General features: G+C 67.5%; 104 protein-coding genes, 2 tRNA genes and 2 pseudogenes (1 of these 108 running past the window's edge). 53 read left to right on the top strand and 55 right to left on the bottom strand.

Annotated elements, in window-relative coordinates; all coding sequences use genetic code 11:
* From ASD78_RS19215 to ASD78_RS19205, 3 genes are all read left to right on the top strand, one after another.
* Positions 1 to 2,666: the 3' portion of an autotransporter outer membrane beta-barrel domain-containing protein gene (locus ASD78_RS19215; RefSeq protein WP_056104481.1), read on the top strand. Its footprint begins 523 nt before the window's first position; 2,666 of the gene's 3,189 nt are visible here — the last part of the coding sequence; its start codon lies off the left edge, out of view; it ends in the stop codon at positions 2,664 to 2,666.
* Between the two features lie 125 nt (positions 2,667 to 2,791).
* Positions 2,792 to 4,951, top strand: a complete 2,160-nt coding sequence (locus ASD78_RS19210) for a glycoside hydrolase family 9 protein (RefSeq protein WP_200944279.1) — start codon at positions 2,792 to 2,794, stop codon at positions 4,949 to 4,951.
* A gap of 146 nt (positions 4,952 to 5,097) precedes the next feature.
* Positions 5,098 to 5,451, top strand: coding sequence for a DUF6713 family protein (locus ASD78_RS19205; protein WP_056104476.1), 354 nt, complete (start codon positions 5,098 to 5,100; stop codon positions 5,449 to 5,451).
* Positions 5,452 to 5,560: 109 nt separating this feature from the next.
* Here ASD78_RS19205 and ASD78_RS19200 read toward each other — a convergent pair whose 3' ends face one another.
* Positions 5,561 to 6,451 carry a LysR family transcriptional regulator gene (locus ASD78_RS19200; RefSeq protein ID WP_056104474.1) on the bottom strand — a complete coding sequence of 297 codons (891 nt, stop codon included), beginning with the start codon at positions 6,449 to 6,451 and terminating at the stop codon, positions 5,561 to 5,563.
* Positions 6,452 to 6,611: 160 nt separating this feature from the next.
* Here ASD78_RS19200 and ASD78_RS19195 point away from each other — a divergent pair, with 160 nt between their 5' ends.
* Positions 6,612 to 7,373, top strand: coding sequence for a nuclear transport factor 2 family protein (locus ASD78_RS19195; protein ID WP_056104472.1), 762 nt, complete (start codon positions 6,612 to 6,614; stop codon positions 7,371 to 7,373).
* A gap of 151 nt (positions 7,374 to 7,524) precedes the next feature.
* On the opposite strand, the gene ASD78_RS19190 is transcribed toward ASD78_RS19195, so the two are convergent.
* Entirely contained in the window at positions 7,525 to 8,178 is a 654-nt protein-coding gene (locus ASD78_RS19190) for a glutathione S-transferase family protein (protein WP_056104470.1), read from the bottom strand.
* 467 nt (positions 8,179 to 8,645) lie between these two features.
* Between ASD78_RS19190 and ASD78_RS20995 the strand changes: the two genes are divergently transcribed.
* Both ASD78_RS20995 and ASD78_RS20990 read left to right on the top strand, forming a co-directional pair.
* A complete protein-coding gene (locus ASD78_RS20995; protein WP_156087894.1) occupies positions 8,646 to 8,924 on the top strand; it encodes a hypothetical protein in 279 nt (92 codons plus the stop codon).
* Positions 8,925 to 9,296: 372 nt separating this feature from the next.
* Positions 9,297 to 9,536: a hypothetical protein gene (locus ASD78_RS20990; RefSeq protein WP_156087893.1), complete on the top strand. Its 240-nt coding sequence runs from the start codon at positions 9,297 to 9,299 to the stop codon at positions 9,534 to 9,536.
* Positions 9,537 to 10,015: 479 nt separating this feature from the next.
* Here ASD78_RS20990 and ASD78_RS20985 read toward each other — a convergent pair whose 3' ends face one another.
* The gene (locus ASD78_RS20985; protein ID WP_156087892.1) at positions 10,016 to 10,432 is read right to left on the bottom strand and encodes a hypothetical protein; all 417 of its coding nucleotides are present in this window, start codon (positions 10,430 to 10,432) and stop codon (positions 10,016 to 10,018) included.
* Between the two features lie 213 nt (positions 10,433 to 10,645).
* On the bottom strand, positions 10,646 to 11,983 hold the full coding sequence (locus ASD78_RS19185; protein WP_056104468.1) for a phosphoribosyltransferase family protein: 1,338 nt from the start codon (positions 11,981 to 11,983) through the stop codon (positions 10,646 to 10,648).
* 133 nt (positions 11,984 to 12,116) lie between these two features.
* Here ASD78_RS19185 and ASD78_RS19180 point away from each other — a divergent pair, with 133 nt between their 5' ends.
* Genes ASD78_RS19180 through ASD78_RS19170 form a run of 3 tightly spaced genes read left to right on the top strand, consistent with a single transcriptional unit; the run spans position 12,117 to position 15,181 of the window.
* Positions 12,117 to 13,448: an erythromycin esterase family protein gene (locus ASD78_RS19180; RefSeq protein ID WP_056104465.1), complete on the top strand. Its 1,332-nt coding sequence runs from the start codon at positions 12,117 to 12,119 to the stop codon at positions 13,446 to 13,448.
* Position 13,449: 1 nt separating this feature from the next.
* The gene (locus ASD78_RS19175; protein ID WP_056104462.1) at positions 13,450 to 14,151 is read left to right on the top strand and encodes a DUF2238 domain-containing protein; all 702 of its coding nucleotides are present in this window, start codon (positions 13,450 to 13,452) and stop codon (positions 14,149 to 14,151) included.
* 19 nt (positions 14,152 to 14,170) lie between these two features.
* Positions 14,171 to 15,181 carry a zinc-dependent alcohol dehydrogenase family protein gene (locus tag ASD78_RS19170; protein ID WP_235565927.1) on the top strand — a complete coding sequence of 337 codons (1,011 nt, stop codon included), beginning with the start codon at positions 14,171 to 14,173 and terminating at the stop codon, positions 15,179 to 15,181.
* A gap of 525 nt (positions 15,182 to 15,706) precedes the next feature.
* Here ASD78_RS19170 and ASD78_RS19165 read toward each other — a convergent pair.
* From ASD78_RS19165 to ASD78_RS19145, 5 genes are all read right to left on the bottom strand, one after another.
* Complete coding sequence (locus ASD78_RS19165) at positions 15,707 to 16,195, bottom strand: hypothetical protein (protein WP_156087891.1); 489 nt, start codon at positions 16,193 to 16,195, stop codon at positions 15,707 to 15,709.
* A 174-nt stretch (positions 16,196 to 16,369) separates the two neighbouring features.
* Complete coding sequence (locus ASD78_RS19160) at positions 16,370 to 16,942, bottom strand: hypothetical protein (protein ID WP_156087890.1); 573 nt, start codon at positions 16,940 to 16,942, stop codon at positions 16,370 to 16,372.
* Between the two features lie 996 nt (positions 16,943 to 17,938).
* The gene (locus tag ASD78_RS19155) at positions 17,939 to 18,553 is read right to left on the bottom strand and encodes a pyridoxamine 5'-phosphate oxidase family protein (RefSeq protein WP_056104453.1); all 615 of its coding nucleotides are present in this window, start codon (positions 18,551 to 18,553) and stop codon (positions 17,939 to 17,941) included.
* A 4-nt stretch (positions 18,554 to 18,557) separates the two neighbouring features.
* A complete protein-coding gene (locus ASD78_RS19150) occupies positions 18,558 to 19,022 on the bottom strand; it encodes a nuclear transport factor 2 family protein (RefSeq protein ID WP_056104450.1) in 465 nt (154 codons plus the stop codon).
* Positions 19,023 to 19,090: 68 nt separating this feature from the next.
* Entirely contained in the window at positions 19,091 to 19,642 is a 552-nt protein-coding gene (locus ASD78_RS19145; RefSeq protein ID WP_055910438.1) for a peroxidase-related enzyme, read from the bottom strand.
* A gap of 117 nt (positions 19,643 to 19,759) precedes the next feature.
* Here ASD78_RS19145 and ASD78_RS19140 point away from each other — a divergent pair, with 117 nt between their 5' ends.
* Positions 19,760 to 20,674: a LysR family transcriptional regulator gene (locus ASD78_RS19140; RefSeq protein WP_055910440.1), complete on the top strand. Its 915-nt coding sequence runs from the start codon at positions 19,760 to 19,762 to the stop codon at positions 20,672 to 20,674.
* A 144-nt stretch (positions 20,675 to 20,818) separates the two neighbouring features.
* On the top strand, positions 20,819 to 21,301 hold the full coding sequence (locus ASD78_RS20980) for a hypothetical protein (protein ID WP_056104448.1): 483 nt from the start codon (positions 20,819 to 20,821) through the stop codon (positions 21,299 to 21,301).
* 943 nt (positions 21,302 to 22,244) lie between these two features.
* On the opposite strand, the gene ASD78_RS19130 is transcribed toward ASD78_RS20980, so the two are convergent.
* The 17 genes from ASD78_RS19130 to murJ all read right to left on the bottom strand — a co-directional run bounded on the left by ASD78_RS19130 (position 22,245) and on the right by murJ (position 36,873).
* Positions 22,245 to 22,529 (bottom strand): hypothetical protein, encoded by a 285-nt coding sequence (locus tag ASD78_RS19130; RefSeq protein WP_156087889.1) that lies wholly within the window; start codon positions 22,527 to 22,529, stop codon positions 22,245 to 22,247.
* A 480-nt stretch (positions 22,530 to 23,009) separates the two neighbouring features.
* Positions 23,010 to 23,342: a hypothetical protein gene (locus tag ASD78_RS19125; protein WP_056104443.1), complete on the bottom strand. Its 333-nt coding sequence runs from the start codon at positions 23,340 to 23,342 to the stop codon at positions 23,010 to 23,012.
* Positions 23,343 to 23,411: 69 nt separating this feature from the next.
* On the bottom strand, positions 23,412 to 23,903 hold the full coding sequence (locus ASD78_RS19120) for a hypothetical protein (protein ID WP_056104440.1): 492 nt from the start codon (positions 23,901 to 23,903) through the stop codon (positions 23,412 to 23,414).
* 406 nt (positions 23,904 to 24,309) lie between these two features.
* Positions 24,310 to 24,720, bottom strand: a complete 411-nt coding sequence (locus ASD78_RS20975; protein WP_156087888.1) for a hypothetical protein — start codon at positions 24,718 to 24,720, stop codon at positions 24,310 to 24,312.
* Positions 24,721 to 24,742: 22 nt separating this feature from the next.
* Complete coding sequence (locus ASD78_RS19115; RefSeq protein ID WP_082575731.1) at positions 24,743 to 25,186, bottom strand: Imm50 family immunity protein; 444 nt, start codon at positions 25,184 to 25,186, stop codon at positions 24,743 to 24,745.
* A 420-nt stretch (positions 25,187 to 25,606) separates the two neighbouring features.
* Positions 25,607 to 26,053, bottom strand: coding sequence for a hypothetical protein (locus tag ASD78_RS19105; protein ID WP_156087887.1), 447 nt, complete (start codon positions 26,051 to 26,053; stop codon positions 25,607 to 25,609).
* A gap of 297 nt (positions 26,054 to 26,350) precedes the next feature.
* Complete coding sequence (locus tag ASD78_RS21275; protein ID WP_200944278.1) at positions 26,351 to 26,815, bottom strand: hypothetical protein; 465 nt, start codon at positions 26,813 to 26,815, stop codon at positions 26,351 to 26,353.
* 9 nt (positions 26,816 to 26,824) lie between these two features.
* On the bottom strand, positions 26,825 to 27,349 hold the full coding sequence (locus ASD78_RS19095; protein WP_056104429.1) for a hypothetical protein: 525 nt from the start codon (positions 27,347 to 27,349) through the stop codon (positions 26,825 to 26,827).
* A gap of 216 nt (positions 27,350 to 27,565) precedes the next feature.
* Positions 27,566 to 27,916 (bottom strand): hypothetical protein, encoded by a 351-nt coding sequence (locus ASD78_RS19090; protein ID WP_056104426.1) that lies wholly within the window; start codon positions 27,914 to 27,916, stop codon positions 27,566 to 27,568.
* Between the two features lie 49 nt (positions 27,917 to 27,965).
* Positions 27,966 to 28,250 carry a hypothetical protein gene (locus ASD78_RS19085; RefSeq protein ID WP_056104423.1) on the bottom strand — a complete coding sequence of 95 codons (285 nt, stop codon included), beginning with the start codon at positions 28,248 to 28,250 and terminating at the stop codon, positions 27,966 to 27,968.
* A gap of 18 nt (positions 28,251 to 28,268) precedes the next feature.
* The gene (locus tag ASD78_RS19080; protein ID WP_056104418.1) at positions 28,269 to 28,547 is read right to left on the bottom strand and encodes a hypothetical protein; all 279 of its coding nucleotides are present in this window, start codon (positions 28,545 to 28,547) and stop codon (positions 28,269 to 28,271) included.
* Positions 28,548 to 29,350: 803 nt separating this feature from the next.
* A tRNA-Thr gene (locus ASD78_RS19075) sits at positions 29,351 to 29,426 on the bottom strand.
* Positions 29,427 to 29,557: 131 nt separating this feature from the next.
* A complete protein-coding gene (gene ispH / locus ASD78_RS19070; RefSeq protein ID WP_055910463.1) occupies positions 29,558 to 30,508 on the bottom strand; it encodes a 4-hydroxy-3-methylbut-2-enyl diphosphate reductase in 951 nt (316 codons plus the stop codon).
* Positions 30,509 to 30,529: 21 nt separating this feature from the next.
* Positions 30,530 to 31,042: a signal peptidase II gene (lspA, locus tag ASD78_RS19065; RefSeq protein WP_056104694.1), complete on the bottom strand. Its 513-nt coding sequence runs from the start codon at positions 31,040 to 31,042 to the stop codon at positions 30,530 to 30,532.
* Positions 31,043 to 31,166: 124 nt separating this feature from the next.
* On the bottom strand, positions 31,167 to 34,022 hold the full coding sequence (gene ileS, locus ASD78_RS19060) for an isoleucine--tRNA ligase (protein WP_056104691.1): 2,856 nt from the start codon (positions 34,020 to 34,022) through the stop codon (positions 31,167 to 31,169).
* 86 nt (positions 34,023 to 34,108) lie between these two features.
* Positions 34,109 to 35,140 carry a bifunctional riboflavin kinase/FAD synthetase gene (locus tag ASD78_RS19055; RefSeq protein ID WP_056104416.1) on the bottom strand — a complete coding sequence of 344 codons (1,032 nt, stop codon included), beginning with the start codon at positions 35,138 to 35,140 and terminating at the stop codon, positions 34,109 to 34,111.
* A gap of 101 nt (positions 35,141 to 35,241) precedes the next feature.
* Positions 35,242 to 36,873 (bottom strand): murein biosynthesis integral membrane protein MurJ, encoded by a 1,632-nt coding sequence (murJ, locus tag ASD78_RS19050; protein WP_056104413.1) that lies wholly within the window; start codon positions 36,871 to 36,873, stop codon positions 35,242 to 35,244.
* A gap of 148 nt (positions 36,874 to 37,021) precedes the next feature.
* Here murJ and rpsT point away from each other — a divergent pair, with 148 nt between their 5' ends.
* Positions 37,022 to 37,291: a 30S ribosomal protein S20 gene (gene rpsT, locus ASD78_RS19045; protein ID WP_055910472.1), complete on the top strand. Its 270-nt coding sequence runs from the start codon at positions 37,022 to 37,024 to the stop codon at positions 37,289 to 37,291.
* A 265-nt stretch (positions 37,292 to 37,556) separates the two neighbouring features.
* On the opposite strand, the gene cgtA is transcribed toward rpsT, so the two are convergent.
* The 3 genes from cgtA to rplU form a co-directional block, all read right to left on the bottom strand.
* A complete protein-coding gene (gene cgtA, locus ASD78_RS19040) occupies positions 37,557 to 38,624 on the bottom strand; it encodes an Obg family GTPase CgtA (protein WP_055910475.1) in 1,068 nt (355 codons plus the stop codon).
* A 185-nt stretch (positions 38,625 to 38,809) separates the two neighbouring features.
* Entirely contained in the window at positions 38,810 to 39,064 is a 255-nt protein-coding gene (gene rpmA / locus ASD78_RS19035) for a 50S ribosomal protein L27 (protein WP_055910477.1), read from the bottom strand.
* A 12-nt stretch (positions 39,065 to 39,076) separates the two neighbouring features.
* Positions 39,077 to 39,397 (bottom strand): 50S ribosomal protein L21, encoded by a 321-nt coding sequence (rplU, locus tag ASD78_RS19030; protein ID WP_036113830.1) that lies wholly within the window; start codon positions 39,395 to 39,397, stop codon positions 39,077 to 39,079.
* Positions 39,398 to 39,611: 214 nt separating this feature from the next.
* Between rplU and ASD78_RS19025 the strand changes: the two genes are divergently transcribed.
* The 6 genes from ASD78_RS19025 (at position 39,612) to ASD78_RS19005 (ending at position 47,924) form a co-directional block, all read left to right on the top strand.
* Positions 39,612 to 40,307, top strand: coding sequence for a YidB family protein (locus ASD78_RS19025; RefSeq protein WP_056104410.1), 696 nt, complete (start codon positions 39,612 to 39,614; stop codon positions 40,305 to 40,307).
* Between the two features lie 417 nt (positions 40,308 to 40,724).
* Positions 40,725 to 41,069, top strand: a complete 345-nt coding sequence (locus ASD78_RS20970) for a hypothetical protein (RefSeq protein WP_156087886.1) — start codon at positions 40,725 to 40,727, stop codon at positions 41,067 to 41,069.
* Between the two features lie 72 nt (positions 41,070 to 41,141).
* Complete coding sequence (locus tag ASD78_RS19020; RefSeq protein ID WP_162250189.1) at positions 41,142 to 43,229, top strand: S8 family peptidase; 2,088 nt, start codon at positions 41,142 to 41,144, stop codon at positions 43,227 to 43,229.
* A gap of 118 nt (positions 43,230 to 43,347) precedes the next feature.
* On the top strand, positions 43,348 to 44,217 hold the full coding sequence (locus ASD78_RS19015; protein WP_156087885.1) for an OmpA family protein: 870 nt from the start codon (positions 43,348 to 43,350) through the stop codon (positions 44,215 to 44,217).
* 375 nt (positions 44,218 to 44,592) lie between these two features.
* Positions 44,593 to 47,508 (top strand): excinuclease ABC subunit UvrA, encoded by a 2,916-nt coding sequence (gene uvrA, locus ASD78_RS19010; protein WP_056104401.1) that lies wholly within the window; start codon positions 44,593 to 44,595, stop codon positions 47,506 to 47,508.
* A complete protein-coding gene (locus ASD78_RS19005; RefSeq protein ID WP_056104398.1) occupies positions 47,505 to 47,924 on the top strand; it encodes a thioesterase family protein in 420 nt (139 codons plus the stop codon). Before uvrA ends, ASD78_RS19005 begins: the two co-directional genes overlap by 4 nt.
* Here ASD78_RS19005 and ASD78_RS21735 read toward each other — a convergent pair.
* From ASD78_RS21735 to ASD78_RS18995, 3 genes are all read right to left on the bottom strand, one after another.
* Entirely contained in the window at positions 47,914 to 48,048 is a 135-nt protein-coding gene (locus tag ASD78_RS21735) for a hypothetical protein (RefSeq protein WP_255355411.1), read from the bottom strand. The genes ASD78_RS19005 and ASD78_RS21735 overlap by 11 nt on opposite strands.
* Positions 48,049 to 48,064: 16 nt before the next feature.
* Complete coding sequence (locus ASD78_RS19000; RefSeq protein ID WP_082575728.1) at positions 48,065 to 49,108, bottom strand: alpha/beta hydrolase; 1,044 nt, start codon at positions 49,106 to 49,108, stop codon at positions 48,065 to 48,067.
* A gap of 480 nt (positions 49,109 to 49,588) precedes the next feature.
* On the bottom strand, positions 49,589 to 50,050 hold the full coding sequence (locus tag ASD78_RS18995) for a copper chaperone PCu(A)C (protein ID WP_082575727.1): 462 nt from the start codon (positions 50,048 to 50,050) through the stop codon (positions 49,589 to 49,591).
* 57 nt (positions 50,051 to 50,107) lie between these two features.
* Between ASD78_RS18995 and ASD78_RS18990 the strand changes: the two genes are divergently transcribed.
* Positions 50,108 to 50,866, top strand: a complete 759-nt coding sequence (locus tag ASD78_RS18990) for an enoyl-CoA hydratase/isomerase family protein (protein ID WP_055910488.1) — start codon at positions 50,108 to 50,110, stop codon at positions 50,864 to 50,866.
* A gap of 236 nt (positions 50,867 to 51,102) precedes the next feature.
* Here ASD78_RS18990 and ASD78_RS18985 read toward each other — a convergent pair whose 3' ends face one another.
* From ASD78_RS18985 to ASD78_RS18970, 3 genes and pseudogenes are all read right to left on the bottom strand, one after another.
* On the bottom strand, positions 51,103 to 51,954 hold the full coding sequence (locus ASD78_RS18985; RefSeq protein WP_056104395.1) for a sulfurtransferase: 852 nt from the start codon (positions 51,952 to 51,954) through the stop codon (positions 51,103 to 51,105).
* Positions 51,951 to 52,765: pseudogene (locus ASD78_RS18980) on the bottom strand (DUF1289 domain-containing protein). The gene ASD78_RS18985 and the pseudogene ASD78_RS18980 overlap by 4 nt, the downstream one beginning before the upstream one ends.
* 200 nt (positions 52,766 to 52,965) lie before the next feature.
* The gene (locus tag ASD78_RS18970; RefSeq protein ID WP_055910501.1) at positions 52,966 to 53,652 is read right to left on the bottom strand and encodes an FKBP-type peptidyl-prolyl cis-trans isomerase N-terminal domain-containing protein; all 687 of its coding nucleotides are present in this window, start codon (positions 53,650 to 53,652) and stop codon (positions 52,966 to 52,968) included.
* Between the two features lie 214 nt (positions 53,653 to 53,866).
* Here ASD78_RS18970 and ASD78_RS18965 point away from each other — a divergent pair, with 214 nt between their 5' ends.
* The 16 genes from ASD78_RS18965 to ASD78_RS18890 all read left to right on the top strand — a co-directional run bounded on the left by ASD78_RS18965 (position 53,867) and on the right by ASD78_RS18890 (position 68,115).
* Entirely contained in the window at positions 53,867 to 54,649 is a 783-nt protein-coding gene (locus ASD78_RS18965) for an enoyl-CoA hydratase-related protein (RefSeq protein ID WP_055910503.1), read from the top strand.
* Between the two features lie 59 nt (positions 54,650 to 54,708).
* Positions 54,709 to 55,062 carry a hypothetical protein gene (locus tag ASD78_RS18960; protein ID WP_056104686.1) on the top strand — a complete coding sequence of 118 codons (354 nt, stop codon included), beginning with the start codon at positions 54,709 to 54,711 and terminating at the stop codon, positions 55,060 to 55,062.
* A gap of 137 nt (positions 55,063 to 55,199) precedes the next feature.
* A complete protein-coding gene (gene nth / locus ASD78_RS18955; RefSeq protein WP_055910509.1) occupies positions 55,200 to 55,856 on the top strand; it encodes an endonuclease III in 657 nt (218 codons plus the stop codon).
* Positions 55,857 to 55,991: 135 nt separating this feature from the next.
* Positions 55,992 to 57,209, top strand: coding sequence for an OprO/OprP family phosphate-selective porin (locus tag ASD78_RS18950; RefSeq protein ID WP_056104387.1), 1,218 nt, complete (start codon positions 55,992 to 55,994; stop codon positions 57,207 to 57,209).
* A gap of 232 nt (positions 57,210 to 57,441) precedes the next feature.
* The gene (gene pstS, locus ASD78_RS18945) at positions 57,442 to 58,467 is read left to right on the top strand and encodes a phosphate ABC transporter substrate-binding protein PstS (protein ID WP_056104384.1); all 1,026 of its coding nucleotides are present in this window, start codon (positions 57,442 to 57,444) and stop codon (positions 58,465 to 58,467) included.
* 464 nt (positions 58,468 to 58,931) lie between these two features.
* On the top strand, positions 58,932 to 60,026 hold the full coding sequence (pstS, locus tag ASD78_RS18940) for a phosphate ABC transporter substrate-binding protein PstS (protein WP_055910692.1): 1,095 nt from the start codon (positions 58,932 to 58,934) through the stop codon (positions 60,024 to 60,026).
* A gap of 201 nt (positions 60,027 to 60,227) precedes the next feature.
* Positions 60,228 to 61,196, top strand: a complete 969-nt coding sequence (gene pstC / locus ASD78_RS18935; protein ID WP_055910516.1) for a phosphate ABC transporter permease subunit PstC — start codon at positions 60,228 to 60,230, stop codon at positions 61,194 to 61,196.
* On the top strand, positions 61,196 to 62,080 hold the full coding sequence (gene pstA / locus ASD78_RS18930) for a phosphate ABC transporter permease PstA (RefSeq protein WP_055910518.1): 885 nt from the start codon (positions 61,196 to 61,198) through the stop codon (positions 62,078 to 62,080). Before pstC ends, pstA begins: the two co-directional genes overlap by 1 nt.
* Positions 62,081 to 62,114: 34 nt before the next feature.
* The gene (pstB, locus tag ASD78_RS18925; RefSeq protein WP_055910522.1) at positions 62,115 to 62,930 is read left to right on the top strand and encodes a phosphate ABC transporter ATP-binding protein PstB; all 816 of its coding nucleotides are present in this window, start codon (positions 62,115 to 62,117) and stop codon (positions 62,928 to 62,930) included.
* Positions 62,931 to 63,081: 151 nt separating this feature from the next.
* On the top strand, positions 63,082 to 63,792 hold the full coding sequence (gene phoU / locus ASD78_RS18920; protein WP_056104382.1) for a phosphate signaling complex protein PhoU: 711 nt from the start codon (positions 63,082 to 63,084) through the stop codon (positions 63,790 to 63,792).
* 247 nt (positions 63,793 to 64,039) lie between these two features.
* On the top strand, positions 64,040 to 64,555 hold the full coding sequence (locus ASD78_RS18915; protein ID WP_055910528.1) for an RNA polymerase sigma factor: 516 nt from the start codon (positions 64,040 to 64,042) through the stop codon (positions 64,553 to 64,555).
* A gap of 106 nt (positions 64,556 to 64,661) precedes the next feature.
* A complete protein-coding gene (locus ASD78_RS18910; protein WP_082575748.1) occupies positions 64,662 to 65,066 on the top strand; it encodes a hypothetical protein in 405 nt (134 codons plus the stop codon).
* 7 nt (positions 65,067 to 65,073) lie between these two features.
* On the top strand, positions 65,074 to 65,931 hold the full coding sequence (locus ASD78_RS18905; protein ID WP_055910534.1) for a DUF692 domain-containing protein: 858 nt from the start codon (positions 65,074 to 65,076) through the stop codon (positions 65,929 to 65,931).
* Positions 65,924 to 66,706, top strand: a complete 783-nt coding sequence (locus ASD78_RS18900) for a putative DNA-binding domain-containing protein (RefSeq protein ID WP_055910535.1) — start codon at positions 65,924 to 65,926, stop codon at positions 66,704 to 66,706. The genes ASD78_RS18905 and ASD78_RS18900 overlap by 8 nt, the downstream gene beginning before the upstream one ends.
* 177 nt (positions 66,707 to 66,883) lie before the next feature.
* Positions 66,884 to 67,531 (top strand): ribonuclease T, encoded by a 648-nt coding sequence (gene rnt / locus ASD78_RS18895; protein WP_056104377.1) that lies wholly within the window; start codon positions 66,884 to 66,886, stop codon positions 67,529 to 67,531.
* 41 nt (positions 67,532 to 67,572) lie between these two features.
* Positions 67,573 to 68,115 (top strand): hypothetical protein, encoded by a 543-nt coding sequence (locus ASD78_RS18890; protein WP_056104374.1) that lies wholly within the window; start codon positions 67,573 to 67,575, stop codon positions 68,113 to 68,115.
* 63 nt (positions 68,116 to 68,178) lie between these two features.
* Here the strand turns inward: ASD78_RS18890 and ASD78_RS18885 are convergent, their stop codons facing one another.
* Complete coding sequence (locus tag ASD78_RS18885; RefSeq protein WP_200944276.1) at positions 68,179 to 68,640, bottom strand: carboxymuconolactone decarboxylase family protein; 462 nt, start codon at positions 68,638 to 68,640, stop codon at positions 68,179 to 68,181.
* Between the two features lie 75 nt (positions 68,641 to 68,715).
* Between ASD78_RS18885 and ASD78_RS18880 the strand changes: the two genes are divergently transcribed.
* Positions 68,716 to 69,615, top strand: coding sequence for a sigma-70 family RNA polymerase sigma factor (locus tag ASD78_RS18880; RefSeq protein WP_056104371.1), 900 nt, complete (start codon positions 68,716 to 68,718; stop codon positions 69,613 to 69,615).
* A 62-nt stretch (positions 69,616 to 69,677) separates the two neighbouring features.
* Here the strand turns inward: ASD78_RS18880 and sugE are convergent, their stop codons facing one another.
* The 8 genes from sugE to ASD78_RS18840 form a co-directional block, all read right to left on the bottom strand.
* The gene (gene sugE, locus ASD78_RS18875) at positions 69,678 to 69,995 is read right to left on the bottom strand and encodes a quaternary ammonium compound efflux SMR transporter SugE (protein WP_055910547.1); all 318 of its coding nucleotides are present in this window, start codon (positions 69,993 to 69,995) and stop codon (positions 69,678 to 69,680) included.
* 79 nt (positions 69,996 to 70,074) lie between these two features.
* Entirely contained in the window at positions 70,075 to 70,842 is a 768-nt protein-coding gene (gene rlmB / locus ASD78_RS18870; protein WP_056104366.1) for a 23S rRNA (guanosine(2251)-2'-O)-methyltransferase RlmB, read from the bottom strand.
* A 340-nt stretch (positions 70,843 to 71,182) separates the two neighbouring features.
* Positions 71,183 to 73,669, bottom strand: coding sequence for a ribonuclease R (gene rnr / locus ASD78_RS18865; RefSeq protein ID WP_056104680.1), 2,487 nt, complete (start codon positions 73,667 to 73,669; stop codon positions 71,183 to 71,185).
* A 109-nt stretch (positions 73,670 to 73,778) separates the two neighbouring features.
* On the bottom strand, positions 73,779 to 75,575 hold the full coding sequence (locus ASD78_RS18860; protein WP_156087883.1) for an XVIPCD domain-containing protein: 1,797 nt from the start codon (positions 75,573 to 75,575) through the stop codon (positions 73,779 to 73,781).
* A gap of 18 nt (positions 75,576 to 75,593) precedes the next feature.
* Positions 75,594 to 76,106, bottom strand: coding sequence for a hypothetical protein (locus ASD78_RS20960; protein ID WP_156087882.1), 513 nt, complete (start codon positions 76,104 to 76,106; stop codon positions 75,594 to 75,596).
* 181 nt (positions 76,107 to 76,287) lie between these two features.
* Complete coding sequence (locus tag ASD78_RS18850; protein ID WP_056104359.1) at positions 76,288 to 76,800, bottom strand: hypothetical protein; 513 nt, start codon at positions 76,798 to 76,800, stop codon at positions 76,288 to 76,290.
* Positions 76,801 to 76,947: 147 nt separating this feature from the next.
* Positions 76,948 to 77,352, bottom strand: a complete 405-nt coding sequence (locus tag ASD78_RS21645; RefSeq protein WP_255355412.1) for an SRPBCC family protein — start codon at positions 77,350 to 77,352, stop codon at positions 76,948 to 76,950.
* Between the two features lie 499 nt (positions 77,353 to 77,851).
* A tRNA-Leu gene (locus tag ASD78_RS18840) sits at positions 77,852 to 77,936 on the bottom strand.
* A 289-nt stretch (positions 77,937 to 78,225) separates the two neighbouring features.
* On the opposite strand from ASD78_RS18840, the gene parC reads away from it, so the two are divergent.
* From parC to ASD78_RS18825, 3 genes are all read left to right on the top strand, one after another.
* A complete protein-coding gene (gene parC / locus ASD78_RS18835) occupies positions 78,226 to 80,469 on the top strand; it encodes a DNA topoisomerase IV subunit A (RefSeq protein WP_056104352.1) in 2,244 nt (747 codons plus the stop codon).
* 10 nt (positions 80,470 to 80,479) lie between these two features.
* Entirely contained in the window at positions 80,480 to 81,136 is a 657-nt protein-coding gene (locus tag ASD78_RS18830; RefSeq protein ID WP_056104351.1) for a thiopurine S-methyltransferase, read from the top strand.
* Positions 81,137 to 81,361: 225 nt separating this feature from the next.
* A complete protein-coding gene (locus ASD78_RS18825) occupies positions 81,362 to 81,829 on the top strand; it encodes a hypothetical protein (protein ID WP_056104347.1) in 468 nt (155 codons plus the stop codon).
* Positions 81,830 to 81,907: 78 nt separating this feature from the next.
* Here the strand turns inward: ASD78_RS18825 and asnB are convergent, their stop codons facing one another.
* The gene (gene asnB / locus ASD78_RS18820; RefSeq protein ID WP_055910577.1) at positions 81,908 to 83,587 is read right to left on the bottom strand and encodes an asparagine synthase B; all 1,680 of its coding nucleotides are present in this window, start codon (positions 83,585 to 83,587) and stop codon (positions 81,908 to 81,910) included.
* A 391-nt stretch (positions 83,588 to 83,978) separates the two neighbouring features.
* On the opposite strand from asnB, the gene ASD78_RS18815 reads away from it, so the two are divergent.
* Complete coding sequence (locus ASD78_RS18815; protein ID WP_056104346.1) at positions 83,979 to 86,342, top strand: penicillin acylase family protein; 2,364 nt, start codon at positions 83,979 to 83,981, stop codon at positions 86,340 to 86,342.
* 171 nt (positions 86,343 to 86,513) lie between these two features.
* Here ASD78_RS18815 and dapE read toward each other — a convergent pair whose 3' ends face one another.
* The 5 genes from dapE to map are packed head-to-tail and all read right to left on the bottom strand — an operon-like array spanning position 86,514 to position 92,387.
* Positions 86,514 to 87,668: a succinyl-diaminopimelate desuccinylase gene (gene dapE / locus ASD78_RS18810; protein WP_056104343.1), complete on the bottom strand. Its 1,155-nt coding sequence runs from the start codon at positions 87,666 to 87,668 to the stop codon at positions 86,514 to 86,516.
* Complete coding sequence (locus ASD78_RS18805) at positions 87,665 to 88,024, bottom strand: Spx/MgsR family RNA polymerase-binding regulatory protein (RefSeq protein WP_055910588.1); 360 nt, start codon at positions 88,022 to 88,024, stop codon at positions 87,665 to 87,667. The genes dapE and ASD78_RS18805 overlap by 4 nt, the downstream gene beginning before the upstream one ends.
* A gap of 12 nt (positions 88,025 to 88,036) precedes the next feature.
* A complete protein-coding gene (gene dapD, locus ASD78_RS18800; RefSeq protein ID WP_056104340.1) occupies positions 88,037 to 88,930 on the bottom strand; it encodes a 2,3,4,5-tetrahydropyridine-2,6-dicarboxylate N-succinyltransferase in 894 nt (297 codons plus the stop codon).
* Entirely contained in the window at positions 88,927 to 91,614 is a 2,688-nt protein-coding gene (gene glnD / locus ASD78_RS18795; protein WP_056104337.1) for a [protein-PII] uridylyltransferase, read from the bottom strand. The genes dapD and glnD overlap by 4 nt, the downstream gene beginning before the upstream one ends.
* On the bottom strand, positions 91,611 to 92,387 hold the full coding sequence (map, locus tag ASD78_RS18790) for a type I methionyl aminopeptidase (protein ID WP_055910595.1): 777 nt from the start codon (positions 92,385 to 92,387) through the stop codon (positions 91,611 to 91,613). The genes glnD and map overlap by 4 nt, the downstream gene beginning before the upstream one ends.
* Before the next feature lie 96 nt (positions 92,388 to 92,483).
* On the opposite strand from map, the gene ASD78_RS18785 reads away from it, so the two are divergent.
* The 4 genes from ASD78_RS18785 to ASD78_RS18770 all read left to right on the top strand — a co-directional run bounded on the left by ASD78_RS18785 (position 92,484) and on the right by ASD78_RS18770 (position 96,404).
* On the top strand, positions 92,484 to 93,365 hold the full coding sequence (locus ASD78_RS18785; RefSeq protein WP_056104335.1) for an MBL fold metallo-hydrolase: 882 nt from the start codon (positions 92,484 to 92,486) through the stop codon (positions 93,363 to 93,365).
* Positions 93,366 to 93,691: 326 nt separating this feature from the next.
* Positions 93,692 to 94,534: a 30S ribosomal protein S2 gene (gene rpsB / locus ASD78_RS18780; RefSeq protein ID WP_055910601.1), complete on the top strand. Its 843-nt coding sequence runs from the start codon at positions 93,692 to 93,694 to the stop codon at positions 94,532 to 94,534.
* Positions 94,535 to 94,689: 155 nt separating this feature from the next.
* Entirely contained in the window at positions 94,690 to 95,571 is an 882-nt protein-coding gene (tsf, locus tag ASD78_RS18775; RefSeq protein ID WP_055910604.1) for a translation elongation factor Ts, read from the top strand.
* 89 nt (positions 95,572 to 95,660) lie between these two features.
* Positions 95,661 to 96,404: a class I SAM-dependent methyltransferase gene (locus ASD78_RS18770; RefSeq protein ID WP_056104331.1), complete on the top strand. Its 744-nt coding sequence runs from the start codon at positions 95,661 to 95,663 to the stop codon at positions 96,402 to 96,404.
* Between the two features lie 152 nt (positions 96,405 to 96,556).
* Here the strand turns inward: ASD78_RS18770 and ASD78_RS18765 are convergent, their stop codons facing one another.
* From ASD78_RS18765 to ASD78_RS18745, 5 genes are all read right to left on the bottom strand, one after another.
* A complete protein-coding gene (locus tag ASD78_RS18765; RefSeq protein ID WP_055910607.1) occupies positions 96,557 to 97,249 on the bottom strand; it encodes an AIM24 family protein in 693 nt (230 codons plus the stop codon).
* 184 nt (positions 97,250 to 97,433) lie between these two features.
* Positions 97,434 to 100,730: an autotransporter serine protease gene (locus ASD78_RS18760; RefSeq protein ID WP_056104329.1), complete on the bottom strand. Its 3,297-nt coding sequence runs from the start codon at positions 100,728 to 100,730 to the stop codon at positions 97,434 to 97,436.
* A 260-nt stretch (positions 100,731 to 100,990) separates the two neighbouring features.
* Complete coding sequence (locus tag ASD78_RS21730; RefSeq protein WP_162250188.1) at positions 100,991 to 103,798, bottom strand: TonB-dependent receptor; 2,808 nt, start codon at positions 103,796 to 103,798, stop codon at positions 100,991 to 100,993.
* A gap of 142 nt (positions 103,799 to 103,940) precedes the next feature.
* Positions 103,941 to 104,960 carry a FecR domain-containing protein gene (locus ASD78_RS18750; protein ID WP_056104324.1) on the bottom strand — a complete coding sequence of 340 codons (1,020 nt, stop codon included), beginning with the start codon at positions 104,958 to 104,960 and terminating at the stop codon, positions 103,941 to 103,943.
* On the bottom strand, positions 104,957 to 105,547 hold the full coding sequence (locus tag ASD78_RS18745; protein WP_082575722.1) for an RNA polymerase sigma factor: 591 nt from the start codon (positions 105,545 to 105,547) through the stop codon (positions 104,957 to 104,959). Before ASD78_RS18745 ends, ASD78_RS18750 begins: the two co-directional genes overlap by 4 nt.
* A gap of 342 nt (positions 105,548 to 105,889) precedes the next feature.
* Between ASD78_RS18745 and pyrH the strand changes: the two genes are divergently transcribed.
* The 9 genes and pseudogenes from pyrH to ASD78_RS18700 form a co-directional block, all read left to right on the top strand.
* Entirely contained in the window at positions 105,890 to 106,612 is a 723-nt protein-coding gene (pyrH, locus tag ASD78_RS18740; protein ID WP_055910619.1) for a UMP kinase, read from the top strand.
* A 37-nt stretch (positions 106,613 to 106,649) separates the two neighbouring features.
* A complete protein-coding gene (locus tag ASD78_RS18735) occupies positions 106,650 to 106,991 on the top strand; it encodes a hypothetical protein (protein ID WP_056104321.1) in 342 nt (113 codons plus the stop codon).
* A gap of 45 nt (positions 106,992 to 107,036) precedes the next feature.
* Positions 107,037 to 107,957 (top strand): cation diffusion facilitator family transporter, encoded by a 921-nt coding sequence (locus ASD78_RS18730; RefSeq protein WP_056104318.1) that lies wholly within the window; start codon positions 107,037 to 107,039, stop codon positions 107,955 to 107,957.
* Between the two features lie 115 nt (positions 107,958 to 108,072).
* A complete protein-coding gene (gene frr, locus ASD78_RS18725; RefSeq protein ID WP_055910628.1) occupies positions 108,073 to 108,630 on the top strand; it encodes a ribosome recycling factor in 558 nt (185 codons plus the stop codon).
* A 191-nt stretch (positions 108,631 to 108,821) separates the two neighbouring features.
* Positions 108,822 to 109,595: a polyprenyl diphosphate synthase gene (uppS, locus tag ASD78_RS18720; RefSeq protein WP_056104314.1), complete on the top strand. Its 774-nt coding sequence runs from the start codon at positions 108,822 to 108,824 to the stop codon at positions 109,593 to 109,595.
* Positions 109,592 to 110,443 carry a phosphatidate cytidylyltransferase gene (locus ASD78_RS18715; RefSeq protein ID WP_055910634.1) on the top strand — a complete coding sequence of 284 codons (852 nt, stop codon included), beginning with the start codon at positions 109,592 to 109,594 and terminating at the stop codon, positions 110,441 to 110,443. The genes uppS and ASD78_RS18715 overlap by 4 nt, the downstream gene beginning before the upstream one ends.
* A 2-nt stretch (positions 110,444 to 110,445) precedes the next feature.
* Positions 110,446 to 111,612: a 1-deoxy-D-xylulose-5-phosphate reductoisomerase gene (locus ASD78_RS18710; protein WP_056104312.1), complete on the top strand. Its 1,167-nt coding sequence runs from the start codon at positions 110,446 to 110,448 to the stop codon at positions 111,610 to 111,612.
* 32 nt (positions 111,613 to 111,644) lie between these two features.
* Positions 111,645 to 113,006 (top strand): RIP metalloprotease RseP, encoded by a 1,362-nt coding sequence (gene rseP, locus ASD78_RS18705; RefSeq protein WP_056104309.1) that lies wholly within the window; start codon positions 111,645 to 111,647, stop codon positions 113,004 to 113,006.
* A gap of 95 nt (positions 113,007 to 113,101) precedes the next feature.
* Positions 113,102 to 113,393 (top strand): annotated as a pseudogene (locus ASD78_RS18700) (outer membrane protein assembly factor BamA); the annotation flags it as partial.

The following is a 113,393-nucleotide window of genomic DNA, read 5'->3' as shown; positions in this document are numbered from 1 at the left end:
TCTCCACCAACGCCGACGACGCGGATTTCGGCCTCGGCATCGGCAACGGTGCGCACGCGGTGATCGGCCGCGGCGGCAGCACCACGGTGTTCAACGGAGCCACCGACTTCCACGCCCGTACGCAGGGCTTCGCGCGGGCGGTCTGGGCCTCGGGGCGCAGCAACATCGTCTTCAACGGCCCGACCACGATCCTCGCCGAAAGCCGCGGCACGCTCGACGCGGTCTACAACTCCGAAGGCAGCAGCATCACCTTCAACGGCGACACCAGCATCACCGCCCGCGGCATCTGGCCCAGCGACAACTCCCATGCGATCTACAACGATAACGTCGGCAGCCGCCTGACGGTGAACGGCAAGCTGTCGCTGACCACGGTCTCGGAGGGCTCGACCGCCTTCGGCGTGCGCAACCAAGGGATCATGGAAGTCAACGGCGACGCCACCATCAACGTGGAGGGCCCGCGCTCCACGCACGGCATCGCCAACACCCATCGCTCGGCGCGGATGACCTGGCATGGCGACGTCGACGTGCGCGTACGCAACAGCGGCGGCTACGTGCCGTTCGGCAATCCCTCCGGCCTCAGCAACGACCGCTCGCCCGGTGCGGTGATGACGTTCGGCGGCGCGGTGAACGTCGACATCGCCTCGGCGGCGGAAACCTATGGTCTGGTCAACAGCGGAACGATCGCCTTCACCTCGCCCACCGCGCCGGTGTCGTTCACCGTCGTCTCCACCTGCGACGTGTGCGCGGTCTACGGCATCCGCAACTTCGGCACCGTCGACGTCGCCGGCGGGCTGACGGTGTCCACGACCGCGGTCGGCGGCAACGCCGCGTATTCGATCTGGAGCGTGCCGATCGACAGCCAGGACGCCAGCGTCGCCGTCAACCAGGCCGGCGGCCGCACCGTGCGGCTCGACGGCAACATCGCCACCGCGACCGACAGCGTCAACGGCCATATCGGCTCGGTCGATCTCAATTTCGATACCTCCGACTCCTGGCTGCGCGGGCTGGTCAACGGCCGGCAGACCGACGCCGGCTTCACGGTGGGCAAGGCCGATCTGGCGTTCGCCAACGGCGCGACGTGGATTCCGGAGGGTACCGGTACGCTGGCCAACGATTTCGGCACCGGATCGCTGGCCATCGGCAACGACGGCGCGATCGACATGGCCGGAGCCTGGGGCCGTTTCGTACCCGGCACGGTGCCGGCGCATACCTATCGCCGGCTGCTCGTCGACAGCAGCAGCACCGGCACCGGCGCCAGCGTCGCGCTGGCCGACGGCGCCAGGTTCATGCTGCTCAGCGACATCACCGGCAAGGCCGGCGCCGTCAGCGCCGATCAGATCGTGTTCGGCAGCGGCATCAAGAGCTTCTCCGCCCGCGGCACGCAGGGCGTGGGCATCGTCTACGACCCGGTGCTGGACGACACCTCCTGGGTCAACGCCGCGAGCATTCGCGCCGGCCGGTCGATCCCCGCGGCTACGCCGATCGTCATCGTCGACGCCAGCGCCGCCGCGGGCGGCAGCGCCGCGTTCTCGGCAGTGGCCGGCCGGAACGGCCAATGGAGCGGGACCTACGAAAACGATCTGGTGCAGTTCACCTACACGCCGCAGGTGGCATTGACCGATGGCGGAAAGAAGGTCGTGCTGACCGGCATCAACATCGTCGGAGCGGGCGGCGGTACCGACGTCGATACCGGGGGCAATCCGGGGGGCAATCCGGGAGGCAACAGCGGAATCCTGCCATCGCAGACCGTGCTGTCGGCGGCCGATGCCGCAGACAGCCTCGTCAATCTGTGGATGGCCGACGCGCAAGACTCGCCGCAGCACCTGCGCAATCGACTGCGCGACAGCGATGCGGATCATGGCCAAATCTGGGCCAAGGCCGATGCCGGCGAAATCACGACGGAGACCGCGCATTCGCGTCGTTATCGCCAGGACTACCGCGGCATGACCATCGGCGCGGATCGCGGTTTCGCGCTGGGTACCGGCGCCGGCACCGTCGGGTTCAGCGCGGGACAGCTCCGCTCGACCGCCGACTACGCGCAAGGCAGGGGCGATCTGACCGGAACCACGCTGGGCGCCTATGGCCATTGGAATGCCGAAAATGGCGCCTATCTGCTGCTCGGTGCGAGCGCATCGTCGCTGGAGAACCGGTACGCCGCACGCGATTCCGAAGGCCGCGATATCGTCGGTAAATACCGGACGAAAGCAGGCCAGCTGTATGCCGAAGGCGGCCGCAGCTTCAAGCTTGCCCAGTCCTACTACGTCGAACCCCAACTCGGTCTGTCGCTGAGCGCCATCCGCGGCAGCGACTACACCACCCGCAATGGCGTGCGGATCGGCCAGGACGAGCTCGACACCTCATACGCGCGCGCCGGCGTCGCCTTCGGCAGGACGCTGCAGGGCGCGCGCTTGGCGGGCAATGTGTACGTCCGCGCATCGGCCTTGCATTACCTCGGCGACAACCTCGACATCGCCGCGTCCAAGGACGGCGGCAGCATCGTCCCCGATACGTCCGACCGGAAAGGTACGAGCGGCGAGTTCATGCTGGGCGGCGACGTCGACTTCGGCAACGAGCGCACGTCCCTGTTCCTGGAGGCATCCGGCGCCACGGGTGCTGAAACGGAGCGTCGTTGGGCCATCCAGGCAGGGTTGCGGCACAGCTGGTGATCCCTGTCGACATTTCCGCGACGATGCTATGCGTCCGCTTTGGGGAAGCCGTCGTCGATCGATGGCCGCTATCGAGCCGACACGTAGCCGACGCCGCCAATCCAGCCGTACCCGTAGAAGCCGCCGTGACTTACGGCAAGTGGAGTAAAGCAATGACACGACGATATCTGCGGGGCACGGTGGTCCTGTCCGTTCTGCTGGGCATGGTGACCGGCCTGTCGGCCTGCGGAGATGGCGGCGAAACGTCGTCGCCGGCCGCGCACGCATCCGAAGCCAGAGCTGGAGCCGTAGCCGCAACTGGGGCTGCGACCGCTGTCGCAACTGGAGTAGAAGCCGGGGCTGAAGGTGAAACCGGAGCTGGAGTCGGAATCGAAGCCGCCGCGGTATCCGCTACCACACCGATCCGGATGACGGGAGGGCCGCTCCCACCGACCCTGATCGACCTCGTGGGCAACGGCCCGTTCATCGTCGTCGATCAGTTCGGCTATCTGCCCAGCCTGAAGAAGGTGGCCGTGCTGCGCGATCCAGCAATCGGCTTCGACAGCGCGGACCAGTACGTGCCGGGTCCGACGCTGCAGGTGGTCGATGTAGCGACGAACACCGTGGTGTTCAGCGGCTCGCCCACGCCCTGGAAGAACGGCGACATCGACGCCTCGTCCGGCGATCGCGCCTGGCAATTCGACTTCAGCGCGGTCACCGCAGCCGGCACCTACGAGGTCGTGGACGCGGCGCTCAACGTCCGTTCGGCCCGGTTCGAGATCGGCGCCAACGTTTACCGGCCCGTGCTGGTGCAGGCGGTGCGCGCCTTCTTTTACCAACGCGCCGGCCACGCCAAGCTGGCGCAGTACGCGGGCACCAGGTGGGCCGACAGCGCGAGCCACATGGGTCCGCTGCAGGATACGCAGGCCCGCCGCTACAACGCCGCCGGCGACGCATCGACACAGCGCGACCTGCATGGCGGCTGGTACGACGCCGGCGACTTCAACAAGTACACCAGCTGGGGCGCCGCTTACGTCGTCGATCTGCTGCATGCCTACACCGAGAACAAATCGGTGTGGACCGACGACTTCAATCTCCCCGAATCCGGCAACGGCGTGCCCGATATCCTGGACGAGGTAAAGTGGGGCCTGGATTGGCAGGTGCGGATGCAGAACGCCGATGGTTCGGTGCTGTCCATCGTCGGGCTCGCCTCGGCCGGTGGCGGCGGTCGGCCTTCCGCCGCCACCGGGCAGAGCCTGTACGGCGATGCCAGCACCTCGGCGACGCTGGCATCCGCGGCAGCCTACGCCTATGGCGCCAAGGTCTACGCCTCGTTGAACAAGCCGGCCTACGACGCCTACGCCGCCGATCTCGGCCAGCGCGCAAAGCGAGCCTGGGACTGGGCCATGGCCAATCCCAACGTGCTCTTCTACAACAACGATGCTTCCCGCGGCACCCAGGGCCTGGGCGCCGGCCAGCAGGAGACCGACGACAAGGGCCGTGCCCAGTTGCGCCTGGTGGCGGCGATCTATCTGTACGCATTGACCGGCGACACGGCGTACCGCAGTTACGTCGAGAGCCACTACACCGAAGAGCAGATGTTCTCGTCCTGGTGGTTATCGCCCTACGGCGCCGGCGTGAACCGTCCGCTGCTTTACTACGCATCGCTGCCGGGCGCGACCGCCAGCGTGGCGCAGAACATCCGCACTCGCTATACCGAGCTTTGGGAACGCCCCGACTATGCCGGCTGGGGCGCCATCGCGGCGCAGCGCGATCCCTACCGCGCCTATCTCGATGGCTACGTATGGGGCAGCAACGGGATAAAGGCGCTCGCGGGCGGCATGTTCGCCGACCAAGGGCTGTACGGCCTGAGCCAGCACAGCTCCGCGGAGATCGCAGACGCAGGCGCGGCGTACCTGCACTACCTGCATGGCGTCAACCCGCTGGGCAAGACCTACCTGTCGAACATGGGCGCCTACGGCGCGGAAAACTCGGTGGATCAATTCTTCCACTCGTGGTTCGCCGACGGCAGCCCGTGGGACAGCGTGCGGGACTCGCAGTACGGCCCCGCGCCCGGCTTCCTGGTGGGTGGCGCCAACAACACGCAGTACGACTGGGACGAACGCTGTCCCGGCATATCGACGAGATGCGGCTCGGCCCGCCCCTCGCCGCCGTACGGCCAACCCGGGCAGAAGGCGTACAAGGATTTCAACGACAGTTGGCCGCTGAATTCGTGGCCGATCACTGAGAACTCCAACGGCTACCAGGCCGCCTACATCCGGCTGCTGGCGCGATACGTGAAGTAAGGCGCCGCGGTCTTCCTTGAGCCTGCGCGTTGATCGGGCTTGGCTGCTTGGGTGCTCCCAAATGCCACTCGTCGAACCGGCCAAGACTCCAGGCCGGTCATCCCTGACGCTTGGTAGAATGGCCGGCTGAAAGAGTGGAGTGCGGCATGGAGCGATGGTATCCGGCAACGCTGCTGGCTTTGATCCTGCATCAAATCGACGCAGCGTTCTGGGAGGAGTGGAAGATGTTCCACGCGCCCGGCGGGATCCAAGGCTTCCTGCTGTTCAATCTGCTCGCCGTCGGCGTGGTGCTGCATGGCTACCAACAGGTGCTGTTAGGGCGCCCCTCGGCGCGCCGCTACGCTGTGCTCTGCGGCGCGCTTGGTGTCGGCACCGCCGCAATCCATTTGGGGTTCGCCGTTGCCGGCAGCAATGAGTTCCATCTGCCGCTGTCGATCGCAGCCCTTCTGGCCTGTCTCGTGGCGGGTGGCGGCCTGCTGCTGAGCAGTCGCCCGCGGTGAGAAAGTCCGCTCATTGATATGGGAAGAAGAGACTCGAACTGGCGATGTATCGCCGTCGTTATGAGGTCGGGCCTGGCATAACGGGGCCGCTTTCGATCCAAAGCGGACGTCAGGCCCTGGATAGAAACGCCAGCAGTTGGCGGACGCGGGCCGGCACGTGCCGGCTTGAGGGATACACCGCATAAACGCCCCCACGAGGGAGCGACCAGCCTGGGAGTAGGCGGACGAGGTCGCCGCGTTCGATGGCATCGACGACCATGAAATCGGCCAGGACGGTCGCACCCGCGCCGGCCCGTGCCAGTGCGCGGGACGCCGCCGTCGAGTTGGTTCGCAGCTGGCTGGTCACACGTACCGATACTTCGTCGCGCTCGTTCGTGAACGACCACGTCAGGGCCGAGCGCAGCCGCGACAGAGCGATCCAAGGCCAAGCCGCCAAGTCGGCAGGCGACGCGCACCCGGGCTGGCGGGATACCAGTTCGGGAGCCGCCACCACGTACTGCTCCAGCTCACGCAGGCGAACGGCGTGGAGCGACGAGTCGCGCAGCCAGCCGGTGCGAACCGCGACGTCGAAGCCCTCGCCGACGAGATCGATCACCTCATCGCTCGTCACCAAGTCGATGCTCAGGCGCGGATGCAGACGGGCGAAGGCAGCGAGTTGCCGCCCAAGCTCGGCCTCCACGTAGTCGTCGGAGCTTGTAATCCGCAGGGTGCCGGTCAGCGCCTTGTCCGAGCCTCCGACCTCATCCAGCACCGTACCGAGGTCCCGCAATAGAGGCGCCGCCCGTTCGAACAACTGCTGACCGGCCTCGGTCAGGGTGACGCGACGCGTGGTCCGGGTGAACAGGCTCGTGCCGACTTCGGCTTCGAGGCGAGCGATCTGCTGGCTGACCATCGCCTTGGTCGTGCCCAGCCGCTCCGCGGCAGCCGTGAAGCCCCGTACTTCCGCGACGGCGAGGAAAACATCGAGACGGCTGAGATCGACCGGTGCCCGCATCTGCATTGTTCACGTTTTGCGAACTGTAAATCATCGGTTAGGCGGTTTTTCGAATCAATAGTCCCCGGCAATCTGCTCCGGCCAAGAGCAATGACCCTCGATGCGCCGCGCTTTGGCCTCAAGCCTGACCCGTTGCGCTCCCCTCTCCTTCCCGGAAATCCAAACCATGACTATCCAGAAGCAGCAAGCCGTCGATCTCTTGAAGGCGATCGAAACCGGCGCTGCCGCGCCAATAGCCGTCATCAACCCCGACCAGTACATCCAGCACAATCTGGGCGCTGCCGACGGCCTCGCCGGCTTCGGTGCGCTGCTGGCCCAACTTCCTGCCGGCTCCGCGCGGGTCAATACGGTCCGCGTGTTCCAGGATGGCGAGTTTGTTTTCACCCACACGGATTACGACTTTTTCGGCCCGAAAGTGGGCTTCGACATCTTCCGGTTCGAGGACGGCCTGATCGTGGAGCACTGGGACAATTTGCAGACCACGGCGGGGCCGAACCCGAGCGGGCACAACATGCTCGACGGGGCCACCGAAATTGTCGATGTCGAGCTGACCACGCAGAACAAGTCGCTCGTTCGCGACTTCGTCGAGGACATCCTCGTCAACGGCCGCATGGACAAGCTGTCCGGCTATTTCGACGGCGACCGCTACATTCAGCACAACCCGCAGATCGCCGACGGCTTGAGCGGCCTGGGTGCGGCTCTGAAGGCGATGGCCGAGGCCGGCATCACGATGGAATACGAGCGCATCCATCGGGTGCTGGGCGAAGGCGACTTCGTGCTCGTGGTCAGCGAAGGCAAGTTCGCCGGCAAGCCCACCGCCTTCTACGACCTCTTCCGAGTCGAGGGCGGCAAGATCGCCGAGCACTGGGACACCATCGAAGCGATCCCGCCACGCGCGGACTGGAAGAACGAGAACGGCAAGTTCTAGCCCGCTGCAGCTGCCATCGACGACCGCTAGTGCGCTAGCGGTCATTGCTTTAATTATGTCCTCGCGACAGAGGAAGTCGATCGGCGCGTCCGCTTGGGATCGAACGCGGATCGTCGCCTCGGATAGCGGCTCCCATCCCGAAACGAAACCATCAGCCGGCTTGTGGCTTGGCGGCGTTGACCGCCCATTGGGCGGCGAACGCGCGCTGGTAGGCGGGCCGCGCTTCGCCGCGGGCGACATAGGCGGCCAAGCTCGGGAATTCATCGAGGATGCCCGACGGCCTCAGCCTGAGCAGCACCGACACCATCATCAGATCGCCCGCGCTGAACGCACTGTCCAGCCATTCGGCGTCGCCCAGGCGGGCCGACAGCTGGACCAGCCGATCGCGAATGCGTTCCGCTACCAGGGGCAGGCGCTCCTTGGCCCAGGGCTTGTCGCCTTCCTGGAACCTGACGATGACCAGGTCGAGGATCGGCGGTTCCACCGTGTTGAGCGCGGCGAACATCCAGGTGATCGCACGCGCCCGCGCGTTGGCATCGTCCGGCAACAGGCCCGCGCGGGTTTGGGCGAGATGAAGGACGATAGCGCCCGTTTCGAACAGGACCAGATCGCCTTCCTCGTAGGTGGGAATCTGGCCGAAGGGATGCAGGCGCAGGTGCGCGGGTTCCTTCATCGCGCGGAACGAAACCAGGCGGACCTCGTAGGCCTGGCCTACTTCTTCCAGCGCCCAGCGCACGCGCGTATCGCGCGCCAGCCCCTTGCCGCCGTCGGGCGATCGTTCAAAGGCGGTAATGGTGATGGTCATCGTGACGTGCTCCTGGTGAAAACCGGTTGGGGGTAGCCCTTTCAACATTACGACGAGCGGCCGGACCCGAATTCGACATAGGTCGGTGTGAAGCGTGCCGACCGCAGCCTGCGTCGGGCCTCCCGCCCCCCGCCTTTGCCGGAGATCTCGGGGAATTCCGGCGCATGGGACGTCAGGCGCAGCCCCGCACCCTCTCGGGGTCTCCATAAACCCTGTCCTGTCGCATCTTTGCCGATAGCTGAGTCGATCGCACGATGTAGTAGGCCCGCAGCACCGGAACCCCCAGGCGTGCCCGCTCCCGGCCGGCAGCGGCCAGGGCTGCCGCCGTGTCTCGCCCTCTCCCGAATACGACCATCCCGACGCCCCCTTCCCGACGCCTTCTTCAGCGACCGAACGGCACCTGCTTTTCCTTGTGAAAGTGGCGTGAGGGGCGTAATTTTCAGTTGCAGCTGTCCGGAGGCCCTGACATGAACTACACGGTGTACAGGGGAGCTACGGGAATCTATTTGCTGGTACCGGACTGCATGAAAGCCTCACGCGAAGCCGAACGCCTGCATGGGCCGCTGGTGCATTGCGGTGCCGTCGAATCAGAAGGGCATCCGCTGCCGCATTTATGGGAGGCAGTGCTGACCGAAGTCGACGAACGGCTCTACGCGGTACTCAGCGAGCACGTCGCGCACAGCTTTCTGGGCATCGAATGCGGGAACGCGGCAGTCAGGGCTACACGGGATGATTCGCACCCTTAGATCCGACCGAACGCTACGGTGAACAGGTGACAGCTGCGACATAAGAGAGCCCCGCCAATAGCGGGGCTTTTCGGTGGCGACCAGTCCCTCAGTTCAACTTTGGCTCCGGCGGCGCCGGAGTCCAGGCTGTGCAGCGTTGAACTACGCCGGCAGCCTCTGCCGCAGTGCATCCAGCCGCATGACCTTGCTAAGCGTCTGGCTTATCACGCTCATGGAAAAGGCCGGCGAACTACCGGCTCTCTTCTCGTCAGTCTGCTGAAGTCGCTCGGTCGACGCACTCCGCGATCCGCTTTGCGCCGCAACCGAATGTCCGCTTTGGGTCGATAGCCGCCATTTGCAAACCATCGCAGAACTGATCATGCCGCCGGCGGCATGATCGCTATTGATCGCTTCGGTGATGCATTTGCTCAAGCGCGGGCACTCGTCCTTGATCTGCCTGCTCCGACATTGCGCCCTCTTGATTCAGTCTTCGTCTTTCGAATTGGAAAATCTATAGTCGATCTTAACGTCCCCATCGACCAGCTTGAACTGGCGCAGCTTTGGCGTATTCGAGGAACCCGGCGCGTTGCCCAACAACCTGTTGGACAAACCTCGGCCGGGGCGATTGGCTAGGCTTAGCTGAAGCCAAGGAGTTCTACAGGGGCCCGACCAACACCGGTTCGCTTTGCCTCTTCCCCGGAAACTCAACATACCAGTGCCTTGGCGTTGGAACCTGCTTAGTCGTTGCTTCTATAGGGACCACGATCTTGTTCTCGCAGTCTTCTATCACTAACACTCCAACCGAAAGAGTGGGCACTCCCAGGTCGCGCTTAAAGTAGTCCAGCGCAACCCTCTCGAAGGCCTCGGATCGATCAGAGGAAAGGGGGGAGCAACCCGCTGGCATTCCAAGAACGAACTCGTCGGAGTCAGCCTTTCCGCATCCGCCGATACAAGCAAGAACAAGCATAGCGACTACCACCCGAATGCTTTGCATCTGTATCTCTCCATCTCGTTATTCGCGCGTCGCTCAAAATCGTGAAGAGCCCAGCGACATTCAGGACCAATGCAAGGGATGTCTCTCTTCTGCTTTCGAGCGCATTCGGCACCAACCCTCAGAGCACGACACTCCAACTAGCGCCGATGAAGCGACGTACTTGCTCGCCACGACCGTTGTAGCCGTAGTTCATCACCGTCACGCCATTGATTTGGGTCTGAACTAAGCGATTGCTGTCGTCGTAGCTCAGCGCCAACCCGGTGCCGCCCACCGACGCGGTGTTGCCGTTGGTGCTGTAAGTCCGCGCTACCCCACCTACAGACGACAGACGATGGCTGGTTGTGGGGTAGGCATACGTTGCGGTGCCGGCCGACGTAGTTTTACCGGTACGATTGCCTGTAGCGTCATAGGTGTAGGTTTCCAGCGGTGTACCGTTGGGACCATCCTGCAGTTGGTCCAGGCGGCTCATCGCGTCGTAGCGGTAGCGCGCGTCCAATGTATTGGATCGGTTACGCAACTCGCTGATGCGGCCCAAGGCATCCTGGGTAAGGTCTAGATATAGGCCAGTGCCGGAGGTAGTTCGCTGCCAGCCTCGGGCTGGGTGGCGGCCAACGCATCGAGCAAGGAAGACGGCAGCATGCCGCCGGATCGGTTCAGCGCCTCGGAAATCAGATCATCGCCAAAGACCTATCGCCCCGGATCGGCAGTCGGCACGGTCCTGTCGCCCGGAAGCGGCGGCTTGCCGTCCTCATCCGGGCGCTGATCCTGTGGCTGCAGCCGCATGTCCGCCACCGTGGGGAAGCATCCGTGCCAGCCAATCGCCCGCGATGGTCGCAACCCGCTCCAGTGCGCCCGGCTCCTCGAACAGATGCGTGGCGCCCGGGACGACTATGAGTTCCGCGCGGCCGCCCATCGCCGCGTAGGCCAGACGGTTGAGGTCCAACACCTGCAGGTCGGCACCGCCCACGATCAGCAACGTGTCCGCACGCACTTGCGACAGCGCCTGCCTTCCGGCCAGGTCGGGCCGCCCCCCGCGCGAGACCACCGCGGCGACGTCATCCGGCCGGGCGGCGGCCGCCACGAGCGCCGCTGCAGCCCCGGTGCTAGCGCCGAAGAGCCCGAGCGGAAGATATTTGCAGGACGGTTCGTGCCGGGTCCACGCGAGCGCCGCTTCCAGACGTTGTGCAAGCAACGGTATGTCGAAGCGCGCTGCCGGGTTGCGGTCTTCCTCCGGCGTCAGCAGGTCGAACAGCAATGTCGCCAGCCCGCGCCGGTTCATCGCGGTCGCCACGAAACGGTTGCGTGGACTGTGCCGGCTGCTGCCGCTTCCGTGGACGAAGACCACGAGGCCGCGCGGCGACGGCGGCACGATCAAGTCACCTTCGAGGACGATGTTCCCTGCCGGGATGCGCACCGACTGATTCGAGATCGTTGGAGATGCCGTTCCAGCGACCGGGGCGGCGAGCAGACCGATCACGTCCTCATCGGTGACTCCGGCGAAATCCAGGTAGTACAGACCGACTGCGTTGAACGGCGATGGCGTAGCCAGGCAGACCACGTCATCGGCGAACCGGGAAACCCGCGCCAGGCTGTCGCGCGCGGCCACGGGTACTGCGCAAACCAGGCGTGCGGGCTCTTGTGCGCGTGCCGCTTTCAATGCCGCGGTCATCGTCGACCCGGTGGCGAGGCCATCATCGATCACGATCACCGTGCGTCCGGCGAGTGCGATCCCGCGCTGACCGGGACGGTAGCGCGCCCGGCGCTCTCGGATCAGCGCAAGCTGGCGCTGAGCTTCGCGTTCGATGTAGGCATCGTCGGCTCCTGCCCAGTAAGCGTGCTCGGAGAGCATCACCCTGCCCCGCTCGTCCACCGCGCCAATTGCGAACTCGGAATTGCCCGGCGCGCCCAGCTTGCGCACCAGCACCACATCGAGTTCGCCCTCCAGCGCATCGGCGATGATCCGCCCCATTGGCACCGCGCCGCGCGGGATGGCCAGCACCACGGGGTGGCTACCGCGGTACTGTTGAAGCACGACCGCCAGTTGCCTGGCAGCATCATCACGGTCGTGGAAAGGCAGTGAAACCATGAGATTAACTCCAGCAGCCCCTGAACTATGTCGTGCCAGGAGCCACCGGTATTGACCTGCATCAAGATGCCGTGGGAATCGCGAGCCATGCTCGATTGAAGCCGCATACCGCGGCCCTGAGATCGAGGCCCGCATGACCGTCCGCCACCCGACTATCCTGGGTGCCATCCGCAACAGCGCCAACGTACTTGGCGGCAGTTCCCACGATCACGACCCGCTGCTGGGCATGGTCGGTGATCGCGCGTTCGTCCTGCTAGGCGAGGCGACGCACGGCACGCACGAGTTCTACGCGATGCGCGCGGAGATCACCCGTCGGCTGATCGAGGAACATGGTTTCGACGCCGTGGCCGCGGAAGCCGACTGGCCGGACGCCTACCGACTCAACCGTTACGTGCACGGCGCCGGTGACGCATCGCTCGACGAGGCCTTCGGCGATTTCCAGCGGTTCCCGACCTGGATGTGGCGCAACCAGGCCGTGCGATCGTTCATCCAGTGGCTGCATGCGCACAATGCACAGACGCCTGCCGCGTCTCGCGTCGGGTTCTATGGCCTGGACCTGTACAGCCTCTACCGTTCGGCCGATGCGGTGACCGCCTACCTGGAAGGCGTCGATCCCGAACAGGCCGCGGCCGCCCGGCGGCTCTACGCCGGCCTGGACCACGTGCGCGATCCGCAGGACTACGGCTACGAAGCTGCCTTCGGCCTGCGACCACCCTGCCGCGATGCGGCGGCGGCCATGCTCATCGACCTGGTGCGCATGGCGCCCAGCTATCTGGCCGAAGATGGCGCGGAGGCGCAGGACGAGCAGTTCTTCGCCGAGCGCAATGCCTACGTCGTGCTCAACGCCGAGCATTACTACCGGGCGATGTTCGGCGGACGCACGAACACCTGGAACCTGCGCGACGCGCACATGGTGAATACGCTGTTCGCGCTGCGACGACACCTGCGCGAAGGCGGGCGACCGGGCCGGATCGTGGTGTGGGCGCACAACTCCCATCTGGGCGATGCGCGAGCCACGCAGATGGGCGAACGCGGCGAGTGGAACGTCGGGCAGCTTCTGCGTGAACAGGCGGGCGCTGCGCAGACGTTGCTGGTCGGATTCACCACCTACACCGGGCATGTCACCGCCGCGCGCGACTGGGACGCACCGGCAGAGCGACGCTGGGTGCGTCCCGCGCACAAGGACAGTTGCGAGCACCTGTTCTACACCACCCATCTGGATCGCTTCTTCCTGCCGCTGCGTGCGGGCGTCGCCGAAGCTCTGGCCCCTCCCCTGCTCGAGCGCGCGATCGGCGTCGTGTACCGTCCTGAGACCGAAATGGCGAGCCATTACTTCAACGCTTCGCTGAGCGCCCAGTTCGATGCCGTGTTCCATCTCGACGAGACGACAGCGGTCGAGCCGTTCGACATCAACGAGCGCTGGACCCGGCACGAACCGCCGGACACCTATCCGTTCGGCCTCTGACATGGACCTTCCGGCGTCGAATGCAGGTCCGGCCCCGCGTCATGGCGACCGCGCGCCGCGGGCCCTGTTCCTGGTGTTCGCGGGCATATGGGTCGCGCTGGCAATCGCGCCGCGATACCGCCAGGACTGGCTGCTTGAAAACGTGGCGGTTCTGCTGGCCGTGCCGATGCTGGTCTGGTCCTTCCGCCGGGTGCGGCTATCCAATGCCAGCTACGCGGCCATCTTCGTATTCCTGGTCCTGCACGAGATCGGTGCGCACTACACCTATTCGGAAGTGCCTTATGACCGCTGGATCAGGTCGTTGTCCGGATTCTCGCCCGACCAGATGCTTGGCTTGACGCGCAACCATTACGACCGTGCGATGCATTTCCTGTATGGCCTGCTGATCACGCCCGCGGTGGTGGAGTTGCTCGCGGCGCGGGCACCGCCGCAGGGCGTGTGGCGGTGGATCCTGCCGGTGTCGTTCGTGATGTCGAATTCGGTCGTGTACGAACTGGCCGAATGGGCCGCCGCACTGGTGTTCGGCGGCGATCTTGGCGTCGCCTACCTTGGCACCCAGGGCGATCCGTGGGATGCGCAGCACGACATGGCACTTGCGACATTGGGCAGCGTGGTGGCGATGGCCTGGATCGGTGTTCGATCTCGGCGACACCCGCATGCCTCGGCACTTCCCGTTCCGGGCTCCGCCCGGCGCGGGCACTGAAGTTCCTAGAGCGATCGCGATGCCTGTCGAAGCTCATGTGATGTTGCTGGAGCATCCGCACTCGGCACTGATCGACACGCCGCTTCCGGTGCCCGTGCCGCAAGCTGGCGAGATCCGGATCCTCATTGAGGCCTGCGGGGTTTGTCGTACCGATCTGCACGTCGCCGACGGTGAACTGCCGCAAGCCACATACCCGATCGTGCCCGGGCACGAAATCGTGGGCATCGTCGATGCGCTCGGGGTCGGGGTGACCGCGTTCGAGCCTGGCGAGCGCGTCGGCGTGCCATGGCTGGCCCGGACCTGCGGTCGTTGCGGGTACTGCGAGCGAGGCCTCGAGAACCTGTGCGATTTCGCCGAGTTCACCGGGTGCACCCGCGATGGCGGATACGCCACCCACGTACTGGCGGACGCTGCGTTCTGCATACGCCTCGGTGCGCCATGGACGGATCCCGTCGCAACCGCGCCGCTGCTGTGCGCGGGCCTGATCGGCTGGCGCGCCTTGAGCGCCGCCGGTCCGGCAGAACGGTTGGGCATTTTCGGGTTCGGAGCTGCAGCGCACATCGTGACCCAGCTGGCGCGTTGGCGCGGGACGCGTGTATTCGCATTCACCCGGCCCGACGACCGGTCCACGCAAGCATTCGCCAAGTCGCTGGGCGCGTCCTGGGCCGGCGGCTCCGACGAGCCGGCGCCGGAACCCCTGGATGCCGCCATCATCTTCGCACCGGTCGGCGGCCTGGTCCCCGCTGCGCTGCGGTCGGTGCGCAAGGCCGGGCGCGTGGTTTGCGCGGGCATCCACATGAGCGACATCCCCCGCTTCCCGTATCGGCTGCTTTGGGAGGAGCGCCAGTTGGTGTCGGTTGCAAACCTGACGCGCCAGGACGCCGTCGCCTTCTTCGACGTCGCAGCACGCGCAGGGGTACGAACGCATGTGCAGCGCTATGCGCTTGACGATGCCAATCGGGCGCTGGCCGACCTCCGGGCGGGCCGCGTCGAAGGCGCCGCGGTCCTGGTGCCGGGGGATGGCAGATGACCGTCGCATCCATTTCCCGTCGCCTGCCTGGCGCCTGGAGAGTGCATCCGGCCGGATGGATGCGAACCGTGCTTGTCCTGTTGGCGTGTCTCTGGTTGCTGCCACTTTGCGCCCAGGAAATGCCGACCTCGCCCCGCACGCGCACCGTCGACCTGCCTCCCGGCGAATACCTGTGGAAGCCCCTGGCCCCCAATGAACGCGGCCCGCCGCGGCAGCGATCAGTACGATCCGTTCGCCGGCTTGCAACAGTCGGGCTAGGATCGGCCATAGCAGTTGCAGTTCGACTGGGAAATGGCATTAAGGCCCATTCATAAAATACAGGATTGGCGCAAAGCACCAATCGATTGCGTGACTGGGCTGGGCATGAACTGCGTGCGTTCCTGCTTTCCGCGAACTCTCATTGCATCGGGATGAAAATTCATCAATAAACAGATTGCCGGCGTAGATGGCCATCGTCAGAGGGCGGACGGCAGCCGGCTATCGGTCACTCAAATGTCCGCTTCCGGCCATAAGCGGACATTACAGCTAGGGCGACAGGCGAACCGGCCGCCCCGATACCTTCCCGTGTTTCTCGCTGCCGTGCATATGGGTGAAGTTGTGAGTGCCGGCGAATCCATTGTCGGACAGCTCGCCTTCGTACATCGGGTAGGCATCACACAATGCCGTCGATAGAAGAACATGGAGATTGCGTCCGTCGATCACGTAAGCCGGGGCGCGGAGCTTGCCTGTGTTCCCGCTGACGATCTCCAGCTTCCTCCAGTCGCCCGCCAAGCAAGCGTCCTGGGGCGCATCAGTGACGCGTACGACGAACGATTCCGCGATTGCGCCGTCCTTGCCGGTGGTCACGAACTCCCATTCCGCTCCCGCGCGCCAAGCGTCCGGCGTCGGCTCTGACGCCAGCTTCTGATAGTGCGCACGCCTGGCTTCAAGGGTCTCGCGCTCGCGTTCCGATGACAGCCCTCCATGAATGAAGCAACCGGACAACCCGAAGACGCCTACGAGCAACAGGGACAAGATCATCCGCATTGAAGAGCTCACATTGAGGGGCAGCTAGATGATGGTCGCCGCGGGTGAATGACCGCTTTGGGTCGGAAGCTGCCCTCTCCTACCCCGATAACCCTCCCTAATCCCGGTCCACGTCGGCTTCCGGCCAGAAGCGGGCCGAGCAGCTGAATGCGGCCTACGAGTTCATGGGCGCAGCGGATCGAAGCTGAGCCCGAGCCGGCTTCTCCAGTCGATCCGGCTTAGTTGGAACCAGGAGATTGCGTAAGCTAGCGCGATGCCGACACTGACTGCTCCCATGCGGTTGCTCGGGCATATGTGCCACGCCGCCAGCACGAGTACGATCCGCATGCCAAGGTGCACGAGCCCGAGCGGATGGCCGATGGTCCAGGAGAAGACGACCCAGTGCAGTGCGAATCCGATCCCGACGCTAATCGGGAATAAGGCTGGAGCGTAGATCCAGATGGGTATATGTATCGCCCAGGTCGCTAATGCCATAATCCGCGCCATCGCCGATAATCGCAGAAGAGGGTTTTCGCGCGGCGCGCTCATGTCCTCTCCCCGCGCCCTACCAATTACGACCGCCACCGGCATGATTGACCAGAAGCACAAGGTCAGTACTAGGTTGTGAAATCGAGAATCGACGAGGACGCTGAGCAGCGCGGCGGCCGAGTACACGATCATGCCCGTCATCGGCAGGGCTAACGATCCCTTGCGACGGATAATGAAGTCTGCCCGCATTTCGTCGAATGTCATCATGGCATCGGGTCGCTGCTTTGGGGCCAGAGCGGACGTTAGCACCCCTGGCCGCCCCATCCAATCCAGTGACCGCTATCGAAGGCGGATTCAATTGATCGATGCAGTCCACGCCCCCAACGGCTTGCAGTAAAGCGCCAGCGTTGACCCAGGTGCATACGAACGAATGCATGTCTCGATTAGGTTCGTAGAGCGCGTCGGAAGATAATCGCTTGAGTCGCAGTGGCCATGCGCCATAGAGACTTAGTCTGGAATGCTTGCGCCAATAGTCCGCTTCGACAAGATTGATAAGGGCATGGCGGGGCCTTGTTTCTCGGCGCTTGCTGGGATTTCCATCTGTCCGAATGTCACCCGTTTGGCAATTCGGTAAAGCGCTTACGCAGTCGCCAAGCCGCGGCGGCTACCATTAGATTGAGCGCGGCCATGCTGAGCCGGATTGTCAGCTGATGGGCGCGCCGGTCTTGGGCCGACGGCAGCTCATGGGTAGTCTCATTGGAGAGCCCCTTCATTCGGCGAAGCAATCGTAGATCCTATCCGAGCGAGCTTCTGCTTCGGGTCGGAAGCGGACACCAATCCCCCTATCCCACAAACAAACAGCCCCGCCTAGGCGGGGCTGTTCTCGTTCACGGCCGTCTTGCTGGGGCTGCGGTTGAACCGCGCCGACAGCATCTGGCGCAGCGCGTCGAGGCCCGCGCCTTTACCGGCGATCTTCAGGAAGGCGTAGCCCCCAGCGCGTTGGTCATCAGGTCGCTGCCCAGGGCCATTTCTGAGTCCTGCGCGCGCTCGTTCAGTCGCATCAGGCGTTGGGCGCGCCGGCACAGTGTGGCCAATGCGGTCAAGTCGCGGTGCAGGCTGGCCAGGTCGACGTTGCGCGCGACGATGTTTAAAGAAGTGGGTGTCCCAGTCTTCTCCCCCCCTAATCCCGGTCCACATCGGCTTCCGGCCAGAAGCGGACATTCCATCCTGGTGACGCGCCGCCAACGACCCACGTTCGAACGCCTATCCGGCTGCCGCCCGGAACCTCGCCAGCTCCGCCTCCAGTTCGGCGATACGTGCGTCTTTGTCCTGCAACGCCGCCAGCACGTCCTCGGCTTCGAAGCGTGGCGGGATGTGCTGGGGGCAATTGGCATCCCAAGCGTTGACGGTGAACCGTAGCACCTGTTCGGGACGCGCCTGGTAGCCCGGCGGCATCAGCTGCGCCAGCAAATCATCGGTGGCTGCAACCATGTGTGCCTCACCCCATACCTTTACCCGCTTGCGTTGGCGGTAGTCGATCAGGAACAGATGCGCTTTCGGGTTTTCCTGCAGGTTCCCGGTGCTGATGAATTGTCGGTTGCCGGAAAAATCGACGAAGGCGAGCGTGTGCTCGTCGAGCACGCGCAGGAAGCCGGGTGGCCCGCCCCGGTGCTGAATATAGGGCTGACCATCGCCGTTGACCGTAGCCAGGAAAACGCTGCGTTGTACCTCGACGAAGGCCTTCAGCTCGGCAGTGATGGTTGTTTCCCACGAGCCGGCCTGTTCCATGTGGGCGTAGGCGCGGCGCGATCCTTTGCTCGCCTGGATGGCTTTCACCGCCGGAGTAAAGGCGATGTCACTGGCGTAGCGCATGGTCATGGCCTCATAGCCCGAGTGTGCTCAGGGACGGATGGTCGTCGGGACGGCGGCCTTGCGGCCAGTGGAAGAGTCGTTCGTCCTCGCCAATCGCGAGGTCATTGATGCTGGCCAACCGGACTTGCATCAGACCGTCACCATCGAACTCCCAATTCTCGTTGCCGTAGCTGCGCCACGATTGCCCGGCGTCGTCTCGCCATTCGTAGGCGAAGCGCACGCCAATGCGATTGTCGCGAAACGCCCATAACTCCTTGATGAGCCGGTAGTCGCGTTCGCGTTGCCACTTGCGGGTCAGGAACGCCTCGATTGCCGCTCGGCCCTGGAGGAATTCCGAGCGATTGCGCCAACGGCTATCGGGGGTATAGGCGAGCGCCACACGTGCAGGATCGCGCGAGTTCCAGGCGTCTTCGGCAAGGCGGACTTTCTGCGTTGCCGATTCGAGCGTGAATGGAGGCAGCGGTGGGCGGCTCATGATCGTTGTCGTCTCCCTGGAGGGCGAATCACCGACGGCGCGACGGGCGCCGTCGGTGCGGTTGAGGCTCAAGCCGCCTGGCGCGCGCCGATCACCGGAAAATCGATTTCGGTTTGCGCGACTTCATTGATGTAGTTGGTCCAAGTGTTCAACGCGACATGCTGGACGATCTCGACAACTTGCGCATCGCTGTAGCCGGCGGCCTTGACTGCGGCCACATCCTCGCCGCTGACGTGACCGCGCCGTTCGGCAACCCGGGCGGCGAAGCGCACGGCCGCGTCGGCGAACGGATCGTTGGACGCGCCGTTGCGGTTGGCGGTCATCTCGGCGTCGTCGAGCTTGGCCACGTGCTTGCCGAGGTAGGTGTGCGCCGACAGGCAATAGCTGCAGCCGTTGATTTCGGCAATGGCCAGGGCGATGCGCTCGCGGGTGGCGGCGGGCAGCGTGCCTTTGGCCAGTGCCGAGTTCATGCCGAGGTAGCCCTCGAGTGCGGCCGGGCTGTTGGACACCAGGCGAAACAAGTTCGGTACCGAGCCGAGCTGCTGCTTCACCGCCTGCAGCAACGGCTGGGCGGCGGCAGGGGCGGACTCGATCGTGGCGGGGGTCGGAAGGCGGGACATCAGGATTCTCCTCGGGTCTGGCCGGGCGGGTTTGGCCGGTGGAGAAAGCGTAGATACTTCCGATTGACGCAACTAGACGGTAAATTCGAGAAGTATCCTTCTGAAATTTGGAAGTAAATGGATCGCATCGAAGCGATGATGGTGTTCCGGGCGGTGGTCGACGCCGGCAGTCTCTCGGCGGCGAGTCGGCAACTGCACATGCCACTGGCCACCGTGAGCCGCAAGCTGTCCGACCTGGAGGCGCACCTGAAGGCGCGGTTGCTGCAGCGCTCAACGCGCCAGCTCGTGCTCACCGATGCCGGCGCGGCCTACCTCATCGCCTGTCGGCGCATCCTTGACGATGTCGAGGAAGCCGAACGCAGTGCCGCCGGCGAATTCAGCGCGCCCAAGGGCGAGTTGGTGATCACCGCACCGATCGCGTTCGGCCGATTGCACGTCGTGCCGATCACCGCCGAGTTCCTCAGGGCCTATCCGGACGTGGACGTTCGGCTGGTGCTGGGCGACCGCATGTTCAATCTGCTGGACGAGCATGTGGATCTAGCAGTCCGCATCGGCGAACTCCCCGACAGCACGCTGGTGGCCTCGCGCGTGGGCGCGACCCGCCACGTGGTGAGCGGCAGCCCGGCCTATCTGGACCGGCATGGCCGCCCGCAGCAGCTGACCGACTTGTCCGGCCACGACATCATCACTTTCGACCATCTGACGGGGCCGGGGGCGTGGAAATTCCGCATGGGTTCGTCCGAAGCCTCGGTTCCCGTGCGCGCGCGGATGACCGTCAATACCGCAGACGCGGCGGTCGCGGCGGCCATCGCCGGCGCCGGCCTGACGCGGACCCTGTGCTATCAACTCGCCGAGCATGTGCGGCGCAAAACGCTGGAGCTCGTCCTCCCGGAATTCGAGCCGGTGCCGTGGCCGATCAATCTCGTCTACCTGCAGCAAGGTCGGCTGCCGCTGAAGGTGCGCGCATTCCTGGACTTCGTGACGCCGCGCTTGCGGGCGCGTCTGGCCGACACGGCGCCCCTGGGAAAATAAGATGCTTTCCGGACGCCACGGTACTGCGGGCATGAACCCGGTCCGGAGCATCCCAGTACAGCGGCCTTCGCGCGGAGCCAATGGCGGCCACCGGCAAATCGCCTGCATCTTGTTGTCAATTTCCACAGCCCCTGACGGGCTGTCATGCCCGAACAGTGTCCGCTTCGGGTCGGAAGCAGACACCAATCCCCCTATCCCACAAACAAACAGCCCCGCCAAGGCGGGGCTGCTCTCGTCCACGGTGGGCGCCGTCTTGCTGGGGCTGCGGTTGAACCGCGCCGACAGCATCTGGCGCAGCGCGTCGAGGCCCGCGCCTTTACCGGCGATCTTCAGGAAGGCGTAGCCCTCCAGCGCGTTGGTCATCAGGTCGCTGCCCAGGGCCATCTCGGAATCCTGCACGCGTTCGCTCAGGCGCATCAGGCGCTGCGCTCGCGGGCGCAGGGCGTCCAGCGCGGCCAGGTCCCGGTGCAGGCTGGCGATCTCGAAGTTGCGCGGCACGATGCCTGGGTTCTCGCTCAGCACGTGCACCGCCTGGCGACAGAACGCTTCGGACTTGTCGCCCATCTTGGTGAGCTGGCGGCGCTGGTCCGGCGTCAGTGCGATCAGCGCCGTCAGATGACTCTCTAAAACGTTCAAGGCGTCGTCGATGGCGGCGAGCGACTCGGCCGACAATTGCAGATCGATCAGGTTCTGACTCATGTCCCGTCCTTAGCTGTCTGTGGAATCACGCCGGCTCAACGACCGGCCAGCGCAGATTAGGACGGCGCTCGCGTGCCTTGTGGTGCGGATCGCGAAGCGTTTTGGCGCACGCGCGAAAGTTTGTGCCTTACGCGTGACTCGCCGAAACCCAAGCGCCGCCCGCTTAGTCCCAACCACGGCACATCGCGCTCGGCCGCAAAGCGCAGTGCTTTGCACTCGCAAGCCACGAAGAACGGCGCGCCGCCCTTGTTGCATCAAGCGCAATGCGTTTTGCCCGGCGCGAGCGTGCGCAGGCCCGGACGCCGGGGTGGGAGCGTTGCAAATTTGAGGTTCGAAGTGCGGCCATCGAAAGTTGGCGCTGCGCGCGCGAAAGAACCTGCTCGACGGCTGGGATGCGCAAAGCAGCGGGCCGGGCTCAGAGAGCCGCGGGTGAGACACCACGGGCGGAGGGCCGAGCGGCGAGGCTCCATGCCCCGAGCGTTTTGCTCCACGCGCGGGGCATTTCGCTTTGCGGTTGGCTCTGTTCGAGCCGGCCATGACTCCCGCCCGGCGACCGCCCGAGCCGGAGCTTTCGCAGGTGACTCGCCGCTAGACGGTCACCGGGGTCGCGGCGTCGATGACGCCTTCCAACTCCTCGGCGAGGCGTGCGAAGCAGTCGTCCAGCGCTTCGCGCGGACAGGACGATGCGATGGTCTGTGCCCTCGCCCAGCGGCACGGCCAGATCGCCGAGCAGGCGCAGCTGATCGCGGGCCTGACCGAGGCTGACGTAGTCCTGCTCAGAGAGACGAAACCCGTGGATTGGACTGACGCCGGACCACCGCCGGCCACCCTCGCCCGGGCCCGCCTTGCGGCCGGCCCGGGCACTCCGGGCTTAGTGCACCCGCCGCGCCACCGGCAGCCCGTCCGGGCCGTCCCCGTTGGGGACCCACACGCAGGCGGCCATCACCGGTTCTAACCGTTCGGCTAGGCCCTCGAACACCACCCGCCACAACTGCTGGTCCGGGCTGTTTTCGTAGCCGATTTCCAGCAGCACCTGCGGCTGCATGGTGCGCACGATGCCGTGCAGCTGCTGGTGGAAGGCATACAACTCTTTGAACGCATCGACGGTCATCACCACCGCGGCTTGCGGGGCGGCGGGCTGGGGTTTACGGGGCATACGCGGCACTCCTGTCCATGAGCGGAAAGCCCGCGCGGCGCAGGACGCGACCGGCGGGGTGTCGGGAGGTTCGAAACCGCAAACAGACGGCGGGCGTATTCCCCTTGCGGGTGTTGTATTAGCCGCCCTCCCGACGCAGAGCTACAGCGCCGGAATGCCTAAACGTCAGGCATTAAAAACCCACCAATTGACGGAGGTGGGTACCGCTGTTTGAGGAGTTTCGACGCTCCGTAGGTACGACTTTGCAGAAGCCGTTGCCGGCTGTCAATCAGAAAAATCCTACACACGCGCTATTCTCGCGCGGATAGAGGGAGTTGTTCAGACCTTGCCTAAGCCGCAGTGGCAGCAGCGACGGTGGATGATCTTCCTGGTTCGCCTGGGTGTGCAGCCGGTTGTTGTGCCGCCTAACGCCTGAGTTAAGCCGAGCCGCGAAGCGGCTTCGGCTTGAATGAATTGTTAGGCCGCAGCTGATGCATCTGGCTACCGCCCCTTACGCACGAGAGTGCCACTCAAACACTCGTCCTCATCCTCGATGCACAAGTAATTGGTGGTCAAGGTGCGCCCGTTATACGTGAAGGACCGCGAAGCGATGAACACGGCGCCATAGTGATAAACATACTCATAGCCGTCACAGATAAAGATGAACTCGTCAGAGAGGACGACGCCAGTGCTTGGGGTGCACTCCTCAACATCCTCATAACTAGACTCCCAAGTGATGCTGTAGCCATCACGCCACAACTCGCCGGGAGTCTCGGCGAGCGCCTGGAATGAGGCAGCGATCATGATGAGGGCTGCGATTGTGACGAGCTTCATGATGTCTCCCCTGCGGCCTAACGCCTGAACTAAGCCGACACGCGAAGCATGTTCGGCTTGAATGAATTGTTAGGCCCCGCCGAGCAACTTGGCCGCAAGAAGCTGCCGCTCGATCTCTAGCCAGGCCTCTTTGTTGTAGATGGGTGAAGCAGTCGCTCCGGACCAAAGGCGGTGGAAGTCATCAAAGTTGCGCTCCTTGTCAGGGGCACTCGGCGCTGCGACTCCGTCAGGACTTTCCTGGCCGCTCCCCTTGTGGCGCGCCTGGAACGCAGTCTCTGCCTCGGGCTTGAGTGGGAGATCCATGCGGGTATAAGCGAGGTACACCATTACGTCAGACTGATGCTCGGAGAATTCGCTCTTAAGAATCTCCATGACCTTCTTGTGTCCCTCTTGGCCATTCTCTCGTTGCGCCAAGTCATCTAGGACAAGGCATATGGCCAGATACTCGGCATCTTTGCGAGTCCGGCCCTCAGAGCGCTCAATGACATCAGCGTTGTGCATTATGAGGTCAAGGAGCGTGGCGCGGCCCTTGTCCTGGAATAGCGAGTCAATCAATCCCATGGAACCCTCCTTGGGGCTTAATGCCTGAACTAAGCCGAGCCGCGAAGCGGCTTCGGCTTGAATGAATTGTTAGGCCTCAGTTGCATCAGACGAATATGAAATAGACAAGGGATGCGGCCGCGCCAATGAGCGTTCCTGTGAATAACGTTGACCAAGCGAGCGTCAACGCAGTGCCAGGGGCTAGGCGACGCCGAAGCTGATCTATCTCAGCCTCTCCAATTCCACTGGCTCGCAGTTGATCAACTGCAGCGCTCAGCTTTCTGGACATGCGAAGAAACCAGAACACGAAAGCCGCAGCATAAGCTCCAAGAACGATCCACACGTAAGGTATATCTGCCTCCTGAGGCCTAACGCCTGAATTAAGCCGAGCCGTGAAGCGGCTTCGGCTTGAATGAATTGTTAGGCCCTAGTCTGCCAGCAGGACGTCGCAAGGGACACCGCCATTGAAGATGACGTTGATCACCGCATCCGGCCAGTTGGACAACGCCAGCTCCACGCTGAAAGAACCGGGGGTGTCAGTGAATGAGAAGCCATCTAGAGCTAGCTCTCCATGACCCTCAATGAACTCACGAGCGGAAGCGCTAGCATGTACGTAGGATATTGCAGAGACGACTAATGGGTTGGGCTGCAAGAGCGCTTGCTTGGCAATAGCCAACGCGGCCGCACTTGGGGTGTGTGAGTCTCCGGGGAGATCAATGAGCACGTCACCCGCAGATGTGGCTATAGATTGAGATAGCCAATAGTCGCGGGGCTTGTGGTGATGCGTGAGTAGACCAAGGTCAGGGTCTTGGAAGGTTTTTGGTTTGCGCCAGAACATGGTCTAGGGCCTAACGCCTGAATTAAGCCGAGCCGCGAAGCGGCTTCGGCTTGAATGAATTGTTAGGCGCGAGTGCCACGCCCTTGGAGTCGCAAGGAATTATGCTGGCAATCTCCACCTTGTTGCATAGGACAGTGCCGTCCTGGTCCATGTGCGACTCAAAGTCCACCTGCAAAAGATCGCCAACGCGGCTAAACGAGAGGCTTGCGAGGCAGTCATCCGAGTAGCCGGGTGGAAGAGAGCTACTTTGCACATCGTGCATCACGATCGTGACGCGGTGGTGCTTTTCCAAAGCGTAGTAGCCAGCCGAATCAACCTGATCGGTCATGGCGAATAGATGGACGGTCACCGTGAAGGTGCCGGCATCGCTATGGGTTGCCAGAACGTTGGCATCGTGAAATGACGGCCAGTAACCCATGGCCTCAACGAGTGTTTTTCCATTTTCAACCAACTGTGATGTTTCCATCGCGCCTAACGCCTGAATTAAGCCGAGCCGCGAAGCGGCTTCGGCTTGAATGAATTGTTAGGCCTCATCGTCGTCCCCCTCGTTGTCCGGGTAGAAGACGTGACCGTCGTTTTTGAAGAATATGTTCCGGAACCAAGGGGATTGCCAGACTTCTTCAATGTGGATGGTCGGTGCCGCGCCTTGATTCCACGCGGAATACCGACCGGTGGTCCAAGCCGCGCCAATCATGGACAGTACCTTCTCCACTGCTTCGGCCTCGGACCGCGCACGAACTGCTCGGGTTGTGAAGAACCCGACCGCAGTTGAGTCTCCCATAGGGACCGAAATCCCTGTGCCTTCAACACGTACACGAAAGTAAGGCATGAGGCCTAACGCCTGAGTTAAGCCGCGCCGCGAAGCGGCGTCGGCTTGGACGAATTGTTAGGTGCCGCGTCGCGACACCCGCTTGCTCGGTTGAACTGTTACGACGGCAGTGCCGGACAAGAACCGCTTGCCATCTTCTGAAACCTGCGGGCCGACAAGCTCGACCTTCACTGTGAGCGAGCGGCCGCACACCGATATGAGGCGCGGCTCTTCATAGTAGTGCTCGGTGACGTGCCAAGCCATAATCTCGCTCGGATCTGGTCCATGCGGCCAGCGGTGAGCCAAGTTCTCAAAGCAGCCCGCAACAGGCTTGTTGGAGAGCACCTCGATGCCTACGGACTCGCCGTAGTTCTGCACATGTAGCCGCAGCGAACTGCTAATGCGTTGTTCGGCAACGGCCTCTATGGCTAACGGCACTTCGACCCTCGCGAGCATCCGATTGGCGGCAGACGCTGATCCTGCGAGCAGCGCTAGAAGTGATCCCGCAAACCAAGTGAACTTCATCGCGGCACCTAACTACGATTAGACCTCAAAACGAGGTGTAACACAGATTGTGGACATGGCACCTGCGGCCGGTCAATCAGACTTTTCGCAAGCCACTCAAAGAGTTATAGCGACACCTCGATTCGGTTGGGCACGAAACATTGGGTGTTTAACTGCATGGAAACCGTCTAGCGCCCGGCACCGATTCCTTGCGGTCATAAGCAGTTCAAGACAGGGACACCCACTGCCCAACCCGATTCCGTCTACTTTCCAAGGTAAGCGCATAACAAGGATCAGAGTATTAATAAGGACCGGCCATCACACCGTTACAAACCCCTGATCCCAATGGTCCATATCCACGGTGTAAGGGCAGATGTGAAACCCCTGCTGATCCTCGTCCTCCGGTTCGCGCAACTCCGACAGATCGCAGAACCCGGGCTGCTGCCTTAATCGTTCAATCGCCAACAGCGCATTCGCTTCCGAGCGGTACACGCCGATGACCTTGATGTCTTCGAATTCGCCGGGCAGTACGTGAAGGTGCAGGACAAGATAGACCTGCTGCTCGCCTGTCATCGATTCGGCGGCCATCAGGAAATCTTGGGCCGCCGCCGGATCGGTGGTCTGCCCATCCCCTACCTCGCCGGCATAGGCGTGCAGGAAGTCCGAAACGGCTGTGTCACCGCGGGCCAGATACGCGGACGCGAAGCGCTCCATGATGCGATAGGCGTCGCGCAGAGATACGACTCGGTCGAAGGCGGGGTCTGTCAGTGCGGTAGGAGGCATGAGATGAGCCTACGAAGCTTCTGAAGGCGACGGCTTCTTAGGCGCATCACTCACACCCGACGAAGCCGGCTCGCAAATATGTTTCGCCGCATCGCCCAACGCGTTCATGGCGTACTGCATCGCGGCGGCGGCCTGATCTTCCGGCTTGGGCCTGACAAAGGAGAGGCGGACTTTGACTATCCGGCTTGGGGACTCGCCTATCCACAGGACGGAGCCGGTGTCTTGGCCGTCCTTCGTCCACAGGTATAGCCCCAACTGCCCAGGGGCGGGCTGACCCGCCAGGACGATCTGCGCAACGTTGCGCATGGCGACTTTCGCGCCGGGATGCGCGGCCATGATTCCGGATTCGGCGCCCTTGAATTCCTCTTCCACGCTGGCGGACCGCGACTTATCCATGAGGTACACCGTCAGCGCGGTCCGGTAGGGGCGCGCGTTGTAGCCAAAGATTTTCCCCAGGCGATCTCGGCGCAGCGCGTCATGGTCCTCTTGCGAGAAGCTGAAGGCCTCCAGGTCGCCGATGCGCGCGGGAAACACGCGCTAGAAGCGGACTGTGGAGCGGTTTCGCCCGCCTGCGCGAAACCGGCAAGGACCCAGACCGCCATCGCTAACCACTGTTTCATCGCTGCTCCTAGGTGTTGTCGAGCGAATCTGCTGAAGAGCAAGGTAGTTCCACTTGCTTCGACTTGATAGGCGTAAAAAACATTCCCCGCAGCGCTCGCAAGGCGAAGACTCGCGACTCCCAATGCCTCCTCACCCCTCAATGCGATACGAATAAAACCCTGACCCAATCGGCGTGTAGGCCGGGTCCGAACCCGGCGGCGGCACCTGCATATTGCGCGGCACGAAGATGCCCTGCTCCGTTACGAAGAACGACGAGGTAACGATGTACAGCCCATCGGCGGTGTTGTAGACGCGCTTGGGCGCCAGCCGCTTGAGGGCGTCCGGCCATTGCGCGGCGGGGATGTCCTGGTTCAGCGGGGCCGCGCGTCGCAGGGCGGGAACTTCGATGACCAAGCCCTCCAGTTCCGCCGAGGTGGGCGTGCGTTGGCAGGCCGTCAAGGCGGCGGTCAGCAGTAGGGCGAAGGCGAGTCGTTTGGTCATGGAAGTTCGTTACCGGCGGTGGCCCCGGCTAGCGAGCGGGCTTGCATGCCTACCACCACTTGGCGATGCCGACGAACAGGTCGCTCAGCCATCCGAACACGGTGGGGGCGAGTCGCGGGAAGGCGAAGGACAGCACGGCGAAGGCGGCCACCGCTGCGCCGAAGTGGGCGATGGGGATGGGGTTGTCTGCGAGGACGACGATCTGGCTGTTGAGCACGAACCAGCACAGGCCCGCCAGCGGCACCGAGAAAAACAGCGAGCCGAAGGCAGCGGCCAGGCGCCCGCCCAGGGTGAGGTCGGGGTCGGCTGGCTGGCGCGTGCGTTTGTGCCTCATGGGTGGCGGCAGCGGGGATCAGGCGGCGTTGTCGCGGTCGTGGCGGTACTGATCGCTGATGCGGGGGCCGGCCAAGGCTTGGGCGCGCCGTTTCTTTTCGCGGGACACGCTGAAGACGGTGCCGGCGATGGCGACGACGAGCACGGTGGGCCAGATGAAGGCGCCCAGCATGCGGCCGGCTTGGCGGGACGAGTCGACGTCCGTCCCCATCATGCCGCCGAGGATGCCGCCTGCGACCACGCCCACGATGGCCGCGGCGAAGAACCATTTTACGAACGCGAGTAGTGCGTGCCCCATTGGTGCCCCCTGTCGGCGTGGAATGCGGGTTGGAGTCTGGGCTGGGGGGCGGATATGCGTCAATGCGATGGGTGGGGGCGCGCGGTGTGGGGGTGAGCATGCGGTAGGGCGTGTCACGGGAAGCGGTGATGCGCGGGAGGGTGTGGTCCATCGCGGCTTACGCCGCTCCCACAGGAGGCAGGCGGGTTACGGAACTGGCGCAGCGGGCGGGAGGCGTGGTCGCGGCTTACGCCGCTCCTACAGGAGGCAGGCGGGTTACGGAACTGGCGCGGCGGGCGGGAGGCGTGGTCGCGGCTTACGCCGGTCCTACAGGAGGCAGGCGGGTTACGGAACTGGCGTAGCGGGCGGGAGGCGTGGTCGCGGCTTACGCCGCTCCTACAGGAGGCAGGCGGGTTACGAAACTGGCGCAGCGGGCGGGAGGCGGGGTCGCGGCTTACGCCGCTCCTACAGGAGGCAGGACGGTTGCGGAACTGGCGCGGCGGGCGGGAGGCGGGGTCGCGGCTTACGCCGCTCCTACAGGAGGCAGGCCGGTTGCGGAACTGGCGCGGCGGGCGGGAGGCGTGGTCGCGGCTTACGCCGCTCCTACAGGAGGCAGGCGGGTTACGGAACTGGCGCAGCGGGCGGGAGGCGTGGTCGCGGCTTACGCCGGTCCTACAGGAGGCAGGCGGGTTGCGGAACTGGCGCGGTGGGTGGGAGGCGGGGTCGCGGCTTACGCCGCTCCTACCCCAAAGCCGGGAGCGTTCGTTGGCGCTTGGGGGACGCCAGAAACGACGAAGCCCCGCATTGCGGGGCTTCGAGGTGTTTGGTGCCGGAAATAGGAATCGAACCTACGACCTCATCATTACGAATGACGCGCTCTACCAACTGAGCTATTCCGGCGGTGTTGCGTGGCCCGGCCTTGCGGCGTGGGCCTCCGCGGACGGGCCGCGGGGGTGTGGATTGTAGGGTTAGGCAGCAGGGCGGGTCAATTCAGACGGGGCGTTCGAGCGCCCTGCCCGGCCGCGGGCCGCTCAGCTGACCAGCCGCAGGCGCAGTTCCTTGGGCAGGGCGAAGACCATGTCCTCGGGCTCGCCGTCGAGCTCGTTCACGCGCTCGGCGCCGAGTTCGCGCAGGCGTTCGATCACGCCGCGCACCAGCACTTCCGGGGCGGAGGCGCCGGCGGTGATGCCGATGCGCTTGCGGCCCTGCACCCATTCGGGGTCGATCTCGACGGCGCCGTCGATCAGGTAGGCCTCCACGCCTTCGCGCTCGGACAGTTCGCGCAGGCGGTTGGAGTTGGAGCTGTTGGGCGAGCCGACCACCAGCACCAGGTCGCAGTGGGCGGCCAGTTCGCGCACGGCGTCCTGGCGGTTCTGGGTGGCGTAGCAGATGTCGTCGTGGCGCGGGCCCTGGATGGCGGGGAATTTGCTGCGCAGGGCCTCGATCACGCTGCGGGTGTCGTCCACCGACAGCGTGGTCTGGGTGGTGTAGGCGAGGTTTTCGGGCTGGTCGACCACGAGCGCGGCGACGTCGTCGGTGTCTTCGACCAGATAGATCCGGCCGGAACCGTCTTCGCGCCGCCACTGGCCCATGGTGCCTTCGACTTCGGGGTGGCCTTCGTGGCCGATCAGGACCACGTCGCGGCCGGCGCGGCAATGCCGCGAGACTTCCAGATGGACCTTGGTCACCAGCGGGCAGGTCGCGTCGAAGATCTTGAGCGCGCGCCGTTCGGCTTCCTCGCGCACGGCCTTGGACACGCCGTGGGCGCTGAAGATCACGGTGGCGCCGTCGGGCACTTCGTCGAGTTCTTCGACGAAGATCGCGCCGCGGTGCTTGAGGTCGTCGACCACGAAGCGGTTGTGCACGACTTCGTGGCGCACGTAAATGGGCGCGCCGAGGGTCTCGATGGCGCGCTTGACGATCTCGATGGCGCGGTCGACGCCGGCGCAGAAGCCGCGGGGGTTAGCGAGCAGGACGTCCATGGGTCCGATTGTACTCCTGGCCTAGGCGGCGGGCTTGGAGGTGGGCTTGGCCGGCGCCGCGAACAGGCCGACCAGGGCGATGCCCACGGCGCCGGCGACGATCGCCGAATCGGCCAGGTTGAACGCGGGCCAGTAGTGGTCGCCCCAATGCCACTGGATGAAGTCGACCACGTGGCCGTGCATCAGCCGGTCCAGCACGTTGCCCAGGGCACCGCCGATCACCAACGCGTACGGCAGCGCGGTTTTCCAGTCGGTGCGTTCGGTGCGGCGCAGCCAGCTGGCCAGCAGGGCGCTGATCGCCACGGCCAGGACCACGAAGAAATACTTCTGCCAGCCGCCGGCATCGCTGAGGAAGCTGAAGGCGGCGCCGGTGTTGTAGGTGCGGTACCAGTTCCAGACCCCTTCGATCACCGGGATCGCGGTGTATTCGGGCAGCGACGACAGCACCCACCACTTGCTGAGCTGGTCGAGCACGATCACCACGACCGAGACGATCAGCCAGGGCAGCGCGTTCTTGCTGGGGAGTTGCGGCATCGTGTTGCGCTCCTGGTTGCGGTCGCGACCGGTCACCGGATGGAGGGATCCGCGCGCGGCGGATCCGGGAAGGTTGGGCTGCCGGCCCGCGTGGTTCAAACGCGGACCGGCGGTGGACGGCGGCTCAGAACCAGCGACGGTCCTCGCCGGCGCCGGCGACGTTGCTCACGCAGCGGCCGCACAGGTCCGGATGCGCGGCGTCGACGCCGACATCGGCACGGTAATGCCAGCAGCGCACGCACTTGGTCTTGGTCGTCGGCGCGGCGAGCACGGCGATGTCCTTGACCGCGTCGTCGGCGACGATCTCGACGTCGCCGCTGATGAACAGGAAACGCAGTTCGTCGGCGAACGGCGCCAGCCAGTTCTGGTCGGCGACGCCGCAGCGCAGCGCGATCTCGGCTTCGAGCGCGGCGCCGATCTTGCCTTCGGCGCGCATCGGTTCCAGGGTCTTGCTGACGTCGTCGCGCAGCGCGAGCAGGCGGGCGAAGTCTTCGGCCGACAGCGCCGCGTCGTCCGACAGCAGGGCCAGGCCGTCGTACCAGGTGGTGAACAGCACGTTGCCTTCGCGCGCGCCGTGCTCGGTGTTGGCCGGCAGGTGGCGCCACATTTCGTCGGCGGTGAAGGCCAGGATCGGCGCGATCCAGCGCACGAAGGCCTCGGCGATGCGGTACATCGCGCTCTGCGCCGAGCGGCGGCCGCGCGAATCCTCCTGCATGGTGTACAGGCGGTCCTTGGTCACGTCCAGGTACAGCGAGCCCAGGTCGACGCTGCAGAAGTTCGACAGCGCCTGCACGATCTCGGCGAAGTCGTAGCGCTCGTAGGCGGCGGCGATGCGGTCCTGCAGTTCGGCGGCGCGGTGCACGATCCAGCGGTCCAGCGCGACCATGTCGTCGATCGCGACCAGGTGCTTCGCCGGGTCGAAGCCGCTGAGGTTGCCGAGCAGGAAGCGCGCGGTGTTGCGGATGCGGCGGTAGACGTCGGCGTTCTGCTTGAGGATCTTGTCGGAGACCGTCATCTCGTTGCGGAATTCGGTCGAGGCCACCCACAGGCGCAGCACGTCCGCGCCCAGGGTGTCGGTGACCTTCTCCGGCGCGAGCGCGTTGAACATCGACTTCGACATCTTCTTGCCGTGTTCGTCGACGGTGAAGCCGTGGGTCAGCACCTGCCGGTACGGGGCGACGCCGTCCATGGCCACGCCGCTGAGCAGCGCGCTGTGGAACCAGCCGCGGTGCTGGTCGGAGCCTTCCAGGTAGAGGTCGGCCGGCTTGCGCAGGCCGTCCTGCGGGCGCTGGGCGAGCACGCATTCGTGGCTGGTGCCGGAGTCGAACCAGACGTCGAGGATGTCGTTGACCTTCTCGTAGTCGCCGGCCTCGTCGCCGAGCAGTTGTTCGGCGGTCATCGCGTACCAGGCGTCGGCGCCCTGCCCTTCGACTGCGTCGGCGACCTGGCGCATGATCTGTCCGGTGCGCGGATGCGGCAGCCCGGTTTCGCGGTGGAAGAACAGCGCGATCGGGACGCCCCAGTAACGCTGGCGCGAGATCGTCCAGTCCGGACGGCCTTCGATCATGTTGTAGATGCGCGCCTCGCCCCAGCCCGGCACCCAGGACACGCCCGGGATCGCGGCCAGCGCGTCGCGGCGCAGGCCGGCCTGCTCCATCGAGATGAACCACTGCGGCGTGGCGCGGAACACCACCGGCGTCTTGTGGCGCCAGCAATGCGGGTAGCTGTGCTTGATGCGGCCCATCGCCAGCAGCGCGCCGCGCTCGCGCAGCACCTCGACGATCAGCGGATCGATCTTGAAGATGTGCTGGCCGGCGAGGTCGCGGCCGGCGGCCGGCGGCGTCGACGGCAGGTACAGGCCGCGCGCGTCGACCGGGTTGATCTGGGCGGCGGTGTAGCGCTCGACCAGGCCGTACTTCAGGCCGACCGCGTAGTCCTCCTGGCCGTGGCCGGGCGCGGTGTGGACGGCGCCGGTACCGGCGTCGATGGTGACGTGGTCGCCCAGCAGTACCGGGATCTCGCGCTCGTAGAACGGATGCTGCAGGCGCACGCCTTCGAACTCGGCGCCCTTGACGATCGGCGAGTCGTTGGCCTTGACGCTGTCGCCGTGCTTCAGCGCTTCGCGCTTGGCCAGATGGCCGAGGAAGTTCGCGGTCAGGTCGAACGCGACCAGCAGGTATTCCGGCCGCTGGCCGTCTTCCTTGAACAGGTCTTCGGCGCCCGGCTGCACCTGCACCAGCACGTAGTCGACCTCCGGCCCCAGCGTCACCGCCAGGCTGGCCGGCAGGGTCCACGGCGTGGTGGTCCAGATCGGCACCGACAGCGGTGCGCCGTCGTCTTCGAGCCCGAACGCGTCGAACACGCGCTTGCGGTCGAGCACCGGATAGCGCACGTAGATCTCGGTGGATTCCTTGTCCTGGTATTCGATCTCGGCTTCGGCCAGGGCCGAGCCGCAATCGAAGCACCAATGCACCGGTTTGGAGCCGCGCACCAGGTGGCCGCGATCGACGATCTTGGCCAGCGAACGCATGATGTCCGCCTCGTAGCGGAAATCCATGGTCCGGTAGGGGTTATCCCAATCGCCGGTCACGCCCAGGCGCTTGAAGCCGCGGCGCTGGATGTCGATCTGGGTGGTCGCGTATTCGCGGCACTTGGCGCGGAATTCGGCGGCATCGAGTTTTTCGCCGACCTTGCCGAATTCCTTCTCGACCTTGTGCTCGATCGGCAGGCCGTGGCAGTCCCAGCCCGGCACGTAGGGCGCGTCGAAGCCGGCCAACAGCTTGGACTTGATCACGATGTCCTTGAGCACCTTGTTGACCGCGTGGCCGACGTGGATCTCGCCGTTCGCGTACGGCGGGCCGTCGTGCAGCACGAAGCTGCGCTCGCGGCCGCCGGTCTTCTCGCGAATGCGCTGGTACAGACCCTCGCTCTCCCAGCGCGCCAGGGTTTCCGGCTCGCGCTTGGGTAGGTCGCCACGCATCGGGAAATCGGTCGCCGGCAGCAGCAAGCTGGCCTTGTAGGCGTTGCCGGGGGCGGATTGGCTCGGGTCGTTGGTCACAGCGGGTCTCAGGCAGTTTTCTCGGCCGCGCTCGCGGCCTGGGCCGGCGACGCGGACGCACGTCGAAGGTCGGGGGACGAATGCGGTGCGGGGAACGGGCGGCGTTGCGCATCGAGCAGCAGCGACTCGCGCGCCTGGGCGGCGTCGCGGTGCATCTGCTGGGTCAGCGACGCCAGATCGGGGAACTTGAGCTCGGCGCGCAGGTGCGCGACGAACTCGACTTCGATCCTGCGACCGTACAGGTCGCCGTCGAAGTCGAACAGATGCGCTTCGAGCAAGGGCTCGACGCCGTCGACCGTGGGCCGCGTGCCCAGGCTGGACACCGAAGCCCAGGGGCGATCGCCGACGCCGTGCACCCAGGTCGCATAGATGCCCGACAGCGCCGGGGTCTTGCCGCCGAAGCGCAGGTTGGCGGTCGGGAAACCCAGGGTGCGGCCGAGCTGCCGGCCGCGCACCACCCGCCCGCCGATCGCGTACGGCCGACCGAGCAGCGGTGCGGCGGCGGCGAAATCGCCGGCCAGCAGCGCGGCGCGGATGCGGGTGCTGGAGACGCGTTCGCCGTCGTGATGGACCGGATCGATCTCGTGGGCGCCGAAGCCGCAGCTTTCGCCGAGGCGGCGCAGCAGGTCGATGTCGCCGCCGCGGGCTTTGCCGAACCGGAATTCCGGACCGACCCAGACCTCGCGCGCGCCCAGCCGCTCGACCAGGACCTTGCGCACGAAATCCTCGCCGCTCAGGCCGCTGAGGCGGGTGTTGAAGCGCAGCAGGCCGACCTGGTCGGCGTCCAGCGCCAACAGGCCCTCGGCCTTGGCGCGCGGCAGCAGCAGGCGCGGCGGCGGCGCGGACGGGGCGAAGAATTCGCGCGGCAGCGGCTCGAAGCTCAGCGCCACCGCCTGCACGCCCAAGGCGCGCGCACGCGCGACCGTGTGGCGCACCAGCGCGCGATGCCCGAGGTGCAGGCCATCGAAGGCGCCGATGCAGACCACACTGCCGTGCGGGCAACGGAGCCCGCCCTCGACGTCACGAAACAGCCTGCTCATTGAATTTGGCGTGGGGGACCGGCTCGAAACAGCCAGTTAGAAGGATGAATGAGGAAGTATAGCCGCCGCGGGCGGCTCTCAAGCCGCCCGCCGCCACTCGTTCAATGTCCGCGCAGGTGGTGCGGGCGGATGCCCTGCAGCCACAGCGCCGCGCCGTAGACCGCACCGCCGGCGCCCACCACCACCGCCAGTTTCCAGCCGCGCTCCCACCACGGCCAGCCGGTCCAGCCCTGCCACAGCCACAGCAGGGCCAGCACCACCGCGCTCATCGCCAGCGCCGCGATCCCGATCTGACGCAGGAAACGGCCCCAGCCGGGCTGGCGCGCATAGACCCTGGCGCGGCGCAGGTACCAGGCCAGTTGCAGCGCGTTGGTCCAGCCCGCGATCGCGATCGCCAGCGCCAGGCAGGCGTGCGCGCCCGGGACTTCGCCCAGGGCCTCGCGCAGATGGCCGCCGCTGCGCGCGAGCGCGGCCTGGCCGACGTCGGTGAAGTACAGCGCGCTCAGCAGCAGCGCCACGGTCGCGGTCAGGTTCACGATCACCGACACCACCGCCGATTTCACCGGGGTCTTGGTGTCCTGGCGCGCGTAGAACGCCGGCGCCAGCACCTTGACCAGCAGGAAGGCCGGCACCGCGGTCGATTGCGCCATCAGGCTCAGGCGGATCATCGCGGTGTCGCCGGGGCTGAGGCGGCCGTACTGGAACAGGGTCGCGATCAGCGCCTCGGCGCACAGCACCAGGCCCAGGCAGGCCGGTACGCCGATCAGCAGGCACAGCCGGAAGCCCCAATCCAGGCCCTTGGAGAAGCCCTGCGGGTCGGTCGCGGCATGGCGCTTGGACAGGTGCGGCAGGATCACCGTGCCGATCGCGACGCCGAACATGCCCAGCGGGAATTCCAGCAAGCGGTCGGTGAGATACAGCCAGGTCACGCTGCCGGCGATCAGGAACGAGGCCAGCGCGGTGTTCAGCAGCAGGTTGAGCTGCGCCACCGAGGAGCCGAACAGGGTCGGCACCATCAGCCGCATGATCTTGCGCACGCCGGCATGCGCGGCGCCCCAGCGCGGCCGCGGCAGCAGGCCCAGCTTGGCCAGCGCCGGCAATTGGAACGCCAGCTGCAGGACGCCGGCGACGAACACGCCCCAGGCCAGCGCCAGCACCGGATTCAACCCCCATGGCTTCATCAGCGGCACCGCGCTGACCGCCGCGGCGATCATCGACAAGTTCAGCAGCACCGGCGACAGGGCCGGGATCGCGAAGCGCTCGTAGCTGTTGAGGATGCCGCCGGCCAGCGAGGCCAGCGAGATGAACAAGGCGTAGGGGAAGGTGATCTGCAGCATCTGGGTGGCGAGCCGGTACTGCTCGCTGCCCGGCTCGAAGCCCGGCGCGAACAGCTGCATCACCCAGGGCGCGGCCAGCACCACCACCGCGGTCAGCACCAGCAGCGCGGCCGCCAGGGTGCCGGCGACGCGGTCGACCAGGTCCTTGACCGCGGCGTGGTCCTGGTTTTCCTTGTACTCGGCCAGGACCGGCACGAAGGCCATCGAGAACGAGCCCTCGGCCGACAGCCGGCGCAGGAAATTCGGGATGCGGAACGCGATGAAGAACGCGTCCATGGCCGGGCTGGCGCCGAACTGCCAAGCGTAGACCTGGTCGCGGACCAGGCCGGAGACCCGCGAAATCAGGGTCATGGCGCTGAAAATGGCCGAAGACCGCAGCAGACCGCCCTTGCTCATCGGGCGCCCCCGGCCGTTTCCGGCAGGGCGGCGGTGCAGTTGACGCAAGTCACTGAATCGGCCATACTTTTGGGTCTGATTTTCCGCAATTGCATTTTTGCACCCAGTTCCATCACAGCTTTCAACCAAATTTTCCAGGAAACCACCCGTGGCAAACATCAAGTCCGCCAAGAAGCGCGCCAAGCAGACGGTCGTCCGCAATGCCCGTAACGCCAGCCAGCGTTCGATGCTGCGTACCGCCGTGAAGAAGGTGCTGAAGGCCCTCGGCGAGAACGACGCCGCCGGTGCCAAGTCCGCGTTCGACGTCGCTCAGCCGATCCTCGACCGTTTCAGCTCCCGTGGTCTGATCCACAAGAACAAGGCCGCGCGCCACAAGAGCCGCCTGACGGCTCGCATCAAGGCGCTGTCCGCGGCCTGATGCAGCGCTCGCGACTACGGTCGCGACGGTCCGCGAAAACCCGGCTTCGGCCGGGTTTTTGTTTTTCCGGGTCGGGTGGGCCGCGGCACTCGCCGCTGCGGATGCGGACATGCGGCCGATCATCGGCCGCATCGGTGAAGCGATCGAGAAGTCGCGCACGCGCGGTCGTGCGCCCTCGCCCGTTGCGCCCGTAGCGGCGCGCGCGAATACGCATGGCGCGCGCTGCGCGCCGGATCGGATCGGATCGGAAAGTCGAGCCCGCGGCTCAGGGCGCATGGTCGCCGGCGGCGTTCGCGGCTTCCAGGGCTTCCTCGCGCTGACGGTCGAAGAACGCCATCACGTCCAGCATGATCGGCCAGGTGCCTTCGCGGCCGATCGCCGACACCAGGAACCAGCGGTCCTTCCAGCCCAGTTCGTCGATGACGGCCTGGGCCGCGGCCTGCTGCTCTTCTTCCAGCAGCAGGTCGGCCTTGTTGAGCACCAGCCAGCGCGGCTTGGCCAACAGTTCGGGATCGTGCTTGGCCAGCTCGCGCTCGATCGCGCGCACCTGCTCGGCCGGGCTCACGCCCTCGACCCCGCCTTCCATCGGCGCGATGTCGACCAGGTGCAGCAGCAAACGCGTGCGCTGCAGATGGCGCAGGAACTGCGCGCCCAGGCCGGCGCCGTCGGCCGCGCCTTCGATCAGGCCCGGAATGTCGGCGATGACGAAGCTGCGGTGCGCTTCGACGCTGACCACGCCCAGGTTCGGATACAGGGTGGTGAACGGATAGTCGGCGACCTTCGGCGTCGCCGCCGAGACCGCGCGGATCAGGGTGCTCTTGCCGGCGTTGGGAAAGCCCAGCAGGCCGACGTCGGCGAGCAGCTTGAGTTCGAGCTTGAGCTCGCGCTCTTCGCCCGGCAGGCCCGGCAGCGCCTTGCGCGGCGAGCGGTTGACCGAGCTCTTGAAATGCATGTTGCCCAGGCCGCCCTTGCCGCCGCGCGCGACCAGCAGGCGGTCGCCGCTCGCGGTCAGGTCGCCGATCACTTCGTCGGTTTCGACATTGGTGACCACGGTGCCGACCGGCACCACGATAACCAGATCGTCGCCGCCCTTGCCGTAGGCCTGGCGGCCCATGCCGTTCTCGCCGCGTTGGGCGCGGAACTGCTTCTGGTGGCGGAAATCGACCAGGGTGTTGACGTTCTCGTCGGCGACCAGCCAGACGCTGCCGCCGGCACCGCCGTCGCCGCCGTCCGGCCCGCCCAGCGGGATGAACTTCTCGCGACGGAAACCGACGCAGCCGTTACCGCCCTTACCGGCGATGACCTGGATTTCTGCTTCGTCGACGAGTTTCATAGGAGCCGGGATTCGTGATTCGGGATTGGGGATTCGTAAAGCAAAAACACGTAGACCAAGGATTGTAGCGGGAGCGGGAAACTGGGTTTTCGCCGTTGCGAATCCCTAATCCCCCATCCCGAATCCCGGCCTTGAAACAAAAAGCCCCGCCGAAGCGGGGCCCTTCGCGAACCAGCGCTTCGGGATTAGCCGACGACGCTGACGGTGCGGCGCTTCTTCAGGCCCTTGACCGAGAACTCGACCTTGCCGTCGACCAGCGCGAACAAGGTGTGGTCGCGGCCGAGGCCGACGCCGGCGCCCGGGTGGAACTGGGTGCCGCGCTGGCGCACGATGATGTTGCCGGCCTCGATGGCCTGGCCGCCGTAGATCTTCACGCCCAGGTACTTCGGGTTGGAGTCGCGGCCGTTGCGGGTAGAACCTACGCCCTTTTTATGTGCCATGGCTGCTGCTCCTTACTTGTTGTCACCACCGGCGATGCCGGTGATTTCGATTTCGGTGTAGTGCTGACGGTGGCCCATCTGCTTGCGATGGTGCTTACGACGGCGGAACTTGACGATGCGCACCTTGTCGGCGCGGCCGTGGCCGACGACCTTGGCGGTGACGCTGGCGCCCTTGAGCGCGTCGCCGAGTTTCACGCCTTCGCCATCGCCCAGCATCAGGACGGTGTCAAACTTGATCTCGCTGCCGGCTTCGACATCGAGCAGCTCGACGCGGAGCGTCTCGCCTTGCATCACGCGGTATTGCTTACCGCCGGTGACCAGTACTGCGTACATGACCGGTATTCCTCTGTAGTTATTTTGGTCGCTGCCGCACCCAAACGCGGGCGGACAGAAGCGGAATTGTAGGCGCTTCAGCTAGTTGGAGCAACTACCCCCCTGCCCCGGAACCCGGGCCTGGCCGCCTGCCGCGGCCTTAACGCGTCTCATGTTGTATTGAAGACGCTGCGAAGGACCCCGTGGCAGGCCTATCCGCGCGGGGGACCGATTCATGTTCGAACATCTGCTGGACCAGGTCGCGAGCCGTCACGGCCTCAACCCGGACCAGGCCCAGCGCCTGCTGGCGGCCTGGAAGGACCGAATCTTCGACCCCGCGCGCGGCGGCCCGTCGGGCTTCGTGCAGGCCTTCCGGGCCCAGGGCCTGGAGGACCTGGCGGCGTCCTGGATCGCCCCCGGCCCCAACCGCCCCTTGACCGCGGACCAGCTGGAGCGGGTGTTCGGCGAGTCGGAGATCGCCGCCCTGGCCCGGATCCTGGACCTGCCGGCCGCAGCCGTGGCCAGCGCCTCGGCCGCGATCCTGCCCGAAGCGGTCGACAGCCTGGGCGAGGACGACCGCTGGCACGGCGGCCATGACCTGGGCCGCGAAGGCGAGTGGCCGGACCCGCAGGAGCCGGGATCCGGTTTCGAATCGTCGTGGCCGGGAGCTTTCGCAGCGGGATCGCCCGTAACAGGGTCGGCGGCGACCAGCTCCGACGAGCCGGTCGAACCCGCGCCCATCGGCCTGCATCCGGTACGCGACACCGGCCCCAGTCCGTTCGCGGCCAGCGACGCCCCGCTCTACCGCGCCGAAGACGATCCGCTGCCGCGACCGCGGCATCGGCATCGGCATTCGTACTGGCGCCGCCTGTGGCCGTGGCTGTTGTTGTTCGCGCTGCTGGCGGCAATCGCGTTGCTGCTGCGCGGTTGAATGGGGCGATCGAACACCGCGATCGCGCCGGCTGACGATGCGCATCGCGACAGCCAGCGCGACGCAGTTCACACAATCGACATCGCATACGCATGCGCAGACGAGTGCACACAAAGTGTGCCTAACGCCTATTCGCGTTTGTGAACACGCCGGTTTTCGCCGGGAATTCGGCCTTGCGCGCGAACGCCACTTCAAGGTGCCAATACGTTACATGGCGCGTTACATATCGATGTATAGACCATGCCTGCTTTAGTCGTAGTGCGTGCCACTTGCGCACGTCGCCAGTGTTGAATTAGCTTGCCAACTGGCGCGCCGCAGGGGGTCGCGCCAGACGGAACACAGCAAGGATGCTGAGTCGCGACGCATTGCGCGCGAACACGGCAGGCCATGCCGGTTCCACCTACAGGGGCCCTCTGCATGCGACTGGAATCCTCCAGCCTTCCCGCGTTTCGCAGCGACATCGCGACTATCGCGCTCGCATTTTTCATTGACCGGCACGTCGCCGACCGACGCCTTGCCGGCCGGCACCTCAGCGATTTGCACGTCACCGACTTGCACGCCACCTGCTTGCACGCCACCGATCGGCACGCACACTCGCTGCGCGCAACAGATTTTCCAGGCGTCGCAGTCACCGAGACAGTGCCGCGCGATCCTGCTTTCCACAGGTTCCACCACCCCATTACCGCGATTGCGCGCCGCCCCGGACGGGCGTCCGCGCGCAGCTCGCGCACCGAAGTCCCGCGGCGAGGAAAGATGCCATAGCCGCGGACCAGCGCCCGACGCCATCAGGGGATGCGTCGGGGATCATGAGCTACGAAATCAAGGATGTTTGTCATGACTCGCAAAGTACGTTCGATGAAATGGACCGCACTGGCCATCGCCACCGCGATCGTGGTCGCACCGGCGGCCTATTCCGGCGGCAAGTTGCCGACGGCCAACAAGACCAAGGTCTCGACCTTGTCCCCGCAGGCGGCGCAGTCGGCTAAGGAGCAGCCGGCCCAACACGACCGCTTCATCATCACTTTCAAGAGCTCGGCCAACGCCAAGAGCCTGGCCGCCACCCAGGTCGGCACGCAGCTGGCCAGCGCATCCAAGGCGCTGGGCCTGGGCATCGCGCCGATGCGCACGCTCGCCACCGGCAGCGCGCTGATCCGCACCGATCGCAAGCTCGACAGCGCCGCCAGCAAGGAGCTGATGATCGAGCTGATGAAGGATCCCAACGTGCTGGCGGTCGAACCCGACCGTCTGCGCCAGAAGCTGCTGGTCCCGAACGATCCGGGCTATGCCCAGCAGTGGCATTACAAGAACGGCCCCGGCGGCATCAACGCCGAACCGGCCTGGGACCTGAGCACGGGCAGCGGCGTGGTGGTCGCGGTGCTCGACACCGGCATCACCCCGCACGCCGATCTGGTCGGCAACCTGGTGGCCGGCTACGACTTCATCATCGATCCGGACGTCAGCGTCGACGGCGACGGCCGCGATGCCGATCCGAACGATCCGGGCGACTGGCACGACGGCGAATGCAACATCTTCGGCATCCCCGAGGACAGCAGCTGGCACGGCACCCACACCGCCGGCACTGTCGCCGCCTCGACCAACAACGGCGTAGGCGTGGCCGGCGTCGCGTTCGGCGCCAAGGTCCAGCCGGTGCGCGTGCTCGGCAAGTGCGGCGGTTACGAGTCCGACATCATCGACGCGGTGACCTGGGCCTCCGGCGGCACCGTCGCCGGCGTGCCGGCCAACGCCACCCCGGCCGAGGTCATCAACCTCAGCCTCGGCGGCAGCGGCGCGTGCTCGGTGGCCGAACAGGCCGCGTACACCGCGGCGGCCGCGCGCGGCACCACGGTCGTGGTCGCCGCGGGCAACTCCTCGGCCGATGCGGCCGGCTACTCGCCGGCGAGCTGCAACGACGTGATCACCGTGTCCGCGGTCGGACCGACCGGCGCGCTGGCGGGTTACTCGAACTTCGGTGCCGTGGTCGACGTGGCCGCGCCCGGCGGTTCGGGCGTCACCCCGGCGGCCGACAACATCCTGTCGACCCTCAACCTGGGCCTGCAGGGCCAGGAAGGCGACGGCTACGCCTGGATGGCGGGCACCTCGATGGCGGCCCCGCACGTCGCCGGCGTGGTCGCGCTGATGCAGGCCGCCGCGGCCACGCCGAAGACCCCGGCGCAGATCAAGAAGATCCTCGAGAACACCGCCTACGCGTCCGGCGGCTTCGCGGGCGGCTGCAACTACGACAAGCCCTGCGGCGCCGGCATCATCGATGCCCGTTACGCGGTGGCCGTGGCCTCCGGCGCCGAACCGCTGCCGGCCGATCCGCCGCCGCCGCCGGCCCCGCCGCCGGCGATCGAGCTGTCCAACGGCGTCACCGTCACCGGCATCGAAGTGCTGGCCGGCGGCAACGTCCGTTACCAGTTGCTGGTGCCCAACGGCGCGTCCAACCTGCTGTTCGCCATGTACGGCGGCACCGGCGACGCGGACATCTACGTCAAGCGCGGCACCCCGCCGACCAACACCTCCTACGACTGCCGTCCGTTCAGTTCCGGCAACAACGAGAACTGCTTCTTCCCGGCACCGCAGGGCGGCATCTGGTACGTGACGATCAAGGGCTTCAGCAACTCGGCCGGCGTGTCCTTGTACCCGAGCTTCACCGACGCCAACTGGCCGCGCGCGGTCGAGGCCGAGGCGACCCCGCTCACCAACCACCGCACCCGCGTCGATCTGACCTGGCTCAAGGGCAAGCGCAACATCGACGTCTACCGTAACGGCGCGATCCTCAAGACCGTGCGCAACAACGGCGCCACCACCGATACCTTCCGGATCATCGGTACCGGCACCATGAGCTACAAGCTGTGCAACAACGGTACGCAGGAATGCGCCGACCCGGTGGAGATCGAGTACGCCTCCTCCAAGCGCTGATCGCAGCGTGCAACACGGAGGGCCCGGTACGCCGGGCCCTCCGCTACCGGAGCGGAGCGACCGCTTTCGCGGCTACGCCTGCCGTCCGTCGTTTTCTACGTAACGCCCTGGAGCCTGCATGCATCCACGCCCCATTCTTCCGCGCCGGCATCGCACCGGCGCCTTGCTGCTGACCCTGGCCTGCGTCGCCGGCCTGGCCGGCTGCAACCGCGGCCCCGCCGGCGCCGATGCCGAGGCGGCCAAGACCGCCGCGGCCGCACCGGTGCCGCGCTACGAGGCCAAGCTCAGCTTGGTCAACAACAACGGCAGCCTGCGCTACGACGGCAACGTCGACAGCGAGGCCACCAAGCAGGCGGTGATCGCCGCGCTTGCCCATGCCTACGGCGCCGAGAAAGTGTCCGGCGACCTCGCCGTCGATCGCTACGCGCGTCCGGCCGCCTGGGCCGCCAACCTGCCCAAGTTCGTCGCCGGCTTCACCCAGCCCGGCGCCGCGGTCAGTTTCGAAGGCCAGCGCATCCAGCTGTCCGGCCAGGTCGCCGAGGCCGACCGCGCCGCGCTGCTGGAACAGGCGCGCACGCTCTATTCCGGCTACGCCTACACCGGCCTGTTCGAAGGCGTGGGCGCGGCGCCGGCCAATGCCGCCTTGGCCTCGCTCGGGGACCAGGCCAGCGCCGCCGAGGTGGTCAAGGCGCTGAACCAGACCCCGATCGCGTTCGAAGGCGACAGCGCGCGCATCGCCGCGGGCAGCCTGGACGCGCTCAGCGACGCGGCCAAGGCGATCCAGTCCGCGCCGGCGCAGACCCGGGTCGAGATCTACGGCCCGGCCGGCGGCAGCGGCGTGGCCGAGGACGACCTGGCCCTGTCCAAGCAGCGCGCCGAGGCGGTCAAGGTGCTGCTGATCGTGAACGGCGTCAGTCCGGGCGCGATCGAAACCAAGCCCTCCGGGCCCGACGGCGGCCGCGGCATCAGTTTCAAGCTCGTCAAATGACCCGGCGGCCGGCTGCGCAGCGGCCGCCGCCGATTACGTAACCGGCCTCTCTCCAGGCCCTCGCCGGCGATCGGTTTGCGCCGGCGTTTTTTTGGCGGTGGGAATACCCGATTCGCGCAGAAGCCAATCCTCTGCCCTCGTTTCAAAGGGAGGGAACCGCAGAGCCGTGGCGGCCCCTGCCGCCTCCGTTTGGCTTCCCCGCTGAGGGGCCAACCCGCTTATCCGCAACGAAACCCACCGTCGCGATCGGGCCTGCGACGACGCCCCGCACGGCCCTTCCGTTCCGGGGATTTGCCCCCATGTTCCCCACTCGCTACGCTCTTCTGTTCGCCGTCGCCTCGCGCGCCGGCCGCCCTCCCCCATTGCAGGCAAACGATGGCGCTGGATTTCATCCGCATCCGCGGCGCGCGGACGCACAACCTCAAGAACATCGACCTCGATCTTCCGCGCGACAAGCTGATCGTGATCACCGGCTTGTCCGGCTCCGGCAAGTCGTCGCTGGCGTTCGACACCATCTACGCCGAAGGTCAGCGTCGTTACGTCGAGTCGCTGTCGGCCTATGCCCGGCAGTTCCTCAGCGTGATGGAAAAGCCCGACGTCGACCACATCGAAGGCCTGTCGCCGGCGATCTCGATCGAGCAGAAGTCGACCTCGCACAACCCGCGTTCGACCGTCGGCACGATCACCGAGATCTACGACTACCTGCGCCTGCTGTACGCGCGCGTCGGCTCGCCGCGTTGCCCGGACCATCACTACCCGTTGGAAGCGCAGACGGTCAGCCAGATGGTCGACCAGGTCATCGCCCTGGACCCGGAGCAGCGCTACATGCTGCTGGCGCCGGTGGTGCGCGAGCGCAAGGGCGAGCACGCGCAGATCTTCGAGCAGCTGCGCGCGCAGGGTTACGTGCGCGTGCGCGTGGACGGCGCGCTGTACGAGATCGACGCGGTGCCGCCGCTGGCGCTGCGGGTCAAGCACACCATCGAAGCGGTGATCGACCGCTTCAAGCCGCGCGAGGACATCAAGCAGCGCCTGGCCGAATCGTTCGAAACCGCGCTCAAGCTCGGCGACGGCATGGCCCAGGTGATGTCGCTGGACAACGCCGACGCCGCGCCGCTGCTGTTCTCGTCCAAGTACAGCTGCCCGGTCTGCGACTACTCGCTGCCCGAGCTGGAACCGCGCCTGTTCTCGTTCAACTCGCCGGTCGGCGCCTGCCCGACCTGCGACGGCCTGGGCGTGGCCCAGTTCTTCGACCCCTCGCGCGTGGTCGTGCATCCGGAGCTGTCGCTGTCGGCCGGCGCGGTGCGCGGCTGGGACCGCCGCAACGCCTACTACTTCCAGCTGATCCAGTCGCTGGCCAAGCACTACAAGTTCGACGTCGACGCGCCGTGGCAGTCGCTGGCGGAGAAGGCGCGCAACGCCGTGCTGTACGGCAGCGGCGACGAGCAGATCAACTTCAGCTACATCACCGAGAACGGCGGCCGCAGCCAGCGCAAGCACCGCTTCGAGGGCATCGTGCCCAACCTGGAGCGCCGCTACCGCGAGACCGAATCGGCCGCGGTGCGCGAAGAGCTGGCCAAGTACATCAGCGAACGCGCCTGCACCGAATGCGGCGGCGCGCGCCTGAACCGCGCCGCGCGCAACGTGTTCGTGGCCGAACGGCCGCTGCCTGAGCTGGTGGTGCTGCCGGTCGACGAGGCCCTGAACTTCTTCAAGTCGCTCAACCTGCCCGGCTGGCGCGGCGAGATCGCGGTCAAGATCGTCAAGGAGATCGCCGACCGCCTGCGCTTCCTGGTCGACGTCGGCCTGGATTACCTGACCCTGGAACGCAAGGCCGACTCGCTGTCCGGCGGCGAAGCCCAGCGCATCCGCCTGGCCAGCCAGATCGGCGCCGGCCTGGTCGGCGTGATGTACGTGCTCGACGAGCCCTCGATCGGCCTGCACCAGCGCGACAACGAGCGCCTGCTCGGCACCCTGACCCGCCTGCGCGATCTGGGCAACACCGTGATCGTGGTCGAACACGACGAGGACGCGATCCGCCTGGCCGACTACATCGTCGACATCGGACCCGGTGCCGGCGTGCACGGCGGCGAGATCGTCGCCCAGGGCCTGTTCCCCGACATCCTCAAGGCGCCGCGTTCGCTGACCGGCCAGTACCTCAGCGGCAAGCGCCGGATCGAGATCCCCAAGAACCGCCACAAGCCCAACCCCAAGACCAGCCTGCATCTGCGCGGCGCCACCGGCAACAACCTCAAGGACGTCGACCTGACGATCCCGTCGGGGCTGTTCACCTGCGTCACCGGCGTGTCCGGCTCGGGCAAGTCGACCCTGATCAACGACACGCTGTTCGCGATCGCGGCCAACGAGCTCAACGGCGCCTCGCACACGCCGGCGCCGTACAAGGCGGTCGAGAACATGGAGCTGTTCGACAAGGTGGTCGACATCGATCAGTCGCCGATCGGACGCACGCCGCGTTCCAATCCGGCCACCTATACCGGCCTGTTCACGCCGCTGCGCGAACTGTTCGCGCAGGTGCCCGAAGCGCGTTCGCGCGGCTATTCGCCGGGCCGCTTCAGCTTCAACGTGCGCGGCGGACGCTGCGAGGCCTGCCAGGGCGACGGCCTGATCAAGGTCGAGATGCACTTCCTGCCGGACGTGTACGTGCCTTGCGACGTCTGCGGCGGCAAGCGCTACAACCGCGAAACCCTGGAGATCCTCTACAAGGGCTACAACATCAACGACGTGCTGGAAATGACGGTCGAGGATGCGCTGGGTCTGTTCGAGGCGATCCCGGCGATCTCGCGCAAGCTGGAAACGCTGATGGACGTCGGCCTGAGCTACATCAAGCTCGGCCAGAGCGCGACTACCCTGTCGGGCGGCGAGGCCCAGCGCGTCAAGCTGTCGAAGGAACTCTCGCGCCGCGACACCGGGCGTACGCTGTACATCCTGGACGAGCCGACCACCGGCCTGCACTTCCACGACATCGAGCACCTGCTGGCGGTGCTGCACCGCCTGCGCGACGACGGCAACACCGTGGTCGTGATCGAGCACAATCTGGATGTGATCAAGACCGCCGACTGGGTCATCGACCTGGGCCCGGAAGGCGGCCACCGCGGCGGCAGCATCCTCGCCACCGGCACGCCGGAGCAGATCGCCGCGCTGCCGCATTCGCACACCGGCCACTTCCTGGCGCCGCTGCTGGGCATGGGCCCGGCCGCGCGCGAGCCGAAACCGGCGCGCAAACCGCCTGTCGCCAAAGCTCCGGCCAAGGCCAAGAAGAAGTCCGCCGCATGACCGAAGCCACCGATACCGTAGCCGAGGTGCTGTTCCGCATGCCGATCGCGCTGCGCTGGCGCGACCTGGATGCGTTCAACCACGTCAACAATTCCAACTTCCTGACCTACCTCGAGGAAAGCCGCATCCGCTGGTTCGCGAGCTGGGGCGGCGAGTGGGTCAACGACGAGATCGCGCCGCTGCTGGCGGCGGTGCAGCTCAACTACCGGCTGCCGATCCCGTACCCGTCCGAGGTCGTGGTGGAACTGTTCGCGCAGCGCGTGGGCAGCACCAGCATGACCATCGGTCACCGCATCGTGTCCGAGGACGGCAGCGCGCTGTACTGCGACGGCCACGTGGTCGTGGTCTGGATCGACCGCGCCAGCGGCCGTCCGGTGCCGCTGCCGGCGGCGGTGCTGGAAGCGATCAAACGCTGAGCAGGTGCGGTGCGGCGATGTGGTCGCCGCACCCATCCATCGCGACGCCGTAGGGTGCGGTGACAACCGCACCGATCGGAATCGAGAAGCCCGCGCCCCCAAGATCGGCGTGCAGGGCGGACACGTAGCGCGATAAGGATTCACAGACGAGTGGCGTCGATCACGGCCTGCACGAATTCGCCGGGCGCTTCCTGCGGCGGGTTGTGGCCGACGCCTCCGCCGAAGGTGCGGTGCTCGTACTTGCCGATGAACTTGCCGGCATAGGCCTCGGGCTTCGGGTGCGGCGCACCGTTGGCGTCGCCTTCGATGGTGATCGTCGGCACGGCGATCGCCGGGGCCTCCGCCAGGCGTTGTTCCAGCGCGGCATACTTCGGCTCGCCTTCGGCCAGGCCCAGGCGCCAGCGGTAGTTGTGCACGACGACGGCGACGTGGTCCGGGTTGTCGAGCGCGACGGCGCTGCGCTCGAACGTGGCGTCGTCGAACTTCCACTGCGGCGACGCCAGCCGCCAGATCTGCTTGGCGAAGTCGTGCGTGTACTGCGCATAGCCCGCCTGGCCGCGCTCGGTGGCGAAGTAGTACTGGTACCACCACTGCAACTCCGCCTGCGGCGGCAGCGGCTTGCGGCCCGCCTCCTGGCTGCTGATCAGGTAGCCGCTGACCGAGACCAGCGCCTTGACGCGCTCCGGCCACACCGCCGCGACGATGTCGGCCGTGCGCGCGCCCCAGTCGTAGCCGGCCAGCGTCGCGCGGCGGATCTTCAGCGCGTCCATCAAGGCCACGACATCGGAGGCCAGCGCGGCAGGTTCGCCGTTGCGCGGCGTATCGGGCGAAAGGAAACGCGTGCTCCCGTAGCCGCGCAGGTGCGGCACGATCACGCGATAGCCCCGCGCGGCCAATCGCGGCGCGACCTCGGCGTAGCTATCGATGCCGTACGGCCAGCCGTGCAGCAGGATCACCACTTCGCCGCGCGACGGCCCCAGTTCGGCATAGCCGATGCGCAGGTCGCCGGCATCGACGTGTTTGTCGGCCACCAAGGCCGCGGGCAAGGCCGCGCCGGCGGGCGCGGGTTCCGGCGTAGCGGCGACGGCGGCGCCGGCCAACAGCAGTTGCGTGGCGAACAGCCATGGGGCGAGGCGCGGTCTGCGGCGCGCAGCGGAAAGGAATGAAGCGAGAGCGGTAAACATGGGTGGGTCCTCCAACGCGTTGGAAATCGGGAAGCGGAACGAAGCGTGCGTGCTAGATCAGATAGCCGCCGTCGAAGGTCAGGCTGGTCGGCGATGGGGCCATTGCGCGCCTGAGGCGTATCGCCCATGTGTTTGGCCAACCGCGGATTCGTCAGCCAATGACGCCAATCCGCCACCGGACACATTCGGATACAAAGCGGGCAGGCAGCACCTGCTCGCAGTCCATGAGGTCCGCGAGATTCACTTGCACATCAGAAATGGGCTCTGCCAGGGGGAACGACGCCCTGGGAGCTATCTCTAGACATCTGGGTCGACCGCGTCGGCGGCCGTCCGGCGGCGGTGTCGGCAGCGATCAAGCGCTGAACATGCGCGGAGCGGTGGTCACCGCACCCTAAGCTTCGCGACACCGTAAGCCGCGGTGGCAACCGCAGAAATCGGGACCGGGCCGGCGGCTCCCGGATCGAAACGCGCGCCGCGCCCTCAGGGCTTGCGCGCTTCCAGCTCGCCGCGCAGCACGCCGCCGTCCTTGAGCGCGAACTCGACCACGACCTTGCTGCCCGGCTTCAGCGGCGCATGCGGCTGCATCAGCATCAGATGCATGCCACCGGGCTTGAGGGTGGCCGCGGCGTCGGGCGCGATGCGCAGTTCCGGCAGCGCGCGCATGCGGCTGACGCCGTCGACGATGCGGGTCTCGTGCAGAGAGCTGTCGCCGAAGGCCGGGCTGCTGACGCCGACGATGACGATCGGCTGCGGGCAGCGGTTCTCGATCCGGCCGAAGCCGGCCATCATCGGCATCTGCGCCGGCGGCAGCCGGACCCAGCCGTCGACGAGGCGCGCGGCGCAACCGCGGGCCTGCGCCGGCGGGGCGGCGCACAAAGCGGGAACCAGGGCCAGCAGCAGGGCCGGAACGAGGACGGCGGTGCGGTAGCGGAGCGGCTTCATCGGCCTATGATAGCGCTTGAAGTTTCCGTCCCGAACCGCCGCGCAAGGAGCCTCCCCATGAGCCTAGTCACCGCCACTCCCCACGGCGAGATCGTCGAACTGCAGCTGACCCGCGCGCCGGTCAATGCGCTCAACCCGGCCTTGTGCCAGGAGCTGCGCGGCGCGCTCGCCGATGCGATCGGCAACGGCGCCCAGGGCATCGTCCTGGCGGGCGGGCCGAAAGTGTTCTCGGCCGGCCTCGACGTGCCGCACCTGCTGTCGCTGGGCGAAGACCGGCATGCGCTGATGGCGGCCTGGCAGGCCTTCTTCGACACCGCGCTGGCGCTGGCCGCCAGCCCGGTGCCGGTAGTGGCCGCGATGGCCGGGCACGCCCCTGCCGGCGGCTGCGTGCTGGCGCTGTGTTGCGACTACCGGATCATGGCCTCCGGCCCGTTCCGGATCGGCCTCAACGAAACCCAGGTCGGCCTGGTCGCGCCGGAAGGCATCCAGCGCCTGATGCGGCGCGTGGTCGGCACCTACCGTGCCGAGCGCCTGCTGGTCGCGGGCGAAATGCTGGAGGCCGAGCAGGCGCTGCAGGCGGGTCTGGTCGACGAGCTGACCGACATCGACGATGTCGCCACGCGTGCCCGGGTCTGGCTGGAACAGCTGTTGGCGTTGCCGCGCCACGCCATGCTGCAGACGCGCTCGATCGCGCGCGCCGACCTGATCGAGGCGCTGCAACCGGAGTACATCCACCTGCAGCGCTTCATCGAAGCCTGGTATCAGCCTTCGACGCAGGCGGCGTTGCAGGCATTGGTCGCGCGTCTGGGCAAGTAAGACGCTCCTGCCCGTTCGCGACGCATCCCTTGGAGGCGTCGCCCGCGCCCTGTGGGAGCGGCGTGAGCCGCGATCCGGCAACGACGCAGCATCGTCCGCGAAACGCGGCACGTATGCGTTGGTCGGTTGCGGCGCTACGACGCGGATGCGAAGCGATCGGCTGCCGTGCGATCGCGGCTCACCCCGCTCCCACAACGGTTTGCAGCGCGCGCTTGGACGCGCTCAGCCGTATGACCTCAAGCCTCGCCCGTCGCCACCGGGCGCGAGGGATCGTCGACCCAACCGCTCCACGAGCCGGTGAACAAGCCCGCGCCGCGCAGGCCCGCGTGCTCCATGGCCAGCAGGTGATGGCAGGCGGTGACGCCGGAGCCGCACATCATCACGGTCTGCTGCGGCAGGTAGTCGCCCATCACCGCGGCGAAACCTTCCGCCAGTTCGGCGGCCGGCTTGAAGCGGCCTTGCTGCAGGTTCTGCGCATAGGGGCGGTTGCGAGCGCCCGGCACGTGGCCCGCGACGCGATCCAGGGGCTCGACTTCGCCGCGGAAGCGCTCGGCCGCGCGCGCGTCGATCAACAGCCCGCCCGCGTCGAGATGCGCGCGCACCGCGTCGGCGTCGAGCAAGCGGTTCTGATCGAAACTGCCGGGATAACGCGTCGGCTGCGGTGTCGGCAGCGCGTCGTCGGTCGGCAGACCGAGCTCGCTCCAGCGTTGCCAGCCACCGTCGAGCACGGCCACGCGCCGGTGGCCGAGCAGACGCAGCAGCGCCCACAGCCGCGCCGCGGCCAGCGCGCCGTCGCCGTGGTCGTAGGCCACGACCTGGTCCTCCGGCGACACGCCCCAGCGTTCCAGCGCGGCGGTGAAATCCGCGGCCTCGGGCCAGGGATGGCGGCCGGCATTGCGCTTGCGGTGATCGGACAGGTCGTGATCCAGGTGCGCGTAGCGCGCGCCCGGGATATGCGACTGCGCGTAGGCCGCCGCGCCCGCGTCGGGATCGGCGAGGCCGGCGCGCGCGTCGATCACGACCAGGCCGTCGCGGCCGAGTTGCGCGGCCAAGTCTTCGGCCGACACCAAGGTGGTCCAGTCCATCATGCGATCGCCTCCAGTCGTTGCCGCAGGTTCAACAGCATGGACGCGGTCGCGCCCCAGATGCGCTGGTCCGGATAACGGAACTCCAGCACCTGGCGCGCGCTGCCGCGGTAGTCGAGCGTGTGCGCGTCCAGGTTGGACGGGTCCATCAGATAGGCCAGCGACACTTCGAATACGTCGGCGACTTCGTTCGGGTCCGGCCGCGCCACGTAGTCGCGGTCGACAATCGCCACCACCGGCAGCACGCGGTAGCCGGTGATGGTCGCGAGCGGATCCAGATAGCCCAGCGGCGCGATCTGCGCCGGCATCAGGCCGATCTCCTCGCCGGTTTCGCGGATCGCCGCGGCGACCGCATCGGCGTCGTCGGACTCGATGCGGCCGCCCGGGAAGCTCACCTGGCCGCCATGTTGGCGCAGCGCGTCGGTGCGGCGCGTGAGCAGCACGCGGGTGCCGTCCTCGCGCGGCACCAGGCCGACCAGGACCGCGGCGCGCGCGGGCTCGGCGGCCTCGGGCAGCAGGCCGTGCAGTTCGTCCAGGTTCCAGGCGGCGCCGGCGGGCTCGATCGCGAGCGGATACAAGGCATCGCGCAGCCGCGGATAGTCGGGCGGATAAAGGGGCGGCAGCGCGTTCACCGGCTGCGCGACACGCGTTCGGGCAGCACGTGTTCCATCAGCCGCAGGCGCTCGTCGTCGTTCATCTGCGACCAGCGCGCGATCTCGGCGCTGGTGCGGTGACAGCCCTCGCACAGGCCCTGCTCATCCAGCGAGCAAACGCCGATGCAGGGACTGAGGACCGCCCGGAATTGGAAATTCATTTCGCCACACCACCAAGCCGCGCAGCCTCGCGCGGCCGTCAGGGCGGCCCGCAGGCCGCATCGCACCGGCCGGGGCCGGGTTCAACGCCTCGCCGGCGACGCCGGCGGGTGAGTCCCAAAACTACGCCGGCCAAGCCGGTGGACTGCTCAAAAAAGTTGCGCCGGCAGAGCCGGCGCAACCTGACGACTCACTGATCGGCTTACTTGGTGCTGATCAGCTTGATTTCGAACTGCACCGCCACGTTCGGCGGGAACGGCGTGCGCGGATCGGCGCCGTAGGCGGCGGCCGGCGGCAGGGTCACTTCCCACTTCGAGCCGGTCGGCATCTGCAGCAGCACTTCGCGCATCGCCTGCATTTCGATCTCGCTGACCTTGATGGCCGGGATCGCCTGCGGCGGACGCGCCGTGGCCGGACGCTCGCCCCAGGCGTAGGGGCCTGCGACTTCCAGCTGCACGGTGTTGGTCTGGGTCGGCTTGGCGCCGGTGCCGGCTTCGATCACGCGGTACTGCACGCCGCTGGGCAAGGTCTTCACGCCGGCCTTGGCCTTGTTCTGGGCCAGGTAGGTGTCGCTCTTGGTCTTGTTCTCGGCGGCGGCCTTTTCCCACTCGGCCTTGGCCTTGGCCTGCTGGCGCTGCTGCATGTTCTGCACGGCGGTGCGCAACTGGTCGACCGCGACGGCCGGCTGCTTCTTGCCGTAGCCGTCCTGCAGACCCTTGATGATGGTGTTCACATCGACCTGCTCGCCGCTTTCGATGGCGTTACGGCCCAGGTCGTAGCCCAGCGCGTAGCTCAGCTTGCCTTTCTCGGACGAAGTGTCCTGCGCGACGGCGTTGCCGGCGGTCAGAGCCAGGGCCGCGACAGCGGCAGCAATCAAACGCAACTTCATTCGTTGGAATCTCCGGTAATGACACGGGGCGGTTTGGACCGCCCCGACGATAAGGCCCAGTGGGTCGAATACGCCCAGATGGACGGGGTAGGATAGCGGCCGCAGAGCTTAACCGCCACTGACATCCAGGGCTCAGACCCCGCGCAAGCGCCGGAGTTCCGTCGCCGCAACCGGTTCAGGCCCCTCCCCCGCACCTATTCATACGACCCCACCCATGTCCTCATCGCCCCTGCTGACCACCGATCGCGGCGCCGTGCGTGTGATCGCCGTCAACCGCCCCGACAAGCTGAACGCGCTGAACGCGCAGACCCTGGACGCGCTGTACCAGGCCTTCGAGGCCGCGGCCGCCGACCCGGCGGTGCGCTGCGTGGTCCTGACCGGCTCCGGCCCCAAGGCCTTCGTGGCCGGCGCCGACATCTCGGAAATGAACGGCCTGACCCCGGTCCAGGGCCGCGATTTCTCGTTGCGCGGGCAGAAGCTGATGCGCCGGATCGAGAAAATGCCCAAGCCGGTGATCGCGATGGTCAACGGCTTCGCCCTGGGCGGCGGCCTGGAACTGGCGATGGGCTGCCACCTGCGCATCGCCGCCGACACCGCCAAGGTCGGCCAGCCCGAGATCAACCTCGGCCTGATCCCCGGCTTCGGCGGCACCCAGCGCCTGCTGCGCCTGGCCGGGCGCGCCGCGACCCTGGAACTGTGCCTGGTCGGCACGCCGATCGACGCCGAACGCGCGCGCCAGCTCGGCATCGTCAACCGCGTGGTCGCGGCGGCCGAACTGGAAGCCGAAACCTTCAAGCTCGCCGAGCAGCTGGCCGCGGCCGCGCCGCTGGCGCTGCGCGGCGTGCTCGACTGCGTCGCGGTCGGCGGCGAATGCGGGATCGAGGAAGGCCTGGAATACGAGACCGCGCAGTTCGGGCTGATGTTCGCGACCGACGACATGCGCGAAGGCACCGGCGCGTTCCTGGAACGCCGCAAGCCGGTGTTCTCCGGCACGTGAGCGCGGCAGCGCCCTGCCGCTGCGGCTGCACGCGCGCCGGCGGTGCCGCGGCGCACGCGATCGTGGCCGCGCTGGCCGCGGACGATCTCGATCGCGCGCTGGCGCTGGGTTTGCTCGACGCCGCGGCCTGCAACGCATGCACGCCGGATTGCACGGCGATGCTGATCGACGCACGCGTGGCGCGCAGCAAGGCGCTGGCCGCGCGCGCGCGCTATCGCGCCCGCAACGCGCGCCTGGCGCAGCGCGCGCAGGAGCGCGCGGCGCAACGCGCGGGCGCTCGCGCGCCTGAGGCCGTGACGCGCGACGGCGCCATGACCCCGGCCGCCGCGCCGTCACGCCCGACGCTGCCGTCCGCGGCCGCGGCCGCGCTGGCGCGCGCCAAGGCCAAAGCCGCGGAGCGCAACCAGTCGTGAGTCGAGTCGGCAAGAACGCTACGGCCGTCGCGAAACGTCGCCCGGGCCCGAAGACAACCGCGGCCGGCGAAAAACCGGCGACTGCCAAGCCCAAGGCCGCGAAGGGCGCCGCCGCCAAACCCAGGCGCGCGGTCCGAATGACCCCGGCCGAAGCCGAGGAGATGTTCGCCCGGCTCAAGGCGCTGAACCCCAAGCCGGCCACCGAGCTCGAATACAGCTCGCCGTACGAACTGCTGGTCGCGGTCGCCCTGTCCGCGCAGGCCACCGACGTTGGCGTCAACAAGGCCACCCGCAAGTTGTTCCCTGTCGCCAACACGCCGCAGGCGATCGCCGCGCTCGGGGTCGAGGGGCTCAAGCCCTATATCGCCACGATCGGGCTGTACAACACCAAGGCCGCCAATGTGGTCGCGCTATCGCAGCAGCTGATCGATCTGCACGGCGGCCAGGTCCCGCGCGAGCGCGCCGCGCTCGAGGCCCTGCCCGGGGTCGGCCGCAAGACCGCCAACGTGGTCCTCAACACCGCCTTCGGCGAACCGACCATGGCGGTCGACACCCACATCTTCCGGGTCGCCAACCGCACCGGCCTGGCGCCCGGCAAGAACGTGCGCGCGGTCGAAGACGGCCTGCTCAAGCGCGTACCGCCGGCCTACCTGCACGACGCGCACCACTGGCTGATCCTGCACGGACGTTACGTTTGCAAGGCACGAAAGCCGGACTGCCCGCACTGCGCGATCCGCGATCTTTGCCACTACCCGGACAAGACCCCAGGCCAGCCGGAGCCCGTCGCCGCTTGATTTGCGGCTATCGGCGGGCGCTTGGCGGGACCGTCATGGATCGGTCATGCCGGCGAAATAAGTCAGTCCTGTCATATTTACGCAACTTTCACACCCTAGCCTGCGCGGCATCCAACCACGCCCTAGGGCCACGCCATGAAACTCTCCCGCAGCACCCTGTCCGTCGCGCTGCTCGCCGCGCTCGTCGCTCCGGCCGCCCACGCCGAAGTCGCGCTCGACGTGATCGGCGACTCCGAAGTCAGCTTCGAAGGTCTGCTCCAGGCCGACTACTACAGCTACGGCAACGACCTCAAGAACCTCAACGTCGACGCCCCGGACGGCAGCGATTCGGACAACGAACTGCGTCGCGCCGAGCTGGTGCTGAAGGGCAAGGGTCCGGGCAACTTCGAGTGGGTGCTGGGTTACGACGCCAAGGACGACAAGTTCCTCGACGCCAACGTCAAGTACAAGTTCGGCAACAACGCCAACCACTTCATCCAGGTCGGCCAGTTCAAGCAGCCCAACAGCCTGGAAGAGCTGTCCTCGACGAAGAACAACGACTTCGTCGCCAAGGCTTCGATCACCAACACCTTCGGCATCGCCCGTCGCGTCGGCGTCGGCTACTACTACGGCGACGTCAACTGGGGCGTCAACGCCACCTACTTCAGCCGCGAGCTGACCCGTAACCGCAAGCACGGCAACGGCTTCGGCCTGCGCGGCACCTGGGCTCCGATCCTGGAGACCGGCAATGTCCTGCACTTCGGCCTGTCGCATGTCGATTACGACGCCGACCTGGGCGGCACCGCGGGCACCGGCGACACGGTTTCGTTCAGCGCCCGTCCGCTGGCCGACATCTCGCAGACCCTGGTCAGCACCGGCTCGATCACCCGCTCCGACCGCGTCGCCACCACCGGCGTCGAAGGCCTGTGGGTGCACGGCCCGTTCAAGCTGCAGGGCGAGTACATGAAGACCAGCGTCAAGCGCTACGGCGTGGCGCCGGACGTGGACTTCGACGGCGGCTACATCAGCGGCCTGTGGAACATCACCGGCGAGACCTGGGGCTACAAGGCCGGCACCCCGACCACCCCGCTGCCCGACGCGCCCGAGAAGGGCCTGTGGCAGCTCGGCCTGCGTTACGACACCGTCGATCTGAACGACGGCAGCGGCAACGTCACCACCGGCGCCACCACCGGCGTGCTCGGCGGCGAGCAGGATGCCTGGACCCTGGGCGTCAACTGGTACTGGCGCTCGAACTTCAAGTTCATGCTGAACTACGTCAAGGTCGACAGCAGCAAGTGGGTCGGCGGCACCACCCGTCGCTACGTCGACGACAACCCGAACATCACCGAAGTGCGCATGCAGTTCTACTGGTAAGCCGTACCGCTTCTCTCCCCCCACTGGCAGCAAATTCGCGAATCGCCTCGGGGCGCGGCCTACGCCGCGCCCCTTTTTGCGTCCGGTCACCGGCCTCGCCGGCGGTCCAGCGCTTCAGCCAAATGTCGCGTGTCACCGGTTTGTCACATCTACGACCCGCGACTGTCATCGAACCGTTATGAAATTCGCAGCGAGCGGGCCATTGCCCGCCGTCTCTCTCCAGGAGCCCTCCGTGTTCAAGTCCTTCCGCTTCCGTCTCGCCGCGCTCGCGCTCGCGACCGCCGCCATCGTTCCGGTGGCCGCCCAGGCCGCCGACGTCACCGGCGCCGGCGCGTCCTTCGTCTATCCCATCATGTCCAAGTGGTCGGCCGACTACGCCCAGGCCTCCCAGAAGAAGGTCAACTACCAGTCGATCGGTTCCGGCGGCGGCATCGCCCAGATCAAGGCGGCGACCGTGGACTTCGGTTCCTCCGACGCGCCGTTGAAGCCCGATGAGCTGGCCAAGTTCGGCCTGGCCCAGTTCCCGTCGGTGATCGGCGGCGTGGTGCCGGTGATCAACGTCCCGGGCGTGGCCTCGGGCGCGATGAAGCTCGATGGCGAGACCCTGGCCAAGATCTTCCTCGGCAAGATCACCATGTGGAACGACCCGACGATCGTCGCCCTCAACGGCGGCGTGCAGCTGCCGGCGAAGAAGATCACCGTCGTGCACCGCTCGGACGGTTCGGGCACCACCTTCAACTTCGTCAACTACCTGTCCAAGGTCAGCGGCGAGTGGAAGAGCTCGGTCGGCGAAGGCACCGCGGTCAAGTGGCCGGTCGGTATCGGCGGCAAGGGCAACGAAGGCGTGGCCGCCTACGTCAAGCAGATCCAGGGCGGCATCGGCTACGTCGAGCTGTCCTACGCGCTGCAGAACAAGATGACCTACTCGCGCATGAAGAACGCCGCCGGCAACTTCGTGCTGCCCAGCGACGAGACCTTCCAGGCCGCCGCCGCCAGCGCCGATTGGGCCAGCGCCAAGGACTTCTACCTGGTGATGACCAACGCGCCGGGCGAGAAGTCCTGGCCGATCACCGCGACCAACTTCATCCTGATGTACAAGCAGCCGAAGAACGCGCCGGGCGCCAAGAACGCCAAGGAATTCTTCCGCTGGGCCTACGCCAACGGCGACGCTCAGGCCAAGGCCCTGGACTACGTGCCGCTGCCGGACGCGCTGGTCAAGCAGATCGAAGCCTATTGGTCGGCGAACATGAATTACTGATCCCCCGCGGATCGGGTTGCACGGGACGGGCCTTCGGGCCCGTTCTGCGTTTTGGGGCCTCGATTCACGTCCCCTCCCCGCCGCACAGTCCCTCCTCCCGCCATGCCCCTTCTCCCGCTTGCGGGAGAAGGTGGCCCGAAGGGCCGGATGAGGGCGCGCGAAAGCGAAGCGGCGACGCAAGCTCGTTGCTGCGTAGGCCCTCACCCCAACCCCTCTCCCGCGAGCGGGAGAGGGGCTAAAGCCGCGAGGGCTGAAGATCCCGGCACGGCCTTCTTTACGTCGCGCTCACGGCGCTACACCAGCCCGGCCTCGCCCCCAAAGCCCCCGCAAAGCCCGCCGCTACGGCCTTTCAGCCTTTCACTACAAATTCGTTACCGAACGATGTCATAGCGCTGTAACAAAAAGATCATCAAATGACACAGCCCCGCCGGCGAGCCTCGTCGGCACCCCTCATGGAGTTGCGCATGAAATCGTCGCCGGCCCGCATCGCCGCCCTGTCCCTCGCCCTGACGCTGGCCGTGGCCGCGTGCAAGCCCGGCACCGACGCGCCGAAGGCCGCCGCCGACGGCGCCGCTCCTGCGGACGCCGCTGCTGCGGCCGGCGACAAGACCGCCGCCCTGATCACCGGTGCCGGCGCGACCTTCATCTACCCGCTGCTGTCGAAGTGGTCCGACGACTACAACAAGGCCACCGGCGCCAAGGTCAACTACCAGTCGATCGGCTCGGGCGGCGGCATCGCCCAGATCAAGGCCGGCACGGTCGATTTCGGCTCCTCCGACAAACCGCTGACGGCCGAAGAGCTCGCCGCGGCCGGCCTGGGCCAGTTCCCGTCGGCGATCGGCGGCGTGGTGCCGGTGGTCAACATCGACGGCCTCGACGCCGGCAAGCTGCGCCTGACCGGCCCGCTGCTGGCCGAGATCTTCCTGGGCAACATCAAGGTCTGGAACGATCCGGCGATCGCTGCGGTCAACCCGGGCACCGCGCTGCCGGCGACCAAGATCAACATCGTCCACCGCTCCGACGGTTCGGGCACCACCTTCAACTTCGCCAACTACCTGTCCAAGGTCAGCCCGGCCTGGAAGACCAAGGTCGGCGAAGGCACCTCGGTGCAGTGGCCGGGCGGCGTCGGCGGCAAGGGCAACGAAGGCGTGGCCTCGTACGTGAAGCAGATCAAGGGTTCGATCGGCTACGTCGAACTGGCCTACGCACTGCAGAACAAGATGAGCTACGCGCAGCTACAGAACGCGTCCGGCAACTTCGTCCAGCCCAGCGCCGAGGCCTTCCAGGCCGCCGCCGCCAGCGCCGACTGGGCCAACGCCAAGGACTTCAACCTGGTGATCACCAACGCCAGCGGCGCCAACGCCTGGCCGATTACCGCGACCAATTTCATCCTGATGTACAAGCAGCCCAAGGACGCCAAGCGCAGCGCCGATACCCGCGCCTTCTTCAAGTGGGCGTTCGAGAACGGCCAGGCCCAGGCGAGCTCGCTGGACTACGTGCCGCTGCCGCCGGAACTGGTGAAGCAGGTCGAGGCCTATTGGGCGGCGGAGTTCAAGTGAGCCATCGGTCCGGGCGCGCAGCGCCCGGCTTTGCCGATGGGGCCATCCCGCACCCCAAGCGCCCCGCCTCGATAGAACCCGGATGTTCGGCGCCGCCGAAGTAAAGCAGAGCCCGCCTGTGCGGGAACGACGTCCGCCACCAAGACCACAACGTTCTAGCGCACCGCACGCACGCCCCGCCCTCACGGACTCCTACTCGCAATGAACGCGACCGCCCTACCCACGTCCGCACCGCTAGCGCGCGACCATGCCGACGCGCGCAACGACCGTCTGTTCCGCTATGTCCTGACCGCGACCGTGATCTTCGTCCTGATCGCGCTCGCGGGTGCCGCGCTGTCGATGCTCTGGGGCGGCCGCGCCGTACTCGCCAAGGAAGGCATCGACTTCTTCATCACCGCCGAATGGAATCCGGTCGAGGACCAGTACGGCGCGCTGGTACCGATCTACGGCACCATCGCCACCGCGATGATCGCGATGATCATCGCCGTGCCGGTCAGCTTCGGCATCGCCTTCTTCCTGACCGAAGTCGCGCCGCGCTGGGCGCGCGGCCCGATCGGCACCGCGATCGAACTGCTGGCCGGCATCCCCTCGATCATCTACGGCATGTGGGGCCTGTTCGTGCTGGTGCCGGTGATGACCGAATACGTGACCCCCTGGCTCAACGACCACGTCGGCACCTGGCCGGTGATCGGCCGCCTGTTCCAGGGCCCGCCGCTGGGCATCGGCATGCTCACCGCCGGCATCGTGCTGGCGATCATGGTGATCCCCTTCATCTCCTCGGTGATGCGCGAAGTGTTCCTGACCGTGCCGACCCGGCTCAAGGAATCGGCCTACGCGCTGGGCTCGACCAAGTGGGAAGTGAGTTGGGACATCGTCCTGCCCTACACCCGCTCGGCGGTGATCGGCGGCGTCTTCCTCGGTCTCGGCCGCGCGCTGGGCGAGACCATGGCGGTCGCGTTCGTGATCGGCAACTCGGTCAACTTCTCGGCCTCGCTGCTGGAGCCGGGCACCACCATCGCCGCGCTGATCGCCAACGACTTCGGCGAAGCCACCGAGACCTACCGCTCGGCGCTGCTGCTGCTGGGCTTCGTGTTGTTCATCGTCACCTTCGTGGTCCTCGCCGCGGCCCGCTTCATGCTGATGCAACTCTCGCGCAAGGAGGGCAACTGATGGCCGTCGCCACCGCCAAGGAACTGCGCACCGCCGACGGCCTGTACCGTCGACGCCGCATCGGCAACACCATCGCGGTCGCACTGGCCTGTGCCGCCGCCGCATTCGGCCTGTTCTTCCTGGGCTGGATCCTGTGGACCCTGATCGCCAAGGGCCTGGGCGGCATCAACCTGGCGCTGTTCACCCAGAACACGCCGCCGCCGATGCAGGAAGGCGGCCTGCTCAACGCCTTCTTCGGCAGCGCGGTGATGTGCGCGATCGCGATCCTGATCGGCACCCCGCTCGGCGTCGCCGCCGGCACCTGGCTGGCCGAATACGGGGTCGGCCGCAAGATCGGCACCGTGGTCCGCTTCGTCAACGACATCCTGCTGTCGGCGCCGTCGATCGTGCTCGGCCTGTTCGTCTACACCCTGGTGGTGATGCAGACCGGCGGCAACTTCTCGGCCCTGGCCGGCGCGATCTCGCTGGCCTTCATCGTGCTGCCGGTGGTGGTGCGCACCACCGACGAGATGCTGCGCCTGGTGCCCTCGCAGATGCGCGAGGCCGCGCTGTCGCTGGGCGTGCCGCAGTGGAAAGTGATCGTGCAGGTGCTGTACCGCAGCGCTTCGGCCGGCATCGTCACCGGCATCCTGCTCGCCCTGGCGCGCATCTCCGGCGAAACCGCACCGCTGCTTTTCACCGCCTTCGGCAACCAGTACTGGAGCACCAACGTGCTGCAGCCCATGGCCAGCGTCCCGGTGGTGATGAACCAGTTCGCCGGCAGCCCCTATGAATCCTGGCAGACCCTGGCCTGGGCCGGCGCTCTGGTGCTGACCTTCTTCGTCCTCGTCGTCAGCTTGATCGCGCGCACCCTGGTGCTGCGGAATCGGATTTCCAATGACTGACCTGACCCTTCATTCCCTCGACCGGACTCCGGCCATGAACGACGCCCGCCTCACTCTCGCCACGCCCGAGCGGGACAGTACTGCCGCCGCCTCGGCGCCGGTCAAGCTCGCCGCACGCGGGCTGGACTTCTACTACGACAAGTTCCACGCGCTGAAGAGCATCAACCTGGAGATTCCCGAGAAGCAGGTCACCGCGCTGATCGGCCCTTCCGGTTGCGGCAAGTCGACCCTGCTGCGCATCTTCAACCGCATCTACGCGCTGTACCCGAAGCTGGAAGCGCGCGGCGAAGTGTTGCTGGACGGCGAGAACATACTCGACGCCAAGTACCCGATGAACCGCCTGCGCAGCAAGGTCGGCATGGTGTTCCAGAAGCCGGTGCCGTTCCCGATGACCATCTTCGAGAACGTGGCCTACGGCATCCGCCACCACGAGAAGCTGTCGAAGTCGGAAATGAACGACCGCGTCGAGCACGCCCTGCGCCAGGGCGCGCTCTGGGACGAGGTCAAGGACAAGCTGGGCCAGAGCGCGCTGGGCCTGTCCGGCGGCCAGCAGCAGCGTCTGTGCATCGCCCGCGCGGTCGCCCTGCGCCCGGACGTGCTGCTGCTGGACGAGCCGACTTCGGCGCTGGACCCGATCTCGACCAGCCGCATCGAGCAGCTGGTCGAGGAGCTCAAGAAGGACTACACGATCGCGATCGTGACCCACAACATGCAGCAGGCCGCGCGCGTGTCGGACTTCACCGCCTTCATGTACCTCGGCGATCTGATCGAGCACGCGCCGACCGAAACCATATTCTCCAAGCCGAGCAAGCAGCAGACCGAGGATTACATTACCGGGCGGTTTGGGTGAGGGACCGCGCTTAGCCGATGCCCTATCGGCATCGGCTGCGGTACCGAGCGCCCGGCCAGGATGGCCGGGCCGGACCATCCGGAGACCGAGTGTCTCGCCATGGATGGCAATGCAGTACAAACCAGAATTGGAACGAAATTCGGACACTCCCATGAGCACCCATATGCACGACCATATCGTCAAGAGCTACGACGACGAGCAGCGCCGCCTGCTCGACGAAACCCTGCGCATGGGCGAGATGGCCGCGTCCCAGCTCGAAGCCGCGCTCGACGTGGTCGAACGCCGCGACGACAAGGCCGCCGAGCGCATCATCGCCAACGACGAGGCGATCGACGCGCTGGAGCAGGAAATCAGCCACGACGTGATGAAGCTCGCCCTGCGCGGGCCGATGGCGCGCGACCTGCGCGAGATCCTGGCCGCGATCCGCATCGCCGCCGACATCGAACGCGTCGGCGACTACGCCGCCAATGTCGCCAAGCGCTCGACCGCGCTCAATCTGTCGCCGCCGCTGCCGCACATCGCCGGCCTGCACGCGCTGGGCACGCTCGCGGTCAAGCAGCTGCGCGACGTGCTCGCCGCCTATCGCGAGAACGACATCGAACTGGCCCAGCGCGTGCGCGCACGCGACGCCGAGATCGACACCGCCTACACCGGCCTGTTCCGCGAGCTGCTCACCTACATGATGGAGGACGCGCGCAGCATCACCCCCTGCACGCATCTGCTGTTCATGGCCAAGAACATCGAACGCATCGGCGACCACGCCACCAACATCGCCGAAAACGTCTGGTTCCTGGTCAAGGGCGAGGAACTGCTGCCGCCGCGCGAGAAGCGCGACGACACCAACACCACCGGCGTCGTCTGATACGAAGCCGTGCCCGGCTCCGCGATCGCGGGGCCGGGCTGCGGGCGCCTCCCGGGCGCCGATCCGTCTCGCTGCAGCGCAGCAAAACTGCAAACGTTTCCAGTGTTCACTAACTGAACGCACGCCCAACAAAACCGATCCGGCTGCCTCCGCCGCGAACCGTTTGCCGTAACCCCTAACTCTTGGTACATGTTCGCAGCGCCCCGCTGCGGTTTATGTAGCAAGGATTCGGAGGGATACGAAGGGCATGAGCGTGACGTCGGCCTATGGCGACTTGGAAGCGGCCCGTGCGGGCGACCGCGGCGCGCTCGAACGCGTGCTGGTGCGCTCGCGCCAGGACCTGCGCCGTTACGCCGAATTCCACTGCGTCATCAACGACGTCGAGGATGCGGTCCAGGAAACCCTGATCGCGGTCTCGCGCAAGCTGTGCGACCTGCGCTCGCTGGAGTGCTTCGCCTCCTGGACCTTCCGCATCGTCAAGCGCGAGTGCAACCGCCTCAAACGCTGCATGCGCCTGCTCACCGGCGAGGCGATCACCGAGGACATCCTGGCGGTGGCGCTGCCCGAGCCCTGCCAATGGCGCCACGATGTCGCCGCCGCGCTCGAATCCCTGCCCGCGCACTATCGCGAGGTCGTGCTGCTGCGCGATCTGCAGGGCCTGACCATCGCCGAAATGGCCGAACGCCTGTCGCTCACGCGCGAAGCGGTCAAGGCGCGCCTGCACCGCGCGCGCATGCTGGCGCGCGAATATCTGGATCCATGAACAGTTTTCGAACAAGGAACCGGGCACACTGCGCCCGCTTCCGCCCTGTGTTTTTCACCGGCGGGTCGATCCCGTCATCATCGCCAACGTAATGGAGAGCAAGCGCATGTCCAAGCAGATCAAGAAACCCGTCGCCCTCGCGCTCGGCGCCGCCCTGGTCGGCGGTTTGACCCTGTCCACCTCCGCCTTCGCCATGAGCGACCTCGCCCAGGGTTACCTGCTCGGCGCCCAGCAGGCGCAGACGGCCGATAAGGCCGCCGATGCCAAGGCCACCGACGCCAAGGCCGCTGAAGGCAGCTGTGGCGCCGACAAGAAGCATGCCGAAGGCAGCTGCGGCGCCGACAAGGACAAGAAGGCCGCAGAAGGCAAGTGCGGCGAAGGCAAGTGCGGTGCCGACAAGAAGAAGACCGGCGAAGGCAAGTGCGGCGCCGACAAGGACAAGAAGGCTGCCGAGGGCAAGAAGGCCGCCGAAGGCAAGTGCGGCGAAGGCAAGTGCGGTGGCTCGGTCTGATCCACGCATGGAGGGCGTGCGTCCGCTGAACGCGGACGCCGTCGGCCTCGGTTTGCGGCGGGCCCTGCTGGGCCCGCTGCGATCGGCCGCGCCCACCGATTTCGACTTCCTCGAGCTCGCGCCCGAGAACTGGATCGGGGTCGGTGGCCGCTACGGCGACGCCCTGGGCGAACTCGCCGCGCGCCATCCGCTGGTCTGCCACGGCCTGTCGCTGTCGCTGGGCGGCACCGAGCCCCTGGACGAAACCTTCCTGATCCGGGTCCGCCGCTTCCTCGACCAGCACCACGTGCGCCTGTACAGCGAACACCTGAGTTACTGCAGCGACGACGGCCACCTCTACGACCTGCTGCCGATTCCGTTCACCGAGGAAGCCGTGCACCACGTCGCCGCGCGCATCCGCCAGACCCAGGACATCGTCGGCCGCCGCATCGCGGTCGAGAACACCTCGACCTACGCCACGCCGCACCAGGAAATGAGCGAGATCGACTTCACCCAGGCCGTACTGGCCGAAGCCGACTGCGACCTGTTGCTCGACGTCAACAACGTCTACGTCAATTCGATCAACCACCGCTACGACGCGAGCGCGTTCCTGGCCGCGCTGCCGGGCGAACGCATCGCCTACATCCACGTCGCCGGCCATTACGACGAAGCCGACGACCTCAAGATCGACACCCACGGCGCCCCGGTCAAGGACGCGGTGTGGTCGCTGCTGGGCGAGGCCTACCGGCGCTTCGGCGCGCGCCCGACCCTGCTCGAACGCGACTTCAATTTCCCGCCCTACGCCGAGCTGGTGGCCGAACTCGACACCGTGCGCGCCGTCTTGCGCGAACACGCGCCCGCCGCCGCGCGCCAGGCCCATGGCTGAGCCGCGCGCCGACGCGCCCGCGCGATTGCGCGCGCAGCAGTTCGAACTGACCCGGCACCTGCGCGACCCGCATGCCAGCCCCGCCCCGGCCGGTATCGAAGAGCGGCGCCTGGCGGTCTATCGCGACCTGCTGTTCAACAACATCGAAGGCCTGCTGGCCGGCAACTTCCCGGTCGTCAGCGAACTGCTGGGCGAACAACGCTGGACCGCGCTGGTGCGCGATTTCTATCGCGAGCACCGCTGCCGCACGCCGCTGTTTCCCGAGCTCGCGCGCGAGTTCCTGCGCTACCTCGAAGACCGCGACGAACTCGAGCCGGCGTTCCTGCTCGAACTGGCGCACTACGAATGGGTCGAGCTGGCCCTGCAGCTGTCCGATGCCGCGCTCGATCCGGCCGAGTTCGACGCCGATGCCGACCTGCTCGACGGCGTGCCGGTGCTGTCGCCGCTGGCCTGGCCCCTGGCCTACGTCTGGCCGGTGCATCGGATCGGCGCGCAGTTCCAGCCGGAGGCCCCGCCGCCGCAACCGACCCTGCTGCTGTTGCGGCGCGAGGCCGACGGCGAGGTCCGTTTCTCCGAACTCAGTCCGCTCGCCTATCGCCTGGTCGAACGCCTGGGCGAGTCGCCCGAACTCAGCGGCCGCGAGCAGTTGCAGGCGCTGGCCGCCGAGGCCGGCAGCGACGACCTGGCCAGTTTCGTCGTCCAGGGCCGCGCCCTGCTCGAACAGATGCGCAGCAACGGCGTCGTGCCAGGCGCGCGCGCCGACCGTTCCGTCTGATCGCGGCCCTGCTTGGGCAGCGCCGGCGCTAGCGGCGCGTTTCCTGTCGTGCCGGCGCGCCGCATGGCCGTCCCGAAGACCGCAGACCCCGGAGCCCGCAGCGCCGGCTGCGCCTCGGCGAGGCCGTATGAGGCCCCGCCAAACGGGTCTGCCATCGCCGTCTGCTAGGCTTTCCGCATGATCGATGCCGGCACCGCCCCCAAACCCGCCACCGCCCCGCCCCGTCTGAACACCCGTTTCCGCGGCTTCCTGCCGGTCGTGGTCGACGTCGAAACCGGTGGTTTCGATTGGAACCGCCACGCCCTGCTTGAGATCGCCGTGGTTCCGCTGGAGCTCGACAAAAACGGCCTGCTGATTCCCGGCGTCACGGCCAGCGCGCACGTGGTGCCCGCGCTCGGCCTGGAGATCGATCCCAAGTCGCTGGAAGTGACCGGTATCGACATCGACCATCCGTTCCGCGACGCCAAGCCCGAGCGGGTCGCGCTGGAAAACGTGTTCGCGCCGGTGCGCGAGGCGGTCAAGCGCCACGGCTGCCAGCGCGCGATCCTGGTCGGCCACAACGCCCACTTCGATCTCAACTTCCTCAACGCCGCGGTCGCGCGCAGCGGCCACAAGCGCAACCCCTTCCATCCCTTCAGCGTGTTCGACACCGTGACCCTGGGCGGCCTGGCGTATGGCCAGACCGTGCTCGCGCGCGCGGTGCAGGCCGCGGGCTTCGAATGGAACGCCGAAGAGGCGCACTCGGCCGTCTACGATGCCGAGCGTACCGCGCAATTGTTCTGCAAGGTCGTCAACGCCTGGCCCTTGCCGCTGCCCGGCGCCTGAGCCCCGCGATCGCCCACCCTGACGCAAGGAACGCGCAGCACATGCAAACGATTTTTACCGCCCTGATCGCACTCGCGCTCGCATTGCCGGGCGCGGCCTGCGCGCAAGCGGGCTGGATCGACCGCGAAGGCAATCGACTGCCGCAGACCGAGTCGATGCGCACGGTCCAGGAGTTCAGCGGCCGCCTGCTGATCACAGCCGACGGCGACTGGCAGGAAAAGTGGGACACCCCGGCAGAGCACACGCCGACCTTCACCGCCGCCGAGGAAGTCAGCAGTGGCGGCACCCTGACCATGCTCACCTTCCTGGCCAATCCCAAGGTCGGCGCCGACGGCATGACCGATGTCGCCTGCGACTTCCTCATGCTGCGCCCCGACGGCACCGCGAGCACCGGCGCCAAGGATCTGCCCTGTTTCAAGGTCAAGCTGGAAGGCAGTCCGACCCACACCTACCTGGCGACGACGAACCTGCAGTTCGTCGCCGAACCCGGCGACCCGCCGGGCCGCTGGACCCTGCGGGTCACACTGAAGGACCGACTGCGCGGCGTCGAAGTGCCGCTGAGCGCGAGCTTCGTCCTCAAGTAGGCGATCGCTTCGCAAGCACGAGCCGGATCGCGATGCGAACCGGCTCTGCCACTCGCTCCGGGCTCAGGCCCAGTCGCCCACCGGCTGCCGCACCGCGACGTTGAGGCGGTTCCAGACGTTGATGTTGGCGATCGCCAATACCAGCGCGGCCAGCGCGGGCTCGTCGTAGTGACGCTGCGCCTCTTCCCAGACCTCGTCCGATACCGCATCGGAACGGTCGCAGATGCGCGTCACCGATTCGGCCAAGGCCAGCGCCGCGCGTTCGGCTTCGTTGAAGTACGGCGTCTCGCGCCAGGCCGCGACCGCGAACAGGCGCTCATCGCTTTCGCCGTCCTTCTTGGCCTTGCGCGAATGCATGTCGACGCAGGCGCTGCAGCCGTTGATCTGGCTGGCGCGCAACTCGACCAGATCGAAGGTCGTGCTCGGCACTCCGTTCTGCTCGGTCGATTTCTTCAGCGCCCACAAGGCCTTCATGGCATCGGGCAGGAGCACGGCGGGATTGTTCATACGGGCATGGATTTGCATGGCAGGTTTCTCCTTGTCACATTGAGGGATGCAGGTGCGTCATAGAGATGACGCGCCACGAATCGGAAACGTGACATGAGCAATCAAGACTGGCTGGCCACGCAATTCGAGGCCCATCGCGATCATCTGCGGGCGGTGGCCCAGCGCATGCTGGGGTCGCACAGCGAGGCCGAGGACGTGGTCCAGGACGCCTGGCTGCGCATGAGCCGCGCCGACACCAGCGAAGTCGACAACCTCGGCGGCTGGCTGACCACGGTGGTCGCGCGCGCCTCGCTAGATGTGCTGCGCTCGCGCAAGACACGCGCCGAGGAATCGCTGGACGCGCAGCCGGTCGAACACGACTACGGCAGCGACGATCTGGAAGGGCCCGAAGACCAGGTGCTGCTGGCCGATGCGATGGGCCCGGCGCTGCTGGTGGTGCTGGATCGGCTGACGCCGTCGGAGCGGATCGCATTCGTGCTGCACGACTTGTTCGGCATGTCGTTCGAGGACATCGGCCCCATCGTCGGGCGCAGCGACATCGCCGCGCGCCAGCTCGCCAGCCGCGCGCGCCGCCGCGTCCAGGGCGCGGTCACGCCGGACCCGGACCTGGCGCGCCAACGCAAGGTCGTCGACGCGTTCCTGGCGGCTTCGCGCGGCGGCGACCTGCTCGGCCTGCTGTCGGTACTGGACCCGAACGTGGTGCTGCGCGCCGACGCCGTCGCCGTGCTCACCGCCAGTGCCAACCAGTCCGACGGCGCACCGCGCCTGGCGCCGGAACTGCGCGGCGCCAAGACGGTCGCCGAAACCTTCGTCGGTCGCGCGCAAACCGCCCGAGCCGCCATTGTCGCCGGTGCCGCGGGCGCGGCCTGGGCACCGGACGGCGCCCCACGCGTCGCTTTCGCCTTCAGGGTGGTCGGCGAACGCATCGTCGCGATCGAGATCATTGCCGACCCCGCGGGGATCGCGAACGCGAATGTGGCGCTGCTGGACTGAGCCGTCGCGCGACTCGGCGGCCGTCTCCGGCCGCCGCAGCGAGACTCAAGGCGGGGCGAAGTTCAAGGCGTAGCCAGCTTGAGCCCGACCAGCCCCGCCACGATCAGCGCCACGCTGATCACGCGCAACGCGTTCAGGGGCTCCTGGAACAGGACGATGCCGAGGATGACGGTGCCGACCGCGCCCACGCCGACCCAGATCGCGTAGGCAGTGCCGACCGGCAGCGACTTCATGGCGATGCCGAGCAGGCCCAGGCTGATCGCCATCGCGGCGACCGTGCCCACGGTGGGCCAGAGTTTGCTGAAACCGTCGGTGTATTTGAGGCCGATGGCCCAGCCGATCTCGAACAGACCGGCGAGTACGAGAATGATCCAAGGCATGACAGGTCTCCTTTCGCGATGGGGCCGTCCCCGGGCGATTGGAGCGGCGGGGTCGTCCCCGCTTCCTGATGCCCGTGGATTATTTCACGGGGACCAGGCGCTGGCGCACCGCTTCGAACAAGGTCACGCCCGCGGCTACGGACACGTTCAGGCTCTCGACCGCGGAGCCGTCGGCGCCGCCGGGCATCGGGATCTTTACCAGTTGATCGCAATTCTCGCGGGTGAGCCGGCGCAGGCCGTCGGATTCGCCGCCCAGCACCAGGCCGACGTTGCCGCGCAGATCGATGCTGTAGAACGAGGCCTCGGCTTCGCCGGCCAGGCCGTACAGCCACACGCCCAGCTGCTGCAGTTCGCGCAGGGTACGCGCGAGGTTGGTGACCGGAATGATCGGCACGCTGTCGGCGGCGCCGGCCGAGGTCTTGCGCACGGTCGCGTTGACCTGGACCGCGCGGTCCTTGGGGATGATCACCACGGTGGTGCCGGCCGCGGCCGCGCTGCGCAGGCAGGCGCCGAAGTTGTGCGGGTCCTGCACGCCGTCGAGTATCAGCACCAGCGCGCGGCCTTCGGCGGCCTCGATCAGGCCCTGCAGCTCGTTCTCGTCCCAGGTCTTGGCGGCGGCATAGCGCGCGACCACGCCCTGATGGCGCAGACCGCCGGCGACGCCGTCCACGGCCTGGCTCGCGACCTTGCGCACGTCGATGCCGACGCGGCGCGCATTGCTTTCGATCTCGGCCAGACGCGGGTTCTTGGCGCCGGCTTCGATCAGCACTTCACGCACGTTGTCGGCGTCGTACTCGATCGCCGCCGAGACTGCGTTGATGCCGGCGATCCATTGTTTCTGGCTCATGGGGGTTCCGTATGCGGGAGCGACCGCCGACCGGGCGCGAGCCGGGCCGACGGGAGGACAAGGGGGGAGATTCTAAGCCAGCGAGGGCCCTGAGGCCTGTTCCGGCCCCGTCCCGCCCTTCAAACGCGGCTTCCCCCTTTGAAAATGGGGGCGGAGGGATTTGCCCTTGCTTGCCTGCACGGGAAAGCCAACCCCCGCGTTGCGGCTCCGTCGCATGAACCGGAACCGGGTTCGGGCGCTCGCCCCCACTTCAAGGGGGCACCCTGGCGCTCGTTTCGCCCGCTTCGGGCGCGGGCGCCTTCATGCGGGAAAGGAAGGCCGCGGACTGGCTTCTACCCGCTCAATACTTCTGCTTGCTGCGCTTGGCCGGCTGCCCGCGCGGCGGCAAGGGTTTGGCGCCGCGTTCCTCGACCAGTTTGAAGTCGATCTTGCGGTCCTCGACGCTGGCCTTCATCACCACGATCGAGACCCGGTCGCCGAGCCGGAACTCGCGCGCGGTGCGCTCGCCCTGCAAGGTCTTGCGGATCGGATCGAAGTGGTAATAGTCGTGCGGCAGCTGGGTGACGTGGATCAGGCCGTTGACCTTGGACTCGTCGAGCTCGACGAACAGGCCGAAGCTGGTCACGCCGCTGATGGTGCCCTCGAACTCGCCGCCGACGTGCTGCTCCATCCAGGCGGCGCGGTAGCGCTCGTCGACCTCGCGTTCGGCCTCGTCGGCACGGCGTTCGCGTTCGGAACATTGCAGCGCCAATGCCGCCATCTCGCGCGGCGAGTACAGAAACTGGTCCGGGCGCGCGCCGCTGAGCGCGTACTTGATCGCGCGGTGCACCAGCAGGTCGGGATAGCGGCGGATCGGCGAGGTGAAGTGCGCGTAGGCCTCCAACGCCAGGCCGAAGTGGCCGAGGTTGTCCGGCGCGTACACCGCCAGGCTCTGGCTGCGCAGCAGTACCGATTCGATCAGGGCCGCATCGGGACGCTCGCGCACCTTCTTCAGCAGCTCGGTGAAGTCGCGCGGCTGCACTTGCGGCCACGGCGGCATGCGCAGCTTGAACTCCTTGAGGAACTCCTGCAGGTCGGCGTACTTCTGCTCCGGCGGCCGTTCGTGGTTGCGGTACGGCGCCGGCACGTGCGCGCCGATCAAATACTTCGCGGCTTCGACGTTGGCCGCGATCATGCATTCCTCGATCAGCTTGTGGGCGTCGTTGCGCTGGAGCATGCCGGCCTGGACCACTTCGCCGCGCTGGTCGAGCACGAAACGCACTTCGCTGGATTCGAACTCGATCGCGCCGCGGCGCTGGCGCGCCTTGGACAGCACGCGGTAGAGCTGATGCAGGCGCTGGATGGCGGGCAGCAGCGAGCCGATCTGGGCCAGCGCGTCCGCGCGCGCTTCTTCCTCGATGCCCTCGCCTACCGCGCTCCAGACCTGGGTGTAGGTCAGGCGCGCATGCGAGTTCATCACCGCTTCGTAGAACTTCGATTCGGTCACCTGGCCTTCGCGGTCGATCTGCATGTCGCAGACGAAGCACAGCCGGTCGACCTTGGGCTTGAGCGAACAGATACCGTTGGACAAGGTCTCCGGCAGCATCGGCACCACGAAGCCGGGGAAGTAGACCGAGGTCGCGCGGCGGGTCGCCTCTTCGTCCAGCGGCGTGCTGGGACGGACGTAGTGCGAGACGTCGGCGATCGCGACCACCAGGCGGAAACCGTCGCGGTTGGGTTCGCAATAGACCGCGTCGTCGAAGTCCTTGGCGTCTTCGCCGTCGATGGTGACCAGCGGGGTCGAGCGCAGATCGACGCGTTGCGCGGCCAGCTCGGGCGGCACGGTCAGCGCGACGCCGGCGGCTTCGTCGAGCACGGCCTGCGGGAATTCGTGTGGCAGTTCATGACCGTGGATCGCGGCCTGCACCGCCAGCGACGCGGTCAGGCGTTCGCCCAGCACCGTCAGCACGCGGCCGATCGGCGGGCGCTTGGCGTCCGGCGCCTGCACCAGTTCGCAGACCACCAGTTGGCCGTTCTGCGCTTCCAGGCGCGCATCGGGAGGGATCTGCACGTTGCGCTGGATGCGGCGATCGTCGGGCACGACGTAGCTGATGCCGGACTCCACGGTAAAGCGCCCGATCAGACGGTTGAGGCGGCGCTCCAGCACTTCGACGATCGCGCCTTCGCGGCGGCCGCGGCGGTCGACGCCGGTGACGCTGGCGAGCACGCGGTCGCCGTGCATGGCCTTGCGCATTTCGAACGGCGGCAGGAACAGATCGTCGCCGCCGCCGGCTTCCGGACGCAGGAAACCGAAGCCGTCGGGATTGGCGATCACCACGCCCGGGATCAGGTCCATGCGCGCGGCTGGGGCGAACTCGCCCTTGCGGTTCTGCAGCAGCTGGCCTTCGCGCAGCATCGCCGCCAGGCGCTTGCCGAGCGCGTCGAAACGATCGGGCTCGCTCAGGCCCAGGGTGTCGGCCAGGGCCTCGGCGCGCATCGGGCCGTCGGCCGCGGCCAACAGTTGCAGGATCGCCTCGCGGCTGGCGATGGGCTGCTCGTAGCGGCGCGCTTCGCGCTCGGCGTAGGGATCGTTGTAGGCCGACGGCGCGCTGCGCGCACGCGGCGCGGGCGGCGGCGCCGCATCGGCCTTGCCACGCTTGCCGCCCTTGCCGGGCGCGCCGTGCTGCAGGTTCTCCGGCAACCAGGCCGGGCGCGGGGCGGCGGTCTTCTTGCCGCCTCCGCTCTTGCCGGCGCCTTGCTTGCCGCTCGCCGGCTTGGCGCCGGCCTTCGCGCTAGGAGCGCGGGTGGATTTGCCGGGCTTGCCCCCGGCCGGGGTCTTCTTGCTCATCGCGGCATGGTCGCACATCGCCATGAACGCGGTGTCGTCGGCCCGGCACCGCCGATGCATACCGGGCCACACCGTTGCGGCGCCGCCCGGCTGCGAAACGAGGCCAGGCTCAGCCCATCCGCTGCGCGCCGCGACCCGGCGACTCCGGCCCGCTCAGGCCCTGGGCCTGCTGCTGCGTCTGCTGCGCGCTGATCTGGGCCAGCTGGTCGAAACTCTGCGCGGCCGGAATGCGCGCCGCCTGATTGGCCTCGACCTGGGCATGGAAATGCGGGCCGCGCTCGCCGGACGGCGAATACATCGCGAACACGTGGACCTCGCCGTTCGCGGTCGGTCGGCCGATCGCGACGCGGTCGATGCCGTGGCTGAGCGGATCGGCCTTGTGCCGGCACAGCAGCTGCGCCGAAATGTTGTCGCATTGCTCGGCGTTCCAGCGTCCGTCGGCAGCGAGCACGCCGCGGATATTGCCGAAGGCGGCGTGGTCGGGATGGTTGCGGTCGCGCGCATCGTTCGCACCCAAGGGCTGGCCGGCGGGACGCGGCGCACCCGGCGCCGGGATCGGCCCGATCTCGTTGCCGCGACGATCGAGTTCGGCCGGCGTCGGCCGGTGCGGCGCCGGCTGCGCGGGGCCGGCCGGATTGGCGATCGGCGGCGCCGCCACGGGCGCGGGCTGCGCCGTCACCGGCGCCGGCTCGGCGCGCAGCGCGGGCGCGTTGCGATCCACCCGCAACAGACGCTCGGACGCGCCGTTGCGGTCGATGTTGAGATCGACCACGCGGTTGGCCTGATTGACCCGCGACAGGTCGTCGCGGTCGACCTCGCTCCAGGTGCCGCGCACGAAGGCGTGGCCGTTGCCCTTGCGGTCCCAGGTCACGAAGTCGTTGCCGGCCGCGTACACGCCGTTGTCGTTGAAGCGGCCCGGCTCGGTCTGGCTGGTGCGCGCCTGCTGGTAGGCGCCGCCGCGATCCAGCGCATGGATGAAGGGCTCGGCCTGCTCGTAGTTCACGAACAGGCGGCGCACGGTCGCGTATTCGCCGGGCAGGTTCGGATGGGCGCGGTCCTGGTCCAGGCGCGTGGGATTGATCAGGGGGTTGGCGGTGACGTGCTCCCATACCGGATGCAGCGGGCTGTCGGGGTGGGAATTGCGCAGCGCGTTGACGACGTCGGCGCCGTGCAGGGCTTTGTCGCGACCGGTTTGGAAGTAGTCGGTCGCCGCCGGGCTCAAGTTACCGATGGCATCGCTGACGTCGTTCACGCTGTGGTACTGGCCGCGCTCCAGCGCGGCCAGGATCGGGCGCGCTTTCGCTTCATTCTGGTTGTAGACCTTGGCCACCATCGCGACCAGCTTGACCTGATCGTCGCCCGAGGCGTCGCGGTACACCTGAGAACGTTGCAGCGGAGCGATCGCGCGATCCATGAGCTTGTCGACTTGGGCCACGTCGCGGTCATGCACCCAGGTCACACCAGCATCCGACGCGAGAAAACTATCCAGGTGCGAGCGCACCGTAGCGTCGATGTCGCGCCCTTGTTCGTCACGAATGGCCGTACCCTTACGCCCGAGGTCCGCCGTGGTTTGATTCACCTGTGCCTGATTCAAGACCCAATCCGAATGATGGGTCCGTGCCCAGGCCTGGTAGGCGTTGACCAGATCGGCAGGTACGTTCTCGCCACCGGGGACGTTGGGTTGATAGTGCTGCCCTAGATCGGTCTGGATCGTACCTATGGTGTAGCCGCTGCGATCGGCCGTTTCGATCCGCGCGGTATCGGCCAGATCGCCGGCCACGGCGAGTCCGTAGGCCTTCTCGCCACTCTCGGAACTCACGCCCATAGCGAAATAGATGGTGGCGCGTAGTTCGGCGTTTGTCAGGCCAGGCCGCGCTGCAGGACGATGTTGGGGAGTATCGGTCATGGTCAGCCCCTCCTGGGCTTATTCGCCGGCGCAGGTTTCCGCGGGATCCAGGGGCGCGGCCTGGAATCGGGGCTGTCGACTGAGCGTGAGATAGCGATCGATCACTTTGCTGTATTGCTGGTACCACACCAAATGCTCGCCTTCGCGTTCGAAATACCCGACCTTGCGGGTGAACTTCGGACACACCTCGTAACCGCCGTTCTGCGCGACCTCGCTGCAAGCGTCGTATTCCAGCTTCTTGCCGCGCACATGGCCTTCAAACTTTCCGTCCGAACCGCTGAGGTCCGACCCGTCGGTCCAGGACCCCATATAGAGATCGCCTTCGCGCTTGAACGTAATGCCGACGTAGTGCCCCTTGGAGCAACGCGTACTAAAACCCCAGTCACCGGCAAACGGATCGGCGCCTGCTTCGGTCGCCGCCGTCGTCGCGGTAGGTCGCTCGTTCTGTGCCGAACAAGCGCTTCCCGACAAAGCCAATCCGGCCAGGCACAGCATTGTCCAGACTTTGCGCTGGAAGGATCGATCGAACATTTCGCTCTCCTTGTGGGCTCTCGACTTGCGCCTCGGAACCGTATGTGGCTCCACTCCATCAACCGGAAGAATAGCGCCGCCCAGCCTGCGCGGCCGTCGCGTGCAATTCGGCATTGGTGAGTCCCGGTCGTGCCGCCGGATGCTGATTCGGCGTGTCGGTCATGATTCGCCCCTTCTGGGCTTACTCGTCGCAGACTTCCGTCTGATCGACGACAGGAACTTGTTGTTGAGGTTGATGATCCAGGATTAGGTATTCGGTCCTCACGCCGCCGCCCCGGAGATACCACACCAGTTGTTCGCCACGGCGGACGAAATACCCGGCGCCGCGGGTATACGAGGGACAACGTGCATACCCACCCCGTTGCTCGGTTACCGTGCATACGTCGTACTTGAGCTTGTCGTCGTCCTGCATTCCCTTGAACTCGCCGTCCGAGCCCCAGATGTCGGTGCCGTCGCTCCAAGTGCCGGTATAGCGATTGCCTTCGCGCTTGAGCGTGATACCGACGTAGTGCCCCTTGTAGCAGCTCGTACTGAAACCCCAGTCGCCGGCGAACGGATCGGCGCCTGCTTCGGTTGCCGCCCTCGTCGTCGCGGTAGGTCGCTCGTTCTGTGCCGAACAAGCGCTGCCCGACAAAGCCAGTCCGGCCAGGCACAGCATCGTCCAGGCTTTGCGCCGGACGGATCGATCGAACATTCCGCTCTCCTTGTAGGCTCGACTTCCGCCTCGGAACCGTATGCGGCTCCGCTCCATCAACCATAAGAATAGCGTCGCCCAGCATGCGCGGACGTGTATGCGGCGACATTGCGGCGAATCGAAGCAGCGATGTGATTATTCGCGTGACTAACTACGCGTGAAGCGTGCCCGCAGTCGGCCATTCCAGTCGTTGACCGCGACGAGCAAGCGTTCGCGCAGCTTCGCGACGTCCTGGTCGGTGCCGACGACGGCCAGGCTGCGGGCGTGGCAGACCAACGCGCCGCCCGCGCTTTCCTCGATGCGCCAGCGATGCTGGCCGGGCCAGGGGCCTTGCAGCAGGTCCCATTCGAGCCGGCGGCCGGGTTCGACGCAGGTCAGGCGCGCGACCGAGAGCGTTTCGTGTTCGCGCCAGCACAGCGCGGAGCCGGGCTGCGCCGGGCCCAATAAGTTGGAGGCCGAGATCCGGTCGTGCCATTGCGGCCAACAGGCGATGTCGATCAGGCAGGTCCAGATCGCGGCGGGACTGGCATCGACGCGGGTACAGGCGCCGATGGCGATGGAAGTGGGAGGCGGTGTCAGAGGCGAACTCCTGTGCGGAATCGTGGGTGGTTGGTTCGGAACGAGGATGCGGCGCGAGCGACACCGGCTTCGGCGCCGCGCATGCGAGCAGACTCGGCATGGCGATGACCTCGCGCAGCGGCACGGGATCGGAAGGGTGGGTGTCCGGCGGCGAGCGCGCGGCGGCCTGTAACGCGATGCGATGCCGCGCGTGAGCGGCGGCGCAGGACGGCGTGTGGCGTGGGATACAGCGACCGGGATCGAGCGACCCGGTTGGAACCGTCGGGCGTTACCCGGCAGGGGACGCGGAAACCGAAGCCGAGGCCTGCGCCGGCCGAGTCTAGGCCGGCCGGATCGGCGACGGTTGGAAGAACATCGAAGCCCAGGCTGCGGCCGGAGCCGGGGCCAGTGCGGCAGCTGCGGCCGCGGAATCGGGCCGGAACGGACTCTGAAAACGAAAAACCCCTGATTTCTCAGGGGTTCTTCTGAAGAGTGGTGCCCAGGAGAGGACTCGAACCTCCACGGTTTTACCCGCTAGTACCTGAAACTAGTGCGTCTACCAATTCCGCCACCTGGGCCTATCGCGACGCTGTGGGCGCTGCGAGGAGGCGTATGTTGCGTTGCGGTGAGGCGGCTGTCAACGGTTTTGTCACAACGCCGGCTCAACGCCGGACTCGGCAAGGCCGACCCCTGGCGCCCGCTCGGGCCGGCGCGGCGCGCGCCCGTACCGCGGCCCCGATCGCCCCACGCCTTGGCGCCGGCACGTGCGCCGACTTGCGCGAGCACATAAGCCGAGATCGCGGCTCCGGCCCGGTACAGCGACGGGTAGAATCGCGAGGTCACGCCTTAGCGAGTTGATTGCGTTCCATGACTGAATCCGTACGTCCGGTGTTCCACGGCTTCGAACAGATCCCGCTGCGCGAGTACGCCGAGCGCGCCTACCTCGATTACTCGATGTATGTGGTGCTCGACCGCGCCCTGCCCTTCCTCGGCGACGGTCTCAAGCCGGTACAGCGCCGCATCATCTATTCGATGAGCGAGCTCGGCCTCAACGCCGGCGCCAAGCCGAAAAAATCGGCGCGCACCGTTGGCGACGTGATCGGCAAGTACCACCCGCACGGCGACAGCGCCTGCTACGAAGCGATGGTGCTCATGGCCCAGCCGTTCTCGTACCGTTATCCGCTGGTCGAGGGCCAGGGCAACTTCGGTTCCAGCGACGATCCCAAGTCGTTCGCGGCGATGCGCTACACCGAATCCAAGCTGACCCCGATCGCCGAAGTGCTGCTGGGCGAGCTCGCCCACGGCACGGTCGACTGGGTCCCGAACTTCGACGGCACCCTGGAAGAGCCGACCTGGATGCCGGCGCGCCTGCCGCATCTGCTGCTCAACGGCACCACCGGCATCGCGGTCGGCATGGCCACCGACGTGCCGCCGCACAACCTCAACGAAGTCGTCAGCGCCTGCGTGCGCCTGCTCGACGACCCGGACGCGACCACCCGCGACCTGTGCGAGCACGTGCTCGGCCCGGACTATCCGACCACGGCCGAGATCATCACCCCGCGCGCCGACCTGCTCGCGATGTACGAAACCGGCCTGGGCAGCGTGCGTGCGCGCGCCACCTGGGTGAAGGAAGCGCAGAACTTCGTCATCACCGCGCTGCCCTACCAGGCCTCGCCGGGCAAGATCATCGAGCAGATCGCGCAGCAGATGCGGGCCAAGAAGCTGCCCTGGCTGGAAGATCTGCGCGACGAATCCGACCACGCCAATCCGACCCGGATCGTGCTGGTGCCGCGCTCCAATCGTGTCGATGCCGAACAGCTGATGGGCCATCTGTTCGCGACCACCGACCTGGAAAAGAGCTACCGCGTCAACGTCAACGTGATCGGCCTGGACGGCCGTCCGCAGGTCAAGGGCCTGAAGGCGCTGCTGAGCGAGTGGCTGGTGTTCCGCACCGACACCGTGACCCGCCGCCTCACCCATCGCCTGGAGAAGGTCGAGCGCCGCCTGCACCTGTTGGAAGGTTTGCTGGTCGCGTTCCTGAACCTGGACGAGGTGATCCGCATCATCCGCAGCGAGGACGAACCGCGTCCGGTGCTGATGGCGCGCTTCGGGCTCAGCGAGGAGCAGACCGACTACATCCTCGAAACCAAGCTGCGCCAGCTGGCACGCCTGGAAGAGATGAAGATCCGCGGCGAGCAGGACGAACTCGCCGCCGAGCGCGAGAAGTTGATCGCCACCCTGGGCAGCAAGTCCAAGCTCAAGAAGCTGGTCAAGGACGAGCTGCTGGCCGACGCCAAGAAGTTCGGCGACGCCCGCCGTTCGCCGCTGGTCGCGCGCGATGCCGCCCAGGCGCTGTCGGAAACCGAACTGGTCGCCAGCGAACCGATGACCGTGGTGCTCAGCGAAAAGGGTTGGGTGCGCGCGGCCAAGGGCCACGACATCGACGCGTCGACCTTGAGTTATCGCGATGGCGACGGCCTGCTCGGCTCGGTCAAGAGCCGCAGCACCCAGCAGGTCGCGTTCCTGGATTCGACCGGACGCTCGTACTCGACCGTGGTCCACGGCCTGCCTTCGGCGCGCGGCAACGGCGAGCCGCTGACCGGGCGCTTCTCGCCCGCGGCCGGAGCCTCGTTCCAGGCCCTGGCCAGCGGCGACAACGACAGCCGCTTCGTGATCGCCTCCAGCCACGGCTACGGCTTCGTCACCCGCTTCGAAAACCTCACCGGCCGCAACAAGGCCGGCAAGGCGATGCTGTCGCTGACGCCGAACGCCAAGGTCCTGCAGCCGGCCGCGGTCGGCACGGTCGAGCAGGACCGCGTGGTCGCGGTGACCAACGTCGGTCACCTGCTCGCGTTCCCGGTCTCGGAGCTGCCCGAACTCGACAAGGGCAAAGGCAACAAGATCATCGACATCCCCAAGGCCAAGCTCGGCACCGAGCGCGTGGTCGCGGTGGCGGTGGTCGCGCCCGGAACCACGCTCAGCGTCCGCTCCGGCAGCCGCAGCATGAGCTTGTCGTGGAAGGACCTGGACGCCTACGTGGGCGCGCGCGCCACCCGCGGCGGTCTGCTGCCGCGCGGCTGGCAGAAGGTCGAAGGCCTGTCGGTGGAATGAACCTGCCGTAATGGAAGCTCAGTTCTGGCACCAGCGCTGGCGCGACAACCAGATCGGCTTCCATCAGGACCGGCCCTCGCCGTTGCTGCTCAAGCACTGGCCATCGCTGGGTCTGGCGCCGGGCAGCCGCGTGTTCGTACCCTTGGCCGGCAAGACCCTGGACATGCCCTGGCTCGCCAGCCAGGGCCATCGGGTGCTCGGCGTGGAACTGTCGCGGATCGCGGTCGAGGATTTCTTCGCCGAGCATGATTTGCGGCCGGAGATCGTCGAGTCGCGTTATGGCCGCCACTACCGCGCCGGCGCGATCGAACTGATCTGCGGCGATGCCTTCGCGCTGGACAGCGAAGCGCTGGCCGGCTGCGCGGCGGTGTACGACCGCGCGGCATTGATCGCGCTGCCGCCGCCGCTGCGCCGGCGCTACATGCATGAACTCTATCCGCGCCTGCCCGCCGGCTGCCGCGGTCTGCTGATCACCCTGGAATATCCGCAGCACGAGAAGCAGGGACCGCCGTTCTCGGTGACCCAGCCCGAAGTGTTCGAGGGCTACGCCGAAGATTGGAAGGTCGAGGTACTCGAACGCCGCGACATCCTCGCCCAGCAACCCGGTTTCGTCTCCGAAGGCGTGACTCGCTTGGAAACGGTGGTGTACCGGCTCGAACGGACGTAAAAGCCGCAACTCTCGATGGTCGCCCTGCCAAGCGGCGAATGCGATCCGACGAAACCCGGTTTTCGCGCGACGAGTCCGAGTGACAGCGTCACGGAACAGGCCAGACACTGAGCGCGACGGCCAGCCGGCCGTCGTTTGCCGCCGGCGACGGCACCGGCGCGGAAGCGCCGGCGAACCCAGGCCGCCGTCGGCTCTACCCACTCAAGCACGCAAGGATCTGCGTCCATGAAGCTCACCTGCTCCAACACCGCGCTGTTCGCAGCGGCTCTGTTGCTGTCCCCGATCGCCGCCGCCTCGCCGCCGCCGGATGCCAGCGCGCGCATACCGATCTGCAACGGCGGCTATTTCGCCGAGATGTCGCTGGACTTCGGCAATACCGGCACCACCGCGACCGTCGTGGCCAAAGCCACGGTGGTCAGCACACCGTTCAGTCCGTTCCCGCCGCCGCCCCCGTACTACAACGTCTACGCCGCCGCCTCGCACCGCCCGGACGCGAGCTCGGGCTGGGTCACCAACGACCAGAACCTCGAAGGCTACGGCGCGTATCCGGCATCGCCGGCCAGCGCGACCAAAATGGTGTTGCGCAGCCCGACCTGCGAACTGGCCGGCAACGCCGTGGTCAGCGTGCATTGCTCTGCCGGCAATTGGGAATACAAGACCCTGGAGCGGACCTGGGTCGGCTGCGGTCTGTAGGCACGCGAGAACACCGCAGCTCAATGACGCTCTTCCGATCTCCGCCATCGCGGCGCCCGTTTCGTTCGCGCGCCGGGCTCAGCCCAGCGCAGCCTGGTGCACGCCCGCGACCGCACGCCCCGACGGATCGGCCGCGTTCGCGAACGCCGCGTCCCAGGCGATCGCGGCCGGCGACGAACAGGCGATCGATTTGCCGCCGGGCACGGTCTCGGCGCAGGCGGTGCCGGGGAAGTGGCGTTCGAAGATCGAGCGGTAGTAATAGGCCTCCTTGGTCTGCGGCGGGTTGATCGGGAAACGCCCCGCCGCCGCGGCGAACTCGCGGTCGCTGACGTGGGCTTCGGCGTGCGCCTTGAGCCCGTCGATCCAGCCGTAGCCGACGCCGTCGCTGAACTGCTCCTTCTGCCGCCACAGGATCTCGTCGGGCAGATAGCCCTCGAAGGCCTCGCGCAGCACGGCTTTCTCGATCCGTCCCTTGCCGGCCATCTTGGCCTGCGCGTCCATGCGCATCGCCACGTCCAGGAACTCGACGTCCAGGAACGGCACGCGCGGTTCCACGCCCCAGGCCATCATCGACTTGTTGGCGCGCAGGCAGTCGTAGCTGTGCAACGCGTCGAGCTTGCGCACCAGCTCCTCGTGGAACTCGCGCGCGTTCGGCGCCTTGTGGAAATACAGGTAGCCGCCGAAGATCTCGTCGCTGCCCTCGCCCGACAGCACCATCTTCACGCCCATCGCCTTGATCCGCCGCGCCAGCAGGAACATGGGCGTGGAGGCGCGGATGGTGGTCGTGTCGTAGGTCTCGATGTGCTGGATCACGTCCGGCAGCACATCCAGGCCTTCTTCGAACGTATAAGTGAAGCCGTGATGCACGGTGCCCAGCGCCTTGGCCGCGATCTCGGCCGCAGCCAGGTCGGGCGAACCCTCCAGGCCGATCGCGAACGAGTGCAGGCGCGGCCACCAGGCCTCGGCCTGGTCGTCCTCTTCGATGCGGCGGCGCGCGAAACGCGCCGCGCAGGCCGCCACCAGCGACGAGTCCAGGCCGCCCGACAACAGCACGCCATAGGGCACGTCGCTCATCATCTGCCGGTGCACGGCACGCTCGAAGGCGTTGCGCAGTTCTTCCTTGCCGACTTCGACGCCGCGCGTGGCCTCGTAGTCGCGCCAGGGCTTGTCGTAGTACTTCACCGGCACCCCGACTTCGCTGTCGTAGTAGTGACCGGGCGGGAACGCGGCAACGTCGTCGCACAAACGCGCCAGCACTTTCATTTCCGAAGCCACCCACAGGCGGCCGTCGGCATCGTGCCCCCAGTACAGCGGGCACACGCCGAGCGGGTCGCGCGCGATCACGTAGCGCCCGCGCGCCGCGTCCCACAGGGCGAAAGCGAAGATGCCATTGAGGCGGTTGAGCAGTTCGCCCAGGTCGCCGCCCTCGCGGTACAGCGCGTTGATGACCTCGCAATCGGACTTGGTCTGGAAGGCATAGGGCGCGGTCAGTTGCTGCTCGAGCTCGCGGTGGTTGTAGATCTCGCCGTTGACGGCCAAAGCGAGCTCGCCATCCGCCGAACGCAAGGGCTGCGAGCCGCCGGTGGGGTCGACGATGGCCAGGCGCTCATGCACCAGCAGCGCGCGCGGATCGACGCTGACGCCGGACCAGTCGGGGCCGCGGTGGCGTTGGCGCGCCGACAGGGACAGGGCCAGCGGCCTGAGCGGTCTCAGGTCGGCGCCGGGGCGGAGGTCGAACAGGCCGAGGATCGAGCACATCGGGGAATCTCCAAGCTGAGGGGGAACCGCTTTTCTTCAGATCCCCGGCCATGGATGGCCGGGCTCTTGTTCAAGGACGAACGACTGATAAACCCTGGAAATGAAAAAGCCCGCGCTGGTCGGCGCGGGCTTCGTGAGCGATTGAGCGTGTGTTGCGCGCGCTAATCGCCGGCCCGCGGGAGGCTGGCGTTATTGCGATTGTTATTGTTCGCCGCAGCCACGGCCGCGCGGCCGCGGAGGGCGGCGCTGCGGATCGGGACGAGGGCGAAAGGACGGGACATGACCCGATCCTGCTTGAGGCCGGGACGGTTTGCAAGCGGCCGCCGCCGCGGACCGCCGCGGCCCCGGAACGGGGCGGCCAATCGGCTAAGCTGCGGCGCGGAGGGAACTCATGGCCAAATGGATCAAGCGCGGCCTGCTCGCGCTGGGGGTGGTGGCGTTGCTCGCGGTCGCGGGCGCCTGGTGGCTGCTGCGCGGCAGCCTGCCGCAGTTGGACGGCGAACTGAGCCTGCAAGGCCTGTCGGCGCCGGTGACCGTGCAACGCGACGCCCAGGGCGTGGTCACCATCGACGCCGCCAGCGAAGCCGACGCGATCCGCGCGCTGGGCTACATACACGCCCAGGAACGCTACTTCGAGATGGACCTGCTGCGCCGCACCGCGGCCGGCGAGCTGTCGGCGCTGTTCGGGCCGATCGCGGTCGAAGTCGACCAGCGCCGGCGCATGCACCGGCTGCGCGCGCGCACCGAACAACACCTGGACAGTTTCGCCGGCGAGCAGCGCCCGCTGCTGCAGGCCTACACCGACGGCGTCAACGACGGCCTCGCCGCGCTGCGCGCCCGGCCCTGGCCCTACCTGCTGCTGGGCACCGAACCGGCGCGCTGGCAGTTGGCCGACTCGGCCCTTGTCGGCTACGCGATGTACTTCGACCTGCAGGACGCCGACAACCTGCGCGAACGCGCCTTGTGGAAGCTGCGCCCGGCCCTGCCCGCGAGCCTGTACGCCTTGCTGACCCACGACGGCAGCACCTGGGACGCGCCGCTGTTCGGCAACGCCCGCGGCGACGCCCAGCTGCCCGACGCGGCCACCCTGAACCTGCGCGCCCTGCCCGCACCCGGCAACGAAACCCTGACCGAAGCGCCGCGCCGCAACGAGGTCGGCAGCAACAACTTCGCCATCGCCGGCACGCGCACGCGCGACGGCCGCGCCATCGTCGCCGACGACATGCACCTGGGCCTGCGCGCACCCAACCTGTGGTTCCGCGCGCGCCTGCGCTACGCCGACCCGCGCGTGCCCGGCGGCCGCATCGACGCCGGCGGCTTCACCCTGCCCGGCCTGCCGGCGCTGGTGGTCGGCAGCAACGGCCGCATCGCCTGGGGCTTCACCAACAGCTATGGCGATTGGCTGGATTGGGCGATCGCGCCCGGTTGCGCCGGCGCCGCGCCCAAGGCCTGCGCCGGACTGCGCACGTATGAGGAGCGCATCGAGGTCAAGGGCGAGGCCGCACGCGTGCTGCGCGTGCGCGAGACCGCCTGGGGCCCGCTGATGCACGACAACGCCGACGGCAGCGCGCTCGCGCTGCGCTGGTCGGCGCACCTGCCCGGCGGGCTCAACCTGGGCCTGGCGAAACTGGTGCGCGCGCAATCGCTGGACGAAGCCATGCGCGACGCCCAGAGCGTGGCGATGCCGGTGCAGAACCTGGTGGTCGGCGATCGCACAGGCCGGATCGGCTGGCGCCTGCTCGGCCCGATCCCGCAGCGCGCGCCGGCCTGCACCGGCGCGGTGCCGCTGGCCGCCGACGCGGCCGCTGCCTGCCCGCCGTGGGGCGTGCGCACCGATGTCGCGCCGCAACTGCTCGACCCGCCCGGCGGACGCCTCTGGACCGCGAACTCGCGCACCCTGGAACGCGCGGAGCTGGCGCGCATCGGCGACGGCGGCCTGGTGCTGGGCGCGCGCGCGCAGCAGATCCGCAACGACCTGATGTCCAAGCAGCGTCTCGACGAACGCGACCTGCTGCGCATCCAACTCGACGACCGCGCGATCTTCCTCGCGCGCTGGTGGACCCTGCTGCGCGACCAGGCGGCACGCTCGAAGAATTCGCCGGCGCTGACCGAACTGGCGGCCGCAGCCGCGCATTGGGAAGGCCGGGCGGTGCCGGAATCGGTGAGCTACCGGCTGGTGCGCTCCTGGCGCCTGGCCGTGCACGACCGTCTGATCGACGGCCTGACTGCGCCGGCACGGGCGCGGCAGGGCCGCGATTTCGAGATGCCGGAACTGCCGCAGTTCGAAGGCGTGGCCTGGCCGCTGGTCACGCAGCGGCCGCCGCACCTGCTGCCGCGCCGCTATCCGAGCTGGGAGGCGCTGTTCGAGGACGCCGCACGCCAGGTTCGCGACGATCTCGCCAAACAGGGGCCGCTGAGCGAGCGGCGCTGGGGCGAACGCAATACCGCCGCGATCTGCCACCCGCTGTCGCGGGCGCTGCCCGACTTCGCCAAGCCGGTGCTGTGCATGCCCGCGGACGAACTGCCCGGCGACGTCGCCATGCCGCGCGTGCAGCGCAAGGATTTCGGCGCCTCCGAGCGCATGGTGGTCGCGCCCGGACACGAGGCCGAGGGCATCATCCATATGCCCGGCGGCCAGAGCGGCCACCCGCTGTCGCCGTACTGGGGCGCGGGCCACGACGATTGGGTGCAGGGCCGGGCGTCGCCGTTCCTGCCCGGGGCGACGCGCTATACGTTGAAGTTCAAGCCGCGCTGAGGCGTGGCGGAGGTTGGGGTCGCGCAGCCGTTCGGGGTTGCGCGATCGCGGCTTACGCCGCTCCCACAGCATGCAGGCACCGCCGCTCTCTGTGGGAGCGGCGTAAGCCGCGATTACGGCACTTCATCCGGTGCGGGGCCAGCCACAGGCCCCATCGATGCAGTCGAGCGATTACGCCGCCTGCAGCAGCAACCGCTCGATCAAGGCCAGATACAAGCCCGGCAGCGCTTCCAGATCGGCGACCGACACGTTTTCGTCGACCTTGTGGATGCTGGCGTTGATCGGGCCGATCTCGATGCATTGCGCACCCAGCGGAGCGATGAAGCGCGCGTCCGAGGTGCCGCCGCCGGTGCTTTCCTCCGGCGCTGCGCCTGCGAAGCCGGTCAGCACCTCGCGCGCAGCGGCACGCAGCGGGCCTTCCGGCGTGTAGAACGGTTCGCCGCCGCGGAACCAGCGGATCTCGTACTCCAGCCCATGCGCGCGCAGTACCTGCTCGCACTCGCGCTCCAGGCTCTCCGCGTTCCAGCTCGGGTTGTAGCGCAGGTTGAACAGCACCTGCAGCTCGCCCGGGATCACGTTGTTGGCGCCGGTGCCGGCATGCACGTTGCTGATCTGCAAGCTGGTCGGCGGGAAGGTTTCGTAGCCTTCATCCCAACGGCGCGCCGCGAGTTCCGACAGCGCCGGCATCGCCTGATGGATCGGATTGCGCGCCTTGTCCGGGTAGGCGACATGGCCCTGCACGCCGATCACGTTCAAGGTCGCCGACAAGGTGCCGCGACGGCCGACGCGCAGCAGGTCGCCGAGCTTGCGCGTCGATGAAGGTTCGCCGGTCACGCACCAGTCGATGCGCTCGCCGCGGGCGCGGAAGGTGTCGGCGACGCGGCGCACGCCGTCGATGGCGTCGCCCTCTTCGTCCGAGGTCAGCAACAGGGCGACCCGGCCGGGATGCTGCGGATGCGCAGCGGCGAAGCGCTCCAGCGCGACCACGAACGCGGCCACGCTGCCCTTCATGTCGGCCGCGCCGCGGCCGTACAGCACGCCGTCGCGTATTTCCGGCAGATAGGGATCGCTGGCCCAGGCATCGACCGGACCGGACGGAACCACGTCGGTATGGCCGAGCAGCACCAGCGTCGGCCCCGCATCGGCGCCGTGCACGGCCCACAAATTGTCGACCTCGCCGTAACGCAGGTGTTCGCAAACGAAACCCGCCCAGGTCAGGCGTTCGGCGATCACGCGCTGGCAGCCCAGGTCGTCGGGCGTGACCGAAGGACGCGCGATCAAATCGCAGGTCAGCGCCAACACCTCGCTGGCCGGCGCCGCGCTCACGAACCGATCCCGAAGCGCTGCTTGAAACCGTTGTCGCTGAAGCCCTGGGTGACCGTGCCGTCGTCGGCGACCACGACCGGGCGCCGGATCAGCTGCGGGTACTCCTTCAGCAGCAGCTTCCACTCCGCGTCCGAGGCCGGTTCCTTGCGGTTCGGCGGCAGCGTGCGCCAGGTGGTCGAGGATTTGTTGATCATCGCGTCCCAGCCGCCGAGCTGGTCGCGCCAGCCGAGCAGCGTCTCCGGCGTCTGCCGGTTATCGCGGTAATCGACGAAGGTATGCGCGACGCCGAAGCGGTCCAGCCACTTGCGAGCCTTCTTGCAGGTGTCGCAGTTGTTCAAGCCGTAGAGCGTGGTCATGCGGCGCCGCCCTCAGTCCGCCAGGCCGCGCAGCAAATCGTTGATGCTGGTCTTGGAGCGCGTCTTGGCGTCGACCTGCTTCACGATCACCGCGCAGTACAGCGAATGCGAGCCGTCCTTCGCCGGCAGTTGGCCGGACACCACCACGCTGTACGGCGGGACGTAGCCGTAGCTGATCTCGCCGGTGGCGCGGTTGTAGACGCGGGTGCTCTGGCCCAGGAACACGCCCATGCCGATCACGCTGTGGTGGCCGACGACGAAGCCTTCGACCACTTCCGAACGCGCGCCGATGAAGCAGTGGTCTTCGACGATGGTCGGCGAGGCCTGCAGCGGCTCCAGCACGCCGCCGATGCCGGCGCCGCCGGAGAGGTGGCAGTGCTTGCCGATCTGGGCGCAGGAGCCGACCGTGGCCCAGGTGTCGACCATGGTGCCTTCGCCGACGTGGGCGCCGATGTTGACGAAGCTCGGCATCAGCACCACGTCCTTGCCGATGTGGGCGCCGCGACGGGCGATCGCGCCGGGCACGACGCGCGCGCCGAGCTTGCGGAAATCGGCTTCGCCGTAGCCTTCGAAGCGCGCCGGGATCTTGTCCCAGAACGGCGCCGGGTCGGCTTCGACCAGCTGCATCTCGTTGACGCGGAAGTACAGCAGCACCGCCTTCTTCAGCCATTCGTTGACGGTCCAGCCGCCCTTGCCGTCCGGTTCGGCGACGCGGAACTCGCCCTGTTCCAGGCCCGAGATCACCCGCTCCACGGTCGGCCGTGTCGAGCCTTCGATCTCGTCCGGCGTCAGCATCGTGCGGCGCTCGAACGCGCTGTCGATCATGAACTTGAGCTCGTCGACGCCCGGCGCCTTGGGCGCGGACTTCTTGCGGACGGTCTTCTTGGCGGTCTTGGCGGGGCTCATCGGTGGTCTCCTTCCAGGCAGGCGAGCAGCGCGTCGCGCAGTGCCTGCTGTTGCGTTTCGTCGAGCGCGCGGTCGCGCCCGTCGGTGTCGGGGCTGGTGATCTGGAACACGTCTTCGGCGCGTTCGCCGAAGGTGGCGATGCGCGCGTCGTGCACGCGCAGCGCCTGGTTGCGCAAGGTCATGGCGACGTCGGCGAGCAGGCCCGGCCGGTCGGTGCAGACCAGGCTGAGCAGCGTGCGTTCGCCGCCGGCGCTGTCGCTGCCGGATTTGTCGACGGTGTTGAAACCGATCTGCGGCACGATGCGGAAATGCTTGAGGTGGCGCGGCTGGGCGCGGCGCGCGGGTTTGACCCGGTCGAGCGGCGCGGCCAGGGTCGCGGCGAGGCGGCGTTCGACTTCTTCGGCCGACGGCGGATGGCGCGGGTCGGTGGGTACGACTTCGAAGGTGTCGAAGATCGTGCCCTGCGGGCCGTCGAGCACGCGCGCCTGCTGGATCGCCAAGCCCAGGCGGTCGAGCGTGGCCACGATCGCGGCGAACAGGCCGTCGCGGTCGGGCGAGTGCACGAACACCTCGAGCGCGCCGGCGAGCGCGCTGACCGGACGCGCACGCACGCGGGTCTCGCCGACCAGTACGCCGCGCAGCGAGGCGGCCTGCCAGGCGATCTGGTCGGGGCGGCCGCGCTGGAAGCCGATCTCGGGCATGCGCGCGAACAGCGCCGCGATTTCGTCGTCGCCGCTGCCGAACGCGGCCAGCATGGCGTGCGCGGCGGCGCGGGTTTCGGCGGCGCGCTCGGCGCCGGCGACCGGGTGTTCCAGGCCGCGCCGCAGCGCCAGGCGGGTGGCGGTGTAGAGGTCGGCCATCAGCCGGTCCTTCCACGCATTCCACAGTTTGGGCGAAGTACCGGCGATGTCGGCGCAGGTCAGCAGATACAGATGGTCCAGGCGTTCGCGGTCGGCGACCTTGCCGGCGAAGCGGTGGATCACTTCCGGATCGGCGATGTCCTGCTTCTGCGCGGTCACCGACATCAGCAGGTGCTGGCGCACCAGCCATTCGATCAGCGCGGTGTCGGATTCGCTCAGGCCCATGACCGTGCCGAACACGCGCGCGTCTTCGCCGCCGAGTTCGGAATGGTCGCCGCCGCGGCCCTTGGCGATGTCGTGGAACAGGCCGGCCAACAGCAGCAGTTCCGGCTTGCGCAGGCGCGGCCAGACTTCGTGGGCGATGCTGAAACGCTCGTCGGCCACGCCCGAAGCGAAGCGCGCCAGATTGCGCAGCACCGCCAGGGTGTGCTGATCGACCGTGTAGACGTGGAACAGGTCGAACTGCATGCGCCCGGAGACTTTCGAGAACGCCGGAATCCAGCGCCCGAGCACGCCCAGGCGGGCCATGCGTTCGAGCGCGTGGACCGGATGCGGGCCGCGCAGGATCGCCAGGAAGCGCTCGCGCAGGGCCGGTTCGGCCGCGTCGAAGCTGGGGATGCGCGCCAGCGATTCGGCCAGCGCGCGCGCCGTGCGCGAATGCAGGCCGCGCACCGCGTCGTGCTCGGCCCAGGCCGCGAACAGGGCGAAGATGTCGTCGGCGTCGCGCGGCCATTGCGGCGAGCGCGCGGCGATGTAGTCGCGGCGCAGTTCGAAGTCCGCGAACGCGCCGCGCAGCGGCACCGGTGCCGGCTCGCCTTCGATCTGCTCCTCGTAGCGCTGCAGCAGGCGCTCGCCGATCCGCAGCACCAGCGCGGCGCTGCGGTAGAAGCCCTGCATCATCTGTTCGACGGCGAGGTTGTCGGCGTTGTCGACGTGGCCCAGGCGTTCGGCCAGCAGCTTCTGGTAGTCGAAGCGCAGGCGTTCCTCGCGCTTGCGCGCGACCAGGTGCAGGCCGAAGCGCAGCCGCGACAGGGCGCGGCGTTCGCGTTCCAGGGTGGTCAGCTCATCGATGCCCAACTGGCCGATCGCGACCAGCGATTCCAGATCGGCGGTGCCGATGATGCGCAGCGCCATCCAGTGCAGTGTCTGGACGTCGCGCAGGCCGCCGGGACCTTCCTTGAGGTTGGGTTCGAGGTTGTCGGCGGTGTCGCCGTAGCGGGCATGGCGCTGGCGCAGTTCTTCGCGCTTGGCCAGGAAGAACTCGCGCGCCGGCCACACGTACAGCGGCGCGATCGCAGCCTGCAGGGTCGCGCCGGCGTGGTGGTCGGCCGAGAGCGGGCGCGCTTCCAGCATCGCGGTGAGCACGGTGATGTCGGCCGCGGCCTCGGTGCACTGCGCGGCCGAGCGCACGGCGTGGCCGACCGGCAGGCCGGCGTCCCACAGCAGGGTGAAGAAGCGGCCCAGGGCTTCGGCCTGGGCGGTCTGGGCCTCGGGCTCGGCCAGCACCAGCAGGTCGATGTCCGATTGCGGAAACAGTTCGCCGCGGCCGTAGCCGCCGACCGCGAACAGCGCCAGCGGCGCGTCGGCGGCGATGCAGTCGCGCCAGGCCGCGCGCACTTCGGCGTCGACGGCGTCGGCGCGCACGCGCAGCAGGCGGTCGATGTCGATGCCGTCGACGGGCGTGTCGGCGCCGGCGTCGAAGCGTTGCGCCAGCGCCGCGTCGACCGCGCTCAAGGCGGCGCGGATCGATGCCGCCCGCTCGGCGCCGTGCGCCGTTGCACCCGGCTCCGCCGGGCCCGAGCCGGCGGCGGCGCTACCGGTCATAGATCGTTGTCGTCGCCGGGCAGCCGGGTGAGGATCTCGACGCCGTCGTCGGTCACCGCGACCGTGTGCTCCCACTGCGCCGAGAGCTTGCGGTCCTTGGTGACCACGGTCCAGCCGTCGGGCAACAACTTGGTGTGGCGCGCGCCTTCGTTGATCATAGGTTCGATCGTGAAGGTCATGCCCGGCTTCAGCACCAGGCCTTCGCCGGCGCGGCCGTAATGCAGCACCTGCGGGTCTTCGTGGTAGATGCGGCCGATGCCGTGGCCGCAGTACTCGCGCACCACGCTGAAGCGTTCGGATTCGGCGTACTGCTGGATCGCCGCGCCGATGTCGCCCAGGGTCGAACCCGGCTTGACCGTGCGGATGCCGCGGAACATCGCTTCGCGGGTCACGTCGACCAGGCGCTTGGCCATGACCGAGGGCGCGCCGACGATGTACATGCGGCTGGTATCGCCGTGCCAGCCGTCCTTGATGACGGTGACGTCGATATTGACGATGTCGCCTTCCTTGAGGACCTTGGATTCGCTCGGGATGCCGTGGCAGATGACGTTGTTGACCGAGGTGCAGACCGTCTTCGGGAAGCCTTTGTAGCCGACGTTGGCCGGAATCGCGTGCTGCACGTTCACGATGTGGTCGTGGCAGAGCTTGTCCAGGGCCTCGGTGGTGACGCCGGGCTTCACGTGCGGGGCGATCATCTGCAGCACTTCGGCGGCCAGGCGGCCGGCGACGCGCATCTTCTCGATCTCGTCCGGGGTTTTGATGGTAATGGGCATGCGGGCATTATCGCCTATTCACGCCCTTCGATCATGGCGACGCGCGGTCCACAGCGTGCCGTCGCCGCCTTCAGCCGCCCAATCGGAGCAATCCGCATGCCGTCGCGCCGCGTTTCCACCGCCCTGATCGCCCTCGCCCTGGTGCTGAACGGCCCGGTCCATGCCGCCGACCCGGCGCCGTCCTGGGTCGAGCTCGCGCCCGGGCTGTCGGCCTGGAGCGGGCCGGCCACCACCGTGTTGCTGGCCGAATCCGAGCACGGCGCGCTGTTGGTGGACAGCGAAACGGCCAAGGCCGCGCCGGCGCTGGCCCAGGCCCTGGCCGGCCGCAAGCCGCTGCGCTACGTGGTCAACACCCATTGGCACGGCGACCATGCCGGCGGCAACGAGGCTCTGGCCGCGACCGGCGCCACCCTGATCGCGCACGAGAACGCGCGCCGGCGCATGGCCGAGCCCACCTTCCTCAAGCACCACAACCGGATCGTTCCGCCCCTGCCCGCGGCCGCGTTGCCGAGCCTGACCCTGATCGGCGACGGCCGGGTACGCCTGGACGGCCTGGAGGTACGGCTGATCCATGTGCCCGCCGCGCACACCGACGGCGACCTGCTGGTCCACTTCCCGGCCGCCAACGTGCTGCATCTGGGCGACTGCTTCTTCAACGGCCTCTACCCGATCATCGACACCGGCGTCGGCGGCACCGTGGACGGCCTGATCGCCGCTCTGGACCGGGCTCTGGGCCTGGCCGACGGGCGCACCCGGATCGTCGCCGGCCACGGCCCGGCCGGCACCCGGGCCGATCTCAAGGCTACGCGAGACATGCTCGCCGAGGTCCGCGAGCGCGTCGCCCGGCTCAAGCGCGCCGGCCGGACCCGCGAACAGGTCCTGGCCGCCGCCCCGACGGCCGACCTGGACCCGCGCTGGGGCCAGGGCTGGGTCAAGCCGGCCCAGATCGTCGGCTCGGTCTACGACAGCCTGCCCTGAGACCCGGCCCAGCCCGCTTGCTCCGGTAATGGGCGCTGCGGCCCCCGCCGGCCCGGCTCGGTTGCTCCAAACCCCTGTCCCGGCTACACTTCGCCGGCTTTGCGGACGGTCTCGACCTGCCGCGCCGCCCACGCCGGGCGTCACCGGCGAATACACACCCGCTGCCACAGCCCGTGCCGGGGTGCCTCGTACAGCTAGACGTACGCGGTTCGGACACGGAAGCAGCGGGGAGGCCCAACCCCGGAACCACGCACCGCCGGCCCCGCCTGCGGCGCACCGCCCTCATCGTTCGCGGCGGCCGGTTCCTTGCCTATCGGAGTCATGCAATGCCCCAGATCACCATGCGCCAGATGCTGGAAGCCGGCGTCCATTTCGGCCACCAGACCCGTTACTGGAACCCCAAGATGGGTCCGTACATCTTCGGCGCCCGCGGCAAGATCCACATCATCAACCTCGAGAAGACCGTTCCGCTGTTCAACGACGCGATGAACTTCATCTCGGGCATCGCGCAGAAGCGCGGCACCATCCTGTTCATCGGCACCAAGCGCTCGGCGCGCGAGTCGATCAAGGAAGAGGCCGAGCGTTGCGGCATGCCGTACATGACCCAGCGCTGGCTGGGCGGCACCCTGACCAACTTCCGCACCGTCAAGCAGTCGGTGTCGCGCCTGAAGGAACTGGAAGCCGGCGAAACCGACGGCTCGTTCCAGAAGCTGGTCAAGCACGAAGTGCTGGGCCTGCGTCGCGAGCGCGAGAAGCTGCTGGCCTCGCTGGGCGGCATCAAGGAAATGAACCGTCTGCCCGACGCGCTGTTCGTGATCGACATCGGTCATGAAGACATCGCGATCAAGGAAGCCAAGAAGCTCGGCATCCCGGTCGTCGCTGTCGTCGACACCAACTACGATCCGGCCCTGGTCGACTACGCCATCCCGGGCAACGACGACGCCATCCGCGCCGTGCAGCTGTACGCCCGCGCCGCCGCCGACTCCGTGCTGGAAGGCAAGGCCGCCGCGCCGGCCGCCGGCATGCGCGAGGAAGACTTCGTCGAGCTCGACGCCGAAGGCAACCCGGTCGCGAAGGAAGACCGCAAGGCCGCTCCGCGCGGTCGCGCCCCGGCCAAGAAGGGCCCGGCTCCGGCCGGCGCCAAGAAGGACGCTCCGGCGGCCGAGTAAGCGTCATGTAACGCAGCCGCGCGACACTGCGCGGCTGCGCTTGCACGCATCCGCTCTCGTAGGAGCGGCGTAAACCGCGATCCGCCGCCGTAGCAGGCGACGCGGCCGCGGTTTACGCCGCTCCTACCAGACTTTACGAATACTGAGGTAACCCCATGGCTGAAATCACCGCTTCCCTGGTCAAGGAACTCCGCGAGCGCACCGGCGCCGGCATGATGGAGTGCAAGAAGGCGCTCGTCGAAAACAACGGCGACATCGATGCGTCGGCCGAATGGCTGCGCAAGTCCGGTCTGGCCAAGGCCGACAAGAAGGCCGACCGCGTCGCCGCCGAAGGCCGCATCGCGGTCGCGCAGGACGGCGGCAAGGCCGTGCTGGTCGAGATCAACTCCGAGACCGACTTCGTCGCCAAGGACGCCAACTTCCTCGGCTTCACCGAAACCGTCGCCCAGGTCGCCCTGAGCTCCGGCGCCGCCGACGCCGAAGCGCTGAAGGCCGCCAAGCTGGCTTCCGGCGAGACCATCGAGGAAACCCGCGCCGCCGTCATCGCCAAGGTCGGCGAGAACGTGCAGGTGCGTCGCCTGGTCCGCATCGACAGCCCGAACAACGTCGCCGCCTACGTGCACGGCGGCCGCATCGGCGTGCTGATCGAGGTCAAGGGCGGCGACATGGACCTGGCCCGTGGCCTGGCGATGCATGTCGCGGCGATGAACCCGCCGCACATCAAGGCCAGCGACGTGCCGGCCGAGTTCGTCGCCAAGGAAAAGGAAATCGAGCTCGCCAAGATGACCGACAAGGACAAGGCCAAGCCGGCCGACATCCTGGAGAAGATCATCGGCGGCAAGATCGCCAAGATCGTCAACGAAGTCACCCTGTACGGTCAGCCCTACGTGCTGGACACCAACCAGACCGTCGAGCAGGTCCTCAAGGCCGCCGGCGCCGAGGTCATCACCTCGCAGCGTCTGGCCGTGGGCGAAGGCATCGAGAAGCAGACCGACGACTTCGCCGCCGAAGTCATGAAGCAGGCAGGCCTGGCGTAAGCCGCCGCTGTTTCGGGTCGAAGAAAGCCGCGGACCTCCGCGGCTTTCTTTTGTGCGCTGTTCCAGGCTCTGAGCGCGGAGTTTGAAAAATGCAAACGGACATCGAGCGAAAAATCCATCCCGACGACGGCATGTGGCAGCCGGAGCAAAGTTGGTACTTCGCGGTCGGACGCAGTGCCCTGCGCTTGGTCGATCTCGCGGCGCGGACCTCTTGGCTGCCCAGGATCGGCAGCATCCTCGACCTGCCCTGCGGCCATGGCCGGATCTCGCGCCACCTGCGCGCGGGCTTCCCCGATGCCGACTTGTATTTCTGCGACATCAACCATGCCGGCGCCGACTTCTGTGCCGAGACCTTCGCCGGCACCGCCATCCACTCCAAGCCGGAACTGACCGAGGTCGCCTTGCCGAAGGTAGACCTGATCTGGGTCGGCTCGCTGTTCACCCACGTCGACCTCGACCGCACCCGCCGCTGGCTGCGCTATCTGAGCGAGCACCTCAATCCCGACGGCATGCTGGTCGCGACCTTCCACGGCGAGTGGAGCCTGCGCATGCATGAGATGTACCAGATGATCGACCCGCCGTCCTGGGAACGCATCGTCGCCGACTATCGGGCGGTGGGCTACGGTTACGCCCCTTATCAAGGCGGAGCGATGGGCGATTACGGCGCGTCCCTGTCCCGCCCGGAAACGATCATCGCCGCGGTACGCGATATCCCGGGCGTGCGCCTGGCCGGTTACATGGAACGGGGTTGGGCCGACAACCAGGATGTCGCGATGATCGCGCGCGAAGATCGTGAGACTCCGTGGACGCCCGAGTTCCGCTCGCGGAAATGAGTCGCGCGAGCGGGGCGTCCCTGCTCGTCCAACCTGCTCATCCAGGCAAAGAAAAGGCCGCGTATTCCGCGGCCTTTTTTTTTATCGCTGCAAGACGGCTACGCACCCGGCCCTCCTCCATTGCGCAGAAGGAAGAACCAGGGCCGTCATGCTCAACCCTGCTGCTGGAAATACACCTCTTCGTACGGCTGCACCACCACCCAGCCGGTGCCGGCGAACTTGAGCTGAATGCTCTCGCCCGAACCGCGGCCGAGCAGCGTGCCCAGTGAGATGTCGGTGACGATGTCGGGGCTGAGGTTGCCCGACCAGGCCACGGTCGCATTGGGGTCGGTGAACACCGGCTGGTCCGGGGTCACGGCGAGGGTCAGCGGCTCGTAGTGCGAGGTGATCGCGACCACGCCGCTGCCCGAGAGCTTCATGTTGAACAGGCCGCCGGACATCATGCCCGAGACCTTGCGCATCATCTTGATCTCCGAGGCGATGCCGTCCTCGTAGGCGAGCACGTCGTTGCCGTTGACGAAGATCGACTCGCCGGCCAGGCGCAGCAGGGTGATCTTCTTGCCGGCGTCGGCGATGTAGACCCGGCCCTGCCCTTCCATCTTCATCATCTGGGTGCCTTCGCCGCTGATCGCCTTCTTCAGCAGGTTGCCCAGGCCCTGCTCCAGCATGCCCTGGCGGACGAACTTCACGCCGCCGCGATAGGCCACCATCGAGCCGGACTTGGCCCAGATGCGGCCGTTGAGTTTGACCTCGAGCAGATGCGAGCTTTCGAGTTCGAAGGTCTCGGGGCTGAGGTCCTTCTGGCTGCTGGTTTCGACGAAATCCTTGAGATTCTTGATGCTCATATGCGGTCCTGCGCCAATGGGACCGGCAGCATAAGCCACCGCAAGCGCGCCGGCATGACAAAAAAAGGCCGCCTGGCAGGCGGCCTGAGGTGCTGGGAGAGAGATCCCGACATTGCGGCGCCGCATTCGGCGCCCCTCCGTCTCGGCCGTGCCTGGCCGCCGTGCGCTATACGTCGTCCGACGGTCAGAACTGCAGGGAGTAGCGCGCGTTGACGGCGTGGTCGCGCGACTCGTCGGCCCACTGGCCGCTGTAGCTGAATTCGAGCAGGCCACCGCCGCCCAGGCGCGCGGCCAGGCCGGCTTCGAGCACGGTCGCGTCCTGCGCCAGCGAGGCGCCGTGCACGTCGAACGCGCCGCCGTTGCGCCAGGCCACCGCGACCGACGGCGTTTCCGCGCCGCCGACGTGGCGCCGGCCGATGCCGCCACGCAGGCTCAGCCAGGCTTCTTCCTGCTGCGCGCCCTTGAGGCCGACGTTGAAGCGCAGGCCCAGCGTCGACAGGTCCAGGCGCTGGTCGGCGCTGGCGCCGGTCAGGGCGGCCACGCCGCCGCTTTCCTGGAAGCCGTCGCTGCCCACGCGCACGTGCGCGTACTGCGCGTACGGCTCCCACTCCCAGGCGCCGGTGGCGATGCGGTAGCCGCCTTCGACGAAGGCCTGGCGGGTGTCGCCGGCGTAATCGGCGCGGGTGCGGTCGGCCAGGCCGGGGAAGCTCACATTGCGTTCGATCTCGATGTCGTGGCGCGCATAGCCGGCGCCGGCGCGCAGGCCGAAACCGCCCCAGTTCTGGCCCAGGTACAGGCCCAGGTGACGGGAACGGACTTCGCCGCGCGAACGCCGCGCGCCGAGCCGGGCGTCGCTGCGGCCGAGGCCGCCGAGCACGCCCAGGCGCCAGCCGTTGCCGAAGCGGTAGTCGTAGCCGAGCAGGCTGGCGTCGCCGTTGTAGCCGACTTCGCCGGCGTTGCCGTCGGCGTGCAGGCTGCCGCCGTTCTTGAGCAACTGGATCCAGGTCGCGGACTGCGCCTCGCCCTCGGCAGCGGCATCGAACGCGCCGCTGCCGGCTTGCGCGCGCGCCAGCGACGCCTCGCGCACGTGGCGGCTGTCGTCGATCAACACCGAGCGCAGGCTCGCATGCAGCTCGCCGCTGAGCGCATCGAGTGCGTCCATGGCCTGGGCCGGGAACAGCTGGGTCAGCGGCTGCGGCAGGCCCTGGTTCATCGCCAGCGCATCGGCCGCGCCCGCCGCCGAACGCTGGTTGTAGGTGTTAGCGGCGCTGGCGATGCTGGCGCCACGGACCACGTCGATAGCGACCCGGTCGGCGCCGTAGGCCAGATCGAACTTGAGGAAGGGCGAGAACGCGCTGTGGTCGATGCCGGCGAAGCGGCCGTCGACGCCGGAGGTCGCCGAAAGGATGCGGTAGCTTTGGCCGAGCAGATACGTGCCAGGGCTGTGGAACACCCGCACCGTGCCGCCTTCCAGGATGGCGCGGCCGTTGACCCGCAGCAGGTCGGAGGCGGACGGCGCGGACAGCTCGATCTGGTAGACCGAACCCGCGGCCTGGGTGTAGTCGCCGTCGACGGTCAGAGTGCCGATGGAATTGCCCGGCGCGATCGTGCCTTCGACCCGGGTCGTGCCCAGGTGGCCGCTGCCGCCGAGCGCGCCGCCCGTGCGCACCGTGGTGGTGCCGCCGAGCTGGCGGCCGTTGAACACGACCTTGCCGCCGACCACGTCGAGCCGGCCGCCGTTGAGCACGCCGCTGTCCGCGATCAGGCCCCAGCCGCGGTTGACGCTGAAGTCGAGGTCGTTGAGCGAGCCTTCGATGTTGGCCAGGCCGCCGTTGACGTTGAGCGCGCTGCGATGCAGTTCGCCGGTCAGCAGCAGCTCGCCGCCGTCGACGTCGACCGCGCCGGCGAACTGATTGCGGCCTGCCAGTTCCAGCCGGCCCGCGCGCACCTCGGCGCCGGCGAAATCGTTGTCGCCGCTCAGGCGCAGCCAGCCTGGGCCGGACTTGCCGAGGCGGCCGGGGCCGCCGATGTCGTTGCTCCAATCGTCCCAGGCGTCGCCCTGCCAGACCTTGGCGCCGCCGGCGCGCTGGTTCATGACCACGTCGGTGTCCACGCGCAGCTGGCCCGGGCCGTCGATCGCCTTCTTGAGATCGATCAGGCCCCAGCCGTAGCGTTCGTCCACGCCCGGGGCGCCCAGGTCGGTGGCGGTGGTCAGCAGAATGTCGCGGATCTGCGGGTTGTCGAGATAGGGATAGCGCTCCATCAGCAGCGCCAAGGCGCCGGTGACGTGCGGCGAAGCCATCGAGGTGCCGGTGTTGTCGCCGTAGCCGTAGTTCGGGTTCTGCGCGCCGATGTCCAGGCTCAGGGAACCATCGGGATTCCTGACCACGCGGCCGTCGATCTCGCCGTTGATCACGCTGGAGCGGATGCCGGTGCCGGGCGCGGCCACGCACCAGTCCTTGCTCAGTCCGCAGATGCTGGAGCTCGGGTCCAGGTTCAGATCGCGACCGACGTTGACCACGCTGAGCCAGTACTTCTCGATCTCCGGGGCGAAGCGGGGCAGGGTCGCGTAAGCGCCGGCGATGTTGCCGTATTGGTTGCCGGCGGCCCAGACGTTGATCATGCCGCTGCGCAGCGAGGCGTCTGCGAAGATGCGGTAGTAGTCGCCGTAGTCGGAGTATTCGCGGTCCAGGTCCTCGGGCGTGGCCGGCTCTGTGCCGTTGCCCCAGCTGTGGTTGATCGCGCGCACGCCCTGCGCGGCCATCTGGTCGAACATGCTGTCGAGCGCGGCCTCTCCCGGGCCCTGGGTCAGGGTGCGGCGCTGGATGCTGCCGTCCGCAGCGGTGTAGTACTCGTAGATGCGGTCGAAGAACAGCTTGGACGTGGTCAGCGATGCGCCGATGGCGACGCCGTGCATGCCGCGGCCGTCGCGGTTGGCGACCATGCTGCCGGCGACGTGGGTGCCGTGGCTGTTGTATTGCAGGATCAGGCGGATGCCGCTGCCGCCGAACGACAGGTTCGGCGGGATGCTGTCGCCGAGGTAATAGGCCTCGATTTGGGCGATATCGCCGTCGGACAGGAAGCAGGCGTCGGGGCCGCTGATCAGGCTGCTGCTGGCGCAGCCCGGATCGCCGATGCGGATCGCGCGGTGGTCGCGGCCGGCGAATTCGCCATGATTCAGCGCCGCACCGCTGTCGAACAAGCCCAGGCGCACGCCGCGACCGCTGAGGCCGCGCGCGTAGGCGTACTCGGCGCCGATAGCGCCCAGGCCCCAATCGGCCTTGAATTCACCGCTGCGCCAGCTGCCGGGATCGCCGACGACGCCGGCCTCCTGGTAGCCGCTCTGGGCGAAGGCCGGTACGGCCGCGCCGGACAGCAGGCCGGCGAGGATCGCCGCCGACAGCGCCGAACGGCCGCGGCCGCAGACGCGGTTGCGATCGCGACAATGGCGGTGACCCGATGCGTTTGCATTGCCTTGCATGCTGCCGATGCTCCTTTGAAGGCGGCGCGACGGGATCGCGTGGGCGTAATGGGGGATGAGGAGGGGTGCGCTGCGACGCGAGCCGCCCCCCTGGTCGACGGTGGATGCGGACCGTCGCCAGCGCGACCCCTGGTATCCATCAACGCAATGGCGCCTGCGCCCCCTACCCCGCGGCCATTCCCTGTTCTACGCGAAACACGCCGGGAACCTGCCAAGCCCGCGATTCGCGCACCGGCGCTCGCGCCGCGGACCGCCCACGCTCAGAAGCGGTAGGCCGCGCTCAACAGGTAGTAGCGTCCGCGCGGATCGTCGTAGGCGATGTCGTAGCCGCCCTTGGCGATGTCGTAGTTGACCGGCGTGCGGTCGCCGATATCGTGCACGTTGAGCGACAAGCGCCAGCGCTCGACGTTGTAGTCCAGGTTCAGATCGACCGTGCCCGAACCCGGATTGCGGCAGTGCCCGGCCAGGACGTTGCGCTTGGGACAGTCGCCGTCCGGATCCGCGATCCGCGACGGGCCCAGTGCGCGCAGGTTCACCGCCGTGGTCCAGTTGCCGTAGGCCCATTGCAGGCCCGCCAGCGCGGTACGGTCCGGTGCGTTGTAGCCGGCGTAGTCCTGGACCCGACTCTCGTCGTCGACGCGTCGCGACAGGCGATCGAGATAGTTGCCGGCCAGGCGCAACGAGAACCGGCCCCGGCGCTGCGTCTGCAGGCGGTATTCGGCCTCGAACTCCCAGCCGCGCACATGGGTCTCGCCGATGTTGTCGTAATAGTCCTGCAAGCCGACCAGTCCGCCTGCTTCGTCGCGCTTGAACGAGCGCTCGCTCATTACACTGGCGTCCATGCCGCTAACGGCCAGTATCTCGTTGCGGCGCTGGATGTCGAAATGGTCCAGCGCCAGAGTGAAGCTGGAGTTCGGCGCCCACACCAGGCCCAGGGTATAGCTGCGCGAGGTTTCCGGCTTGAGCTCGGTGTTCTCGAACGCGCCGCGCGTGACCACGCACTGGGTCTCGCCGTTCGGCCCGACGATGGGATTGCGGCAGGGACCGAAACCCGGATCCTGCACCACCGCACTCTGGTCGCTGACGTTGGGGCGGCGCAGTTCGTACAGCGACGGCGCACGATAGCCGGTGGCCCAGGTGCCGCGGAAGGTCAGCGTGTCCAGCGCGTTCCACTTCAGTCCCAGCTTGGGCGAAAGCTTGTGGCGGTAACGTTCGCGGTAGTCGGCGCGCAGTGCGAACTCGCCCTGCAGGCGCGGCGCCAGCGGCGCGCTGAGTTCGGCGTACAGCGCCGCGATGATCTGCGAGCCGTCGACGCGTACCTTGGGCGGGCTGAGCGCGACGTCGTGCTCGACCATGCGCGGGTCGGGATTGTTCTCTAGCGCGTCGCGCCCCAGCTCCAGCCCTGCGGCCACGCGCGTGCGCCCGGCCGGCAGCGAGAACCAGGGGCCGTTGACGCCCAGCGTGACCTGGTCGAGTTCGGCCTTGCCGCGCGAGGTCAGGCGCGGCGAGAACGCCTCCAGGGTCTCGCGGCTGTTGCGTGCGTTGAAGCGGTAGCTGAGGTTGCCGACCAGTTCGTAGAACGCGCTCTCGCTGACCATGCCGTCGATGCGGTTGACCACCGAATTCTCGTGGTGGGCGAAACCCGCGCTCCATTCCCAATCGCCGCGGTAGGTCTTGACGCCCGCGCTCAGGTCCAGGGTGCGCGCCACGCTGCGGGTGCGGATCTGTCCGGCATCGTAGAAGGCGTAATACAGCGAAGTGAATTCGCCCGGAAAGAACGCGTCCGGATGTTCGTCCGGCAAGAACACGTTGCCGTAGAACGGCGCGCCCAGCAATTGCTGCGAGACCTCGCCCACGCGCAGGTCGGCGTAGGCCTCGGTGTCGGCGCCGAAGGGCTGGCGCCAGTGCGCGTAGAACGAGGTGCGCTCCGCTTCGGGCTGCAGGCTGATGTGCTTGGCCGTGTCCAGGATGCAGCGCCCTTTCCCGTCGCGGTGCTGACGCGGGCAGGCCCACCAGAAATTGCCGGTCTCGTAGCCGATGTAGCCCAGCGGAATCCGCCAGTCGCCCAGCCCGTCGGCGCTGCGGTCCACGCTCCGCCAGGAGCGCTGCGCGCCCGACAGGCCGTCCTGCTGGAAATAGTCGGCGCTGAGGAACAGGTTGCCGCCGCGCTTGAGATCGACCCCGGTGCTGACCGAGACGCGGCGCTGCTTGGCGTCGTTGCGATCGGACACGCCCAGGCGCGCGATCGCTTCCGAGCCCTGCTGATCCTTCTTCAGGATGATGTTGACCACGCCGGCCATGGCGTCGGCGCCGTAGATCGCCGAGGCGCCGCCGCGGATGATCTCGATGCGCTCGACGATGCTGAGCGGAATCCCATCCAGGTCGGTCAGGCCGCCCAGTTCGGCCGAGATCAGGCCGTAGTTGGCGATGCGCTGGCCGTCGACCAGGAACAGGGTCGCGCGCGGCCCCAAGGCGTTGAGGCTGGTGGTGGCCGCGGCCGCGAACGGCTGCTGGTACGGCTGGCCGCCCTCGGACGCGACCGAGATCGGGTGGTGGCCGACCATGCCGGGCTGGAAGCGCAGCAGTTCGAACAGGGTCTGGTGGCCGCTGGCTTCGATTTCGCTGCGGCTGATGAGGGTCATGGGCGAGACCGGCACCGATTCCAGATCGCTGCGCGGGATGTGGCTGCCGGTGACGTGGATCGGCCCCAGGTTGGTCGGCTCTTCGATGCGCGGCGGCGGCGGCGGCGGACGCGGCGGCTTGGGCTTGGCGACCGCCACCGGCTTGGGCGCGGGCTGCAGCAGGAAAGTGTCGCCGTTGACCTTGACCACGAGCAGGCCGCTGCCCTGCAGCAGCCGCTCCAGCGCCTGCGCCGGGGTCAGCTCGGCGCGCAGGCCGGCGCTGCGCTTGCCCGCGACCAGGACCGGGGCGTAGATGATCTGGATCCGGCTGCGGGTGGCCAGCGCCTGCAGCGCGTCGTCGAGCGCGCCGGCCCGGATCGAGAAGCGTGTTGCGGCCGACGGCGCGGCCGCAGCGGTCTGCGTGCCCTGCGCTGCGAGGCACAACAAGAACGCACTAGAGATGGCTAACGTGTGCCTAGAACTGGCCATTCATCCGGTGCGTCTTTCCCCCCGAGCGAGCAACCATACGGAAGCCCGGGAACGCCTGCAACGCGACGCCACTATTGGTTGCACCCGGCGGGCGACGGCTTCACTGGCGTGCGGCGTGGAGCAGGATTTCGTGCTCGCCCACGCGCCGCGACTGCAGCGACCAGCCGCGCTCCAGGGCCGCCAGCAGGGCGTCCTGATCGTCGATGTGGAACACGCCGCTGACCTTGAGCGCACCCAGCTCCGGCTGCTCCAGGCGCAGCTGGGTCTTGGAATAGCGGTTCATCTCGCCCAGCAGCTGGTCGAGACGGCGGTCCTTGAACACCAGATCGCCCTGCGGCCAGGCCTGGGCCACCGCCAGGTCCAGCGGACGCTTGGCCGCGAGCGCGCCGCTGCCGTCGATGCGGATCTGCTCGCCCGGCGCCAGGGTGCTGACGGCGCGCGCGGCGTCGGCGCCGACCGCGACCTCGACCACGCCCTCGATCAGGCCGACATCGACCGCCGTGCCGTCGCGGCTGACCTGGAAGGTGGTGCCGATGTCGCGGATGGTGCCGGCCCCGGCCTTGACCAGGAACGGACGCGGCGCGCGGCCGCTGCCGGTATCCCCGCCGACCGCGAACTGGACCCGCCCCTGGGCCACCTCGACCGTGCGCGCATCGCGGTCGAAGCGCGTGGTCACCGCCGTATGGGTGTCCAGCAGCAGGGTGGTGCCGTCGCTCAGGACGACGCTGCGCTGCTCGCCGATGGAGGTGGCGTAGCGCTCGATCTGGGCCGGCGGCGCGCGCTGCATCCACGCCGCCACGCCGATCGCGACCGCCAGGGTCGCGGCGATCGCCGCGCCCGGGGCCAGCCAGGGGTGCAGGCCGGCGCCGCGCCGGGCGGTGTCGCGGCGCGCCGCGCGCGCGGCCGCGCGCAGCAAGTCGTCGTCGCCCAGCGCGGCCGACAGCTCGTGGATACGCTCGACCTCGCGGTAATCGCGGGGATGGGCCGGCGACTGCCCCAGCCAGCGCTCGAAGGCCTCGCGGTCGCGGGCGTCGCTGTCGGGCGCGTTCAGCCGCGCCACCCAGGCTTCGGCCTGGTCCGGTTCGTCGTATCGGTTCGAATTCGCGCTTGCGGTATTCATGCGCCACCTGCCATGTCAGGTAGATTTTCTCTCAGATGCAAGCGCAACAGGACCAGCGCGCGGCCGATATGTTTCTCCACGGCCTTGATGGAGATCCCACAATGGCGCGCGATCTCGGTATAGCTCATGCCTTCGATGCGGTTGAGCAGGTAGACCTGCCGGCACTTGGTCGGCAGCCGCAGGATCGCCTCACGCACGCGCGCCAGCTCCTGTTGGTTGGCCACGCGCTGGTCGTGGGCGAGGTCCGCCGACGGCAAGCCGTGGAAATGCTGATCGAAGCTCACGTGCGCCGACGCGTGCTGGCTTTGCTGGCGGCGGCCGCGGTCGTTGAACTCGTTCATCGCGATCCGGTACATCAGCAGCTTGAGCTGCTCGGCCGGCTGGCCGCGGTAGCGCATCAGCCGGACCAGGCTTTCCTGGGCGATGTCCTTGGCGTCCTCCTCGCCGGTGCGCTTGCTCAGGAAGCGGACCAGGGCCTCGCGGTGCTCGAGCACGAAGCGCTCGAAGCCGTCGTCGCCGCGCGGACGCGGCGCAGGATGCTCCGGCTCGGGATGCTCCGGCTCGGGCGGATCCGAATAGGCGTTCATATAAGCGTGATGCACGGGGCGGACCAAGGGCTCAGGCCGCCCCGGCGGCGCGCCGGCGCGACGGACCGTGGCGCGAGGCGCCGGCTGCTGCGCTGGAAACCAGATCGTTCATCGGCACCTGCCCCTGTTGGCGTTGCGTGGTAACACCGGAACGGCCGCGCTGGGCGGCGAACCGGCATGCGCTAGCTTTGTAACATGGAATCCGCTACCCCTAAGAAGGGCCGGCGACCGTGCCGAAGCCGGTCAAGCGCGACCCTCATCGCAATCCCGTAACGCGATCCGGCTCGTGGAACCCTACCCAACTCGGCTAGAATCTCGGGGTTTGCTCACCCAGAGGTCCGTATGTCCCAGCTCGCCTGTCGCCGTGTCCTGCTCAAGTTGTCCGGCGAGGCGCTGATGGGGGACGAGGACTACGGCATCGACCCCAAGGTGATCGGCCGGCTCGCCCGCGAGGTGGTCGAGGCCCAGCACGCCGGGGCCGAGGTCGCCCTGGTGATCGGCGGCGGCAACATCTTCCGCGGCGCCGGCCTGGCCGCCGGCGGCATGGACCGGGTCACCGGCGACCAGATGGGCATGCTCGCCACCGTCATCAACGCCCTGGCGATGCAGGACGCGCTGGAGAAGCTCGGCGCCAAGGCGCGGGTGATGAGCGCGATCAAGATCAACGACGTCTGCGAGGACTACATCCGCCGGCGCGCGATCCGCCATCTGGAAAAGGGCCGCCTGGTGATCTTCGCCGCCGGCACCGGCAACCCCTTCTTCACCACCGACTCGGGCGCCGCGCTGCGCGCGATCGAGATCGGCGCCGACCTGCTGCTGAAGGCGACCAAGGTCGACGGCGTCTACGACAAGGACCCGAAGAAGCACAGCGACGCGGTCCGCTACGACAAGCTCAGCTACGACCAGGTGATCGCGCGCGACCTGCAGGTCATGGACACGGCCGCGTTCGCGCTGTGCCGCGACAGCGACCTGCCCTTGCGCATCTTCGACATGAGCCAGCCGGGCGTGCTGCTGCGGATCCTGCGCGGCGAGCACATCGGTACGCTGGTGCAGGGGCGCGGCTGAGCGCGGCTGCGCGGCAAGACTCGCTCTGATCCGCAAAATGATCGCGCTGCACGAAGCGAACCTGGCAGACCTGCCCGATCATGGGGTCCTGAACGACCCCTGGACCTACGACGTCGTCGAAGCGCGCTACGTGGCAGGAAGGCATCCATTCGGAACGCTCGACCTTGTTCTGGAAAAGGACGGCCAGCGCCTGGTGCTGCGTTTCACCGATGCGCACAATTTGGCGATAGACCCGGGATTTCCCTACTCCTACATGGGCCTCGAGCTCCTGGACGTATCCAGCATCGGTTGGGAGCGCACCCGTATCCGGGTCCAGGGCTCCGAGGACGCGCCGGGCATCCGCTTCTGGGCCGGCGACGTGCAGCGCATCGACGGCTGACGGCCTGTAATAGTGTCCCCACGTGCGCCGTGGCAGCATCCGCGCATGCACTCGCACAGCCACGATCACGCCGCGAACGGCACCCGCGCCTTCGCCGCCATCACCCTGATCAATCTCGCCTACACCGCGCTCGAGGCCGGTTACGGTTTCGCCACCAATTCGCTGGCCCTGTTGTCCGATGCGCTGCACAACCTCGGCGACGTGCTCGGCCTGGGCCTGGCCTGGGGCGCGGCGGTGCTGGCCAAGCGCACGCCCACCGACCGCCACACCTACGGCTGGCGCCGCGCCACCCTGCTGTCGCCGCTGGCCAATGCGCTGCTGCTGGTCGCGTTCTCCGGCGCCCTGGCCTGGGAGGCGATCCGCCGCTTCAGCGCCCCGCCGGAAATCCCGGCGCTGCCGGTGATGGTGGTCGCCGCGATCGGCATCGCGGTCAACCTGGGGGCGGCCTGGTTCGTGCGCGACGGCCACGCCCAGGACCTCAACCGCCGCGGCGCCTTCCTGCACCTGGTCGCCGACGCCGCGGTGTCGCTGGCGGCGGTGCTGGCCGGCGCCGGCATGTGGTGGCTGGGCTGGGAATGGCTGGACCCGGTGATCGCGCTGCTGATCGGCGTGGTGGTCGCGGTCGGCGCGTTCGGGCTGCTGCGCGAAAGCTTCAATGCGGCGATGGACGCGGTGCCGCGCGGCATCGACCAGACCCAGGTCGCGGCCTTCCTGGCGCAGCAGCCCGGCGTGGTCGCGGTCCATCATCTGCATATCTGGTCGCTGGGCGCGGGCGAAATCGCGATGACCGCGCACCTGGTGCGCCCGGACGACAGCGACCACGACGTGTTCATCGACCGCCTCAACCACGCACTCGACGAGCGCTTCGGCATCAACCACCCGACCCTGCAGGTCGAGCACGGCCGCAGCTGCGAACACGACCGCCACGACCGCGCGCCGCACGGCGATCACGCCCACGAGCATTGACGCCGGCGCCCGCGCGGCGCCCCCGGAACCGGCTCCGGGCCTGCCTTCGGGCCGCAAATGCGGCCCCGGGCCTATATAATCCCGCGATTACCGTTCATAAGGACCGGAGCCGGCGATGCTCAACGACATCAAGAAAGACGCCCAGACCCGCATGGCCAAAAGCGTCGAAGCGTTTCGCCACGACCTGACCCGGGTCCGCACCGGCCGCGCCTCGACCGCGCTGGTCGACCACCTCAAGGTCAACTACTACGGCTCCGACATGCCCCTGTCGCAGGTCGCCAGCGTCGCCATCTCCGACGCCCGCACGCTGATGATCACGCCCTGGGAAAAGCAGATGGTCGGCCCGGTCGAGAAGGCGATCCTGGCCTCCGACCTCGGCCTGACCCCGAATACCGCCGGCACCGTGATCCGGATCAACCTGCCCGCCCTCACCGAGGAGCGCCGCAAGGAGCTGAGCAAGCACGTCCACGGCGAAGGCGAAACCGCCAAGATCGCGATCCGCAACATCCGCCGCGATGCCAACCACCAGATCAAGGAACTGCTGAAGGACAAGCAGATCACCGAGGACGAGGCCGGCCGCAGCGAAACCGAGATCCAGAAGATCACCGACAGCGCGATCAAGGACGTCGACGAGGTGATCAAGGCCAAGGAACAGGAACTGATGGCGGTCTGAGGCCGCACCGTCCGCGCGGCCGCGTCGTCCGGCATCGAACTTTCGCCGGCCGCGCCGGTCCGCTACTGACCTGTCCGGGCAGGCTCGAAACACCGAGCCCGCGCACGACCGGCCCGCGCCCGCAGCGCGGACCGGCCGCCCGCCGCCTGAACCCGCCTACCCCATCCGCTTCCAGGTCCGCCGCCGGCTCCATGCCTTCCGATTCCGCCCCCGCCGCGCCGCCGGTCCCGCGCCACCTCGCCGTCATCATGGACGGCAACGGTCGCTGGGCCGAACGCCGCCGTCGCCCGCGCATGATCGGGCACCGTGCCGGCGCGCGCGCGGTCGACGTCTGCATCGATTTCTGCATCGAGCGCGGGATCCGGGCGCTGACCCTGTTCGCCTTCTCCAGCGAAAACTGGGGCCGGCCCGAGGACGAGGTCGGCGCGCTGATGAAGCTGTTCCTCAACGCCCTGGAGCGCGAGGTCGACGAACTCGACCGGCGCGGCGTCCGGGTGCGCTTCATCGGCGAGCGCGAGCGCTTCGCCGCGCCGATCCGCCAGCGCATGGACGCCGCCGAGCAGCAGACCCTTCGTAACGACAGGCTGCACCTGACCATCGCCGCCAGCTACGGCGGGCGCTGGGACATCGCCCAGGCCGCGCGTTCGCTGGCCCAGGACGTGGCCGCCGGCCGCCTGGCCCCCGAGGCCGTGGACGAGGCCGCGCTGGCCGCGCGCATGGCCCTGGCCGACCTGCCGGCGCCGGACCTGTTCATCCGCACCGGCGGCGACACCCGGATCAGCAATTTCCTGCTTTGGCAGCTGGCCTACACCGAACTGTGGTTCACCGATGCGTTGTGGCCGGAACTGGATGCGGCCACACTCCAGCGCGCCCTCGACGATTTCGCCCGCCGGGAACGCCGCTACGGCCTGACCGGCGCGCAGATCGCCGCGCGCTCCAACGATTCCGACGAGACCGCTGCATGACCCGAACCCGCCTGATCGCCGCGCTGGTAATGACCCCGTTCGCGATCGCGGCGATCCTGTTGCTGCCTACGCCCTGGGTGATGGCGGTGGCCGCGGTGCTGTTCCTGATCGGCCTGTGGGAGTGGTTCGACCTGACCGAAATCGAAGACACCCTCTCGCGCACCGTGCTGCTGGCCGCCAACCTGGCGCTGATGGTCGCGATCGTCTGGGCCTCGCGCTCGGGCGCGCCCGAGGTCGCCGGGGTGCCGTCGATGGTGCTGTTCAAGATCGCCTCCCTGGTCGGCGTGATCTGGTGGCTGCTTGCCCTGTTCTGGCTGCAGCGTTACCAATTCGCGAGCAACCACGAATCCTATGCGCGTGCGTTCAAGCTCGCCGCCGGCGCGCTCAGCGTGATCCCGGCCTGGTGCGCCTTGACCTGGATCCACGCCGGCCAGCCCAACGGCCACCGCTGGCTGCTGACCGCGCTGGCCGTGGTCTGGGCGGCCGACAGCGGCGCCTACTTCGCCGGGCGCAAGTTCGGCCGGCTCAAGCTGGCGCCGCGGGTCAGCCCCAACAAGACCATCGAAGGCCTGGTCGGCGGCGTGCTCGCCGGCGTCGCGGTCGGCATCGCGTTCGCGACCTTCGCCGGCGCCCAGCCGGCGCAACTGCCGGCGGTGGCCCTGGTCGCGTTCGTGGCGGTGCTGTTCTCGGTGGTCGGCGACCTGTTCGAGAGCCTGCTCAAGCGCCACGCCGGCGTGAAGGATTCCGGCAACCTCATTCCCGGCCACGGCGGCGTCCTCGATCGCGTCGACGGGGTGCTCGCCGCACTGCCGGTGTTCGCGCTCGGCAAGGCCGTGCTGGGCTTCTGAACATGCAGCACATCGCCGTACTCGGCGCGACCGGCTCCATCGGCACCTCGGCGCTGGACGTGATCGCGCGCCACCCCGAGCGCCTGCGCGTCAGCGTGCTGGCCGCCGGCGGCCGCGTCGAACAACTGCTGAGCCTGTGCGAGCGCCACCGTCCGGCGCATGCGGCGATCGCCGACGCGGCCTGCTACCCGGCGCTGCGCGACGGCCTGCGCGCGCGCGGCCTGGACACCCAGGCGCATTGCGGCGACGAAGCCCTGGTCGCGCTGGTCTCGGGCGATGCCTGCGACACCGTGGTCGCGGCCATCGTCGGCGCAGCCGGACTGGACTCGACCCTGGCCGCAGCCCGCAGCGGCAAGCGCCTGCTGCTGGCCAACAAGGAATCGCTGGTCCTGGCCGGCGAGCTGCTGATGCGTGCCGCGCACGAAGCCGGCACCACCATCGTGCCGATCGACAGCGAGCACAACGCGATCTTCCAATGCCTGCCCGATGCGCACGCGCATGCCGGTTTGGCACGCATTCTGCTCACTGCGTCCGGCGGCCCGTTCCGCGGCCGCAGCCGCGAGCAATTGGCGCAGGTCACGCCCGAGCAGGCGGTCGCGCATCCGAAGTGGTCGATGGGCCCGAAGATCTCGGTCGATTCGGCGACCCTGATGAACAAGGGCCTGGAAGTGATCGAGGCCCACCACCTGTTCGGCGTACCGGGCGAGCGCATCCAGGTGCTGGTGCACCCGCAGAGCCTGGTGCACTCGCTGGTCGAATTCGTCGACGGCTCGACCCTGGCCCAGCTCGGCCTGCCCGACATGCGCACCGCGCTGGCGGTGGGCTTCGGCTGGCCCGAGCGGATCGCCTCCGGCGTGGCCGGGCTGGACATGCTGGCCCACGGCCGGCTCGATTTCGAGCCGCCGGACCAGGGCGCCTTCCCCTGCCTGCGCCTGGCCTTCGAGGCCCTGGCCGCGGGCGGTACCGCCCCGGCGGTGTTGAACGCGGCCAACGAAGTCGCCGTTTCAGCGTTTCTTCAGCGGCGTATCGGTTTCCTAACGATACCGGCGCTGGTCGAGGACACCCTCGCGGCGCTCCCCTCCACCCCGGCGACCTCGCTGGCGGTCCTGCGCGATGCCGATGCGCAGGCGCGCCGGTACGCCGGGCAGGCCATCGACCACAAGGCGTAACGCATGGCCCCGACCCGCACCGTGGAACTCCCATGAGCGAATTCATCGGCTCGGTCTGGTGGCTGCTGGTCAGCCTGGGCGTGCTCGTGACCTTCCACGAGTTCGGCCACTATTGGGTCGCGCGACGCTGCGGGGTCAAGGTGCTGCGCTTCTCGGTCGGCTTCGGCAAGCCGCTGTGGATGCGCCGCGACCGCAACGGCACCGAATTCGCGATCGCCGCGATCCCGCTCGGCGGCTACGTCAAGATGCTCGACGAGCGCGAGGGCGACGTCGACCCGGCCGACGCGGCGCAGGCCTTCAACCGCCAGCATGTGTTCAAGCGCATCGCGATCGTCGTCGCCGGCCCGATCGCCAACCTGATCCTGTGCGTGGCGCTGTTCTGGCTGATGTTCGTGATCGGCCGGCCGGACTACGCGCCCGCGGTCGGCCAGGTCGAAGGCCTGGCCGCGCAGTCGGGCCTGGCCCGCGGCGACATCATCGTCGCCATCGGCGAGCGCGCCACGCCCACCACCACCGAGGCCGGCATGGCCCTGCTGTCGGCGGCGCTGGATCGCAGCGACGTGGCGATGCGGGTGCACGGCGACGACGGCCGCGAGACGGTGCGCACCCTGCGCCTGTCGAAGCTGCCGGCCGGCATCGACGAGCGCGAACTGCTCAACCACACCGGCCTGATCTGGCGCCACCAGCTGTTGCCGGCGGTGATCGGCCGCGTGCTGCCGAATCGTCCGGCCTGGGGCGTGTTGGCCGAAGCCGATCGCGTGACCGCGATCGACGGCGAGCCGGTGCGCTCCTGGGCCGACGTCGCGCCCCTGGTCGACGCCCTGGGCCGGCGCGGCGGCGAGGCCATGATCGAAGTGCAGCGCGGCGACGACCGCCTGGGGTTCCCGCTGACGCCGCTGCGCGGCGAAAACCCCGAAACCCACAAGCAGCAATGGATGCTGGGCCTGGAACCGGCCAAGGGCAAACCCCAGCCCGACGCGGTGCTGCGCTACGGACCGATCGACGCGATCCCCGCCGCCTTCCGCGAAATGGGCCGCCAAACCCAGGACATGGCGGCGATGATCGGCCGTGCGTTCAGCGGCCGGCTTTCGGTCGAGAACACCGTCGCCGGCCCGATCACCATCGCCCGGGCCGCCAACGACAATGCCCGGCACGGCACGGCCTGGTACCTGCAGATGCTGGCGCTGCTGTCGCTGAGCCTGGGGATCCTGAACCTCCTCCCCATCCCGATCTTGGACGGCGGTCACCTGCTGTATTACCTTATCGAGCTGGTCAAGGGCAGCCCGGTCAGCGAGCGCGTGATGGCCGCCGGCCAATTTGTAGGTCTGGCGCTGATCGTCAGCCTGATGGGCTTGGCGTTCTACAACGACATCGTGAACAACCTGGTGCGCTGATGCCGGCACTGCCTATCGACCCGATGCCTCGATCGCTCGAAGCCTCGAACCGGCGCCCCGTTGCGGGCGTCAACGAACCCCAACCGGACGTAATGATGACGCGAACCCCTCCTCGCCGCATGCTCGCCCTCGCCCTCGCCACGGCGTTGACCTCGGCCGCGGCAGCTCCTGCGTTGGCGCAGTCGGCCGACCCGTTCGCGCTACCCGGCGCGCCGGCCCCGGCGCCGGGTTCGTTCACCGTCAGCGACATCCGCGTCGACGGCCTGCAGCGCATCTCCGCCGGTACGGTGTTCACCTACCTGCCGATCGAACGCGGCGACACCATGGACGGCGCCAAGGCCGGCGATGCGATCCGCGCGCTGTACAAGACCGGCTTCTTCGAAGACG

The sequence above is a fragment of the Lysobacter sp. Root667 genome (assembly GCF_001427715.1).
Classification (GTDB): domain Bacteria; phylum Pseudomonadota; class Gammaproteobacteria; order Xanthomonadales; family Xanthomonadaceae; genus Lysobacter.
The sequence above is the reverse complement of the archived record's forward strand: the minus strand, read 5'-3'. Positions and strand labels throughout refer to the sequence as shown.

Bases quoted from the DNA above. Each gene is read 5' to 3' on its own strand.
- frr (WP_055910628.1), top strand. From the start codon at position 108,073: ATGCTCAACGACATCAAGAAAGACGCCCAGACCCGCATGGCCAAAAGC.
- murJ (WP_056104413.1), bottom strand. From the start codon at position 36,873: ATGAGCAAGGGCGGTCTGCTGCGGTCTTCGGCCATTTTCAGCGCCATG.
- ASD78_RS19120 (WP_056104440.1), bottom strand. From the start codon at position 23,903: ATGGGATTGATTGACTCGCTATTCCAGGACAAGGGCCGCGCCACGCTC.
- ASD78_RS18745 (WP_082575722.1), bottom strand. From the start codon at position 105,547: ATGAACGCCTATTCGGATCCGCCCGAGCCGGAGCATCCCGAGCCGGAG.
- rseP (WP_056104309.1), top strand. From the start codon at position 111,645: ATGAGCGAATTCATCGGCTCGGTCTGGTGGCTGCTGGTCAGCCTGGGC.
- ASD78_RS18885 (WP_200944276.1), bottom strand. From the start codon at position 68,640: ATGCAAATCCATGCCCGTATGAACAATCCCGCCGTGCTCCTGCCCGAT.
- ASD78_RS18710 (WP_056104312.1), top strand. From the start codon at position 110,446: ATGCAGCACATCGCCGTACTCGGCGCGACCGGCTCCATCGGCACCTCG.
- ASD78_RS18965 (WP_055910503.1), top strand. From the start codon at position 53,867: ATGTCCTCATCGCCCCTGCTGACCACCGATCGCGGCGCCGTGCGTGTG.
- ileS (WP_056104691.1), bottom strand. From the start codon at position 34,022: ATGCGTGGCGACCTACCCAAGCGCGAGCCGGAAACCCTGGCGCGCTGG.
- map (WP_055910595.1), bottom strand. From the start codon at position 92,387: ATGCCCATTACCATCAAAACCCCGGACGAGATCGAGAAGATGCGCGTC.
- ASD78_RS18770 (WP_056104331.1), top strand. From the start codon at position 95,661: ATGCAAACGGACATCGAGCGAAAAATCCATCCCGACGACGGCATGTGG.
- ASD78_RS18905 (WP_055910534.1), top strand. From the start codon at position 65,074: ATGGAGGGCGTGCGTCCGCTGAACGCGGACGCCGTCGGCCTCGGTTTG.
- ASD78_RS18815 (WP_056104346.1), top strand. From the start codon at position 83,979: ATGGCCAAATGGATCAAGCGCGGCCTGCTCGCGCTGGGGGTGGTGGCG.
- ASD78_RS19000 (WP_082575728.1), bottom strand. From the start codon at position 49,108: ATGTTTACCGCTCTCGCTTCATTCCTTTCCGCTGCGCGCCGCAGACCG.
- ASD78_RS19125 (WP_056104443.1), bottom strand. From the start codon at position 23,342: ATGAAGCTCGTCACAATCGCAGCCCTCATCATGATCGCTGCCTCATTC.
- ASD78_RS20980 (WP_056104448.1), top strand. From the start codon at position 20,819: ATGCCCGAACAGTGTCCGCTTCGGGTCGGAAGCAGACACCAATCCCCC.
- ASD78_RS18765 (WP_055910607.1), bottom strand. From the start codon at position 97,249: ATGAGCATCAAGAATCTCAAGGATTTCGTCGAAACCAGCAGCCAGAAG.
- ASD78_RS19170 (WP_235565927.1), top strand. From the start codon at position 14,171: ATGCCTGTCGAAGCTCATGTGATGTTGCTGGAGCATCCGCACTCGGCA.
- ASD78_RS19055 (WP_056104416.1), bottom strand. From the start codon at position 35,140: ATGAGCAGGCTGTTTCGTGACGTCGAGGGCGGGCTCCGTTGCCCGCAC.
- ASD78_RS19020 (WP_162250189.1), top strand. From the start codon at position 41,142: ATGACTCGCAAAGTACGTTCGATGAAATGGACCGCACTGGCCATCGCC.
- ASD78_RS18825 (WP_056104347.1), top strand. From the start codon at position 81,362: ATGAAGCTCACCTGCTCCAACACCGCGCTGTTCGCAGCGGCTCTGTTG.
- ASD78_RS19180 (WP_056104465.1), top strand. From the start codon at position 12,117: ATGACCGTCCGCCACCCGACTATCCTGGGTGCCATCCGCAACAGCGCC.
- ASD78_RS18860 (WP_156087883.1), bottom strand. From the start codon at position 75,575: ATGACCGATACTCCCCAACATCGTCCTGCAGCGCGGCCTGGCCTGACA.
- ASD78_RS20975 (WP_156087888.1), bottom strand. From the start codon at position 24,720: ATGTTCTGGCGCAAACCAAAAACCTTCCAAGACCCTGACCTTGGTCTA.
- pstA (WP_055910518.1), top strand. From the start codon at position 61,196: ATGGCCGTCGCCACCGCCAAGGAACTGCGCACCGCCGACGGCCTGTAC.
- sugE (WP_055910547.1), bottom strand. From the start codon at position 69,995: ATGCCTTGGATCATTCTCGTACTCGCCGGTCTGTTCGAGATCGGCTGG.
- ASD78_RS19025 (WP_056104410.1), top strand. From the start codon at position 39,612: ATGTTCGAACATCTGCTGGACCAGGTCGCGAGCCGTCACGGCCTCAAC.
- ASD78_RS19150 (WP_056104450.1), bottom strand. From the start codon at position 19,022: ATGAGCCGCCCACCGCTGCCTCCATTCACGCTCGAATCGGCAACGCAG.
- ASD78_RS18950 (WP_056104387.1), top strand. From the start codon at position 55,992: ATGAAACTCTCCCGCAGCACCCTGTCCGTCGCGCTGCTCGCCGCGCTC.
- ASD78_RS19140 (WP_055910440.1), top strand. From the start codon at position 19,760: ATGGATCGCATCGAAGCGATGATGGTGTTCCGGGCGGTGGTCGACGCC.
- ASD78_RS18915 (WP_055910528.1), top strand. From the start codon at position 64,040: ATGAGCGTGACGTCGGCCTATGGCGACTTGGAAGCGGCCCGTGCGGGC.
- ASD78_RS19155 (WP_056104453.1), bottom strand. From the start codon at position 18,553: ATGACCATGCGCTACGCCAGTGACATCGCCTTTACTCCGGCGGTGAAA.
- ASD78_RS18730 (WP_056104318.1), top strand. From the start codon at position 107,037: ATGCACTCGCACAGCCACGATCACGCCGCGAACGGCACCCGCGCCTTC.
- rnt (WP_056104377.1), top strand. From the start codon at position 66,884: ATGATCGATGCCGGCACCGCCCCCAAACCCGCCACCGCCCCGCCCCGT.
- ASD78_RS19005 (WP_056104398.1), top strand. From the start codon at position 47,505: ATGACCGAAGCCACCGATACCGTAGCCGAGGTGCTGTTCCGCATGCCG.
- ASD78_RS19015 (WP_156087885.1), top strand. From the start codon at position 43,348: ATGCATCCACGCCCCATTCTTCCGCGCCGGCATCGCACCGGCGCCTTG.
- ASD78_RS19200 (WP_056104474.1), bottom strand. From the start codon at position 6,451: ATGCAGATGCGGGCACCGGTCGATCTCAGCCGTCTCGATGTTTTCCTC.
- ASD78_RS19115 (WP_082575731.1), bottom strand. From the start codon at position 25,186: ATGGAAACATCACAGTTGGTTGAAAATGGAAAAACACTCGTTGAGGCC.
- ASD78_RS19105 (WP_156087887.1), bottom strand. From the start codon at position 26,053: ATGAAGTTCACTTGGTTTGCGGGATCACTTCTAGCGCTGCTCGCAGGA.
- ASD78_RS20995 (WP_156087894.1), top strand. From the start codon at position 8,646: ATGAACTACACGGTGTACAGGGGAGCTACGGGAATCTATTTGCTGGTA.
- uppS (WP_056104314.1), top strand. From the start codon at position 108,822: ATGCCTTCCGATTCCGCCCCCGCCGCGCCGCCGGTCCCGCGCCACCTC.
- dapD (WP_056104340.1), bottom strand. From the start codon at position 88,930: ATGAGCCCCGCCAAGACCGCCAAGAAGACCGTCCGCAAGAAGTCCGCG.
- rplU (WP_036113830.1), bottom strand. From the start codon at position 39,397: ATGTACGCAGTACTGGTCACCGGCGGTAAGCAATACCGCGTGATGCAA.
- ASD78_RS21275 (WP_200944278.1), bottom strand. From the start codon at position 26,815: ATGCCTCCTACCGCACTGACAGACCCCGCCTTCGACCGAGTCGTATCT.
- pstB (WP_055910522.1), top strand. From the start codon at position 62,115: ATGAACGACGCCCGCCTCACTCTCGCCACGCCCGAGCGGGACAGTACT.
- ASD78_RS18985 (WP_056104395.1), bottom strand. From the start codon at position 51,954: ATGATGGACTGGACCACCTTGGTGTCGGCCGAAGACTTGGCCGCGCAA.
- ASD78_RS19145 (WP_055910438.1), bottom strand. From the start codon at position 19,642: ATGTCCCGCCTTCCGACCCCCGCCACGATCGAGTCCGCCCCTGCCGCC.
- ASD78_RS20990 (WP_156087893.1), top strand. From the start codon at position 9,297: ATGATCGCTATTGATCGCTTCGGTGATGCATTTGCTCAAGCGCGGGCA.
- ASD78_RS18735 (WP_056104321.1), top strand. From the start codon at position 106,650: ATGATCGCGCTGCACGAAGCGAACCTGGCAGACCTGCCCGATCATGGG.
- ASD78_RS18890 (WP_056104374.1), top strand. From the start codon at position 67,573: ATGCAAACGATTTTTACCGCCCTGATCGCACTCGCGCTCGCATTGCCG.
- ASD78_RS19185 (WP_056104468.1), bottom strand. From the start codon at position 11,983: ATGGTTTCACTGCCTTTCCACGACCGTGATGATGCTGCCAGGCAACTG.
- ASD78_RS19205 (WP_056104476.1), top strand. From the start codon at position 5,098: ATGGAGCGATGGTATCCGGCAACGCTGCTGGCTTTGATCCTGCATCAA.
- ASD78_RS18900 (WP_055910535.1), top strand. From the start codon at position 65,924: ATGGCTGAGCCGCGCGCCGACGCGCCCGCGCGATTGCGCGCGCAGCAG.
- ASD78_RS19085 (WP_056104423.1), bottom strand. From the start codon at position 28,250: ATGAGGCACAAACGCACGCGCCAGCCAGCCGACCCCGACCTCACCCTG.
- nth (WP_055910509.1), top strand. From the start codon at position 55,200: ATGACCCCGGCCGAAGCCGAGGAGATGTTCGCCCGGCTCAAGGCGCTG.
- ASD78_RS19195 (WP_056104472.1), top strand. From the start codon at position 6,612: ATGACTATCCAGAAGCAGCAAGCCGTCGATCTCTTGAAGGCGATCGAA.
- phoU (WP_056104382.1), top strand. From the start codon at position 63,082: ATGAGCACCCATATGCACGACCATATCGTCAAGAGCTACGACGACGAG.
- ASD78_RS20970 (WP_156087886.1), top strand. From the start codon at position 40,725: ATGCGACTGGAATCCTCCAGCCTTCCCGCGTTTCGCAGCGACATCGCG.
- asnB (WP_055910577.1), bottom strand. From the start codon at position 83,587: ATGTGCTCGATCCTCGGCCTGTTCGACCTCCGCCCCGGCGCCGACCTG.
- ASD78_RS20960 (WP_156087882.1), bottom strand. From the start codon at position 76,106: ATGTTCGATCGATCCTTCCAGCGCAAAGTCTGGACAATGCTGTGCCTG.
- ASD78_RS18880 (WP_056104371.1), top strand. From the start codon at position 68,716: ATGAGCAATCAAGACTGGCTGGCCACGCAATTCGAGGCCCATCGCGAT.
- pstC (WP_055910516.1), top strand. From the start codon at position 60,228: ATGAACGCGACCGCCCTACCCACGTCCGCACCGCTAGCGCGCGACCAT.
- ASD78_RS18785 (WP_056104335.1), top strand. From the start codon at position 92,484: ATGCCGTCGCGCCGCGTTTCCACCGCCCTGATCGCCCTCGCCCTGGTG.
- ASD78_RS18715 (WP_055910634.1), top strand. From the start codon at position 109,592: ATGACCCGAACCCGCCTGATCGCCGCGCTGGTAATGACCCCGTTCGCG.
- glnD (WP_056104337.1), bottom strand. From the start codon at position 91,614: ATGACCGGTAGCGCCGCCGCCGGCTCGGGCCCGGCGGAGCCGGGTGCA.
- ASD78_RS18850 (WP_056104359.1), bottom strand. From the start codon at position 76,800: ATGTTCGATCGATCCGTCCGGCGCAAAGCCTGGACGATGCTGTGCCTG.
- ASD78_RS19130 (WP_156087889.1), bottom strand. From the start codon at position 22,529: ATGCCCCGTAAACCCCAGCCCGCCGCCCCGCAAGCCGCGGTGGTGATG.
- ASD78_RS18970 (WP_055910501.1), bottom strand. From the start codon at position 53,652: ATGAAGTTGCGTTTGATTGCTGCCGCTGTCGCGGCCCTGGCTCTGACC.
- ispH (WP_055910463.1), bottom strand. From the start codon at position 30,508: ATGGACGTCCTGCTCGCTAACCCCCGCGGCTTCTGCGCCGGCGTCGAC.
- rnr (WP_056104680.1), bottom strand. From the start codon at position 73,669: ATGAGCAAGAAGACCCCGGCCGGGGGCAAGCCCGGCAAATCCACCCGC.
- ASD78_RS19160 (WP_156087890.1), bottom strand. From the start codon at position 16,942: ATGATGACATTCGACGAAATGCGGGCAGACTTCATTATCCGTCGCAAG.
- rlmB (WP_056104366.1), bottom strand. From the start codon at position 70,842: ATGAGCCAGAAACAATGGATCGCCGGCATCAACGCAGTCTCGGCGGCG.
- ASD78_RS18910 (WP_082575748.1), top strand. From the start codon at position 64,662: ATGTCCAAGCAGATCAAGAAACCCGTCGCCCTCGCGCTCGGCGCCGCC.
- tsf (WP_055910604.1), top strand. From the start codon at position 94,690: ATGGCTGAAATCACCGCTTCCCTGGTCAAGGAACTCCGCGAGCGCACC.
- ASD78_RS19190 (WP_056104470.1), bottom strand. From the start codon at position 8,178: ATGACCATCACCATTACCGCCTTTGAACGATCGCCCGACGGCGGCAAG.
- uvrA (WP_056104401.1), top strand. From the start codon at position 44,593: ATGGCGCTGGATTTCATCCGCATCCGCGGCGCGCGGACGCACAACCTC.
- pyrH (WP_055910619.1), top strand. From the start codon at position 105,890: ATGTCCCAGCTCGCCTGTCGCCGTGTCCTGCTCAAGTTGTCCGGCGAG.
- cgtA (WP_055910475.1), bottom strand. From the start codon at position 38,624: ATGAAACTCGTCGACGAAGCAGAAATCCAGGTCATCGCCGGTAAGGGC.
- ASD78_RS19175 (WP_056104462.1), top strand. From the start codon at position 13,450: ATGGACCTTCCGGCGTCGAATGCAGGTCCGGCCCCGCGTCATGGCGAC.
- ASD78_RS18995 (WP_082575727.1), bottom strand. From the start codon at position 50,050: ATGAAGCCGCTCCGCTACCGCACCGCCGTCCTCGTTCCGGCCCTGCTG.
- ASD78_RS19090 (WP_056104426.1), bottom strand. From the start codon at position 27,916: ATGACCAAACGACTCGCCTTCGCCCTACTGCTGACCGCCGCCTTGACG.
- pstS (WP_055910692.1), top strand. From the start codon at position 58,932: ATGAAATCGTCGCCGGCCCGCATCGCCGCCCTGTCCCTCGCCCTGACG.
- ASD78_RS18750 (WP_056104324.1), bottom strand. From the start codon at position 104,960: ATGAATACCGCAAGCGCGAATTCGAACCGATACGACGAACCGGACCAG.
- ASD78_RS18760 (WP_056104329.1), bottom strand. From the start codon at position 100,730: ATGCAAGGCAATGCAAACGCATCGGGTCACCGCCATTGTCGCGATCGC.
- ASD78_RS18830 (WP_056104351.1), top strand. From the start codon at position 80,480: ATGGAAGCTCAGTTCTGGCACCAGCGCTGGCGCGACAACCAGATCGGC.
- rpmA (WP_055910477.1), bottom strand. From the start codon at position 39,064: ATGGCACATAAAAAGGGCGTAGGTTCTACCCGCAACGGCCGCGACTCC.
- ASD78_RS19080 (WP_056104418.1), bottom strand. From the start codon at position 28,547: ATGGGGCACGCACTACTCGCGTTCGTAAAATGGTTCTTCGCCGCGGCC.
- rpsB (WP_055910601.1), top strand. From the start codon at position 93,692: ATGCCCCAGATCACCATGCGCCAGATGCTGGAAGCCGGCGTCCATTTC.
- lspA (WP_056104694.1), bottom strand. From the start codon at position 31,042: ATGCCGCAACTCCCCAGCAAGAACGCGCTGCCCTGGCTGATCGTCTCG.
- parC (WP_056104352.1), top strand. From the start codon at position 78,226: ATGACTGAATCCGTACGTCCGGTGTTCCACGGCTTCGAACAGATCCCG.
- ASD78_RS18990 (WP_055910488.1), top strand. From the start codon at position 50,108: ATGAGCCTAGTCACCGCCACTCCCCACGGCGAGATCGTCGAACTGCAG.
- ASD78_RS18805 (WP_055910588.1), bottom strand. From the start codon at position 88,024: ATGACCACGCTCTACGGCTTGAACAACTGCGACACCTGCAAGAAGGCT.